Source organism: Aeromicrobium sp. NPDC092404, assembly GCF_040684095.1.
Taxonomy (GTDB): Bacteria; Actinomycetota; Actinomycetes; order Propionibacteriales; family Nocardioidaceae; genus Aeromicrobium.
Genome location: NZ_JBFBFI010000002.1, coordinates 890089 through 1001939, shown reverse-complemented (window position 1 = coordinate 1001939; position 111851 = coordinate 890089). Strand labels below are relative to the sequence as shown.

The window sequence follows — 111851 nt, the reverse complement described above, 5'->3', positions numbered from 1 at the left end:
AACCGGCTCTCGCGCTGGATCCGCTTCCTGGTCGACGTCATGACCGGCATCCCGTCGATCGTGGCGGGCCTGTTCGCGTACGCGCTGTTCGTGCTGTTCTTCGGCGAGGGCGTCCGGATGGGCCTCGGCGGCGCGGTCGCCCTGTCGGTGCTGATGATCCCGGTCGTCGTGCGCTCCTCCGAGGAGATGCTCAAGCTCGTGCCCAACGAGCTGCGCGAGGCGTCGTACGCCCTCGGCGTCCCGAAGTGGCGCACCGTCGCCAAGGTCGTCCTGCCGACGGCCCTGGCCGGCATCGTCACGGGCATCACGCTCTCCGTGGCCCGCGTCATCGGTGAGACCGCTCCGCTGTTGATCATCGCCGGCATGACCGACTCGGTGAACTTCAACCTGTTCGACGGCCGCATGGCCACCCTCCCGGTCTTCACCTACTCCTCGGTGCGCAGCCCCGGCATCCCGCCCGAGTTCAGCATCGATCGCGCATGGGGTGCCGCCCTCACGCTGCTGATCATCGTGATGCTGCTCAACCTCATCGCCCGCCTCGTCTCCTACTTCTTCTCGCCCAAGGGCGAGCGCTGAGTTCAGAAAGGACTCTGACATGGCCAAGAGCATCGACGTCTCTGACCTCAACATCTACTACGGCGACTTCCTCGCGGTGGAGGATGTCACCATCCCGATCGCGGCGAAGTCCGTCACGGCGTTCATCGGCCCCTCGGGCTGCGGCAAGTCGACCTTTCTCAGGTCGCTCAACCGCATGCACGAGGTCATCCGTGGCGCTCGCGTCGAGGGCAAGGTCCTGATCGACGGCCAGGACCTCTACGGCTCCGACATGGACCCGGTCAACGTGCGCCGGATGATCGGCATGGTCTTCCAGCGCCCCAACCCGTTCCCGACGATGTCGATCTACGACAACGTGCTGGCGGGGCAGAAGCTCAACAGCAAGCGCATGAAGAAGAGCGAGGCCGACGACATCGTCGAGCGCTCGCTGCGCAGCGCCGGCCTGTGGGCCGAGGTCAAGGAGCGGCTGGACCGTCCCGGATCCGGCCTCTCGGGTGGCCAGCAGCAGCGGCTCTGCATCGCCCGCGCGATCTCGGTCGAGCCGGAGATCCTGCTCATGGACGAGCCGTGCTCGGCCCTCGACCCGATCTCGACGAGCGTCATCGAGGACCTGATCCACGAGCTCAAGTCGCAGTACACGATCGTCATCGTGACCCACAACATGCAGCAGGCCGCCCGCGTCTCCGACGAGACCGCGTTCTTCAACCTGTCGGGGGTGGGCAAGCCCGGTCGCCTCATCGAGCACGGCCGCACGGAGACGATCTTCTCCAACCCGACCGACTCGGCGACCGAGGCCTACATCCAGGGCCGCTTCGGCTGATCAGTCGGCCGAACTCAGTTGCCCGGGATGAACAGGCGCAGGATGAAGTAGGTCACGGCGCCCACGGCTGCGGCAGCGGGAATCGTGATGATCCACGCCGTGATGATGCCGCGTGCCACGCCCCACCGCACCGCACTGAAGCGCTTGGTCGCTCCAGCGCCCATGACGGCAGAGGTCATCGTGTGCGTGGTCGAGACCGGGGCGTGAGCCCCGATCGCCATCCCGTAGAGGACGATCGCCGCAGTCGACTCTGCGGCGAAGCCACGCGGCGGGTCGAGCGCGATGATGCGGCGTCCCATCGTGCGCATGATCCGCATGCCGCCGGACAAGGTGCCCAGCGAGATGGCGCCGGCGGCCGCCAGGATGACCCACAACGGGATGTCGTCACCGCTGTGCTCGCCACCGGCGATCAGCGCCAGGACGATGACGCCCATGGTCTTCTGCGCGTCCTGCAGCCCGTGACCCAGCGAGAGGGCTGCGGCGGACACCGTCTGCGACAACCGGAAGCCCCGGTTGAGCGTGTGGGGATTGGCCTTCCGGAAGATCCACATGATCGACAGCATGATCAAGAACGCGCCGCCGAACCCGAGGGCCGGGCTCATGATCATGGGGATGACCACCTTGTCAACGACCTTGTCCCAGTCGACCGTCACGCCGGCCGCGATGCCGACGCCGATCAAGCCGCCGATGAGGGCGTGGGACGAAGACGACGGGATCCCGAAGTACCAGGTGATGAGGTTCCAGGTGATCGCGCCGACGAGCGCACTCATGACGACCGTGAGGGCGTGCTCGGCCGACATGTCGTCGAATCCGGTGAGGATGTCCTTGATGGTCTTTGCCACGCCGACGCCCAGCAAGGCCCCGACGAAGTTGAGCACTGCCGCCATCATGAGGGCGATGCGGGGGGTCAGGGCGCGGGTCGAGACCGAGGTCGCGATCGCGTTGGCTGCGTCATGGAAACCGTTGGTGTAGTCGAAGAACAGGGCGATGGCGACAGTGGCGATCACCAGCGCCAGGACGAGATCCACGACTCAGGACTCCTTGACGGCGATCTGCTCCACCGTGTTCGCGACGGATTCCAACGCGTCGATGGCGTGCTCGAGGGAGTCCACGACGTCCTTGAGCTTGAGCACCTCAAGGGACTTGTAGTTGCCGCTGAACAGGTTGGCGAGGATGCGCCGGTACGACCGGTCGCCCTGGTTTTCGAGACGGTTGATCTCGATCCAGTACTCGTCGAGGTCCTTCATCGTCCGCAGTCGCGGCATGGCCTCGGCGGTCAGCTGAGTCGCCCGCTGGAGCACCTCGACCTGCGGGGCGAAGTCTGCCGACAGGTCGCCGAGCTCGTAGAGGCCGACCAGGTCGACGGTTTCCTCCATGAAGTCCATGACGTCATCGAGGCTGCTGGCGAGGCGGTAGATGTCCTCGCGGTCGAACGGGGTGATGAAGGTCGAGTTGGCGCGCTTGACTATCTTGTGCGTCGTCTCGTCAGCCTGGTGCTCGGCCTCGCGCATCTGCTCGCCGATCGCCGCCTTGTCGGTGCTGGGGTCCAGCATCTGCGCCAGGAGATCGGCACCGAGGACGAGGTGGGTTGCCATCTCGGTGAACAGCTCGTAGAACGTCGTTTCAACCGGTCGGATGCGAAAACGCACGACTAGCTCCTGTCAATGCTGGGTAGGCCACGCCCATGCTAGAGGCACGGCGTTCCAGAGTGTCAATCGCGGTGCACGCCGAGCGTGATCAACCCGTCTTGGCGATCCCGAGGATCTCGTCGACCTCCAGCTGGGACAGGTGTCCGTCCTTGGACGAGGCCGCGATGATCAGCCGACTCGTCAGCTCGATCTCGTCGAGCGCCTGGTCGTCACGAAGGCGACTGTCCAAGGGCTCCGGCATCAGGGGCACTCCATCTTGCATCGATCTGCACACCGTGGTCAGCCTGATCGCGGCGGGCCGCGTCAGGGTCGTCCTCCCCTTTTCTGCAGGCTATCTCGTCGGGCCCGACGTCGCACGCGTTTCCTGCGAACCGGAGTGGCGGCACCAGGGGTGAGCGCCGTGGAAAGATTCGACGAGCCGACTTGGTCGGGCTGTGGAAAGGTCGAAGTCCCTTGATCCGGGAGATGGAGGAGCCATGACGCAGTCCGCCGGCGAGCTGGATCTCGAGCAGGAGCGAAGCGCCGAGCTGGAGCGCTATGCGGTCCTGAGCCAGCCGGCTGGTCGCGACCTGCACTCGCTGGTGGAGCTCGTCGCACAGGTGTGCGAGGTGCCGACTGCGGCGATCAACATCATCTCGCGCGACCACCAGCACCAGATCGCGACCGCGGGGTTCGACCCGTCGGTCTGCTCGCGCAAGGACTCGATGTGCGCCGCCGTCATCACCGATCGCGAGCCGGTCGTGGTCGCCGACGCCAGCCTCGACCCACGGTTCGCCGAGAACGCATTCGTCACCGGCGTCATCGGCCGGGTGCGGTTCTATGCGTCGGCACCGCTCATCACGCCCGACGGCCTGACGCTCGGGCGGCTCTGCGTCTTCGACGAGACCCCGCGCCAGCTGACGCCCGCCCAGCAGCGCGCCCTGCAGACGCTGGCCGATCAGGTGATGGACGTGCTGGAGCTGCGGTTCCGATCCCAAGCCCTCGAGGAGTCGCTGCGCGAGCTGACCGAGGTGCGCGACGAGCTGCGCCGGTCCAACCACCACCTGGCGTTGTTCGCGGGGCAAGTGAGCCACGACCTGCGCAGCCCGCTGACCGCCATCTTGGTCAACGCCGAGATGCTCGCCGCCGAGCCCTCGGTCGAGCGGGACCGTGAGCTGCACGCCATGGTCGACGCGGTCAGCGACGCCGGGCAGCGGATGAACCGGATGATCGGCGAGATGCTCGACTTCGCCGTCACCGGTGGGCGCCTGGACGTCAAGGACACCGACCTCGAGTCCGTGCTCGAGCTCGTGCTGGTCGACCTCGGGCCCTTGATCGGGCAGACGTCGGCACGCGTCGTCGTGGGAGACCTGCCAACCGTTCGCGCCGACGCCGACATGCTCTACTCCGTCGTGCTCAACCTGCTGACCAACGCGCTCAAGTTCGCGCGCGAGGGTGTGACACCGCGCGTCGAGGTGTCAGCGGAGCGTACAGACGCCGGGTGGCGCGTCGCCGTCGACGACAACGGGACGGGTATCGAGCCGGAGCGCCGGGACGGCATCTTCGAGCTGTTCAGCCGGGCCGACGAGAGCGTCGCCGGCCACGGCATCGGGCTGTCGACCACCCGCCGGCTGGTGCAGGCCCACGGGGGTCGCGTCGGAGCCGACGAGTCACCGCTCGGCGGCGCCAGGGTCTGGTTCGAGCTGCCTGCCTGACCTTTCCCCCGCACGACCTGGAGGCCCACCGGAAAACAGTTCCGAAGTGTGGCCGTCATGAAGCACTTGTGTGGATCTTTCGTGGATCGCGCCTCCGTAGCGTCGGAGACACCAACTCAGACATCACGAAGATCCCCCAAGGAGCACGAAATGAAGAACACCACCAAGAAGGTCCTCGTCCCGCTCGCCACCTTGGCTGCGGCCGGCGCGATCGCGATCGGCTCGGGCGCCACGTTCACCTCCACGACGGCCAACACCATCAGCTCGGTGACCTCCGGCTCGCTCAACCACACCAACTCCAAGGCCGACAAGGCGATCCTGAGCCTCGCGAACATCAAGCCCGGCGACACCATCAACGGCGGCCTGACGATCACGAACACCGGATCGCTCCCGGCTGACTTCACCCTGACCGAGACCAGCTCGACGAACGGCTTCTCGGACAACTACCTCACGCTGACGATCACCAACACCACGACCGGCGCGTCGGTCTACTCCGGCACGTTCGGTGGCCTCGTCGACGGCACCAAGACGGCGATCGGCTCGATCGCACCCGGCGTCGCCAACAACTTCACCTTCAGCGTGCGCCTCGCCGACGACGCCCCCAACAGCCAGCAGAGCAAGAACGCGACTGCTGCGTACCAGTGGGACTCGGTCCAGCAGGCCGCCACGACGACCAACCAGTAGTCGCACCGACCTGGGGCGTCCGCGACGAGGAGGCGGACGCCCTGGACACCTTCCCAGCCACGAACGACGAGGAGCAGACATGAGCATCAGCCAGCACCGCCGGCCGCGCCACACCGTGCGCCGCCTGGTCTCGGCCGCGATCAATGTCCTGCTCCTCGTCACGACGTTGCTGGGCGTCTGCTACTTCGCGCCGGTGCTCCTCGGGTACGAGCGATACGTCATCACCGGCGGGTCGATGTCGGGCACGTTCGAGAAGGGGTCACTCGCGTTCGAGAAGAACGTGCCGGTCGAGGACCTCGCCGTGGGCGACATCATCACGTACCAGCCGCCGGCGGACAGCGGCGTCACGACGTTGGTCACCCACCGCATCTCCGCGATCAAGGCCCAGGCCGACGGACAGGTCCTCTTCCGCACCAAGGGTGACGCCAACGCAGACCCCGACCCGTGGACCTTCACCTTGGTCCAAGCGGACCAGCCGGTCGTCCGGCACACCGTCCCGCATGTCGGCTGGGTCTTCATCCGGCTCGCCGACCCGGGCTTCCGGACCATGGCGATCGGCATTCCCGCCGGCCTGATCGCGCTGGCCAGCGCCGTCGAGATCATCGGCGTTCTGCGCGCCGCGCGCCGCCGCCCGGAGGAGCTCCCGGCGGACCACGCACCGCTCGTCGTCCGTGAGCCCGTACATGTCTGATCGCCGGACATCTTGTGGACGTCATGTCGACATCGTGTGGAGATTCCGTGGCGCGCGTCTCCGTAGCGTTGATGTCATGACCAGGCAGCCTCGACACCGCAAGCAGACCGAGCAGGGCTCGACCCGCATCGCCCTCCTCGTCGCCGCCCTCCTGGCCGTCGCCACGGCCCTCGGCCTGACGGGATTCTCGTCCGCCGCCTTCACCTCGACCAGCTCGAGCACCGGCAGCGTCAGCTCGGCGGCTGACTGGACGCCGCCGACCGTGACCGTCCAGAGCCCCGGCACCTCCGTCAAGGGCTCGGTAACCCTGACCGCCTCGGCCTCCGACGGGGAGTCGGGAATCAAGTCCGTCGCGATCCAGGTGCAGCCCGAAGGCGCATCGACGTGGACGACGCTCTGCACCGACTCGACCGCCCCGTACAGCTGCTCGTGGACCACGACGTCGGCCGCGGACGGCGCGTACGACATCCGAGCCGTCGCGACGGACAACGCGGACTACACGACCATCTCGGACTCGGTCCGGACGATCGTCGCCAACAACCTGCTGGTGACCCTGGCGGATCCGGGCGAGGTCATCAAGGGCAGCGTCTCGCTGACCACCACGACCTACAACCCGGGCCTCACGATCTCGTCGACGGCGGTGCAGTACTCGGTCGCCGGGTCGGGTGTGTGGCGGACCGCCTGCACCAACACCCTCTCGACGAGCTGCACGTGGAACACGACGACGGTCGCCAACGGCTACTACGACCTGCGCTCGGTCGTCACGGTGGTACTGGGCGGGACCTACTACTCGGCGATCCAGAGCGACGTCCTCGTGGACAACACCGCGCCGGCGGTCACGATCACCGATCCCGGCAGCCCGTTGAGCGGCACCCGGACGTTCTCCGCGACGGCCACGGACGCCGACTCAGGCGTCGCGCAGGTGGTCATCCAGTACGCACCCTCCGGATCGTCGACCTATCAGACGCTGTGCACCGACACGGACGCGCCGTTCACCTGCTCCTTCGACACCACGAAGCTGACCAACGGCACCTACACGTTCCGCGCGATCGCGACCGACGGGGCCGGCACGGCCACGACGTCCTCCACGGTGTCGAACCGCGTCGTCGACAACACCGTCTCCTCGGTCTCGGTCAACGACCCGGGCGCCTTCCTCAGCAGGACCGTGACGATCGCGGCGACTGCCAGCGCGACGTCCGGCGTGACCTCGGTACGCATCCAACGGGCCGTCGCCGGTGGCTCGACCTGGACCGATCTCTGCACCGACGTCACGGCGCCGTACTCCTGCAGCTGGGACACCACGACGGTTCCCGACGGCAGCTACGACCTGCGCGCGATCCTCGTCGACGGGGCGGGCAAGACCACCACGTCCGCGGTCGTGTCGGGACGCCGGGTCGACAACAGCCCGGTCAGGGGGGTCGACGTCCAGGCCACCAACGGCGGCGGCACGGTCGGCCGGCTCGACACCGACGACACCCTCACCTACACGTACAGCGAGCAGGTGGCACCCGGCACGATCCTGGCCGGCTGGTCCGGCTCGGCGACCGCCGTGACGCTGCGGCTCCGCGACGGCAATGCGTTCGGCCTCGGCAACAAGGGCGACACCGTGGACGTGCTCAAGGGCACCTCGAACGTCGCACTGGGTTCGGTCGTGCTCAACCAGGACTTCCTCAAGACCGGGAAGACCGTGAGCTTCAACGCCACCATGACGGCATCGACGGCCACGGTCGGTGGCGTCGCCCGGACGGTCGTCGCGGTCAGGATCGGATCGGTCGCGAGCGGCAACGGCCTCAAGACCGTCACGGTGGCCGGCGGCCTGGTCTGGACCCCCTCTGCCACGGCGGCGGACCTGCAGGGCAACAAGTGCTCCACCGCGCCGGCCAGCGAGTCGGGTGCGTCGGACCGAGACTTCTGATGACGACGGGCGACGGGCGGTCCGGCCGTATGCTTCATGAGGTGCCACGCCTGCTTCTCGTCGAGGACGACGACCAGATCGCCGCTCCGCTCATCCGCACGCTCGAGCGTGAGGACTACGAGGTGTTCCGCGCCTCGACCGGGCAGGACGCCCTCGACCGCGCCGAGGCCGGTGGGCTCGACGTCGTCCTGCTCGACCTCGGGCTGCCGGACATCGACGGCCTGGAGGTCTGCCGCCGGCTGCGAGCGTCGGGATTCCAGTCGCCCGTCATGATCCTGACGGCGCGTGGCGGCGAGCTCGACCGGGTCGTCGGCCTGGACGTCGGCGCCGACGACTACCTCGCCAAGCCGTTCGGCCTCGCCGAGCTGCTGGCTCGGCTGCGCGCCCTGCTGCGCCGCAGCGCTTCGGCGGGCCCCACCCCGGCGCCCACGCCTGACGTCGGGTCGGCCCCGGGTCAGCTGCGGGTCGACGCGCAGGCCAGGCGCGTGTGGGTCGGCACCGACGAGCTCGCGCTGACGGCCAAGGAGTTCGACGTCATCGCCCTGCTCGACTCCGAGCCGGGTGCCGTCATGACCCGCGAACGTGTCATGGACGAGGTGTGGGACGAGAACTGGTTCGGCTCGACCAAGACCCTCGACGCGACGATCGGCCGCCTGCGGCAAAAGCTCGAGGACAGCGGCGCACGCGCCAGGGTCGTGACCGTGCGAGGCGTCGGGTTCCGCCTCGAGAGCGACCCCCCCGATGCGTAGGCGCTTGGTCCTGGCTTTCGTCAGCATCACCGTGGCCGTGCTCGTCGTGGCCTGGGCGAGCGTCGCCCTCGACCAGGCCGCCGACTCGTTCGTGCCGGTGCTGCTGCTGGGCGCGGTCGCCCTGGCCGGCGCCACCATCGCCGGACTGCGGTTCGCGGACCGACTGTCCCAGCCGTTCCGCGAGCTGTCGGCCGTCGCCGTCGACATCGGCGAGGGTCGCTTCGACGTCCAGGTGCCGCACTACGCCGTGCCCGAGGCCGAGGACCTCGGCCGGGCGTTGCGCGAGGCCGCGGCCCGGCTCGATGGGCTGGTCAGCCGTGAGCAGGCTGTCGCCGTGGCGGCTTCGCACGAGCTGCGGACCCCCATCACCGCGCTCCGGCTCTCGCTGGAGGACCTCGCGCTGTGGCAGCAGACTCCGCCGGACGTCGCCGAGGAGATCGCGCGGTCGATCTCCGAGCTCGACCGGCTCAGCGACGCGGTGACCTCGCTGCTCGACCGCAACGACAGCGCCCGTGACACCGGCGTGGTGGACCTGGCCGAGCTCGCGGCGCAGGCCGTCGCCCGCTGGCGTACGCAGTCGAACCGCGAGATCACGCTGGACGCTCCCGGACCGATGCTCGTCCTGGCTGCCAAGCCCGCCGTCGACCAGGTGCTCGACGCGATGCTGGCGCACACGAACGCCAGGGCCTCCGGCGGGATCTCCGTCGACGCCGTCCGGCTCGGCACCACCGTCCGCGTACGGGTGTGTCTTGACGAGCCCAGCGTGCTGCCCAGCGGCGTCATCCACGGCACGACCCCGGCCAGCGGCACCGACGACGACCCGGCGCTCGCGGCCGCCGGCGCCGTCGCCGAGGCCATGGGCGGGCGCCTCGGGGTCGAGGACTCCACCGGTACGTGCCTCGTGCTGGTCGTCCCGGTCGCACCGGAGCTCAGCGCGACCTGACGCCGCGGACTCGCCGACCGCGGGAACTGGCAGACTGGGTCCCGCGCTCAGAGCGCGGGCCTCTAGCTCAATTGGCAGAGCAGCGGACTTTTAATCCGCGGGTTGTGGGTTCGAGTCCCACGGGGCCCACCTCTTGCCGGCATCACCTCGGCGGTCGTGTGCCGAGAGCGAGGAGCTGCGGCACCGCCGGCGAGCCGCAGCACCCGCCGCCGCCCGCGTCGTCGTCGAAGGTGCCGGATCCGCCGCACACCCCCGTCTCGGGCAGGGTCAGCTCGACGCGCGCGGATGCCTCGTGGTCACCCGCAAGCTCGGCGACGATCGACCGGGTCTGCTCGAAGCCGGTGAGGCTCAGGAACGAGGTCGCCCGGCCGTACGACTTCATGCCGGCGAGGTAGAACCCGGCCTCGGGCTGCGCCAGCTCCTTTGCGCCGTGCGGATAGACCGTCCCGCACGAGTGCACGTTGGGATCGATGAGCGGAGCCAGCTGCCGCGGCGCGTCGAGCACAGGGTCCAGGTCGAGCCGGATCTCCGACAGCATCGACAGGTCCGGTCGGAAGCCGGTCAGCGCGATGACCTCGTCGACGCCCTCCAGGACCTGCCCGTCCACCGAGGTCAGCGTGAGGGTCCCGTCTGCCGCTCGGTCGACCGTCGCCGTACGGAAGCTGTTGAGCGTATGGACTGCTCCGGACTCCACGGCCTGCTTGGCCGACTTGCCGAGCGCGCCACGCTCGGCGAGCTCGTCGTCGTCGCTGCCCTCGAACGCCGCACCGACGCTCGCCCGTCGGACCAGCCACGAGATCCGGGTCGAGCGATCCTCCTCCACCAGCTTCGCCAGCCCGATCAGTGCGCCCTTGGCGGAGGCGCCGGTGCCAGCGACGACGACGTGCCGGCCGGCGTACCTCGCCCGCGTCGCCGGGTCCCCCAGGTCGGGGATCCGGTACGTGATGCGGTCGGCCCCTGCTCGCTCGCCCGGCGCGGGCAGGCCGTCCCCACCAAGCGGGTTGGGGCCGCCCCACGTGCCGGACGCATCGATGACCGCTCGCGCCGAGATCAGCTGCTCCCCCGAGGCGGTCTCGACATGAACCGTGAAGCTCTCTTGGTCGCGGCCAGAGTCGACCAGCCGATCACGACCGCGCTTCGCCACGCCGACGGCCCTGGTGCCGAATCGCACACTCCCACCCAGCGCGTCAGCGAGGGGCTGGAGGTAGTCGTCGACCCAGGCGCCGCCGGTCGGGTACTGATCACCCTGAGGCCTGGTCCACCCGTTGCTCTCGAGCAGCGTCGCGGCCGTGGAGTCGATGAGCTCGGACCACGGCGAGAACAGACGCACATGTGACCATTCCCGCACCGCGGACCCGGCGACCGGTCCGGCCTCGAGCACGAGGAACGACATCTCGCGGCTCCGGAGCTGGGCAGCCGCGGCAAGTCCGGCGGGACCGGCGCCGATCACGATGACGGGAAGGTCGGGGTGCTGCATGCTGATCTCCGGGTTCATTGACAGATGTCGATGAATGCGACTCTAGCGCTTCATCGACGATTGTCAATGAAAGGGTACGCTGATGCCATGCCCACGTCGCTCACCGTGCTCGAGTCCACCACGACCGCGTGCTGCTCCCCCGTCACCGGCGGAGCTTTGAGCGCCGAGGAGGCGACCGCGTTGGCCGCTCGCTTCAAGGCGATCGGTGATCCGAACCGGCTCCGGCTGCTGTCCCTCATCGCCGCCCACGAGGGTGGCGAGGCGTGCGTGTGCGACCTCAACGAGCCGCTCGACCTGTCCCAGCCGACGGTGTCGCACCACCTCAAGATCCTGGTCGACGCCGGACTGCTGACGCGTTCGAAGCGCGGCACCTGGTCGTACTACGCGTTGGTTCCGGGTGCGTTGGCCACGCTGGCGGACACCCTCCGCACCTGAACCCGGACAGTCCCGTCCGACCACGTGGCCCGGCGGCCAACCCGGCAGGTGCGACACGCTAACCGCAGCAGCCGTCCGAGCAGGTCGGCCCGGACGATGGCGCGCAGCAACCTTCGCCGCGCCACGCCTCGAGCCCTTCCCTGACCGCCACGGCAGCGATCACCAGGCCCGCGACGGGATCGGCCCACGACCAGCCGAGGGTCGCGTTGAGCACGAGGCCGAGCAGGAGGACAGCCGACAGATAGGTGCACAGCAGCGTCTGGGTCCCGTCGGCGTACACAGCATCGGAGCCGAGCGCCCGCCCCGTGCGCCGCTGGGCGTACGAGACGAACGGCATGATGACGAGCGAGGCGAGGGCCAAGCCAGTGCCCACGCGGGAGTGGTCGGCCTCCGCGCCGGTCATGAGCGCACGTGCCGACTCGAAGCCGACATACGCCGCCAGCGCGAAGAACGAGACCGCCAGCAGCCGCAGCGCTTGTCGCTCCCGCGACTCCGGGACGCGGTGCGAGAACTGCCACACGATGATCAGGCCGCTCGACACCTCGACCACGGAGTCCAGGCCGAAGCCCACGAGGGCGACCGAGCCGGCAGCAAGGCCGGCCGAGATCGCGATGACGCCCTCGACCAGGTTGTACGCGACCGACAGCAACGCCAGCAGCTTCGCCCGCCTGCCCAGGGCGACCCGGTCGACGCCGGGCAGCAGCTCAGGCACGCCCGTCGATCCCGTGGTTGGGGCACAGCGTCACGGCGTAGCCGGTGACGTCGAGGAGCTGCTCGGCTGCCGCCAGCAGCCGCGTCGTGGCCTCGGGGTGCGTCACGCGGAACAGGGACGCCCGCCCCACCGGCCGGGACGTCACGAGCCCGCAGTCCTTGAGGCAGGCAAGATGCTTGGAGACGGTCGACTGGGCCAGGCCGAGGTGCTCCGTCAGCTCGACCACCCGGTGCTCCTCCGCCAGCAGGTGCTGCAGGATCCGTAGCCGAGAGGGATCGCCGAACCCGTGGAACAGGCACGCGGCCGCATCGAGCGGTTGCTCGATGGCATTCTCGTCTACGATTGTCATCGCCATATGGCGATGTTAGCAGGTCAGGCGAGCGAGGCGATCAGCTGCTCGACGCGTGACCTGATCTCGTCGCGGATCGGTCGCACGGCCTCGATCCCCTGCCCGGCCGGGTCGTCCAGGACCCAGTCCTCGTAGCGCTTGCCCGGGAAGAACGGGCACTCGTCGCCGCAGCCCATCGTGATGACGACGTCGGAGGCGCGCACGGCCTCATCGGACAGCTTCTTGGGCTGCTCCCCCGCGATGTCGATGCCGACCTCGGCCATGGCCTCGACGGCGACGGGGTTGATCGCGTCGCCGGGCATCGAGCCGGCAGAACGTACGTCGATGCGTCCCTCGCCGAGGGACTGCAGGAATCCGGCGGCCATCTGCGACCGACCGGCGTTGTGCACGCAGACGAACAGGACGCTGGGGCGATCAGGCACGGGTCTCTCCTTGGTGGGTGTGCGGCGTGATCGCCGGCGAGGGGTAGAGCGCCAGCGCCAGGCCCACGCCGATGACGCCGCCGACTGCCTGGGCGACGACGAACGCCGGGACGGAGCTCGGTGCGATGCCGGCGAACGTGTCGGACAGCATGCGGCCCACCGTCACGGCGGGGTTCGCGAACGAGGTGGAGCTGGTGAACCAGTACGCCGCGCCGATGTAGGCGCCCACGGCCGGAGCCACCAAAGCGACCCGGTCGGACCTCACCAGCGCGAAGATCAGCAGCACGAGCCCTGCCGTCGCCACGACCTCGCCGAGCAGGTGTCCCCCGCTGGCACGCTCATGGTCGGAGAACGAGGTCCCGACGTCGAACATGGCGTTCGCCAGCAGCGCACCCGCCGCGGCTCCCACGACCTGCGCAGCAACGTACGGCGCCACGTGCCCGGCCGAGAAGCCCTCCGGGTCGCGGCGCGACAAGAACCAGTCCGCCACCGTCACGACCGGGTTGAAGTGCGCACCGGAGACCGGGCCGAGCACCAGGATCAGGACCGCGAGACCCAGGACGGTCGCGGTGCTGTTCTCGAGGAGCTGGAGCCCCACGTCGTCCGGCGAGAGCTCGGCAGCCGCGATGCCCGAGCCCACCACGACCGTGACGAGCAGCCCGGTCCCGAGCAGCTCCGCGAACAGCCGGCGAGCCAGCGGCTGCGGCCTGCTCGGCGGTGCCTGGTTCACGCGTCCATCATGGACCGTCCGGATGAACGCCGGATGAACCGGCTCACGGCGCGACCTAGACCCGGCGGCGCGCCTGCCGGTCAGCCGCATCACGCAGACGTCGTGCCTTGACCAGCCGCACCGCCACTCGGCTGTGAGGATCACGCGGCTCGGGACAGGCCGCGACCCAGCGCTCGAGCACCTCGACCTCGGCGGCATGGTCCCGTCGACGACGGTGGATCACCGCCGCCCGGAGCGCGTACGTCATCGGCGGCGCGACCTGCGCCGCCCCAGCCTCCCGCTCCGCCACGGCCATGCACTCCTCCAGCAGCTCGAGCGCGGCCTCGTCGAGGCCTCGTGCGCGCAGCCGGTCCAGCGTCGCGACATCCGATCGGCACCACCCCACTGGAGGAGTTGAGGTGGTGCCGACCGAGCTGGGGGGAACCCGGTCGAGGACCGAGTCCGAGCCGGGGGCGACCAAGGTCAGAGACCGGCGGCGAGCCGGTGGTACGCCTGGTTCCAGCGGAGCTCCCTGAGGAAGCTCTTCGGCGTCGTGTCCGCGTTGATGTGCACCAGCTCGGTGCTGAGGATCTCCGCGAGGTCGTCGAACTCCTCGATCCCGACCGCAGTCGACAGCACCGTGTGGTGCGGGCCGCCGGCCATGATCCACGCCTCGGCGGCTGTCGAGAGTGACGGGTGCGCCTGCCACACGGCACACGCGACCGGGAGCTGTGGCAAGGGCTCGTCGGGCTCGACGAGCGTGATGTCGTTGGCGGTCAGGCGGAACCGGTCACCCAGGTCCGAGAGCCCGACGACGATGCCCTCGCCCTGGTCGGCGACGAACCGCATGCGTACGGGATCCTCGCGGCCACCGATGCCGAGGGGGTGCACCTCGATCGTCGGCGTGGTCGACGAGATCGTGGGGCACACCTCGAGCATGTGGGCGCCGAGCGACTTCTCGTTGCCCGGCTCGAGGTGGTACGTGTAGTCCTCCATGAACGAGGTGCCGCCGGGCCGGCCGGCCGCCATGGCCTTGGTCGTGCGGACGAGAACCGAGGTCTTCCAGTCACCCTCGCCGCCGAAGCCGTAGCCGTCGGCCATCAGACGCTGCACCGCGAGGCCGGGGAGCTGGCGCAGCCCGCCGAGGTCCTCGAAGTTCGTCGTGAAGGCGCCGAAGCCGCCCTCCTCGAGGAACTGCCTCATGCCGGCCTCGACCCGTGCGCCGTAGCGCAGGCTGTCGTGCCGCGACGCCCCGACGCGCAGCTCTGCGGCGACGTCGTAGAGGTCCTGGTACTCGGTGACGAGCTTGTCGACGACGCTGTCGTCGACCGCGTCGACCACCTCGACGAGGTCGTTGACACCGTAGGTGTTGACCGAGACGCCGAAGCGCAGCTGCGCCTCGACCTTGTCGCCCTCTGTCACCGCGACGTCTCGCATGTTGTCGCCGAACCGGGCGAGCTTCAGCGACCGCATCTCGGCGGCGCCGGCCGCGGCCCGGACCCACACCCCGATGCGCCGCCCGACCTCAGGATTGCTGACGTGGCCGACGACGGTCTTGCGGGCCACCCCGAGCCGGGTCTGGATGTAGCCGAACTCCCGGTCGCCGTGTGCGGCCTGGTTGAGGTTCATGAAGTCCATGTCGATCGTGGACCACGGGATGTCGCGGTGTGCCTGCGTGTGCAGGTGCAGGAACGGCTTGCGCAGGGCGTCGAGGCCGTTGATCCACATCTTGGCGGGCGAGAACGTGTGCATCCAGCCGATCAGGCCGATGCACGCGTCGTCCGCGTTCGCCTCGAGGATCGTTCGACGGATCGCGTCGGACGACGTCAGGACGGGCTTCCACACGATGCGAATCGTGAGGTCGGGGTGGTCGGCCAGCGCGTCGGCGACCTCGCGCGACTGGTCGGCGACCTGCTGGAGCGTCTCCTCGCCGTAGAGGCCCTGGCTCCCGGTCAGGAACCAGATCTCGCGTTCGGCGGTGGTCATGGACGTCTCCTTCTGATGGGTCGCGGGGCTCACTGGCCGTACGCGTTCTGGTAGCGGTCGAAGAGGCTGGCGATCTGGTCCGGCGCGATCGGCACCGGCTCACCCAGCTGGCGAGCGATGTGGGTCGTGCGTGCGACGTCCTCGCACATCACGGCGGCCTTGACCGCCGAGCGGGCGTCCTTGCCGATCGCGAAGACGCCGTGGTTCTGCATCAGCACGGCCGGCGAGTTGCTGCCGCGGAGCGTGTCGACGATGCCCCGGCCGATGGAGTCGTCGCCGATCAGCGCGAACGGACCGACCGGGATCTCGCCACCGAACTCGTCGGCCATCATCGTGAGCACGCACGGGATCGCCTCGGCGCGCGCGGCCCACGCCGTCGCGTACGTCGAGTGGGTGTGCACGACACCACCGACGTGGGGCAGGTGCCGGTAGACGTACGCCTGTGCGGCGGTGTCGGAGGAGGGCGCGAGGTCACCCTCGAGCACCGTGCCGTCGAGGGCCGTGACGACCATGTTCTCCGGCGTCAGGTCGTCGTAGCTGACGCCGCTCGGCTTGATGACCATCATGTCGGCGCCGGGCACCCGGGCGGACACGTTGCCGGCGGTCCAGACGACGAGCTCGTAGCGGGTCAGCTCCGCGTGCAGGGCGCAGACCTCGCGACGCAGTCGCAGGATCGTGTCGTGGACGTCCTGGGTCAGCGTCATGCCGCACCGCCTGCCAGGGCCTCGCGGCGCAGGGCGTGGAGCCGGTGCATGACGTCGTTGCCGCCGCGACCGAAGTGGTCGTGCAGCGCGGTGTACTCGGCGAACAACCGGTCGTAGACCTTGGAGCGTCCCTCATCGGGCAGCACCGCTGCCCGATTGAGGGAGCCCATAGCCTTCGCGGCGGCGCGTATGTCCGCGTACGCGCCGGCCGCGACGGCAGCATGGAGGGCAGAGCCCAGAGCGGGTCCCTGCTCGGACCCGATCACCGAGAGCGGCAAGCGGGTCACGTCTGAGTAGATCTGCATCAGGAGCGGGTTCTTGGACAGGCCGCCGGCGATGATGAGCTCCTCGACCGGGACCCCGCTGGCGTTGAACGTCTCGATGATCGTGCGGGTGCCGAACGCCGTGGCCTCGATCAGCGCGCGGTAGACGTCCTCCGGCCGGGTCGCGAGGGTCTGGCCGACCAGCAGGCCGGTCAGCTCGTGGTCGACCAGCACCGAGCGGTTGCCGCTGTGCCAGTCGAGGGCGACGAGCCCGTGCGCCCCAACGGGCTGCTGCGATGCCAGAGCCGTGAGGTGCTCGTGCATGCCGGTGCCTGCGGCGTCGGCCGCCTCACGGACGTACGCCGGCACGCCGTGGTCGACGAACCAGCCGAAGATGTCGCCGACCCCGCTCTGACCGGCCTCGTAGCCCCATGTGCCGGACACGATGCCGCCGTCGACGACGCCACACATGCCGGGCACCTCGCGCAGCACCGTGCCGCTCATGACGTGGCACGTCGAGGTCCCCATGATCGCGACCATCTGGCCGGGGTCCACGGCCTGTGCCGCCGGGGCCGTGACGTGCGCATCGACGTTGCCGACCGCGACCGCGATGCCCTCCGGCAGCCCGGTCCAGGCCGCCGCCTCGGCAGTCAGCGTCCCGGCGGGATGCCCGAGCTGGCCGATCGGCTGGTCCAGCTTGGCGCTGACGAAGTCGGCGAAGGCCGGGTTGAGTGCCGCCAGGAAGTCGGCGCTCGGATAGGCGCCGTCCTGCAGGATGCCCTTGTAGCCGGCGGCGCAGGCGTTGCGGACGTACGTGCCGCACAGCTGCCAGACGATCCAGTCGGCGGCCTCGACCCAGCGCTCCATCGCGGCGTAGACCTCGGGATCCTCCTCCAGGACCTGCAGCCCCTTGGCGAACTCCCACTCCGACGAGATCAGCCCGCCGTACCGCGGCAGCCAGGTTTCGCCGCGCTGCTCGGCGAGGGTGTTGATGCGGTCGGCCTGGCCCTGGGCCGCGTGGTGCTTCCAGAGCTTGACGTACGCGTGGGGGCGGTCGGCGAACTGCGGCAGCTCGCTGAGCGGCGTGCCGTCAGCGAGCGTCGGCACCATGGTGCACGCCGTGAAGTCGGTCGCGATCCCGATGACGTCGGCCGGGTCGATGCCGGAGGCGCGTACGGCCTCGGGCACCGCGATGCGCAGCACGTCGACATAGTCGGAGGGCACCTGGAGCGCCCAGTCGGGCGGCAACGGCGAGCCCGGTGCCGTCGGCAGCGCGTCGCTGATCACGGCGTGCGCGTACGGGTGCACGGCGCTCGCGAGCTCACGGCCGTCCTTGACAGCGACGACCAGCGCGCGCCCCGAGAGGGTGCCGTAGTCGACTCCGATGACGTACTGTTCGCTCACTTCTGGGCCTTTCGGGGATGCGGTGCGGAGGTGCTCGAGCGGATGATCAGCTCGGGCTCGATGAGTCGCGGGAGGTCCTCGTTCTCGCCGAGGATCGCTGCGTGCAGGACGTCGATCGCCCGGCGGCCGACCTCCTGGAAGTTCTGCCGGACCGTCGTGACGGACGGGATGAGGAACTCCGTCTCGGGGGCGTCGTCGAACCCGACGACGCTGATGCCGTCAGGCACCGAGATGCCGGCCTCGGCGAGCGCGTGCAACACGCCGATCGCCATCTGGTCGTTGGCGACGAAGACCGCGGTGGGCTCGGCCTCGTCCACCAGCTGTCGACCGGCGAGGTAGCCGCTGCGCGGTGTCCAGTCGCCCAGGTAGAGGGGACCGGGCTCGTGGCCGGCGTCGCGGATCGCAGCCTCCCAGCCCTCGCGGCGGGCCTCGGCCTCGGTCCACTCCAGCGGGCCGCGGACATGGGCGATCGAGGTGTGCCCGAGGTCGAGCAGGTGCTGCGTGGCCTCGTAGGCGCCGCGGTGCTGGTCGACCCCCACGGCGAACTTCGCCCTCGAGAGGTCGCCCTCGACGACGACGAGCGGGACGCCCGGGTCCTGGTGGTGGATCACGTCGAGCGCGGCGTGCTGGGCGGCGATCATGACGATGCCCTCGACCGACTGGCGCAGCAGGTGGTCGATCGCGTCGGTCAGCGACTGCGTCGTGACGGTCGACAGGCTCACCGATCCGGCGAAGTAACCGGCCTGGCGGGCCGCGTCCTCGACCGTACGGTGAATGCTGTTGGGTCCGTAGAGACCTGTCTCGGTGCTGATGATGCCGATCGTCGAGGACTTGCGGGTGACGAGCGCCCGGGCGGCGGTGTTGGGCCGGTAGCCGAGCTCCTTGATCGCGGCCTCGACACGCTGGCGCGTCGACTCCTTGATGTTGGGCATGCCGTTGATGACCCGGGAGACCGTCTGGTGGGACACCCCGGCGACCTTTGCCACGTCCGCCATGACGGGCGCGTGCTGGGGGCTCGCGGTCATCCGGCTCTCCGGGTGAACAGCCGCTGGATCAGGACGAACACCAGGAGCAGGACACCGATCGTGATCTTGGTCCACCACGAGCTGAGCGTGCCGTCGAACGAGATGAAGGACTGGATGAGGCCGAGCACCATGACGCCGAGGGCCGAGCCGAGGACGAGGCCCGATCCGCCGGTCAACAGGGTGCCGCCGATGACGACCGCTGCGATGGCGTCGAGCTCCATGCCGACGGCGGTCAGGCTGTAGCCCGACAGCGTGTAGATCGCGTAGAGCAGTCCGGCCAGGGCCGAGCAGAAGCCGCTGATGACGTAGACACCGATCTTGGTGCGCGCGACCGCCAAGCCCATCAGCATCGCGGACTGCTCGCTGCCGCCGACGGCGTACACCGTGCGGCCAAACCGGGTCATGTGCAGGACCACCGCGGCGATGACGAGCACGACCAGCGCGACGATCACCGCCGGGGTGATGAAGTAGTCCCCGATCGTGATCGTGCCTTGGGCGAACGACGTGAAGGTCTCGTTCTTGATCGGGATCGAGTCGACGCTGATGACGTAGCAGAGGCCGCGGGCCAGGAACATCCCGGCGAGCGTCACGATGAACGGTTGGATCTCGAAGTAGTGGATCACCATCCCCTGGAGCAGGCCCAGGACGGACCCGGTCAACAGAACCGCTGCGATCACGAGCGGAGCGGACCAGCCGGCCCGCAGCGTCTCGGCCGCGATCATGGTCGAGAGCGCGACCACCGAGCCGACCGACAGGTCGATGCCACCGGTCAGGATCACGAACGTCATGCCCACGGCGAGGACGATGAGGTAGGAGTTGTCGACCAGCACGCTCAGCACCGTCTGCGGCGACGAGAAGCCCTCGTAGCGGAGCGAGCCGAGACCGAACATCCCGACGAACAGCGCGAACGTCGCGATGACCGGGAGGAACCGGGTGGGGAAGGCGGGGCCGCGGGGGGACCGCGGTGACGGGGCGCTCGCGGGGTGCTCGGGCGGAGCGATGACGGTGGTCATGCGGCCGATCCCTTCATGAGGAGGGGCGTCGGTCGTCGCACGGACAGCACGGCCCGGGCCTTGGGCGACTGCAGCAGGCAGACCACGATGACCGCGACGGCCTTGAACAGGTAGTTGGTCTCGGCCGGGATCCCCATCGTGGGGATCGTGGTGGCGAGCGTCTGGATGAACATCGCGCCGACCAGCGTGCCGGTCAGCGAGAACCGGCCGCCCGCGAGCGAGGTGCCGCCGATCACGACCGCGAGGATCGCGTCGAGCTCGATGAACAGGCCGGCATTGTTGGCGTCGGCCGCGCTCGTGTTGGAGGCGATCATGAGGCCGGCGATGCCGGCACAGAACGCGACGAAGACGTAGACGGTCCAGGTGATCGTGCGCGCCCGGACGCCCGCGAGCCGGCTGGCCTCGGGGTTGATGCCGACGGCCTCGATGAGCATGCCGAGGGCCGTGCGACGCGTGAGGACCGCGGTGATGGCGAAGACGGCCAGCGCGATCAGGATCGCGACGGGCAGGCCCAGCACGAAGCCGGCGCCGACCTTCTTGAACAGCGCGTTGTTGACCGTGATGATCTGGCCGTCGGTGATCAGCATCGCCAGGCCGCGACCCGCGGTCATGAGCACCAGCGTCGCGATGATCGGCTGGATCCCGAGCACGGAGATCAGGAAGCCGTTCCAGAGACCGAGCAGGACGCACACCCCCACGGCCATGCTCATCGCGACGATCGCGCGGCCGGCCGACGAACCGTCGGGGGCGCCGGCCATGTAGGTGCAGGCCACCGCGGCGGCGATCGCGACGATCGCGCCGACCGACAGGTCGATGCCGCGGGTCGCGATGACCAGCGTCATGCCGAGCGCGATCAACAGCGTCGGGGCCCCGTTGCGCAGGATGTCGATGAGACTGCCGTAGAGGTGGCCGTCCTGGACCCGGATCGAGAAGAACGACGGCGTCGCGATCACGCTGACGACCAGCAGGAGGGCCAGGGCCACGAGCGGCCAGAACAGCGAGTGCTTGGTCAGGTCACGCATCGGCGCGCGCCTCCCCCGCGATGATCTCCAGCACGTCGGAGACGGTCACGTTCTCGTTGGCCCGCTCGTCGATCTTGCGGCGGTCGCGCATCACGACGAGACGGTCACTGAGCCGCAGGACCTCCTCGAGCTCGGCGGAGATGAAGACGACGGACATGCCATCCTTTGCGAGGTCGGCGACGAGCTGCTGGATCTGCGCCTTCGCGCCAATGTCGATGCCACGGGTGGGCTCGTCGAGGATGAGGAGCTCCGGCTCGGTGATGAGCCAGCGCGCCAGGAGGACTTTCTGCTGGTTGCCGCCGCTGAGGTTGCGCATCAGCGCCTGCGGGTTGGCCGGCCGGATGTCGAGGGCCTCGATGTACTTCTTGACGAGACGGTCCTTGGTCTTCGCGGGGATCGGCCGCAGCCAGCCGCGCGACGCCTGCATCGCGAGGAGCATGTTGTCGGCGATCGACAGGTCCTCGATGACGCCCTCGGAGCGCCGGTTCTCGCTGGAGAACGCGATCTTGTGGTCGATCGCCTGTCGCGGCGTGCGGAGCTTGGTGCCCTTGGCGCGCAGGTTCATCGCGCCGGTGTCTGCGGTGTCCGCACCGAACAGCAGGCGGGCGAGCTCGGTGCGACCGGATCCCAGGAGCCCGGCGATGCCGATGACCTCACCCTCGAAGACCTTGAGGTCGACGGCCTCGACGCTGCCCTTGCGGCCGAGCTGCAGGACCTCCATCAGGGGCGCGCCCTGGGTCTTGACAGTGTGCTCGTCGGCGGCCTGCTCGATCTTGTCGAGCGTCTCGAGCTCACGGCCGATCATGGCCTGGACGAGCTGCAGCTGCGTCGTCTCGGCGGTGAGGTACTCGCCGACGAGCTGGCCGTTGCGCAGGACGGTCATGCGGTCGGAGATCTCGAAGACCTGCTCGAGGAAGTGCGAGACGAAGACGATCGCGACACCGTCGGCGCGCAGCGTGCGCATGACCTCGAACAGCTTGGCGACCTCGTCGGCGTCGAGGCTGGAGGTCGGCTCGTCGAGGATCAGGAGCTCGGCGTCGATGTCGACGGCGCGGGCGATCGCGACGAGCTGCTGGATCGCGATGGGGTGCGTGCCGAGCTGCGACCTGGGATCGATGTCGAGCCCCAGGCGGGTCAGCGTCTCACCGGCGCGGCGGTTCATGGCACGCGTGTCGATGCGGCCGAACGAACGAGGCTCGCGGCCCAGGAGCATGTTCTCGGCGACCGTCAGGTTGGTGCAGAGGTTGACCTCTTGGTAGACCGTGCTGATGCCGGCGGCCTGCGACTCCGCCGGACTGTTGAACGTACGCGGCTCGCCGCCGACGACGATCGTGCCCTCGTCGATCGAGTAGACACCCGTGAGCGCCTTGATCAGCGTGGACTTGCCGGCGCCGTTCTCACCCATGAGGGCGTGGACCTCGCCGGCCCTCAGCGTGAGGCCGACCGACTGGAGGGCCTTGACGCCGGGAAAGCTCACCGACACGCCGCTCATCTCCACGACCGGCTGCGTGCGTGTTGCCGGCACGGCTTCGGCTGTCATCTCGACCATCTCTTCGTTCCTAGAAGTTGGACGGGGCCCTGCGTCCTGCGGACGCAGGGCCCCCGTTCGTGGTGCTGCTCAGTACTGACGGTCTGCCAGGACGGCCTTGGCCTGCTCCTGGTCGAACGCGCCTTCCTTGGTCTCGACGCGCGGCGGGACCTCTTCGCCGGCGACGACCTTCTTGGCCAGGTCCATCAGCTGCGGGCCGAGGAGCGGGTTGCACTCGACGATGTAGTTGATCTTGCCCTCGGAGAGCGCCGTCATGCCGTCCTTGACCGCGTCGACCGTGACGATCTTGATGTCCACGCCCGGCTTCATGCCGGCCGCCTCGATCGCCTCGATGGCGCCCAGGCCCTCGTCGTCGTTGTGGGCGTACACGACGTCGATGTCCTTCTGCGACTTCAGGAACGCCTCCATGACCTTCTTGCCGCCGTCACGGGTGAAGTCACCCGTCTGCGAGGCGACGACCTTGATCTTCGAGTCCGCTGCGATCTTGTCCTCGAAGCCCTTCTTGCGGTCGATCGCGGGCGCGGCGCCCGTGGTGCCCTGGATCTCGACGACGTTGATCTTGCCGTCCTTGTTGACGTCGTTCTCGTCGGCGTTGTCGACGACCCACTGACCGGCCTTCTCGCCCTCGAGCACGAAGTCGGACCCGAGGAACGTCTTGTAGAGCGACGTGTCGTCGGAGTCGACGGCGCGGTCGGTCAGGATCACGGGAATCTTGGCGCGCTTGGCCTCTTGCAGGACCGTGTCCCAGCCGGTCTCGACGACGGGGCTGAACGCGATGACGTCGACCTTCTGCTGGATGTACGAGCGGATGGCCTTGATCTGGTTCTCCTGCTTCTGCTGCGCATCGGAGAACTTGAGGTCGATGCCGGCTTCCTTGGCCGAGGCCTGGATCGACTTGGTGTTGGCCGTCCGCCAGCCACTCTCGGCACCGACCTGGGCGAAGCCCATGGTGATGTCGTCGGAGCCCCCCGAGCCGCCGCCGTTTCCGTCGTCGCTGCTGCCACAGGCAGCCAGACCGCTGGCGAGCACGACGCCCGCGCCCACGGTGATGAGTTTCTTGAACACTTTTCCTCCATCGGGATGAGACACCCCAAGTCGCTCGACTTCGGGAGAGCCTGGACACCTGCGGGCGGACCTCCGCTTGCATCCTCGGGGCCTGGTCTCGGGTTGAGATTCGGCCCCCGTCAGGGCCTGGCAACCCACTGTGTGACGTGGACCACGCGAACCCTGCGTTGAATTGTTAACGCTCACAACTCTGGCGTCAAGCGAATGTCCCAAGAAATTTTCGTGTCGTTCTCTGCCGGCCCATCCCGAATGTGAGCGTGAACAATTTGTGGTCTCACCTAGCACAATTGTCTGGAATCACCGTGGTTTCAGGGAATTCCGATGCGAATCAGGTGACATGCACCGAACGGCCGCGAGCGTACGTGCGGGTCACGCGGATGGTCGCGATGGCACGGGGATCGATCGCCAGGATGTCGGCATCGATGACGGCCAGATCGGCCGGGCCGCCGACCTCGATCGTCCCGGCCGCCTCCCGCCGGTTCACGAAGGCACTCCCCCGGGTGTAGGCGTCGATCGCCTCCGTGACGGTCAGGCACTGCTCCGGGAGGAGCGGGTCGGCGTCCTCGCCCGGTGCCACGCGATTGACCGCGACGTGGATGCCGTGCAGCGGGTCCGGCGCGGACACGGGCCAGTCACTGCCGAACGCCAGACGTGCCCCTGCGTCGACGAGCGACCGGAAGACGTACTGCCGCTCGCGCGCGCCGGTGCTGAGGAACGGCAGCGTGAGATCGGTCATCTGGTCGTCGAGGCAGGCCCACAACGGCTGCGCGTTGGCCGTCACGTCGAGCTCCGCGAAACGCGGCACGTCCTCGTCGCGGACGATCTGGATGTGGGCCAGGTGGTGGCGGTTGCCGCGGCGGCCGTTGACCGCGATGGCGTGCTCGATCGCGTCGAGGCTGTCGCGGACCGCGCGGTCGCCCAGGGCGTGGACGTGCACCTGGAAGTCCTCGGCGTCGAGCTGCTGGACGTAGCGAGCGAGATCGGCCGGCTCGATGAACGACAGCCCGTGATTGCCGGTGGACTGCCCGTCGGGCCCGAGGTAGGCCTCGACGACGGCGGCCGTAAACGTCTCGCACACGCCGTCCTGCATGATCTTGACGCTGCCGGCGTCGAGCCCCGCCGCTCTGGCACGGGCCCGGCGCTCGACGAGCTCGGCGATCTGCTCCTCGCCGCGGTCCCGGTCCCACCACAGCGCCCCGACGACCGTAGCCGTCAGCGTCCCGTCCTGCTGAGCCGCGAGGTAGGTGTCGAGCGAGTCCGGCATGCCGAGGCCGTCGCCGACCAGGGCGTCCTGCCAGGCCGTGATGCCGCGGGAGTGCAGGTAGGCCTGGGCCGTCTGCAGGGCTCCGGCGATGTCGGCACCCGTGGGCGGCGGCACCAGCCTGCCGACGAGCCCCATGGCTCCTTCGTGCAACGCGCCGGTGGGCTCGCCACGGTCGTCCCGCTCGATGCGGCCGTCGGCCGGGTCGGGCGTCGCAGCGGTGATGCCGGCCAGCTCGAGGGCCGTGGTGTTGACCCAGGCGCTGTGGTGGTCGCGGTTGGGCAGGAACACGGGCCGGTCGGGCACGATCCGGTCCAGGCTTGCCGCCGTCGGCACACCGCCGGGGAAGGCGTGCATCGACCAACCCCCTCCGACGACCCAGCCGTCACCGGGCACGGCCTGGGTGTACGCCGCGATGGCGGCGAGGCAGCCGTCGAGGTCCTCCGCAGCCGTCAGGTCGCAGGCGTTCATCTCGAGCCCCGCCTGGACCGGGTGGACGTGCGCGTCCTGGAAGCCGGGGAGCACCCAGGCACCGGCCAGGTCCACCACCTCGGCCGACGGCACCAACCCGACGACCTCGCCGTGCGTCCCCAGACCGACCACGACCCCGTCGCGGACCGCGATCGAGTCGACACCCTCGCGCCAGGACCCGTCGCCGTACACGTGGACGTTCGTGAGGAGCAGCTCCGGCATCAGGTGATGAGGTGCGAGTGGTAGTCCGGGATCTCCAGGTCGCTGCGCAGGATGCAGAACTCGTTGCCCTCGGGGTCGGCCAGGACCATCCAGCCGAGTCCCTGCGGGGTGCGCAGGTCGGCCACCTCGGTCGCGCCCATCGCCAGCACGCGATCGATCTCCTGCTGCTGCGTGCGGTCGGTGGCCCGGAGGTCGAAGTGGATCCGGTTCTTGACCTGCTTGGACTCCGGCACCTCGATGAACAGGAGCCGGGAGCGGCCGTCTCGGGAGAAGATCATGCACTCCTCGTGGCCCGGCTCGTTGGGGTCGCGGGGGTCCTCCTGCATGCCCAGCACCTCGGCCCACCACACCGACTGGGCATGCGCGTCACGACAGTCGATCGTGGTGTGCGAGATCCGGCTCGTCATGCCCTCCATCTGACCACAGGTCGGGGACTGCGGCGACGTGTCGTCAGGCCAGGCTCGTGGCGAGGGCACGGATGTCGGCCGGCCCGATGCGGCAGCACCCTCCGACGTGCTCGACACCGGCCTCGAGCCAGGCCGGCACGAGCGTCAGGTCGTAGGAGGCCTGTCCGTGCCAGGTGTGGCTCGCGCTGTCCCACGTCTGTCCGCTGTTGGGATAGGCGACTGCCGGCTTGCCGGTCACCTCATGTGCCGTGCGCACGGCACCGAGGACGTCCACGGGATCGCAGCAGTTGACGCCCGCGGCGACCACGGCCTCGGTCTCGGCCACGACGGCGAACGCGTCGGCGAGGGGCTGCCCCGCCCGGGTGGTGTCGCCCTCGATCGTGAACGAGAGCCAGGCCGGGATGCCGATCTCCTCGAGCAGGCCGGCGAGCACGGTGGCCTCGTCGAGGTCCGGGATGGTCTCGACGGCGAACAGGTCGGGCTGCTCGGTCGCGAGCAGCTCGAGCCGCGGGCGGTGGAAGTCGTACAGCTCCGTCGCCGTCAGCCCGTAGCGACCGGAGTACTCCGAGCCGTCGGCGAGCACGGCACCGTACGGACCGACCGATGCAGCGACCAGGCGGTCCGCGCCCTCGTCGCGGACGTCACGCGCGACGGCGACGCTGAGCCGGATCAGCGCCTCGGCCTCCGCCTCCGACATCCCGGCGCGGACGAACCCCGGGACGCTCGCCTGATAGCTCGCGGTCGTGGCGACCTGGGCGCCGGCGTCGAAGTACGCCCGGTGCACCGCGGCGATCTCGTGCGGGGCGTCCCGCAGGAGCTCGGCCGTCCAGAGCTCGGACGTCAGGTCGTGCCCCCGCTCCTCGAGCGCGTTGGACAGGCCGCCGTCGATGATCATGTCTCCAGTCTGGCTCAGGTCGGCGGATCGCTCACCGCTCGAGGTGCCGATGCGCCCGGTTCGACGTAGCCTCGGACACCGGCTCGACGACCTGAGGGAGGGGACATGACGGCCGATCTCGTCTACCTCCTCGGAGGGACGGCACTGCTCATCGCGGTCGTCCTGCCGTACGCCTTGCGCACGGCGGCACTCTCGCCGCCGGTCGTCCTGCTCGGTCTGGGAGCGCTGATCGGGCTGCTGCCCGGCATCGACGACGCGACGTTCTCACCCATCGAGCAGCGCGTGTTCGTCGAGCACCTCGCCGAGTTCACGGTGCTGGTCGCGCTGATGGGTGTCGGCCTGGCACTCGACCGCCCGCTCAGCTTCCGGTCGTTCACGACGTGGCGGCGCTGGGGCGCGACGTGGCGCCTGCTCGCCATCGCGATGCCGCTGACGATCGCGGGCGTCGCGCTGCTGGGCTGGTGGGTCATGGGGCTGGCTCCCGCGACGGCGCTCCTGCTGGGCGCCGCGCTCGCCCCGACCGACCCGGTCCTGGCGTCGGACGTCCAGGTCGAGGGACCGACCACGACCGAGGCCGACGAGGACGAGATCGATGAGGACGACGAGGTCCGGTTCGCCCTGACGTCCGAGGCGGGGCTCAACGACGGGCTCGCGTTCCCATTCGTCTATGCCGCGATCCTCCTGGCCGGGACGGGACCGGTCACCGAGTGGGGCGTGCACTGGTTCGCCTGGGACCTGGTGGGCAAGGTCGTCGTCGGGGCCGTGCTCGGCACGGCGGTCGGCTGGGTCCTGGCGAAGGTCGCGTTCCGCTCGAACCGTCCATCGTTGCGCGCGGCCGACTCCGGTGAGCCGCTGCTGGCTCTCGCCGCGGTGCTGCTGGCGTACGGGGTGACCGAGGTCGCGCACGGCTACGGGTTCCTGGCCGTGTTCGCCTGCGCCATGACGATGCGGTCGGCCGAGCGCGGGCACGACTACCACGCGCTGATGCACGACGTGGTGGAGCGGCTCGAACGGCTGCTGACGCTGATCGTGCTGCTGCTGCTGGGCGTCGCCCTGACGAACGGCTTGCTGGCCGGCCTGACCTGGCAGGCCGTCGTGGTCGCGGTGCTGCTGCTCCTGGTCGTGCGCCCAGTGTCCGGAATGATCGCGTTGTTCGCCGGACGGAGAGACCTGCGGGTCGGCGGCAACACCCTCGGCCGGCGCGAGCGCGCCGCCACGGCATTCTTCGGCGTCCGCGGGGTCGGCTCGATCTTCTACCTGGCGTACGCCGCCGGGCACGCCGACTTCGACGACCTGCCGCTGCTGTGGTCGACCGTCGGCCTGGCGATCACGCTGTCGGTGATCCTCCACGGCGTCACGGCCACGCCGGCGATGCGCTGGCTCGACGCGAAGCGGGACGACGCCTAGGGGCTCGCGGCGAGGAACAGGAACGAGCCGAGGATCGCGATGTGGATCCCGCCCTGCAGCACGGTGGCGCGACCCGGGACGACGGTCAGCACGCTCGTCACCATCGTCAGGCTGAGCAGCACCAGCTCGGTCGAACCGAGGCCCAGGACGAGCGGCCCGTCGAGCCAGACCTGGGCGATCGCGATGACCGGGATCGTGAGCCCGATGCTGGCCATCGCCGACCCGTACGCCAGGTTGAGGCTGATCTGGACCCGCTTGCGACGGGCGGCGCGGACGGCCGCGATGGCTTCCGGTGACAGCACCAGCAACGCGATCACGACGCCGACGACGGTGTGCGGCATCCCGGCACTGCGGACGCCGTCCTCGAGCGACGGCGAGACGTTCTTGGCGTTGCCGACGACCGCGATCAACGCGGCCAGCAGCAGGACGAGGCTCGTCAGCGCGGCGCGGGCCGACGGCGGTGAGGCGTGCTCGTCCTCCGGCACCAGCGAGCCGTCGCTCCGCGTCGGCAGGAAGTAGTCCCGGTGCCGCACGGTCTGCATCGCGACGAAGAGCGCGTACAGGCCGAGCGCTGCCACGGCGGCGAACGCGAGCTGGCCCGGCGTGAACTCCGGCCCGGACCTGCCGGTCGTGAAGGTCGGGAGCACAAGGCACAGGGTCGCGACGGTGCCCACCGTCGCAAGTGCCGCTCCGGTGCCCTCGGCGTTGAAGTGCGCCACCTGCCCACGACGCGTGGCCGTGAGCAGCGAGATCCCGACGATGCCGTTGCAGGTGATCATGATCGCGGCGAACACCGTGTCGCGAGCCAAGGTCTCGCCGCCCTTGGCGCCGGTCGTCACCAGCGTGACGATCAACGCGACCTCGATGATGGTCACGGCGACGGCGAGGACCAGCGAGCCGTACGGCTCACCGACCCGGTGCGCGATGACCTCCGCGTGGTGCACGGCAGCGAGCACGGCACCGACGAGGAACGCCGAGACCACGACGACAGCCAGCCAGGGCAGGTCCCGGTGCCATGCCAGGGCGAACACGATCAGGGCGAGGACCGGCACGACGGCCGTCCATCGACTGGTCAGGGCCGCGAGCCGGGTGGTCATGCGTCCACCTTTTCAGATCGCCGGTCGGTCGAGCCGGTACGGTGCTCGCATGGCTGTCCGGAGTCCGTGGCTGATCGCGTTCGGCGTCGTGGCGGTCGTGCACCTCGGGCTCAACGCTGCGGACGTCACGCCGTGGGACAGCATCACCAAGTGCTTCCTCGCGCCACTCCTCGTGGGGTGGGTCGTCGAGCAGCGTGGGCCCCGGCTGCTCGTCGCGGCTCTGGTCTTCTGCTTCTTCGGTGACCTGTTCCTCGAGCTCGGCGACGACCTGTTCGTCGTGGGCATGGCGGCGTTCGCGGCCGCCCACTACTGCTTCATCCGGTTCTTCATGGTCCGCGGCGCGCTCGAGCAGCTGCGCGCCAAGCCCTGGATCCTCGTCCTCTACGTCGCCGCCGCGATCGGCTTGGTCGTGTGGGCGTGGGACGGCCTCGAGCCCGGCCTGCGACCGATCGTCCCGGTGTACGCCGCACTGCTCCTCGGCACGGCGTCGACCTCGCTCGCGACCGACCTGCGAGCCGGCATCGGCGGCGCCTGCTTCCTGGTCTCGGACGGCATCATCGCGCTGGGCGAGGCCGACCGCATCGACAAGGAGGCCGCCGGCACCGGGCTGGCGATCATGGGGCTCTACATCGTCGCGATCCTGCTGCTCACGACCGGCATCCTCGGCCGCGAGAAGCGCACGATCGCCGCCGGTCCGAGGTTCGACCCCACGATCCGCACCGACTGCTGGCCGCGCCTGCCCGAGTAGGGTGAGCCGCGTGCCCGGATCTAACGTCACCTACCGGGCCGTGGTCAGGATCATCGGCGCGCTCTATCGACTGATGGGCTACCGCGTCGACGTCCGCGGCGTCGAGCACCTGCCCGCCACCGGCGCCGGGGTCGTGGCCGGCAACCACATCGGCTTCCTCGACTTCACGTTCATCGGGTACGCCGCCCGGCCCCGCAAGCGACACATCCGCTTCATGGCGAAGCGCTCGGTGTTCGAGCTGCCGGTCGTGGGGTCGCTCATGCGGGCGATGCACCACGTCCCGGTCGACCGCAGGTCGGGGGCCCGGGCCTACCGACAGGCCCTGCGTCTGCTCGACGACGGACAGCTGGTCGGGGTCTTTCCGGAGGCCACGATCAGCCGGTCCTGGTTGCTCAAGCCGTTCAAGCGCGGCGCCGCAGGGCTCGCCGTCAACCGGCAGGTGCCGCTCGTCCCGGTCGTCGTGTGGGGCGGCCACCGGATCTACACCGTCGACGGTCACCGGTCGCTGCGACGCAGGATCCCGGTCACGATCATGGTCGGCGAACCGCTGCAGTCGGCCGCCGGGGAGACCGTCGACGCCCTCTCGCTGCGCCTGCGCCGAGCAATGGACGCCCTGCTCGCCGAAGCGATCGACACCTACCCCGCGGCGCCGCGCAACGACCAGGACCGCTGGTGGCTCCCCTACGATCGCGGTGGGAGTGCACCAGACCCGGAGCGGGCGGCCGTGCTCGACCGTGAGGCCGTCGCCCGCATCGGCGACGCCTTCGAGTGACCGAGCCGAGGAGCGCCATGACGTACGACGAGCAGACCCCCGTGACCATCGGCGACCTCGTCCTCGACGTACGCCTGCTGGGTCCTGAGGACGGCGAGCCGGTCGTCCTGCTGCACGGCTTCCCGGAGAACTCGTCGTCCTGGTCGGGCGTCGCTCCGCTGCTGGCGGCGGCCGGCCTCCGCGTCATCGCCCCCGACCAGCGCGGCTACTCCCCCGGTGCCCGGCCCGTGGGCGTCGAGGCCTACACGACCGACCGGCTCGCCGACGACGTCGTCGACCTGTCCGACGCGCTCGGCATCGGCACGTTCCACCTCGTCGGCCACGACTGGGGTGCGGCGGTCTCGTGGGTCACCGCAGCGCGGCACCCCGACCGGCTGCGCACCCTGACCGCGGTCTCGGTGCCGCACCTCGCGGCGTACGGTGCCGCGCTCAAGGGCGACGCCGACCAGCAGCAGCGGGCGTCGTACATCGGGCTGCTCCGGCAGCCTGGCAAGGCCGAGGACCTGCTGCTCGAGGACGATGCCCGGCGGCTCCGAGCGATGTACGAGGGCCACGTGCGGCCGGCGCAGGTCGACAGCTATGTCGCGCAGCTCTCGGCGCCGGGGGCCATGACCGCCGCGCTGAGCTGGTACCGCGCCATGCGCTCGGACCTCGGCTCGCTGCCGCCGGTGACCGTGCCGACGACCTTCGTGTGGAGCGACCAGGACGCCGCCATCGGACGGGCCGCGGCCGCGCGGTGCGGGGAGTTCGTGGACGCCGACTTCCGGTTCGTGGAGCTCACCGGCATCAGCCACTGGATCCCGGAGCAGAATCCCGAGGTGCTCGCCGGGGCGATCCTGGCGCGCGTCGGGGCCTGACCGTGTCGCTCGCCGACGACTTCGCGCGGACGGCCGCTCCGTTCGCCCTGCGGACCCTGCAGGCCCGCGCGCTGGAGGCCATCGACGAGGCCTCGGCGCAGGGCCGCACGCGGCTCTGGGTGTCGCTGCCCCCGGGCACCGGCAAGACCCTGCTGGGGCTCGAGCTCGTACGCCGCCTGGGCACGCCGGCGGTCGTGCTGGCGCCCAACACCGCGATCCAGTCGCAGTGGGGCGACACGTGGCAACGGTTCACGCCGGCCACCGTCGCGACCGGGACCGATCGGGACCTCGAGGCGCCCGTGACGGTGCTGACGTACCAGTCGCTCGCGACCTTCGAGCGTACGGACGCGGGCGACGACGCCGACGGTGCGGAGGAGCCGCTGACGGACCGACTGCACGAGAACGGTCGCCGGCTGGTCGCCGCGCTGCGTGCCGCCGGGCCGATCACGATCGTGCTCGACGAGTGCCACCACCTGCTCGAGGTGTGGGGCCGGCTCCTCGCGGAGGTGCTCGCCGACCTGCCGGAGGCCACCGTCATCGGGTTGACCGCGACCCCGCCGACCGTGCTCGACGCCCGGCAGGCGGAGCTGGTCGACGAGCTGTTCGGCGACATCGTGTTCAGCGCCTCGATCCCGGCCGCCGTGCGCGAGGGACATCTCGCCCCGTTCGCCGAGCTGGCCTGGTTGACGCAGCCGACGGCCGAGGAGGCCGAGTGGCTGCGCGACCAGTCGATGCGCTTCGTGCAGCTGACGACCGACCTGGTCGACACGAGGCTGGGGTCGACGCCGATCCTCGTCTGGTTCGACCGCCGGTTCCTGGAGCTCACCACGCCGTGGGCCCGGTTCGAGCGGGACCACCGCGACCTCGCGCGCGCCGCGCTGCGCCTCGTGCACGCCGAGCTGCTGGCTCTGCCGGAGGGCGCGCGCCTGCGCGAGGAGCACCGGCAGAAGCCGACTGCGGACGACTGGGCCGCGCTGATCGACGACTGGGTCACGAAGTGCCTGCGCAGGTCGGAGGCGCCGGACGACGTCGCGGTCCTCGAGGCACTGCGGGAAGCCCTGCCAGGGATCGGATACCAGCTGACCCGCACGGGGGTGCGGCGTGGCCGGTCGCCGGTCGACCGGGTCATCGCTCGCAGCGAGAGCAAGATGCGCGGCTGTCAGGAGGTGCTCGAGGCCGAGCACGCCCATCTCGGCGACCGGCTCCGCTCGTTGGTGCTGTGCGACCACGAGATGGCCGCCGCGACGACCCCGACCGGCCTGCGACCCGCCCCGCAGCGGTCCGGTTCGGCGCGCCAGACGCTGCGCCACCTCGTCGACTCCGCCGTGACACGAGCGCTGCGTCCGGTGCTCGTGACAGGGCGCACGGTCGCTGCCACGCCGGAGGTGGCACAGCGGGTCGTCGACCTCGTGCGCACGACCGATCCGACTCTCGCCGACGCGCTCACCCTCGAACCGCTCGACGACGCGATCGGCCCCGATCGGATCGTGTCGATCGCCGGGCCATGGGTCAGCCGCGACTGGGTGCGGATCGTGACCCGGTTCTTCGAGAGCGGCGGCAGCCAGGTGCTGATCGGCACGCGGGCGCTGCTGGGCGAGGGCTGGGACGCCAAGGGCCTGAACAGCCTGGTCGACCTCACCACGGCCACCACGACGAGCGCCGTCGTGCAAACGCGCGGCCGGGCACTTCGCCTCGACCCCGAGTGGCCCGACAAGGTCGCCATCACCTGGTCCGTCACGTACGTCGCGCCGGACCATCCGCGCGGCGACGGCGACTGGCAGCGGCTGGTCCGCAAGCACCAGGGATTCTTCGGCGTGGACGACCTCGGTGAGGTCGTCTACGGAGTCGCGCACATCGATGCCCTGTTCTCGCCGTTCGCCCCGCCCCCGGCGGAGTCCTTCGACGCGATCGACGCCCACATGCTCGAGCGCGCCGGCGAGCGCGACGCCGTGCGCAGCCGCTGGGCCGTCGGCACGCCGTACGACGACATCCTCGTGCACACGCTTCGCGTGAAGCCGTCACGTGTCGAGCGCCCGCGGGTCGCGCCGGACGGCCACGTCCCGATGGAACCGCCGGCGTTCGTGCCGAGCCCCCACGGACCGGTCGCAACGCGGCCCGGTCGGTCTGCGCGGGGGGCACCGTGGACTGCGGCCCGGGCAGCGGCGCACGAGCCGGGGACCATGGCGTACGCCTGCGTCGTCGCGGACGCGCTGCACGTCGCCGGCTTGTCACCGGTCGGGGCGGACCACGTCGAGGCCACGATCGACCCGAGCGGTGAGTACCGCCTGCGGCTGCGCGAGGTCGACGAGCCCACCTCGCAGCTGTTCGTCGAGTCGCTCGACGAGCTGCTGGGGCCCGTGCGCTCCCCTCGCTACGTCGTCGCACGCCTCGTCCACGGCACGCCCACGTGGCTGGACGGCTGGCGAGTGCTCGTCGGGCGGCTGCGGCCCGATGCCACCGTCTGGCATGCCGTGCCGACGGTCTTCGGGGCGCACGGCAAGCTCGTCCGCCAGTTCGATCGCGCCTGGTCGCGCTGGGTCTCGCGATCTGCCGCGGTCTACGCCCACAGCCCGGAGGGCGTGGTCGCACTGTCGGCCAGCAACGGCACCGCCCCGCTCGACCTCGTCACGGTGCTGCGCTCGGCCTGGTCGTGAGGTCAGGCCAGCGCCTTGACCAGCTCGGCCCGGTGCTCGTCGAGGGGAAACTCGAAGTCCGACCGGTAGGCCTCGACGGCGAACCCGCCCTCCGGCTGGTCGACGATCGGCGGCGCCCAGAAGTAGTGGAGCTCGTGGCCGGCTGCGGAGGCGAAGAGGTACTCAGTGCCCGAGACGTAGCCGCGACTCGAGAGCACGACGATCCGCGCATCGGGATTGAGCATCATCGTGTACAGGGCGCTCCCGGCGAACCCCGCGACAACCTTGGCGGCACGGAAGATGTGGGCCTGCTCGGCATACGGCAGGTCCTCCGGGTCCAGCACGGTGAAGCCTTGGCCCGCCATGAACGCCTCGACCTCGGGGGTGTTGAGGCACCAGCGCTGGCTGCGGGTGCGGCGCGACACGAAGATCTTCTCCGGGCGCTCGTCCGGCGACGGATCCGCGCCGAGGCCGTCGCGCAAGGCTTCCCACGTGTCGACCAGGCCGCGATCGGCGTAGTGCGGGTTCTCCAGCTGCGGCATGGCGGCGACGAGGGACTCGACCCGCACGGACTCGTGCTGCGTCACCCACGCGACGTCGTCGAGCCGCACCCCGAGGGCGCCCAGGATCTCGGCCTTCCACGACGGCAGCCGGTCCTTGCCGGGCTGGTGCGTCATGACGACACGCAGGTCCGGGTTGCGCTCGCGCGCGATCCGCCAGCCCCAGTGCTTCGAGAGCGTCTCGCTCGTCAGGTGTCCGTAGTGCGTCGGGAACGCCGAGTCGAACGAGAAGAACTCCCCCGCCTCGCGGCGCACGCCGGCCTGCTGCATCGGGTCTTCCAGCCGGCCGTAGCAGGCGGTGGCGGGGACGATCCGCTTGTGGAACAGCCGGCCGGCCTGCCAGTGGCGGAACGAGTCGGGCAGCACGAGGTTGTCGCGGGTCACGACCTCTCGGACGTGGCACGTGACGTCGGTGTAGCGGCGCACCGAGAGCGCCGGCACCGAGATCGTGGTCGGCTTGTCGCGAGCCGCCGGCTCGCCATGCATCACGAGCGTCGCGCGCGACTCGTACTCGTACGCCTCGTGGTGGGCGACGACCTCGCCCCAGTCCGCGCCGAACCGCTCCTCCAGCACCTGGCCGACGACGGCGTGCCGGAGCGTGACGTGATGGGTTCCCCGCTTGTGGACGACGGCGAGGCGGCCGTCCCTCCTGTCCAGGACGATCGAGTCCGCCAGCTCCGCGCGTCGGCGCGCAGCACCGACCGACTCGGATCGTGGCGCAGTGGCACGACGCACGTCCTCGGCCCAGGTGCGCGGGGGCGCCACGACGACGTACGGTGCGCCGTCACGCAGCGCGAAGACGGTCTGGCGGAACAGCCGGACGCGGTTGCCGGCGCAGGTCGCGTCGACGATCGCGGCCGGGCGCGGCAGCGACCGCAGCCTCGTCAGGACCGGATCGACGGAGCCGTCGACCTTGATCGCGTGGACGATGGTCGACAGGCGTCGCTCCAAGGCCTCCACGAAGCCCGGGTTCGGCCGGTCGAGAAGGACGACGATCGGCCCGGTGCTCGGACCGATTGCCTCCACCAACTGGTCGGACCTCGCCAGGGCTCGGCTCAGTCGTCGCCGCCGCACCGCACGAGCGATCCGGCTCCTCAAGGTCACCCTCGGAGTCTAGGACGAGCGGGTCACCCGACCCGGGTTCAGAGGTCGGTCACGACTCCCGAGTCGCCGCCGTCGTAGGGCTTGCCGGTCACCTTGGACTTGGCGAGGCTCACGAGGCTGGCCACGCGGCCACCGGGGTTGTCCCAGTACTGCGCGGTCTCGGCATCGACGTGGATCAGGATCGCGTTGGGATCCTCGGGACCCTCGGGCAGCCAGGCCTCGGCGAACGTCGACCACAGCTCCTTGAGCTTCGCGGTGTCGTCGACGACCTCGCCCCGCCCGGCGATCGAGACCCACGAGCTGCCTGACGTCACGGTCACGTTGACGGCGGGGTCGGCGCGGATGTGCTCGACCTTGCGGGAGTCGCGGGTCGCGATGAACCAGAGGTCGGCACTGAGGTCGACCTCCTGTCGCGCCATCGGACGGCTGACGAGATGGCCCTCGGCATCCGTGGTCGTCAGCATCACGAACCGTGACTCCCTGGTGAGGTCCGCGAGCTTGCTCAGCTGCTCTTCGTGGGTGTCTGCGCTCACCAGCCGAGCACCTGGCCGGCGTCGACGTCGCCGTGCTCGTTCTGGATCGCGTCGGCGAGCTTCTCGACCTCGTCGGGCTCGACCTCCACGCCGACCTCGTCGAAGCCCTTGCGAAGCTCCTCGGCCACCGTGCCCTCGGTCGCGCCGTCCTGCCAGGAGGAGACCCGGTCCACGACCAGCTGCACGGCCTCGAGCTGTGGGTTGTCTGGGGTGTCTGTCTCAGTCATGTGCGGGGACGTACCCCAGACGCGACGACCTACGCGTCAGGCGATCTGGGTGTTGGGCAGGGTGACCGGCCGGGCCAGCGGCCAGCCCGCCGGGTCGTCCAGCGGGCGGTCGACCGTGCGGGCGTAGTGGTTCCAGTCCTCGGCCCGACCCGCGAACCACACGATCTGGCGCAGCATCAGGCTCTCGAGGTCACCGGCCGCGACCGACGGGTGCCGCCGGCCGATCTCGTAGGCGATCTCGCGCGCCGCGCGCGCATCGGCGGTCGCGTCGTGCGCGTTGTCGAGCGGGACGTCGTAGTAGGCGGCGACATCGGCGAGTCGCCGAGGCCCGAGGCCCCCGCGCTCGATGCCCCAGTCGATGACGTAGGGGTCGACCACGAGCAGGCGCTCCCAGTCAGGCTGGTCGAGGCCCCACCGCGTCGCCTCGGCGCGCAGCATCGTCAGGTCGTAGGCGGCGTTGAACACGACGAGCCCGACGCCGCGCTCGACCAGGTCCTGCACCCAGGCGATGACCTCGGCCAACGCGTCGACAGGCGCAGGCGCGCCGGCCAGCGCCTCGGCGGTGAGGCCGTGCACCGCGGCGGAGGCCTCGGGGATCGGCACGCCGGGGTTGACCAGGCCGGAGAAGTCGTGGCCACGGTCATCGAGCAGCGCGTAGCTGAGCACCCGGTCGGTCAGCGGGTCGATGCCGGTCGTCTCGAAGTCGAGGGACGCCAGCGGGACGTGGTGCCAGCCGGGGTGCTCGCCGCGAGGCGGCGGCGTGGGTGAGCAGCCGACACAGATCGTGCGCCAACGACCCGGGAAGCCGATGAGCCGCCCCGCCGCGATCTCGACGGTGACCTCGCACTCGGAGCACCGTCCGGCGTACTTGTTGGCTCTCATGGGGTTCACGGTAGGTGTCGGAGCGGACAGCGGGCCTCCACGACACGAAACCGGTACGATCGTCCCACTTCTAGGAGGCGACATGCCGAGGACGAGCTTCGACGGCAAGGCCGTCGTCATCACCGGGGCCGGCAGCGGCATCGGTCGCGCCGCCGCACTGCTGGCTGCGGCCAAGGGGGCGCGCGTGCTTCTCACCGACGTCAACGACGCCGGGCTGGACGAGACCGTCGCCCTCGTGAGCACGGCCGGCGGCACGGTCCTGCACCACGAGGCGTTCGACATCACCTCCGAGGACGCCGTGACGGCGTTCGCCGGACGCGCGACGAGCCGAGCGGGCCGGGTCGACATCATCATGAACGTCGCCGGCATCTCCACGTGGGGCCGCATCCAGGACCTCGAGCCCCGGCACTGGCGGGACTGCGTCGAGGTCGACCTGATGGGCCCGATCCACGTCATGTCGGCGTTCGTCCCCGCGATGATCGCGACCGGCAACGGCGGCCACGTCGTCAACGTCTCGTCCGCGGCCGGGCTGTTCGGCCTGCCGCTGCACGCGCCGTACAGCGCCGCGAAGTTCGGCCTGCGAGGTGTCAGCGAGGTGCTGCGGTTCGATCTCGCCCAGCACGGCATCGGCGTCACGCTGGTCTGCCCCGGCGCGGTCGACACCCCGCTCGTGGGCACGGTCACCATCGTGGGGATCGACCGCGACAACCCGGTCGTCGCCCGCAACATCGGCGCCTTCCAGAAGCACGCCGTCAGTCCCGAGAGCGCGGCCGCGTCGATGATCCGCGGGGTGGAGAAGGGGCGTCACCTCGTCTTCACCTCCGCCGACATCCGCGCCGGGTGGTACGCACAGAGGTACGCGCCGTGGATCTACCACCTCGTCATGCGCCAGCTCAACCGCCGCATCACGCGCATCCTCACCCAGGCCCGCGCGGCCGAGGACGCGTAGCCGCCCGCACCAGGGCCCGGAACAGGCCGGCGTCCTCGATGCGCTCGGGATGCCACTGCACCGCGAGCCAGAACGGTCGAGACGGGTCCTCCATGGCCTCCAGCACACCGTCGGCCGCGTGCGCGGAGGCGATGAACCCGGGGTGCTCGCGCACGGCCTGGTGGTGGTGGCAGTGCACCGAGCCCTTGTCGCCGACGGCGCGGCCCAGCAGCGTACCCGGCACGACATCGACGTCGATGACCCCGAACTCGGCGCCGCCCGGTGAGTGCTCCTCGTGCCCGGCGACATCCGGCACGTGCTGCTCGAGGACACCTCCGGCGTGCACCGCCATGACCTGCATGCCCCGGCAGATGCCCAGCACCGGCAGGTCAGCCGCTGCGGCCGCGTCGAGCATCGCGAGCTCCCACGCGTCGCGGTCCTCGCGCCACCCGGCCGTACGCTCGTGGGGCTGCGCCGCGTACCGGCTCGGGTCGACGTCGGCGCCGCCCGCCACGACCAGCCCGTCGATCCGTGCCGCGACCGACGCCGCGCCGCTGGGGTCACCTGGCGGCAGCAGCACCGCGACCCCGCCCGCCGCCTCGATCGACCGTGAGTAGACCGCGTGCAGCACGTCGGCCTGCTCGTGCCAGATCCCCCACCGCGACTGCTCGCGGTAGGTCGTGACCCCGATCAGCGGCTTCACGTCACACCGGCGTGACGTAGGCCCCGGAGATGCCGCCGTCGACGAGGAACGTGGACGCCGTCATGAAGCTCGACTCGTCCGATGCCAGGAACAGCACGGCGTTGGCCATCTCCTCCGGCTCGGCGAACCGCCCGAGCGGCACGTGCACCAGCCGGCGCTCGGCACGCTCGGGGTCGCTCGCGAACAGCTCCTGCAGGAGCGGGGTGTTGACGGGGCCGGGGCACAGGGCGTTGACCCGCACGCCCTCGCGGGCGAACTGCACGCCGAGCTCGCGCGACATCGAGAGCACGCCGCCCTTGGACGCCGAGTACGAGATCTGCGACGTCGCGGCGCCCATCACCGCCACGAAGGACGCGGTGTTGATGATCGAGCCCTTGCCCTGCTCGAGCATGTAGGGCAGCGCAGCCTTGCAGCACAGGTAGACGCTCGTCAGGTTGACGTCCTGCACGCGCTTCCAGGCCTCGAGGTCGGTGTCGAGGATCGAGTCGTCCTCGGGTGGCGAGATGCCGGCGTTGTTGAACGCGATGTCGACCGAGCCGTACGTGTCCTTGGCGGTCTTGAACAGGGTGTCGACCTGGGCCTTGTCGGTGACGTCGACGTGCACGTAGGTGCCGCCGACCTCGTCCGCGACGGTCGGGCCCTTGGTGTCGTCGAGGTCGCCGATGACGACGTTCGCGCCCTCCTCGGCGAACCGCCGCACGGTCGCCAGGCCGATGCCCGAGCACCCGCCCGTCACGACGGCGGTGCGGCCTGCGATGCGTCCTGCCATGATTCCTGCTTTCGTTCGTGTCGTTGCCAGACGTGGCTAGTCGTGGGAGATGAAGACGTTCTTGACGTCGGTGAACGAGTGCGGGGCGTCCGGGCCCAGCTCTCGGCCGATGCCGGACTGCTTGAACCCGCCGAACGGCGTCCAGTAGCGGACCGACGAGTGCGAGTTGACGCTCAGGGCGCCCGACTCGACGGCGCGGGAGACGCGCAGCGCCCGCCCGACGTCGCGGGTGTAGATCGAGCCCGACAGGCCGAACTCGGTGTCGTTGGCTAGCTGCACGGCCTGCGCCTCGTCGTCGAACGGCATCACCGCGACGACGGGCCCGAACACCTCGTCGCGCCAGATCCGCTGCTGCGGGTCGTCGGCGAGCACGACGGTGGGCGCGAACCAGAAGCCCGGACCGTCCGGGGCCGAGCCCGCGAACGCCACGTCGACCTCGTCGACGAAGCCCTTGACGGTGTCGCGCTGCCCGGCCGAGATCAGGGGTCCCATCTCGCTCGTGCGGTCCGACGGGTCGAGCACCTTGACGCCACGCACCGCCGGCTCCAGCAGCGACACGAACTCGTCGTACGCCGAACGCTCGACCAGGATTCGCGACCGCGCGCAGCAGTCCTGCCCGGCGTTGTCGAACACCGCGGAGGGCGCGGCCGCTGCGGCCTTGGCGAGATCGGCGTCGGCGAACACGATGTTGGCGCTCTTGCCGCCGAGCTCGAGCGTCACCCGCTTCACCTGGTCCGCGCAGCCGGCCATGATCTTCTTGCCCACCTCGGTCGACCCGGTGAAGCACACCTTGCGCACGGCGGGGTGCGTGACGAACCGTTCACCGACGACCGAGCCCTTGCCGGGGACGACCGTGAAGACCCCCTCCGGCAGCCCGGCCTCCCGACCGAGCTCACCGAGGCGGATCGCGGTCAGCGGGGTCAGCTCCGCGGGCTTGAGCACGACGGTGTTGCCGGCTGCGAGGGCGGGCGCGAAGCCCCAGCCGGCGATCGGCATCGGGAAGTTCCACGGGACGATGATCCCGACGACGCCGAGCGGCTCGTGGAACGTGACGTCGATGCCACCGGCAACCGGGATCTGGTGCCCGGTCAGCCGCTCCGGCGCGGCGGAGTAGTAGTTGAGGACGTCCCGGACGTTGCCGGCCTCCCAGGTCGCGTTGCCCCAGGTGTGGCCCGAGTTGCGCACCTCCAGCTCGGCGAGCTCGTCGACGTGCTCGTCGACCAGCTGGGCGAACCGGCGCAGCAACCGGGCCTTCTCGCCGGGCGCGACGTCGCGCCAGCGCGGGAACGCCTCAGCGGCTCGCGCGATCGCCGCGTCGGTCGCGGCGAGGTCCGCCATCTCGACCTCGACGACCGGCTGCTCTGTCGCCGGGTTCACGACGGTGTACGTGTTGCTCACTTCGGTTCCTTCGTCTCGGTACGTGGTTCCTAGAGCCGCTCGAAGCCGCGGCGCAGCTCCCAGTCGGTCACGGCGGCGTCGAACGCGGCGAGCTCGACGTCGGCCATGTTGGTGTAGTGGTTGACGACGTCGTCGCCGAAGACCTCGCGCGCGATCGCCGAGCCGGCCCACGCCTCACGCGCCTCGCGCAGAGTGGTGGGAACCTTGGGCTTGTCCGAGGCGTACGCGTTGCCCGTCTGCTCCGGCTCCAGCTCCAGCTCGTGCTCGATGCCGTACAGGCCTCCGGCGACCATGGCGGCCAGCGAGAGGTAGGGGTTGGTGTCGCCACCCGGCACCCGGTTCTCGAGCCGCGCCGACGGGCCGTGGCCCACCAGGCGCAACGCGCAGGTGCGGTTGTCGAGACCCCACGCGACGGTCGTCGGTGCGAACGAGCCGCCGGCGAACCGCTTGTAGGAGTTGATGTTGGGCGCGTACAGCAGCGTGAAGTCGCGCATCGTCGCGAGGATCCCGGCGATGAACCGGTCGTACGTCGGCGTGCGGCCACCCCGTCCGTCGTCCAGCTCGTCGTCCCAGAACGCGAGGCCGCCGTCGGTCGTGCGCAGCGAGAGGTGGATGTGGCACGAGTTGCCCTCGCGCTCGTTGTACTTCGCCATGAAGGTCAGCGCCTGGCCGTGCGCCGACGCGATCTCCTTGGCGGCGGTCTTGTAGACCGCGTGGTTGTCGGCGGTCACGAGCGCCTCGTCGTAGAGGAAGCCGATCTCGTGCTGGCCGAAGTTGCACTCCCCCTTGGCACCCTCGACGTTCATGCCCGCGGCGTACATCGAGTTGCGGATGTCGCGCAGCAGGGGCTCGACCCGCGTCGTGCCGATGATCGAGTAGTCGATGTTGTACTGGTTGGCCGGCGTCAGGTCGCTGTAGCCGCTCGACCACGCCTGCTCGTAGGTCGTGTCGAAGACGATGAACTCGAGCTCCGTGCCGGCCAGCGCCGTGAACCCCGCGTCGGCGGCCTTGGCCAGCTGCGCCTTGAGGATCGTGCGCGGCGACTGGACGACCGGCTGGTGGTCGAGCCACACCAGGTCGCACTGGATCATGACCGTCGCGGGCAGGTGCGTGAGGCGGCGGATCGTGTCGAAGTCGAGGGCGAACTCCATGTCGCCGTAGCCCTTGTCCCACGACGACATCTCGTAGCCGTCGACCGTGTTCATGTCGACGTCGACGCTCAGGAGGTAGTTGCAGCCCTCGGTCCCCTGCTCGACGACGAAGTCGAGGAAGTACTGGCCGTGCAGGCGCTTGCCCTGGAGGCGGCCCTGCATGTCGGTGAAGGCGACGACGACGGTGTCGACCTCGCCCTCCTCGATCTGCACGCGCAGCTGCTCGAGGCTCAGCAGGTTGGGGTGTCGCTGGGTCATCGACTCGTACCTCTCGTCGTGGGCAGGTTCACATGAGCCCCCGGAGCAGGGCTGCCGTGTCGTCGCAGTGGCTCTCCATGACCCGTCGCGCCTTGGCGGCGTCGCCGGCGAGGATCGCCTCGGCGATCGCGGCGTGCTGCTGGCGCGAGTGGTCGATGTTGCGGTCCAGCACGGGGATCGCGCCGAGCATCTCGTGCAGGCGGATCTGCACGTTCGTCACGGCGTCGATCAGCATCGGCGAGTCGGTCAGCGACGCGATCGCGAGGTGGAACTGCGAGTCGGCCTGACGGTGCACCGCGTTGCTCGAGGCGGTGCTGACCCGGTCGAGCGAGCCCCGGAGCATCTCGGCCTGGGCCAGGGTCAGGGTCCGCTGCGCGGCCTCGTGCGCGGCACCCGGCTCGACGATGCGGCGGAACGCCAACGCGTCGAGCAGCTCGTCGCGCGGTCGCTCGAGCTGGACCGAGGCGCCGGGCTCCTCGGGGCGGAAGTCGACGACGCTGCCGCCACCCCGTCCCCGGCGCGTGGTGAGGAGGCCTGCGTCGCGGAGCGCGCCGATGGCCTCGCGCAAGGTCGACCGCGACACGCTCATGCGCTCCGCGAGCTCACGCTCGGGCGGCAACGTGGTCCCGTCGGGATAGATGCCGAGCCGGATCGAGGTCGCCAGCATCTCGACGCACGACTCGAACGCGTGGTGCGCGCGCAAGGGCCTGAGCACGGCCGCGGCGAGGTCGTCCTGCGGGTCCGCGACGGCGTCGTCGGGTGCTGCCGTCATGCCGCCTCCGATCGCCCACCATAAGGTCTGATATCGAACCTTATCGGCCCGGCGAAGCGACTGTCTACGGCGTGGGCCTGATCCGCTCCCCCGCCGGATCCAGCAGCGGCTTGAGGCTGACGACGACCGGGACGCGGCGTCCGCCGACGTCGAGCTCGTAGTCGCCAGACCGTACGTACGCCGCGTCGGCGGTCGCCCCTGCGGGCGCGTGCACCCAGGCCAGACCCACACCGGCGCCCAACGTCGCGCCCCACGCACCGGAGGTGGCCTGGCCGGCGGCGACGCCGTCGCGGACGAGCAGCTCACCGCCCCACACCATGAGATCGGGATCGGCGAGGCGGAACGAGACGAGGCGCCGCGACGGACCGGCCGCCTTGGCCTCCTCGACGGCGGCGCGCCCCAGGAAGTCGACGTCGGTGCCCAGCTTGCACGTGAACGTCAACCCGGCCTCGACTGGATCGACCTCGGGGTTCAGCTCGCGGCCGAACGCCCGGTAGCCCTTCTCCAGGCGCATCGACTCGATCGCGTAGTAGCCCGCGTCGACCACGCCCAGGTCGCGACCTGCAGCCTTCAGGGCGTCGTACACCGCGAGCGCGTCGGCCGTGCGGACGTACAGCTCCCAACCGAGCTCGCCGACGTACGTGATCCGGGTGGCTCGCACGGTGCACCCGGCGAGCTCGACCTCACGGCTGGCACCGAAGGGGAACGCCCCTTCGGTGAGGTCGGCCTCGGTCAGCCGACCCAGCAGGTCCCGGGAGCGAGGACCCATGACACCGAGGACAGCGAGCAGGTCGGTGACGTCCTGCACCGTCGCCTCGAGGCCGGCCGGGATGTTGCGCCGCAGCCAGTCCTGGTCGCGCTCGGTCGTGGCCGAGCTCGCGACGAGGAGGAACTCGTCGCTCGCGACGCGGGTCACGGTCAGGTCGGACTCGTAGCCGCCCCGCTCGTTCAGCAGCGCCGTGTAGACCGTCTCGTCGGGCGCGACCGCGACGTCGTTGCTGCAGATCCACTGCAGGGCCGCCTCGGCGTCGGCGCCGTGCACGACGTACTTCGAGAACGACGACTGGTCGAAGACCGCCACCGCCTCACGGCACGCGCGCTGCTCGGCAGCGGACCACGGCAGCCAGTTCTGCCGGCCCCATGCGTAGCGGATCGCGGGATCGACGCCCGGCGGGGCGAAGAAGTTGGCCCGCTCCCAGCCCATCTTGCTGCCGAAGCCGGCGTTGGCCTCGGCCAGTCGCTCGTAGACCGGTGACGTCCGCAGCGGCCGGGCGGTGTCGTACTCGCGGTTGGGCCACGGCACGGCATAGTGCAGGCCGAGCACCTCCGTGACCCGAGCCCGCAGGTAGGCCTTGTCGTTCTGGAACGGCGCGAACCGCCGGATGTCGACCGCCAGCAGGTCGACCGTGGGCCGGCCCTCGAGCACCCACTCCGCGAGCGCTCGGCCGGCGCCCCCGGCCGAGGCGATGCCGACCGAGTTGAACCCGGCACCGACGAAGAACCCCCGCACGGACGGGGCCTCCCCGAGGATGAACTGGTTGTCGGGCGTGAAGCTCTCGGGACCGTTGTAGAACTTGCGGATGCCGGTGTCGTGCAGCGCGGGGATGCGCTCCAGCGCGCTGTCCATCAGCACCTGGAAGTGGTCCCAGTCCTCGTCCAGCAGCTGGAACTCGAACGGGTGCGGGATCTGGTCGGGGGCGACCCACGGCTTGGCCTCGGGCTCGAAGCCACCGACGACCAGCCCGCCGACCTCCTCCTTGAAGTACGTGTAGCCGTCCGGGTCGCGCAGGATCGGCAGGTCCGGGCGCACGCCGTCGATCTGGTCGGTCACGACGTAGAAGTGCTCCGCCGAGTGCAACGGGACCGCGACGCCGATCCGGGCGGCGAGGTGGTGCGCCCACTGGCCGGCGCAGTTGACGACGATCTCGGCCTCGACGTCGCCCTGGTCCGTACGCACGCCGGTCACCGCGCCGCCGGCGACGAGCACCTCGGTGACCCGCACGCGCTCGACGACGGTCGCGCCGCGCTGCCGCGCACCCCGGGCCAGCGCCTGGGTCAGGTCCGTCGGGTTGGCCGTGCCGTCACCCGGCAGCCAGATGCCGCCGAGCAGGTCGCTGGTCTGCAGCAGCGGATACCGCTCGCCCGCCTGCTCCGGCGTCAGCAGCTCGCACTCCAGGTCGTACGCCGCCGCGGTCGCGACGGTGCGACGCAGCTGCTCCATGCGGTCCTCGGTGCGGGCCACGGTGACCCCGCCGCACCGCTTGAAGCCCGAGCTCAGGCCGACCTCGGCCTCGAGCTGCTCGTAGAGCGACGCGCTGTACTGCACCAAGGTCGTGCCGGCCTGCGTCGCGCGGAGCTGGCCCACGAGGCCCGCGGCGTGCCAGGTCGTGCCGGACGACAGCCGGCCCTGCTCGAGGAGCACGACGTCCGCCTCGCCCGACTTGGTGAGGTGATAGGCGACGCTCGCACCGACGACGCCGCCGCCGATGATGACGATCCGCGCCCTGCTGGGGAGGGTCATCGCGCCGCCGTCTCGAGCCACGTCTCGAACCGCGGGTCGCGGAAGTCGCCGACGGCCTTGTCAAAGCGGTCCTGCCCCCAGCCGCGGAAGTCGAAGTCCTCCTCGTTCGTCGCGGCCTGGATGAATCCCCACAGGGCCCAGCCGTAGCGCGACACCGTCGCCTGGAGGCGGGTGCGCGCGATCAGCACGGGATCCTCGTGGCCGACGTACGCCGTGACCAGCTCGGTCAGGTGGTCGTCGTCGAGCTCGCACTCGGTCCACGTGTTGCCGAGCTCGAAGTAGGCGTCGTTGTTGCCGGCGTAGTCGTAGTCGATGAGCCAGATGCGCTCGCCGTCGTCGACGATGTTGCCGGCGAGGAGGTCGTTGTTGCACGGCACGGTCGGCAGGGGCCGCGACGCGAGCGCACCTTGGATCCGCAGGAACTCGCCGCCGTACGAGACGTAGTCGTCCGGGATCGCGAACCCGCGGTCGACGCACGTGCGCAGGTAGGTCGGCTGCCGCACGAACATGTCGAAGTCCGTCGAGAACCGCGGGCCTTGGTGGAGTCGGCGCATCGCCGTTGCCAGCCGCGGCAGCGTGCCGGGCACGCGCAGGTCCTCGTTGACGTAGCTGCGGCCGCCGAGGAAGCCGATCACGAGCAGCCCGAGGTCGGGGCGGTAGTCGACGAACGGCGCTCCGGCGCCCGACACCTCGGCGGCGCGGGTGTTGTAGGACTCCGCCTCTCGGTCGATGCCGAGCAGCGAGCTGTCGCTGCGGGCGAGGCGGACGACGTACTCGCCTCTCGGCGTCGTGACCTTGAGGTTCTGGTTGGTGAGGCCGCCCGAGAGCTCCTCGACGGTCCTCGGGGAGTCGGCGAGGACCGGCACCTGGTCGAACAGCGCCTCGAGGTCCACCATTCGGGCAGCCTATCGGCGAGGCATCTTAAGGTCTAGACACAACCTGTCAGCGATCAGTCGGTCGTGGTGTCGATGCTGATCCGCGTCCGGTCCGGGCGGTAGCGGTCGTACGCGAACTCGACGGGTTGTCCCGCCGCGGTCGAAGCCTGGCGCGTCACCAGCATCAACGCGGACCCGGCCTCGACCTCGAGCAGCTCGGCGTGCTCGGGCGTCGAGATCTCCGGCTCGAGCCACTCCTTGGCGTGGTGGGGCGAGAGGTCGTAGTGCTGCCGCATGAGCGCGTAGAGCGAGCCCGTGAGGCTCCGCTCCAGGAAGCCCGGGAACAGGTGGGCCGGCAGGTAGGTCTCCTCGAGCGCGAGGGGGACGCGGCGCGCCGAGCGTACGCGGACGACCTCGATGACGTCGCGCTGGCGCCCGAGCTCCAACGCCGCCGCCACCTCGGTCGTGGCCGGCACGATGCCGGCCCGCACGATCCGCGCACCGGCGCGCACGTTGGCCCGCCGCATCAGCTCGGTGAAGCCGGGCAGACCACTGAGGTCGACCTCGATCTTGGGCTCCCGGACGAAGTTGCCGCCCGAGCGGCCGCGTCGCCGCTCGATGTAGCCGCGCCCCTCCAGGGAGCCGAGCGCCTGGCGCAACGTCATCCGGCTGACGCCCAGCGAGGCCGCCAGCTCCTCCTCGGGGGGCAGCTTGTCATCGGCCCGGATGCGACCCGACGCGATGCGGTCGAGGAGCCACGACGCGATGCGGGCGTGTGAGGGACCGTCGCTCGTCGATGCCGAGAGGTCGGGCTTGTCGCCCAACGCCTCGTCATCGACCTGCAACGTCCTCACACGCCCGACCGTACCGCCGACGGCTAGTCCTTGAAGGCCTCGGTGACCGCCGTGTCGATCGTGTGCTTCGGACCCGTGAACCAGGAGCGGGCCGACGCGAACCACCAGATCGTCAGCGCCAGCAGCACGCCGCCGGTGAGCAGCGGTGCGTAGTTGACGAACTTCCAGGAGAAGTCCTCGTTCCACGGCGCCGCCCTGGGCGTGAACGGCAGGATGAAGTAGACGCAGATGATGGCGATCTCCGCGACCGCGATCAGGTTCATCCACTTGTACTTCGAGCCGTTGTTCCAGCTGCCGGGCTTGAACGCGTCGCCCATCCTCCAACGCAGGAAGATCGGGATCAGGAACGCCAGGTAGAGGCCGATGACCGCGACCGAGGTCACGGCGTAGAACGCGACCGGGACGATCAGAGGCTCCTCCTCCGTGCCCTGGTTCACCTCCACCAGCGCCGGCAGGGTGATGAGGGCACCGATGACCGCGACGAAGATGACGGCGTTGGCCGGGACCTTCGCGGCCGAGACCTTGGCCCACATCTTGGACCCGGGGATGGCGCCGTCACGGGCGAAGGCGAACGTCATCCGCGACGCGCTCGTCAGGCAGGCGATCGTGCAGAACAGCTGGCCAGCTGTCGAGACGGCCAGGATCATCACGTGCCAGCCCTGGGGCAGGGCTTGGCCGAAGATCACGTTCACGCCGCCGCCCCCCGCGGTGACAGCGTCGGAGTCCTGGACCGCGAACAGGAACGCGAGCAGCAGCAGCCAGCCGCCGATCGCGGAGTAGGCGATCGAGCGCCAGATGCCCTTGGCCGCGCCTTCGGCCGCACCCTGGGTCTCCTCGGAGAGGTGGGCCGAGGCGTCGAACCCGGTGATCGTGTACTGGGTCAGCAGGAAGCCCAGCGGCAGGACGAGGAACCAGTACGTCGATCCGCTCACCGACCCCTCGGCGTAGCCGGAGTTGTTGATCCGCTCGGTGAACATGTAGTCCAGCGACTGGTGCGTGTCCGGGATGATCAGCAGGACGGCGATGATGATCGCCACGCCGAGGACGTGCCACCAGACGGAGATGTTGTTGACGATCGCGAGCAGGTGCCCACTGAAGATGTTGAGCACCGCCGCGAGGGCCAGGATGACCACGAAGATCACGAACACCCGCTGCAGGCTGTAGCTGTCGGTGTAGCTCTCGCTCAGTGTCTGCAACGTCAGGTCGAAGAACGTCGCGCAGCCATAGGCCACCGACGCCGTCACCGCGAGCAGACCGATCAGGTTGAGCCAGCCCGTGAAGAAGCCGGCCGCCGGCCCGCCCATCTTGGACGCCCACCAGTAGATGCCGCCGGACGTCGGATAGGCCGACACCAGCTCGGACATCGTGAACCCGATGATGAGGATGAACAGGGAGATGATCGGCCAGCCCCACGAGATCGCGACCGGTCCGCCGTTGTTCCAGGCCTGGCCGAACGTCGTGAAGCAGCCGGCGAGGATCGAGATGATCGAGAAGGAGATCGCGAAGTTCGAGAAGCTCGACCAGCTGCGGTTGAGCTCCTGCTTGTAGCCGAGACTCGCGAGGTGCTTCTCGTCGTCGCTGAGGTGATCTGCCATGTGGTGCACCCAACTTTCAGTGAAGTTGGTGCATGCTAGCGCGGGCAAGAGGTATGAATCTAGACCTTTGATGGACCCAATTCACGCGTTCACACGACGGAAATCGCGGCGCAAAGAGCCAGTCTCAACTCGATCCGTCGCCCTCGTCAGGCGGGCGCTGCGCCCGCTTGAGCTCGTCCCGCTCGCCGCGCAGCCGTCTGACCTGGTTCTTGCGACGCTTCATCTGCATGCCCGTGCCGGTGATGACGAGGGCCAGCACGACCCCGCCGATCACCCCGCCGAGCGTGCCGGCCCGGAAGCCCGGCGCCTCGACGTCGAAGATGCGCTCGCCGGCGTGCGCCGCCTTGCTGTCGCCGGCCACGACCGCCAAGGTCAGCCAGTTGGGTGCGGCGAGGGCCAGCGCGACGACGGCGACGATGATGCGCCACGTCCAGCTGAAGAATCGCTTGCGGACCTGGAACAGCAGCAGGACCGGGACGAACGTGAACACGAAGCCGTAGAACAGGCCCCAGAGCGTGCCCTTCGTGAGGCTGTCGTTGACCTGGTCACCGACCCGGTGCGCCCACCACCGCGGGAAGAACGCCGCCGAGACCCGGAACCCGATGTAGGCCGCCGCGAGCAGCAGCACCGCCAGCACGATCCGCTTGACCCACGCACCGGGGGCGATGTCGGGCTGGTCCTGGATCCTCCGCTCGAGGTGGTCGTCCTCGTGCGGCTCGTTGGTCGCCGCCGACTCATCCTGGGTCATGGCCACATCATGGCACCGCGGACGACGCGCCGCGCGGCGTCAGAGGGCGTCGGCCATGGCCTGCCACTCGTCGGCGCCGACCACGCCGTCCTGCGTCAGGCCGGCCGAGGCCTGCAGCTTCTGCACCGCTGCACGGGTCACGCTGCTGAAGTAGCCGTTGCGATCGGCGGTCGGCAGGCCCAGCGCGGTCTGGACGTACAACGACGCCCGCCCGACGTAGCCGGACTTGATCGAGCTGTCGGCGTAGTGCGCGAGGCCGTAGGAGATCGCCTCGCTCCGCGTGACGCCGGCGAGCGCGTTGCTCGTCACGCTCGACGGACTCAGGGACGCCCAGGTCGGCTGGTCGAGCGCGCCGGACCAGGGGATGTCGTGGGCCGCCTGGTATCTCCGCACGGCGGTCCAGGTCGCGGCATCGAACCTCGACGTCCTGGGCACCCCGAGCAACGCCTGGGCCTTGGCCACGGTCGTCCCGGTACGCCCGTAGGCCCGGTCGCCGAGCGACGTCTTCTTGAGCAGTGCCGAGGTCGCCGGGCACGGGCCTGATCGCGGCGTGTTGGTGCGCGCGGCGTACGTCCCGGCGAACCGGACGCAGGGGCCGAGGTCGATCGTGCCGACCTCGCCGGTCCAGAACGAGGTGTTGCCTCGCGCACCGTTCCAGCTGAACGAGATGTGCACGTGATCGGTGTGTCCGGAGCTGGTCCGCCACCCGTCGGCGGCGCGATAGACGGCCCAGATCTTCTTGTTGTAGATGATGTACATGATCCCGAGGCGGCGGGCGTTGCGACCGTTGTTGGCGGTGGCCCAGCCGATGAAGTTGGCCGCGGCAGCCCGCTCGCTCGTGTCTCCGACGTCCACCATCCAGTCCCACGCCCGTCCCTCGCTGTGCTCCGACACCCCCTCGGTGCAGCCGCGGGCGATCCCCCCGGCGCCGCCCTCGCCGTACGTCTTGAGCACGAGGTCCCGGAGCTTCACGACACCGGGCATGGCGATCGGGCTGCACGACACCTGCGGGAGGTAGGGCGAGGCCGGGTCGACACCTGCCGGCAGAGCGACAGGAGCCGCCGGGCCCTTGGGGCTCGACGGCAACGTGATCGGCGGAGTGCCCGCCGAGGCCGGCGACGCCAGGAGCGCCGCCAGCGCGACGAACGAGGCGGATGCCGCCAGGAACCTGCGCATGGTCTCCCCCCTCGGTGTCCGAGACCCGTGTTCCATCATGCGCGGCATCCGCCCCATCTGTCACTCAAACCCCGGAATCCTGCCGTGCCGGTGCGAGCACGCCCACGACGACCGCGGTGACGGCCACGACGACGGCAGCGATGAGCAGCGCCCCGCCGATGCCGTCGACGAACGCCTGCTGCGCCGCCGACACGAGCTGCTGCCCGGCGGACCCGAGCTCGCTCACGTGCGGGGACTGGGTGAACGCGATCGAGCTCTGCGCACCTTCCGCGACCTCCGGCGGGAGTCCCTGCACGGCCTCGGTCATGCCCTCGCGGTACTTCTGGTTGAGGACGCTGCCGAGGATCGCGATGCCGAACGCGCTGCCCAGCTCGCGGGCCGTGTCGTTGACGGCCGACGCGACACCCTGCTTGCTCTCGGGAAGCGACTCGGTGATCGCAGTGGTCGACGGCGTGCCGGCCAGGCCCATGCCTGCTGCGAACAGCACCAGGCCGAGGGCGAACGACCAGTACGTCATCTCGGTGCCGACCTGCGAGATCACGACGAGCCCGGCGGCCGTGAGCGCCAGCCCGAGCGGGGCGATCCGCTTGAAGCCGACCTTGTGGGCGATGCGCGGCGCGTTGCGGGCCAACGGGATCATGACCAGCGGCAGCGGCAGCAACGCCACGGCGGCACCGAGTGGTGACCGGGCGACGACGAACTGCAGGTACTGGATCACCACGAAGAACAGGCCAAACGTCGCGAAGAACTGCACCATGACCGTCAGCGAACCGGCACTGAAGGCCCGGTTGCGGAACAGGCGCGGGTCGAGCATCGGCTGGACGACGCGCAGCTCCCAGAGCACGAACGCCACGAGGGCGACGATCCCGACCGACAGCGCGGCGACCGTGAGGCTGTCGCCCCAGCCGCGCTCCGGACCCTCGATGATCCCGAAGACCGAGCCGGCGACCGCGACGAGCGACAGCAGCGCACCCACGAGGTCCAGCCGGGGCGGGTCCGCGTCGACCGAGCTCGGCACGACGAGGATCGTCCCCAGCAGCGCGAGACCGGCGAGCACGACGTTGAGGCCGAAGAACGAGCTCCACGAGAAGAACTCGAGCAGGAGGCCGCTGCCGAACAGGCCGAGGACGGCACCGCCGCCGGCCATGCCGACCCACACGCCGACCGCCTTCGCGCGTTGCTCGACGGGGAACGAGGTCGTGATGATCGACAACGTCGTCGGCATGATCGCCGCTGCGCCGATGCCCATCATGGCTCGCAGGGCGATCAGCTGAGCGGGATCGCTCGTGAGCATGCCGAGCCCGGCCGCGATGCCGAACACCGCGAGCCCTCCGGCGAGCAGCTCGCGCCGCCCGAACCGGTCGCCCAGAGCGCCGGCGAACAGCAGGAGCCCCGCGAACACGACGGTGTAGGCGTCGACGATCCAGGTGATCTGGGTCTGGGTGGCGCCGGTCTCCCGGGCCAGGTCGGGCAGGGCGACGTTCAGGCCGCTCACCGCCGAGACGACGGTCATCAGCGCGAGCGAGACGACCGCGAGGACCGGACCCGTGCGGATGCGGGCTCCGTCCTGGGCTTTCGTGGTGGACATGATGATCTCCTCAATTAATTCTACGTTTGATGAATTATTATTCATCGCCTGTTGAATTGTCAAGACGCAGCACGATCCCGCCCTGCCCGGACGACCGAGTAGGTTCGTCGTGTGCGTATCGCGACCTGGAACGTCAACTCCATCCGCAGCCGCATCGACCGGGTCACCGGCTGGCTCGAGCGCAACGACGTCGACGTGCTCGCGATCCAGGAGACCAAGTGCCGCGAGGACCAGTTCCCGGGCCTCGAGCTGGCCGCGATGGGCTACGAGTACGCCCACGTCGGCCTCAACCAGTGGAACGGCGTCGCGCTGCTCTCCCGGGTCGGGCTCGACGACGTCGCGACGTCGTTCGCCGACGACCAGCCGATGTTCGGCGAGCCGCAGGTCGTGGAGGCGCGGTCGATCGGAGCGACGTGCGGCGGCGTACGCGTGTGGAGCCTCTACGTGCCCAACGGCCGTACGGTCGACGACCCGCACTACGTCTACAAGCTCGCCTGGCTCGAGCGGCTCAGGCAGGCGTCGATCGAGTGGCTCGCCGAGAACCCTGAGGGCGAGATCGCGCTGACCGGCGACTGGAACGTCGCGCCGCAGGACGAGGACGTGTGGGACATGACCGCGTTCGAGGGCCACACCCACGTGTCCGGGCCCGAGCGCGAGGCGTTCCAAGCGATCCTCGACGCCGGCTACGCCGACGTCGTCCGCCCGCACACGCCGGGCGAGTTCACCTATTGGGACTACCAGCAGCTGGCCTTCCCCAAGCGCCGCGGGCTGCGCATCGACTTCATCCTGGCGTCAGAGAAGCTCGCGGCGCGGGTGGACCGTGCGTGGATCGACCGCGAGGAGCGCAAGGGCAAGGGCGCCAGCGACCACGCCCCCGTCGTGATCGAGGTCGCCTGACCATGCGGACCGGCATACGTACGACGGCCCGCCGGGTGCGGGACCGGCTGCGGCGACGGACCCGTGAGCGCCATCCCGAGCGGCTCCGACCGCTGGTTCCGGAGCTGGCGGCAGCCGTCGCGGGCGACAGGATCGGCCGCAGCCGCTCCCTGCTCGACCGAGCACTCGCGACCACCGACCCCAGCGGGGTCGACCTCGACGTGCTGCTGGCCGCCGGGTTCACCGCAGACGTCGCGCACGAGATGCGTCGGGTCGCGGGCTACGTCCGGGAGCACGGTGACCGCGCGAGGCGGACGAGCACGTCGCAGTTCCACCGCCTGCCGTCGCTCGTCGAGGCCCTCGACGGTCCGGCCGACGAGCTGGAGCAGCGACTCGACGCGTGGGCGGAGTCGTCCGATGATCGCGTCCTGGCGTTCAAGGTGGCGCTCGCCATGAAGCTGTCACCCGCGCTCGTGCTGCTCTCGCCCCACGTCACCCCGGCGGACCTCACGGTGCCGCAGCTGTCACGGGCCGCCCTCGCGCTGTGGCGCGCCGGAGCCAACGACCGCGGCCTCGACCTGGCCCGCGCGGTCCCGCCCGGTGACACCGCCTCGGCGCGCCGGGCTCGCATGGTGACCGGCGAGCACGAGTCGTTCGCGCTGATGGAGTCGGGCTGGACCGTGCCTCCGCGGCTCGACGCCCCGGCCCACGAGCCGCGGACCGGTTCGGTGCTGCACGTCCTGCACAACTCGCTGCCCTACCGGCGTACCGGCGCGGCCAACCGCACGCAGGGCCTGTTGTCCGGGCTGGTGCGCGAGGGCTACGCGATCACCGGGGTCACCCCGCCCGGGTTCCCCTTCGACGACCTCACGGGCGAGGCCGCCAAGGCCGTCGTCGACCGGCACGAGATCGACGGTGTCGTCTACCAGCACCTGCTCAACGGCGGCGTCGTCCAGCCCCGGTTCCCCGTGCAGGAGTTCGTCGCGGCCTACTCCGCCGGCATCCTCGAGCACGCCCGGGCCGAGTCGGCGGCGCTGATCCACGCGGCCAGCAACTCCTACAACGCCCTCTCGGCCCTGACCGCCGCACGGGAGCTCGGCGTGCCCGCGATCTACGAGGTGCGAGGGCTCTACGAGGAGGTGCGCAGGTCCAAGAACCCCGCGCACGCCCTCACCAAGCAGTACGCGTTCGCGAGCCACCTCGAGACCTTGGCGGCGACCGAGGCCGACCACGTCATCGCGATCACCGACGGGCTCAAGGACACCCTCGTCGAGCGCGGGGTCCCGGCGGAGTCGATCACGGTCGTGCCCAACGGCGTCGACACCCAGCGCTTCCGGCCCATCCCCCGAGACGAGGAGCTGGCCCGCCGGCTCGGCCTCGACGGCAAGGTCGTGATCGGCTACCTCGGGTCGCTCAACTGGTACGAGGGGCACGAGCTGCTCTTCGAGGCGTTCGCGACCCTGCACGAGCGCCACCCCGACGTACGCCTGCTGGTCGTCGGGTCGGGTGCTCGGCTCGCCACCTTGCAACGGCTTCGCACCCGGCTGGGCCTCGAGGACGAGATCCTCATGCCCGGCAGCGTGCCGTTCGAGGAGATCGAGTCCTACTACTCCATCGTCGACGTCGCTCCCATCACCCGGCTGTCGTCGCCGGTGACCGAGTCGGTCTCACCGCTCAAGCCCTTCGAGGCCATGGCGATGGGCAAGGCCGTGGTGTCGTCGGACGTCGCGATCATGACCGAGATCGTGGACGACGACCGCACCGGACTGCTGTTCCGCAAGGGTGAGGTCGACTCCCTCGTGCAGGTCCTGGATCGCCTCGTCGCCGACCCCGAGCTGCGTGCGCGGCTGGGCGAGCAGGCACGTGACTGGGTCGTCGCCGAGCGCGACTGGAGGATCCTCGCCGCACGGGTCGCGGGGGTCTACCGGGACCTCGGGATCGAGCCCGGTCCGGTCGCCGAGCGCGTGTAGCATCGTGAGTCGGCCCGGGCGCGCGACGCCGGGCGCCTGACGCTGGCAGACCCACAGATCGGACTATCGTGACCCTTCGTTCCCGGCTCGGCCTCATCCGGCTCCGGCGACAGATCGCCGCCTACGTCCACGGTCATCCGGACGCCGACGGGACCGAGCTGCTGACCTGGGCGCGGCGCGGCGAGGGCTACCGCGAGGCCGTGCGCCGCGAGACCGAGCGGCACGTCTCCAACCACCTGTCGCTGCGCACCTTCCAGGCGGCTGAGGCCCTGCTGACGCCGCTCGACAACCGCAACACCATCGCGCGGCTCGCCGACCAGCTCACGGCGGAGCAGCCCCGTCTGCTCTATCCGCACCTCGCCCACATCCGGGTCGGCCTCCGAACGCGCGCCGCGGTCGTCGCCGCCGCCGCGTGCGACGACCTCACCGACGCCGATCTCAACACGCTCTACGACGGGGCGCACTCGCCGCTGCGGCCCGAGTACCTGCCGATGATCCACGACTACATCACCGAGCACGCCGCCCAGTCGGTCGTGCCGGTCTACCCGGCGCCGGCACGGGTCGGCCGCCTCCTCGACCTGTTCGCCTCCGACGTCTCGTCGCGCGACGCCGACATCGCCGCGTGGGCGCAGAGCCCCGAGGAGCACCTGTTCGCCTTCCGCACCGCCGTCACGATGCGCGAGCCGGCCATGATCGAGCGCCTGCTCCCCACGATCGACATCGAGCAGCTGACCGACCGCCAGAAGGCCCGCGCGGCCTCGCTCCTCTGGCGCGGCGGCACTGAGGAGCTCGCGGTCCCGCTCGCCCGGGCGGTCCGCACCGGCGTCAACAATCTGCGTCGCGCCCGCGCGATCATCGACGAGTTCGAGTCGTTCGAGTACATGGACTCCGGCTGGACGCCCCCCGCACTCAGCGAGACGCCGCTCTACACGCCGGCGCCGCGGTCGATCCTCCACGTCCTGCACAACTCCCTGCCCTACCGCACCACGGGATCGGCCAACCGTACGCAGGGCCTGCTGGCCGGACTGGCCGACAACGGCTACGCGATCTCGGCGATCAACCCGCCCGGCTTCCCCTACGGGGACGTGCCGCCCGAGAAGCTCGACACCATCAAGGCCGACTTCGAGGTCGGGCCCGTCAGCTATCACAACCTGCTCAACGACGGCGAGGTCATCCCGCGCTTCCGTCTCGGCGCGTTCCTCGACGCCTACACGACCGGCATCATCGCGCAGGCCGAGCGCGACAAGGCCGCCCTCATCCACTCGGCCAGCAACGGCTACAACGGTCTCGCCGGCACCGTCGCCGCCCGCCGGATCGGCATCCCCAACATCTACGAGGTGCGCGGTCTGAACGAGGAGGGCCGGCGCTCGCGGGACGAGCGCTACGCCCAGACGCGTCAGTACGCGTTCGCGCACCACCTCGAGACCCTCGCCGCCAACGAGGCCGACCGGGTCATCGCGATCACCGAAGGCCTCCGCGCCACGCTCGTGGAGCGTGGGGTCGACCCGGCCAAGATCCTCGTCGTCCCCAACGGTGTCGACACCCGGAGGTTCGGCCCCCTGGAGCGCGACGTCGAGCTCGCTCGGCAGTACGGCCTCGAGGGCAAGCTCGTGATCGGCTACATCGGCTCGCTCAACTGGTACGAAGGTCACGACCTGCTGTTCGAGGCGGTCCGGCGGCTCCGGCCGCGGCACCCCGACATGCGGGTGCTGATCGTCGGTGGCGGCCAGGAGTACGAGCACCTGCTCGCGCTGCGCAGCGAGCTGGGGCTGGACGACGTCATCGTCATGACGGGTCGCATCCCGTTCGAGCAGGTCGAGGCGCACTACTCCTTGATCGACATCGCACCGATCACCCGCAGCTCCTCCCCCGTCACGGAGTCGACCTCGCCGCTCAAGCCGTTCGAGGCCATGGCGATGGGCAAGACCGTGATCTCGTCCGACGTCGCCGTCATGAAGGAGGTCTTCAACGGCGACAACGGCCTGCTCTACACCAAGGACGACGCCGACTCGCTCGAGAGCGTCCTGGAGCAGGTGCTGCTGGACGAGTCCCTCCGCGCTCGGCTCGGCGAGGGCGGGCGGTCGTGGGTCATCGCCGAGCGCGACTGGAGCACGCTGGCCGCACGCGTGACGCGCCTCTACGCCGAGCTCGGCGTCGCCTGACCCTGCGCGTCAGCCGCGACGCAGGATCTCGGTGCCCTTCTCGGTGTCGTGGTGCTCGCGGGTGAGCTCGGGGTGAGCCGCGATCCAGCGGTCCACCATGACCTGCTCGTCCTCGCGGATGAAGTCGTCGACGACCACCGAGGCCGTCGGGGCCAGCCGGTCCCACAGCTGCGGGATCGCCGGGAGGCGTGACAGCGGTCCGGTCGTCGCCGGCGGACCGTCGACGAACAGGATGCCGATGTCGTGCAGGTCGGTGATGACCGCCGGGTCGTACCAGGGCTGCGTGCCGTCGTCCGAGGGGACGTCCACGAGCGGCGCGAGGCGGGCCGAGGCGATGTCGTCGACGCCGTGGAGGCGCAGCAGCCGGTTGGTCTTGTCGGCGTACTCCGCCTCGTGGTCCAACGCGACGATGCGCGTGTCCACGCCGCGCTGCTTGGCGGCGAGCGCCATCCAGAGCGTCGAGACGCCGCTGCCGCACTCGACGACCAGCCCGGGCTTGACCTCGAGCATCTCCTGCACGAGCAGCACGAGCGCGTCGGGCGACACCGCCCAGAGGCGCATCGGCGGGACCGCCGCCTCGACGTCGACCATCTCGAAGAGGTTGAGCGTGGCCTGGACCTGCTCGTACTGGCGACGGGACACGGCGTTGATCTCCCGCAGGAGGCCGAACTTCTTGGGGTCCTTGAAGCCCTCCTCCATCCGCTTCAGCCGCTTGAACGACCAGTCGGTGCGGGTGCGGACGAAGTGCAGGTCGCGCTTGGCGTCGCCGGCCCGGACAGCCTTCTCGAGCGTCGTGAGTCGCGCGTGCAGGCGTCGGCTCTGCTGCTCGGCACGCAGCGTGTGGGCGGCGAGCAGCACCACGATCGCCGCTCCGAGGGCGGCCAGGAGCTGCTCGCCCCACGCATCGGCGAGGACGACCGCGAGGACGACCGTCGCGAGGTCGGCAACGCCGAGCAGGGCGAGCTGGGTGGTGCGCGGCATGCCGCTCGTCGGCCCGGCCATCAGGCGGTCGGGCCGGTCAGCGCTGCGCTGATGACGGCGGCGATGCGCTCGCCGGCGTGGCCGTCCCAGAGCGGCGGCGTCACGCCGTCGGACGTACGCGTGCGGTCGATGATCGGCTCCAGGCGGGCGAGCAGGTCGTGCTGCGTCACGAGCTGGTTGGTGCCGTGGGTGATCGTCACCGGGCGCTCGGTGTTGGGCCGCAGCGTCAGGCAGGGGACCGCGAGCATCGTGGTCTCCTCCTGCACGCCGCCCGAGTCGGTGATGACGGCGAGGCTGCCGCGCACGAGACCGATGAACTCGACGTAGCCCAGCGGCGCGATGACCTTGATCGAGTCGTGGTCCATCAGCCCGGCCGCCTCGAACGACGCGCGACCACGTGGGTGGAGCGGGATGACGACCTCGGTGCGGTCGGCCACCTGATGCAGTGCCTTGACGATCGCGGCGGCCTGCTCGGGGTCGTCGACGTTGGCCGGGCGGTGCAGCGTCGCCACGATGTAGTCGCCCTCGAGACCGAGGTCCGCGCGCGCGGCCTCGGCGTCGAACTTCTCGAGGTTGGCGAGCAGGGTGTCGATCATCGGGTTGCCGACGAAGTGGATCTTGTCGGCGGCGACGCCTTCGGCGCCGAGGTGGACGTTCGCGTCGGGGCTCGTGGTGAACAGCAGGTCGGCGAGGCTGTCGGTCACGATGCGGTTGACCTCTTCGGGCATCGTGCGGTCGAAGCTGCGGAGGCCGGCCTCGACGTGGGCGACCGGGATGTGCAGCTTGGCCGCGACGAGCGAGGCAGCGACGGTCGAGTTGACGTCGCCGTAGACCACGACGAGGTCGGGCCGCTCGGCGACGAACATGTCCTCGAGCTCGGTCATGACCTTCGCCGTCTGGTGCGCGTGCGTCCCGGAGCCGACCCCGAGGTTGACGTCGGGCTCGGGCAGGCCGAGCTGCTGGAAGAAGACCTCCGACATCACCGGGTCGTAGTGCTGCCCGGTGTGGACGAGCACCTGGCGGATGCCGAGCGCATCGAGGGCCCGGATCACCGGAGCGGCTTTCGGGAAGTTGGGGCGAGCGCCGGTCACGTGGACGACGTGGGGCACAGACGACAGGCTCATGCACTTCTTCCGGTTGGTGTCAGACGTACGTCGACAAGGGTATCGCCGGGACTTTCCCGGCGCTGCCGCGCGTCCGGCGGGCTGCTCGGGTCCGGTATATTCCGCGGGGATCGGCCCGCGGTGTCGCTTGGTGGCCGACGACCTCGATGGACGGACTGGAGTGGATCCGACAGTGCCCGGCGCGATGTCCCCGATCCTGCCTCCATGGCTGACGGACCTCGCCGATGCCCGGATCGTGACGCCGGGAGCACTGGCCAAGCTCGCGCTGCGCTACGAGCACCGGGGGCTCGAGGAGCTGCTGGCCCATCTGGCCTCGAACGGCGAGCTCGGGCACCGGGCCATCCTGGACCTGGCCGCGGCCGGCTCCACGACGGGCGGCCGCGGCGACGCGCTGCGGGCTGCTGGGCTCTACGCGCTCGCGCTCCTGACGATCGGCACGCCCGCAGCCGATGCGGTCGAGCGCTCGGCCGACCTCTTCGCGCTGGCGCGGACGGTTGCCGAGCGGACCGGCGCTCGCACGGAGCACGCCGACCTCGAGCTGCAGACGGCACTGAGCGCCGGCCGTGAGGACACCGCCCGTGCCCTGATCGCCACCGGCACTGCCGACCCTTGGGTGCGATGGGCTGCCGCGGCGGACCTGGTCAACCCGTTCGGCGATGCGCGATCGGCAGCCGAGCCCTGGCTCGCCGAGTTCAACCGGCCGTTCATCGAGCGCGGGCTCGACCCGATCGCGGTGGGCGACCACGCCGCGCCGTTCGACAGCCTCTCGACCTCGACCGCGGATCGCGCCGGGACCGTCGGCGGCCCGCTCGTGACGATCGTGGTCTCGGTGTTCAAGCCCACCGAGAGCCTGCTGGCGGCGGTCGGCTCGCTCGTCGCGCAGACGTGGCGCGACCTGCAGATCATCATCGTCGACGACGCCAGCCCCGACGAGCACCTCGACGTCCTCGAGCGCGCCCGGGCACTCGACCCCCGAGTCGAGTACGTCCGGATGCCGGCCAACGGTGGCGCCTACCGCGCGCGCAACACCGGGATCCGGCACGCCCGCGGGGAGTTCGTCGGGTTCCAGGACGGCGACGACTGGTCGCACCCCCAGCGCATTGAACGCCAGATGCGGGCCTTCACCGCGAACGTCGTCGCGACCCTGTCGAACGCGGTGTGGCTCTACGGCGACCTGCGCATGACGGTCCCCGGCGCGGCTCCCTACGCGCGCATCGCGCCCTCGCTGATCCTGCGCCGGGACCCGGTCCTGGAACGCCTCGGCCCCTTCGACGACATGCGGCGCGCCGCCGACACCGAGTTCATCGAGCGGCTCGCCGCCGTGTTCGGGCGCCCCGCAGTCGTCACGGTCGACGAGCCCCTGTCGCTCTACCAGCTGACCCACGGCTCGCTGTCGCGCGGAGACTTCCGGCTCGGCTGGCGCCGCGATGCGCGCGTCTCCTACCACTCGGCGTTCCGTCACTGGCACCGCCAGGTCGCCGGCGGGAGGGCCGATCCCGTGATCCTGTCGGACCACGGACGGGCCTTTCCGGCACCACCGGAGATCGAGGGCACCGAGCACCCCGCGTCGCCCGACGTCGTGGTCCTCGCGGACTTCAGGCCGCGGATCGCGCAGCTCACGGGGCTGCCCGCGGAGCTCACGGCTCTGTCCAGGGCGGGCCTGCAGGTGGGGCTCGCGCGGGGCGAGGCCCCACGGCACGCCGCCGTCGCGCGGGCGTACCCGCACGAGGGCATCCAGCGGGTCGTCGCCGACGGCCTGGCCGACTGGCGACCACTGAGCGCGGACCTCACCCCGCGCCTGCTGCTCGTCCGTGACCCCGACCTCCTGGCGTTCTCCCGAGCTGCCGACCGCGTTCGCATGCGGCCCCAGCGGGTCCTCGTCCTTGCCGACCGCCTTCCCCGGCCCGAGGGCCACCCGCGCGTCTCGTACGACCCGGCGCACGTCGAGCAGGTCGCGCGGGAGATGTTCGGCATCGACGTGGAGTGGCTGCCGGCGACCGCTGCCCTGTCGGACGCACTGCTGGCTGCCGGCGCGCAGGGCGCCCGCCATGCTCCGGTCCGGATCGACGCCGTCGACCTCCGGCGCTTCCCGGCCCGGCTGCTGTCCGAGCGGCCCGTCATCGGGGTGGCGGACGGCGCCCGGTTCGGTGCCGAGCGGGTCGACCCCGCTGCGTTCGGCGCCCTGCCCGCCGGCGACACGTTCGACGTGCGGATCCTCGAGCCGGCCGACCGGCCGCGCAAGGGCGCCGCGGCAGGTTGGCTGGGGGTCGACCAGGCCCTCCTGACGCCGACCGAGTTCTTCGACCAGTGCGACTTCGTCGTCGGCCTGCCGGCGCGGGTTCACGGCACCGTGCTGTCGCGGCCGGTCCTGGACGCGATGGCCCGAGGTTGCGTCCCGATCGTCCACCCGAGCCTGCGAACGGCGCTCGGTCCTGACGTCGCGGTCTTCGGGGAGCGCAGCATCGCGGAGATCGTCACGACGCTCTGGAGCGAGCCGCAACGCTACGTCGCAGCTCAGCGCTCGGCGGTCGAGTTCTGCCACAATGAGACCTCCCCCGAGGCGTTCGCCGGGGCGGTCACGCGGATCATGGGCACGGAGGCGTCATGACGAAGTCGACGAACCCCCTCAGCGGCCTGCGCACGCGGCTGCCCGCTCTGCTCGAGCGGCTCCACGTGCCGCTGCTCGCACTGTCCGGCGTGGTGATCGCCGTCGGTGTGGTCGCCGTGCTCGCCGACCAGGACCGGACCGCAATCGTCATGGTGCTGCTGGCGCAGGGCTGCGTCGTGCTCATGGTGGCGGCGCACCACCTCGCCGCCGTCCGCACGGCTCAGTCGCTGGCCCACCGGATCGACCAGGCCAGCGCCCGGCAGCTGGCCGACCTCGCCCGCACGCGGCACGCCCTGCTCTCGGGCACCGACGACTCGTCGGACAGCCCGCGATGACGGGACAGGCCCCCGCCCGGCGATGAGCCAGGCCAACGCTGCCGCCCCCGTCCGACCGCCCGCGGCAAGCATCCACGGGATCGAGCTGTCCGCCGACGGCACGCACCTCGTGGTGACCGGGACGTGCCGGCGCGCGGCCGCCGAGACCGACAGGCCCGCCGGCGACCTCGTGCGTCTGCACCTCGCCGACGCATCGGGTCGGCGGCGCCTCGGGGTCGACACCGTGCCGGCCCCGCGCTTCGAGCACGGTGGCCGCCGCTGGACCGGGTTCACCGCCGCGCTGCCGGTCGCCGACCTGCCGATGGGCAGCTCATTTCCCGTCCTCGAGGTCGTCCCGGTCGAGGGGGCGGCCGTCGAGACCCCCGCACTGGCCTCGCCGGGCCTCCTCGCGTCGTCGCGACCGCTGTCGAGCGGGGGACGGCGGGTCCAGGCCGTGCCGGCACCGGGGTCCGACCGGGTCGAGCTCGTGTGCCGCCGCAGCGCCGCGGCGTGGAGCGCTCGCATGGCCCGCCGCGACCTGTCCGACCTCGTCCGCCGGCGCCCCTTCGCGTGGGCTCGCCTCGTCCGGTTCCTGACCCGCCCCCTCGTGCCCGGAGGCCCCGTCTGGCTGATCGGCGAGCGCGCCGACACGGCCCGCGACAACGGCCTCCACCTGTTCGCGCACGTGTGCCGCGAGCGCCCGGACGTACGGGCCCACTACGTCATCGACCGCGCCAGTGACCAGAGGGCCCGGGTCGCTGCGCTCGGCCGGGTCGTCGCGCACTCGTCGTGGCGGCACCGCCTCCTGATGCTGCACGCCGACGTGATCGCCAACGCGTACTCGATCAAGCACATGCTGCCGCGTCAGTGGGACTCCACGGCGTACGCCAGACAGCTCGCGTGGCGCATCGGCGCGCACCGCGTCTACCTCAAGCACGGCATCAACCTCAACATGGCCGAGCTGCGGCGCCGGGTCGGCGGCTACGACCTCTACCTCACCGCGACCCCCGCCGAGACGGCCGCGGCTCGTGAGACGTCCGGCTACGACCGGCAGGTCGTCGAGACCGGGCTCCCCCGCTACGACGCCCTCGTCCCGACACCCCGGAGCCGGACGATCCTGTTCATGCCGACGTGGCGCCTCTACCTCGCGCCGAAGCTGTTCAGCGGCAGGACCACCGGCAGCGTCCCCTTCGAGGGATCGGACTACCAGCGGTTCGTCGTCGGCCTCGTGACGAGTCCGCGGCTGCTGGCGCTGCTGGACGAGCACGACCACCGGTTCCAGCTCCTGCCGCACTACAACCTCCGCGAGCACCTCGCCGAGACCCCCGTGGTCGGGGACCGGGTCGACGTCCTCGACGGCGGGACCGCAGACGTCCAAGATCTGCTGAGGACGTGCGACCTGTTCGTCACCGATCACTCGTCGGTGCAGTTCGACGTCGCCTACCTCGGCACGCCGGTCGTCTATGCCCAGTTCGACGAGGACGACTATGCGCGCCACTCGGGACCGTCGTGGTTCGACACCGAGCGGGACGGCTTCGGGCCCGTCGCCCACGACGTCGAGACGACGATCGACGCGATCGAGCACTACCTGCGGCACGACTGCCGACGCGAGGCTGAGTACGACGCACGCGCGGAGGGTCTGTTCACCCATCGCGACCGGGACAACTCGCGGCGCACGGTCGAGGCGATCGAAGCGCTGACCAGTCGCACCGGGCCGGCAGGTCAGCGGCTGCCGAACTCCCCGGACGTCGCCTCGTAGAGTCGCTCGGCCAGCTGCGGCGCCATGCTGTCGATGTAGGACCGGGTGAGGTGCGAGCCCTGGCGGTAGACCAGGACGTTGCCGATCACCGCGGCGCACCGGTCGCCGTCCGGACAGACGACGTCGCTCATGTCGATGACCTTGACGGCCGGGACCTGCTTGGCGGCGGCCAGCGCGGAGGGTGCGCCGGAGCTGGCCACGCCCTCGGCCTTGTCGAACGCGCACCGGTCGAGGGCGTCCGGGTTCTGCGCCACACACTCGTAGACCGGGCCGCCGGTGGGGCTCGGGTTGTCGAGCATCGCGATCATCGGGATCCCGGCATCGGTGATCCGCTTCCAGTAGCGCGCCATGCCGTCCGCCATCGCCTCCCGGGTCGGCCGCGTCGTGACGGTGCCGCCGACCGGGAGGGCCGCGGCCCGGCCGTGCGATGCCATCACGAGATCGGGCTCGAGCTCGAGGATCTCCTGGAGCGCCGCCTTGCCCCACGCCCGGCAGTCGGTCCACAGCTTCTCGCTGGTGGTGACCGAGGTGTCCGTGAACGGGCAGGCCGACTTGGTGATCGTCACGACCTTGAAGCCCTCGGCCTTGCCCAAGGCGCTGAGCGCGGTCTCCCACTGCACCATCTTGGAGTCGCCGACGATCGCGATGACCCGGTCCGACGAGGTGTCGCCGAACTCGCACAGCTCGGGCTTGTCGACGCCGTCGCGCACCTGGCACTCGGGCTGCTCGGTGTAGAGCGGTGGCCGGTCGTCGCCGGCGTCGACCGGCAGGGGTCGGATCCGATCGACGTGCGTGAGGTCGCTCCACGTCACGTCCTTGGTGTCAGCCGCGTCGATCGCCGCAGCGCCGGGGGCCTGCGCGGCCGTCGCCTCTTGCTGCCCGCCGCCCGCGGTCGAGCTGAGCGCGGCGCCGACGATCACGCCGAACGCCGTGAGCGCGGCACCCATGGCGAGGGCGCGGCCGGTCGGCTTGAAGAACGAGCCGAAGCGCACGGGGTTCTCGATGTACCGGTGGCTCAGCCAGGCCGGCACGATCGACAGGATCATGAGCAGCACGGTCCAGCGCACCTGGGCGTCCGGGTACTCCGCCTCGAACGCCACCAGCAGCGGCCAGTGCCACAGGTAGATCGAGTAGGACAAGCCGCCGATCCACACCATCGGCGCCAGGCTCAGCAGCCGCTGCGGAGAGCCGGGGGTGCGTTTGATGCCGCTGGCGATCATCAACGCCGCGCCGACGGTGGGGACCAGCGCGTTGGCGCCGGGCCACGTCGTGCCGGTGTCGAAGAACAGCACGGCATACGCGATCAGGGCGATGCCGACCCAGCCGCCGATCGCGAGCAGGACCGAGGGCAGCCGCGCGACCCGGGCCGCGGCCAGCGCGAGCAGTGCGCCGATGCCGAGCTCCCAGACGCGCGTCGTGGACACGAAGTACGCCGTCGCGGGCGAGCTCTCGGTCTGGGTGACCGACCAGACGAACGACGCCACGGTGATCGCGCCGAGGGCCACGAACGCGCCGAGCTTCCAGCGCTTGGCCGCCACGACGCCGATCGCCAGCATGAGCAGCGGCCACACCAGGTAGAACTGCTCCTCGACCGCCAGGGACCAGTAGTGCTGCACGGGCGACTGCCCGATGTCCTCGGCCAGGTAGTCCACCCCGCGCGACGCGAGGCTCCAGTTGACGACGTAGAGCGCAGCGGCCTTGATGTCGCCACCGAAGTCCGGGCGCTGCGTGATCGGCAGGTAGACGTACGTGACGACGGCCGAGAACAACAGGACCGTCGCGGACGCCGGCAGCAGCCGCTTCATGCGCCGCGCCCAGAAGTTGGCGATGCGCACCCGGCCGGTGCGGGATACCTCGCGCGCCAGCAGGCCCGTGATGAGGAAGCCGGACAGCACGAAGAAGACGTCGACGCCGACGAACCCGCCCGCGAACCACGAGACCCCGGCGTGACCCACCAGGACCGAGCCGACCGCGATGGTCCGCATGCCTTCGATGTCGAGGCGCAGGGTCCGACCGTGGTCCGCCTTGGTCAGCGCCGCGTCGTCGGAACGATGCAGAGCGGTCGTCATGCGTCGATCCCCTCTGGAGCTCGAGAAACGGTCAGGACTGGGTGGTCCGGTCGGGTCGTGCCCCGTCGGCGGACGCTGCCACAGCGGCAAATGGCCTCGGTCAGGCTACCTGATGCGGCCCAGTCCCCCGGCCCGGGCCGCACGGCGGTCGTGACGACCGTCACGGCCGTCGTCCCGGGACGGAAGCGGGTGCAGCAGCGGTTGGTAGCCTCCTGACGTGCACATCTCCGTCATCGGCTGCGGCTACCTCGGCGCCGTCCACGCCGCGTGCATGGCCCAGCTCGGTCACCAGGTCACCGGCTTCGACGTCGACGCCGCCAAGATCTCGGCCCTCCAGCGCGCCGAGGCCCCGTTCTTCGAGCCCGGGCTGCCCGACCTGCTCGCCGAGACCATGGCGACGGGCCGGCTCACGTTCTCCACCGATCCCGCGTCGGTCCAAGGCGCGGCCGTCCACTTCGTGTGCGTCGGGACGCCGCAGGCCGAGAACAGCAACGCCGCCGACATGACGTACGTCGACGCCGCCGTGACCGCCCTCCTCCCGCACCTCGCCGACGGTGACCTCGTCGTCGGCAAGTCGACCGTGCCCGTCGGCACCGCCGAGCGGCTCGCCGAGCAGGTCACTGCCGCCCAGCCCGGCGCCACGCTCGTGTGGAACCCCGAGTTCCTCCGTGAGGGCTTCGCGGTCAAGGACACGCTGCACCCTGACCGGGTGGTCTACGGCGTGCCCGAGGGCGCTGCCGGGGAGTCTGCAGCAGCCGTGCTCGACGAGGTGTATGCCGCGCCGCTCTCGGAGGGCACCCCGCGCATCGTGACGGACTACGCCACGGCCCAGCTCGTCAAGGTGGCGGCCAACTCGTTCCTCGCGACCAAGATCTCGTTCATCAACGCCATGGCCGAGCTGTGCGAGGCGACCGGCGCCGACGTCACGCAGCTCGCCGACGCGATCGGCCACGACGCCCGCATCGGCCGTCGCTTCCTCAACGCGGGACTGGGGTTCGGGGGCGGCTGCCTGCCCAAGGACATCCGGGCCTTCATGGCGCGGGCCGACGAGCTCGGGGTCGACCAGGCGCTCAGCTTCCTCGGCGAGGTCGACGCCATCAACGGGCGCCGTCGCGAACGCATGGTCACGCTGGCCGAGGAGGAGCTCGGGGGTTCTGTGAAGGGGCGCCGCATCGCGGTGCTCGGCGCCTCGTTCAAGCCCAACAGCGACGACGTCCGCGACTCCCCGGCCCTCGACGTCGCGACCAAGCTCGAGGAGCTCGGGGCGCAGGTCATCATGACCGACCCGGAGGCCAACGCCAACGCCAAGGCCCGGCGGCCGCAGCTGGCGTTCGTCCCGTCCGCGCAGGACGCCGCCGAAGGTGCCGAGCTGATCCTGCTGCTGACCGAGTGGCAGGAGTTCGTCGACCTCGATCCCGAGGCCCTAGCCGACCTGGTCGACACCCCGCGGATCCTCGACGGCCGCAACGCCCTCGACCCCGCTGCGTGGCGGGCCGCCGGCTGGACCTATCGGGCGCTCGGCCGCGGCAAGCACTGACCGTTGGGCGGCACGACGCGGTCCGGCCGTGAATTTCAGTCCCTGTGACCCGCTGCGGTAATCTTCGGCAGGCACCACGGATCCCCACCTGAAGGAAACGACCTTGTCCATCGACATGGCAATCATCGGCCTCGGCTACGTCGGGCTCCCGCTCGCCCAGCAGGCATCCCGCTCCGGCCTCACCGTGGTCGGCTTCGACGTCAACGGCGCCATGGTCGACTCGCTCAACAGCGGCACGAGCCACATCGACGACCTGACGGACGACGACATCGCGGAGATGATCTCGCTCGGCTTCACCGCGACGACCGACGAGGCGGTCCTGGCCACGGCCGACGCCATCGTGATCTGCGTGCCCACGCCACTGTCCGTCGACGGCGAGCCCGACCTCGGCGCCGTCATCGCGGCGACGACGACCATCTCGCGCCAGCTGCGCGCCGACCACCTCGTGGTGCTCGAGTCGACGACCTACCCCGGCACGACCGACGAGGTCGTCCGCCCCATCCTCGAGAAGACCGGTCTCACGGCCGGCAGCGACTTCCACCTCGCGTTCAGCCCCGAGCGGGTCGACCCGGGCAACCCGACGTACGGCATCGCCAACACCCCCAAGGTCGTCGGTGGCCACACGCCGGCCTCGACCGAGGTCGCCACGGCGTTCTACGGCCGGTTCATCGACACCGTCGTGCCGTCCAAGGGCACGCGCGAGGCCGAGATGACCAAGCTGCTGGAGAACACCTACCGGCACATCAACATCGCCCTGGTCAACGAGATGGCTCAGTTCTGCCACGAGATGGACATCGATCTCTGGGAGGTCATCCGCAACGCGGCGACCAAGCCGTTCGGCTTCCAGGCGTTCTTCCCCGGTCCCGGCGTCGGCGGTCACTGCATCCCGATCGACCCGAACTACCTGTCCTACAAGGTGCGCGCGACCCTCGGGCGGCCGTTCCAGTTCGTCGAGCTCGCCCAGTCGATCAACCTGCAGATGCCGTCGTACGTCGTCGAGCGGGTCATCGACCTGCTCAACGACGAGGGCAAGGCGCTGCGCGGCTCGACGATCCTGCTGCTCGGCGTGACCTACAAGCCGAACATCGCCGACCAGCGCGAGTCCCCGGCGACCCCTCTGGCCCAGCTGCTGATCGACAAGGGCGCCAACCTGGTGTTCCACGACCCGCACGTCGAGGCGTGGACGCCCAACGGCGTCAGCGTCACCCGCGCCGACGATCTCGACGACGCCCTGCGCACGGCCGACGTGTCGATCCTGCTGCAGAACCACAAGCAGTACGACCTCGAGTCGATCGCGTCGACGGCCAGGTGCCTGTTCGACACCAAGGGCGCGACGGACGACGCCAAGATCGCCCGGCTCTGATCCCCGCCGGCCCGGCACTGACGCCCTCGCGTCAGCGCCGGGCGCTGCCGGTCAGCTGAGCCAGGTCGGGCGCAGCGGCCAGTCGGCGTTGCCGTGCGCGTCGGTCTTGACCGCCAGCACGTGGTGCAGCTCGATCTCGTTGCGCTCGAACGCCAGCCGCGACCCGGCCATGTAGATGCCCCACACCTTGGCCCGGCCGAGGCTCACCTCGCCCAGCGCCTCGTCCCAGTGCTCGACCAGGTTGTCGCACCAGCCCTTGAGCGTCAGGGCGTAGTGCTCGCGCAGGTTCTCGACGTGGCGCACCTCGAGGCCGTTGTCCTGCACCGCTGTCGTGATGCGCCCGACGCCGGTGAGCTCGCCGTCAGGGAAGACGTAGCGGTCGATGAACGCGCCGGTCGACATCGTCTTGTTGTGCGGCCGGGTGATGCAGTGGTTGAGCAGGCGGCCGCCGACCTTGAGGTGGTCGCGCATGAACCCGAAGTAGGCGTTGTAGTTGCGGACGCCGATGTGCTCGGTCAGCCCGATCGAGCTGATCGCGTCGAAGTCGGTCTCGGTCACGTCGCGGTAGTCCATGAAGCGGACCTCGGCGAGGTGGTCCAGCCCTTGGCGCTTGATCTCGTCCTGCGCCCAGGTGGCCTGCTCGCGCGACAGGGTCACCCCGATCACCTTGACGCCGTAGTGCTTGGCGGCGTGCCGCACCATGCCACCCCAGCCGCAGCCGATGTCGAGCAGGCGCTGGCCGGGCTTGAGGTCGAGCTTGCGGGCGATCAGGTCGTACTTCTCGAACTGCGCCTCCTCGAGGGTGGCGTCAGGCCCGGGGAAGACCGCGCAGGTGTAGGTCATCGACGGGCCGAGCACGAGCTCGTAGAACCGGTTGGAGACGTCGTAGTGGTGGTGGATCGCCTCGGCGTCGCGCTTCTTGTTGTGGCGCAGCCCCTCCATCGCGCGGCGCCACTTGGGCAGGTGCTCCTCGGGCGGCGGCGGCGGGGGCTTGAGGTTGCCGAAGCCCAGGCTGCGGACGATCTGCACCATCTCGGGCGCCGACGGGACCTTGAAGCGCAGCTGGCTCATGATCAGGACCATGGCGTCGTAGGGATTGCCCGGGTGGACCCCCTCGAGCTCGAGATCGCCCGAGACGTACGCCCGCGCGAAGCCGAGGTCGCCGGGGGCGGTCATCAGGTAGGACAGGCCGCGCTCGTTGACGAGCCGCATCCTGATGGGGGCGTCCTCGGGGCCTGCGACGCTGCCGTCGAACGCCTCGAACCTGAAGGGCAGTCCGTCCTTCATGAGCCGGCCCAGCGCGTCAGCGATCGTCAGCCGTACTCCCACGTCCGTGGTCATGAGTTCCTCACCGCTTTCTCGAACAGGGTGCTCAGTCTGCCCTCGGGGTCGTACCGCCCGCGGGCGGCGGCGAGCACCTCGCCGCCGTACATCTGGTCGAACGTGTCCTGGTCGTAGAACGCCTCGGAGTAGAGGGACTTGTGCCCGCCGAGGTCGTGCACGAACTCCTCGATCCGGCGGTTGACCATGCCGTCGGGGGAACCGGCCGGCACCTCGACGGTGCCCCAGAACCCGACGTTGACGTAGGTCTCGCCGGGCGTCAACGGGTAGACCGGCCACGGGCGGGTCGTGCGCAGCGGGCACAGCCACACCGGGCGCATGCCGACCTCGGCGTCGAACCAGGCCAGGAACTCGGGCAGGCGGTCCAGCGGCACCTCGATGTCCTGGATCACCCGCTCGCGACCCGGCACCTTCTTGACCCGGTCGAGGACCTTGCTGAGGCCGATCCTCTCGTCGAGGCCGACGAGCCGGTGGTAGACGTCGCTGCGCCGCCACCTGGCGGGCCACACCCTGCGGACCCAGGGGTTCTGCGCGCCGAAGGCTCCCGAGCACCAGAACCAGTCGGTGTCCCACCGCCAGATGTAGTCGTTCATGGTCAGGGTGTCGGTCTCGCGCTGCTGGATCGAGCGGTAGTAGATCTGCTGGCCCGTGTAGTCGCTGACGGCGTGGGACCCGCGGTTGCCCGGCTCGTCGACGAAGTGCGCCAGGGTCAGGTAGATCTCGTCCGGGCTGAAGGCCGTGCCATCGAGCCCGTCGACGCGCTCGCCGTGCCACTCGCCGGTCTCGGCGATGACCTCGACGGCCTTGACCGCGGCCGCGGCGTCGGCGACCTGCACGTGGCGCAGCGTGACGAACGGCGGGACCTTCTCGAGCTTGATCCGCAGCCGCGTGGCGTAGCCGAGGCTGCCGTAGGAGTTGGGGAACGCCTCGAACAGGTCGGCGTGCTCACCGTCGGGTGCCGCCGTGACGACGTCGCCGGAACCGGTCAGGATGTCGAGCTCGAGCACGGACTCGTGCGGCAGCCCGCTGCGGAACGACGTCGACTCGATGCCCAGCCCGGTCACCGCGCCACCGAGCGTGATGGTGCGCAGCTGGGGGACGACGTAGGGGATGAAGCCCAGCGGCAGCGTCTCGGCGACGAGCTGCTCGTAGGTGCAGATGCCCTGCACGTCGGCGGTCTGTGCCTCGGTGTCGATGGCGATGACCCCGTCGAGGCCGCTGACGTCGAGGCCCGGCGCGTCGTTGCCCTGGCGGGGGCGGAACAGGTTGGACGTCTTCTTGGCCAGGCGAATGCGGTCCCCCGGCGCTATCCGCCCGTAGGACGCCAGCAGCCGGTCAACGGCTTCCCCGTGGGCCTGCCAACCTTTCACGTCCATCAGGTTAGACCCGGGGGCGGACAGCCGGTCCCAGAGGTCGGCCTAAGGCGCGGCGAGATAGCGAATGGCTGCCGCATACCCCTCGAGGCCCATGCCCACGACGACCGCGGCGGCGATGTCGCTGAGGTAGGAGGTGTGGCGGAACGCCTCGCGGGCGTGGACGTTGCTGAGGTGCACCTCGACAAGAGGGGCGCTGAGCTGGCTCGCCGCGTCGCGGACCGCGACCGAGGTGTGGGTCCACGCGCCGGCGTTGAGGATCACGGGCGACCCGACGTCTGCGGCGGCGTGCAGCCAGCCGATCATCTCGGCCTCGGTGTCGGTCTGCCGCACGTCGACCTCGATCCCGGCCTCCTTGGCGACCTCCTCGCAGCGGGCCACCAGGTCGGCGTACGTCGCGGTGCCGTAGACGTCAGGCTCCCGCACGCCGAGCCGGCCGAGGTTGGGGCCGTTGAGGACGAGGACCGTCATGCGTTCACCTCTGCAGTTGCCAGACCAGGACGTCGCCGCCGTCGCCGGCAGCACTCAGATCGTACGCGCCCTCGTCCGTCAGACGGGCCTCATCGCCACTGGTCAGGACGGTGTCCCCGAGCACGACCGCACCCGTCGTGACGTGGACCAGGCTGCGCCCGGCTGCGGGCACCGTCACGCCCTGCCCCTCCCCCAGGCGTACGACGAACAGCTCCGCGGCGGCGTGGACGTCGACCGTCGGCGTCAGCACGCCGGGCTCCAGCGGGACCGCCGCCTGCGCGTAGTCGGGCTCGCCGTCGTGGTCCGAGCGCAGCATCATCTGCACGAACACCAACGGCTCGTCGGCCGAGGCGTTCTCCTCCGAGTGCTGCACGCCGGTGCCGGCGCTGAGGCGCTGAGCCGTGCCGGGCCGCACGACGCCGCGATGGCCCGTGCCGTCCTGGTGCTGCAGGGCCCCCTCGAGGACCCACGTCACGATCTCGACGTCGGCGTGATGATGCAGCTCGTAGCCGCGAGCGGCCTCGATGCGCTCGGTGTTGATCGCGACGATCGGGCCGAAGCCCACGTTGTCGGGGTCGTAGTGCGCGCCGTACGAGAAGCTGTGCCACGTCGACACCCCGTCGCCGACGGTGCGGAACCGGTCGTCGGCCCGGCGGATCTCACGCATAGCCGAGCTCGTGCAGCCGGTCGTCCTCGATGCCGAAGTGATGGGCGATCTCGTGCACGACCGTGATGCCGACCTCCTCGACGACGTCCTCCTCGGTGTCGCAGATCGCCAGCGTCGGGTTGCGGTAGACGTAGATCCGGTCGGGCATGACCCCGCCGTAGGACGTGTCGCGCTCCGTCAGCGGGATGCCGTCGTAGAAGCCGAGCAGCGTCGGGTCGTCCGCAGGCGCGTCGTCCTCGATGAACAGCACGACGTTGTCGAGGAGCGCCGCGAGCTCGGCGGGCACGGCGGCGAACGCGGCCTCGACGAGCTCGGCGAAACGGTCCTCGCTGACCTCGATCATGCGTCCATCCTGCCTGATGCGGTTTGGGCGGCACCTGTCTCACCCACTATGCTGAACGGGTTTTCCGGCCCCCATCGTCTAGCGGCCTAGGACGCCGCCCTTTCACGGCGGTAGCACGGGTTCGAATCCCGTTGGGGGTGCCACAGCTCCACGCTGAGCGTGCTCCACGCTGAGCGTGACGATCTGCAGGCTCGCACCGGCGTGTCGCCTGCACGTCGTCACTCCCACGGCAGGGTGGGAGGATTCAGGGATGCCGGACTGGGTCGCCATCGCGGGGGTCGTCGCCGCGAGCCTCGTGCTCGTCTGGCTCGTCATGCTGGCGGTGCTGTGGCGGGCGAAGCCGGACGACCTGACCCTGCGCGACGCCGTGCGCCTGGTGCCGGACCTGCTGCGCCTCCTCAAAGGCCTCGCGGGCGACCGCACGCTGCCGCGCGGCATCCGCATCCGGCTCGTGCTGCTGATCGGCTACCTCGCGATGCCGGTCGATCTCGTGCCCGACTTCATCCCGGTGCTCGGCTACGCCGACGACGTCGTGGTCGTCGCGATCGTCCTCAGGTCGGTCGTCAGGCGGGCCGGTCCGGATGCACTCGAACGGCACTGGCCGGGTACGCCCGAGGGACTGCGCGTCGTCCGTACGCTCTGCTGACGGCGGTTCCGTGGGACGCTGTTCCCGTGAAGGTCATCCGCGCGCAGCTCTCCGACGTCTCCCAGGCCGCACCGCTCTTCGCGGCGTACCGGGAGTTCTACGGTGAGCCGTACGACCTCGACGCCTCGGCGAGCTTCCTCGCCAGCCGGCTGGCTCGCGACGAGTCGATCGTGCTGATCGCCCGCGACGACGCCGACCAGCCGGTCGGGTTCAGCCAGATCTACCCCGCGTTCTCCTCGACGAGGCTGGCGCCGATCTGGATCCTCAACGACCTGTTCGTGTCGGAGGACGCCCGCGGCACCGGCGCGGTCGACGCCCTGCTCGACACCGCCGCGACCCTCGCGGTCGAGGCCGGTGCGATCGCGATCGAGCTGGCGACGGCGCACACCAACCTGCGCGCCCAGGCCGTCTACGACCGCAGCGGCTACGAGGCCGACACGGTCTACAAGCACTACGAGAAGCCCCTGCCCTGATCGAGCGGGGTCAGCGCTGGGCGATGTGCACCACGAGGTTGACGACCACCGCCAGCAGGACCGTGCCCACGACGTCGAGGTTGACCCGGCGGTGGCTGACCACCTCGGCCCCACGCGTGGTGGTGCGCTCGATGAGGCTGAACATCACCCCGAGCACGCCCGCCGACACCAGCACCCAGAACGCCGGCGCGGTGTCGCCGCCGTTGGCGATGCTCAGGACCAGCGCGACGACCGCGGTCGCCAGCGTCTTGGTGCCGTAGATGAACGAGCGGGTGCCGATCGGGCGATCCGCCACGGAGTCGGGCTCGTCCGGTGTGTGGATGTCGGCCATGGCTCGAGCGTAGTTGGGCCGCACACCTCCCGCGCGTCGTGTCTGTGGCACCGTGGCGCCATGACACGTGAGACCGACTGGTCGTCGATCGGCGACCTCGTCCAGCAATCCGTCGAGGCCGGCACCGAGGTCGGCGCCGGCGTCTCGGTGTGGCACGACGGCGCCGAGGTCGTGAACCTCGCGGTCGGCACCCGCAACGCGGCCGGCGACCCGTGGCAGCCCGACACCCTCGCCCACACCTACTCGGTGGCCAAGCCGTTCGCCGCCCTCACGGCCCTGAGCGTGGTCGCCGAGGGCGCGATCGGCCTCGACCAGCCGATCGCGGACGTGTGGCCGGAGTTCAGCGGGCACGGCAAGGCCCCCACGACCCTGCGGCACGTCCTGTCGCACCAGTCCGGGCTCTTCGCGTTCCCGGACTCAGCCGCATCGATCGACCCCCTCGACGGCGAGGCGCTCGTCGAGCTGCTCGCCGAGGCCGCGCCCTTCCACCCGCCCGGGCAGGGCATCGCCGAGCACGCCCTGACGTACGGGCACCTGCTGCACGGCGTCGTGCAGCGCGCCACCGGCCAGGGCCTCGCCGACCGCTTCGCGGAGCTCGCCGCCGCGCACGGCTGGGACCTGCACCTCTCGGTGCCGGAGGCCGACCTGCCGCGGGTCGCCGACCTGACGTACGCCCGGCCGGGCTGGGCCGCGGGATATCTCGACAGCACCAACACCGCGCTGACCGCCTCGCTCGGGCGGCCCGCAGGCCCGCTCGAGGTCGACGTGGTCAACGGCAAGGACTGGCGGTCGGGCTGGTTCCCCGCGATCGCCCTGCACGCCACGGCACCGGCACTGGCCCGGTTCTACGCCGAGCTGCTCGACCCTGACGGCCCCGTCGCCCGGTTGCTCGGTCCTGAGCTGCTCCGCGAGTACACCTCCGTCCAGGCCACGGGGCACGACCTCGTGCTCGACCGCGAGGCGACGTGGACGCTGGGCTTCCAGCGCGACGCCGTCGAGATCGGCATGGGCGGCATCGGCGGCTCCTCGGCATGGTTCTCGACCGCCAAGGGGTACGCGTGCGCGTACGTCACCCGCGGCCTGGCGACGCACGACCGGGTCGACGCGGTCTGGGAGGAGATCGAGCGCCTGCTGCCCGGCGACATACTGGACGCGTGAGCGCCGGACGCTATGCCCCTTCTCCCTCGGGCGACCTGCACGTCGGCAACCTGCGCACGGCGCTCCTCGCCTGGCTGTGGGCTCGGCACACGGACCGCGACTTCCTCATCAGGGTCGAGGACCTCGACCGCGTGCGTCCCGGCGCCGAGCAACGGCAGCTCGCCGACCTGCGCGCACTCGGTCTCGACTGGGACGGCGAGCCGGTGCGCCAGTCCGAACGGCTCGACCTGTACGACGCCACGATCGCCCGCCTCCGCGACCAGGGCCTCGTCTACGAGTGCTTCTGCACCCGCAGGGAGATCCTCGAGGCGCCGACCGCCCCGCACCATCCGCCGGGCGCCTATCCGGGCACCTGCCGCGACCTCACCGACGTGGAGCGGGCCGAGCGACGAGCGCTGCGGCCCGCGGCGCTGCGCGTGCGCTCCGACGTCGCGACCTTCACGGTGCACGACGAGATCCACGGGACGTACGAGGGCGCGGTCGACGACTTCGTGATCCGCCGCGGCGACGGCGTCCCGGCCTACAACCTCGCGGTCGTCGTCGACGACAGCGCACAGGGCGTCGACCAGGTGGTGCGCGGCGACGACCTGCTGGCCTCCGCTCCGCGGCAGGCCTGGCTCGCGACGCTCCTCGGGGCCACACCCCCGGCGTACGTGCACGTGCCCCTGGCGCTCAACGCAGAGGGTCAGCGGCTCGCCAAGCGCGACGGTGCCGTGACCCGGGTCGAGCTGCAGGACACCGGCGTCGACGTCCTCGGGCTGATCGCCGGCTCGCTCGGGCTCGACGGACGTACGCCCGAGGAGCTGCTCGCCTCGTTCGAGCCGGCGGAGCTGCCGCGGGAGCCGTGGGTCTACGTGCCGACGGCCTAGGTCAGGCCTGCGCGAGCCTGCCCACGGTCCCCAGCACCACGAGGACGACCAGGATCCAGCCGATGATCCGCTTGGTCCCGCCCTTGTCGCCCTGGGTGGCCCTGACCTGCTGGTTGCCACTCACGATCAGCCAGATGCTGAGGGCGGCGACCACGACGAAGAAGGTCAGCGTTCCGGCGGTCTGAGCGGCTGTGTTCTCCTCTGCGGCGAGCAGGCTGTGCATGTCGTCCCCTAGTTCTGGTCGATGAAGGTCTCGAGCAGGTCGCTGATGGCGTCCGGCTGCTCGATCGTGCTGGAGTGGCCCGCGTCCGGAACGATCTCCAGTCGGGATCCGGGGATCAGCTTGTTGATCTCCTCGGCCTTGGCGACCGGCGTCGCGACGTCGTCGGCGCCCACGACGACGAGGGTGGGCGAGCTGATGCTGCTCAGCTCGGCGGCGATGGGCTCGCGATCGGTGACCCCGTAGATGGCCTGCTTCATGCCCGAGCGCTTGGCCGCCTTGACCTCGTTGAGCCACGCCTCGATCTGCGGCTCCGAGCGCGGGCTCGACAGGTAGGTCCGCCCGAACATCAAGGGCTTGACCCTCGAGGCCACCGGACCGAGACCGAACAGCCCGTAGATCTTGGCCAGCAGCCGGTACTGGGAGACCTTCTCGGGGTCCTCCGGGCCGGCGCTGGTGTCGAGCAGGCTCAGGGACCGGATGAGCTCGGGTCGCCGGGCGGCGAGCCGCATGCCGACGAAGCCACCCATCGACAGGCCGACCCAGTGCACCTTGCCGAGGCCCAGCTCGTGGATCACCGCGACAGCGTCCTCGGCGAGGGTGTCCATGTCGTAGCCACCGTCCGCGGCCGGCGACCGGCCCTGCCCACGCCAGTCGATCGTCACGCACCGGTAGCGCGGTGCCAGCCGATCGACCTGGTCGTCGAACATCCGTCCGCTGAAGAGCAGGCCGTGCCCGAACACGACGGTCGCCGCATCCGGTCGGCCCACCGGGGCCTCGGTGTCCTCGATGTTCAGCTTGGCGCCGTTGACCTCGACGAGTGGCATCCAGACCTCCTGTTTTCGTCACCGAGCATGGCAGTGGAGGCTGCGGATCGCCAGATGCCGGGCTACTTGATCGTGACGGTGATCTTGTTCGACCACTTCTGGCGCGTGTCGGTCGACCCGAGGTACTTGAACCGGAACGTGCGCTTGCCCTTGCCGAGGCCCGTCAGGTTGACGGTGCGCTTGCCGGCGGTGAAGCCGACGGCGGACCGGATCTTCTTGGTTCCGAGGTAGAGGTCGAACCGGCCGCCGGGGTTCGTGATGCCGTAGTAGAGCGCGCTGACCTTGAGGTTCAGCGTGGCCTTGCCCTTGGCGGGTGACGTCCCGGCAATGTGCACCGTGGAGGGGTAGACCTTGATCTTCGTCAGGTTCACGCCGGTGACGGTCTGACCGGCGGTCTCGACGATGAACGACGCACGGCGGCCGGACGGGGCGACGTCGTACTCGAAGATCGGGAACGCCGTGTACGGTCCGACGCCCAGGCCGGCCATGCGGAAGCCACCGGTCTCGTCCGTCTCGGCGAAGCCGATGTTCTCGAAGAACGTCGGATCCTCCTCGTCCGGGAAGGTCCCGTCACCCGGGAGGGCGAGGACCGAGACGTTCTTGAGCTTGCGGCCCGACGGCGCCGTCACCGAGCCCTCGGCGTACGACGTGGGCTGGACCACGATGTCGCCGAGCGCGTTGGCACCTGCCACGAGGGTGATCTGCTTGCTCGTCGTGGCGTACTCGGGGTTGTCGTCGTCGTCCGACACTGTCAGCGTCCACGTGCCGGGGCGGAGGTCGCCGTACGCAGTGGTGCTGAACGTGCCACCGGTCCTGGTCGAGCCGAGGTAGGCGTAGTCGTCCTCGTCCTCCCCGTCACCGATGTGCGCCTCGAGGGTCAGTCCGCGGACGCCGACGCCGTCGGAGTCGACGACACGGCCGGACACCGATACGGCGACGGCGGCCTGCGCCGAGGTGGTGACGAGTCCTGCTGCGGCGAGTGCGAACGCCGCGACGAGAGCGGCGAGCAGGCGAAGATGACGGGTCATGCGGGCCTCCGGTGGATGGTGACAGGGCGTCAGAGTATCGGGCGTCACCCGCTCCGCAGGCGACTTTCACATAACTCGTTGACAAGTTTGTGAGTCATCACTAACTTAACGTGCATGAGCCCGGCCACCCGCATGAAGTCCGAGGACCGCAAGGTCCTGATCCTCGAGGCAGCGATCGAGGAGTACGGCCGCTCCGGCATGCACGCGACGTCCACCGAGGTCATCGCGGAACGCGCCGGAGTCTCCCAGCCGTACCTGTTCCGGCTCTTCGGCACCAAGGCCGGACTCATCGGCGCTGCGATCGAGCACCACACCACGACGCTGCGCCGGACCTTCCGCGAAGCCGTCGAGCAGCGCGACCCCGACACGTCGCCGCTGGAGGCCATGGCGATGGCCTACATCGGCTTCATGGAGGACGACGTCAACTCGATGCGCTGCCAGCTGCACACCTGGGCAGCAGGCTCCGACCCCGCCATCAAGGACGTCGCCCAGCGGACGTACCGCGAGATCTGGCAGGACATCGCCGCCTTGAGTGGCGCCGGCGCGGACGAGGTCCGCGACTTCATGGCCCAGGGAATGCTGCTCACCGTGGTGGCCGCCCTCGACCTCACCGAGCTGTACGGCGACCCGCTCGCCGTGGCAAAGGAGTTCTGATGTTCAGTGCACTCGGCCGCCTGGCCAACACCCATCCCCGGCGCGTCCTGGGCGTGACGGTCCTGTTCTTCGTGATCGCCGGCGTGCTCGGCGGGCCCGTGGCAGGACTGCTCAACAGCGACAACGACTCGTTCTCCGACACCGGCGCCCCGAGCGCGCAGGCGATCGAGCAGATCGAGAGGGCAGCCGGCCAGGATGCCGCCCCGAGCCTCATCGCCCTCGTCGACGTCGACGACCAGGAGGCGATCGCCGAGACGCAGGAGATCTTGTCCGAGCCCGACCTGGTCGTCGCCGGTGGCCCCGAGGCGGGCCAGCAGTTCGTCTCGAAGGACGGCTCACAGACGTTCTTCGCCGTGACCTACAAGTCCGGCGTCGACGCCGACGAGACGACCGAGCACCTCCGCGAGGAGCTCGCCGAGGTCGACGGCGTTCAGGTGGGCGGCTTCGGCCCGGCCTACCAGGAGGTCAACGAGAACGTCGAGGCCGATCTCGTCACGGCGGAGATCATCGCGTTCCCCCTGCTGTTCCTCGTGTCGCTGTGGGTCTTCCGCTCGGCCGTCGCCGCGCTGCTGCCCCTGCTCGTCGGCGGCCTGACGATCGTCACGTCGCTGCTGATCGTGCGCGGCATCAACGAGCTCGTCGACATCTCGATCTTCGCGCTGAACCTCATCACCGGCCTCGGCCTCGGCCTGGCGATCGACTACTCCCTCTTCCTGGTCTCTCGCTATCGCGAGGAGCTGGAGCGGGTGGGACCGGGCGCGGAGGCCGTACGTCGGACCGTCGCCACCGCCGGACGTACCGTCGCCTTCTCCGCGGTCACGGTCGCCGGCGCCGGTCTCGCGCTGCTGGTGTTCCCCTTGCGCTTCCTCTACTCGATGGGCATCGGGGTGACCGTCGTGGCCCTTGCCGCGGCCGCGGTGTCGCTCATCGTCCTGCCGGCCCTGTTCGCCGTGCTCGAGCACCGGATCAACGCCTGGGCGCCGAAGCGGTGGCGCGCGGCGCAGGTCGCCGAGTCGCGGGCCGAGGTGCAGGGGTTCTGGTACCGGGTGTCGAAGTTCGTCATGCGGTTCCCCGTCGGGACGGCCATCGCGGGCGCCGCGATCCTGCTGGCGCTGGGCGCACCGTTCCTCGGCGTGAAGTTCACGGGCGTCGACGCCACGGTCCTGCCCGAAGGCAGCCAGGCCAAGACCGTCGACACGACCCTGCGTCAGGACTTCGTGGGAGCCGAGTCGTCGCCGCTCGTCGTCGCCGTCACGGCGCCGGAGTCCGCCGGCGAGGACGTGCAGGCGTACGCCTCGGCGTTGGGCTCGCTCGACGGGGCGGCACAGGTCGCCGAGCCGCGGTTCCTGGGCGACGACACGTGGCAGCTGGACGTCGTCCCGGCGAAGCCGACGCTTGACGAGCAGACCCTCGACCTCGTCGGCGAGATCCGCGACGTCGACGCGCCGGGCTCGGTCCTGGTCGGTGGCGCCAGCGCCGAGCAGGTCGACCAGGTCGACTCGATCGCCGCGAACATCCCGTTGGCCCTGCTGATCCTCGCAGCGCTGACGTTCATCACGCTGTTCCTCATGACCGGCTCGGTCGTCCTGCCGCTCAAGGCGCTCCTGATGAACGTCCTCACGATCAGCGCCACGTTCGGCGTGCTGGTGCTGATCTTCCAGGACGGCCGGTTCGAGGGACTCCTCGACTACACCAGCCAGGGCGCGCTCGAGTCGACGCAGCCGGTGTTCCTGTTCGCCGTCGTCTTCGGGTTGTCCACCGACTACGCGGTGTTCCTGCTGACGCGGATCAAGGAGGCTCGGGACGCCGGCGCGGGCGAGCGCGAGTCGGTCGCGCTGGGCCTGCAGCGCACGGGACGCATCGTCACGGCCGCGGCGCTGCTGTTCGCGATCGCGCTGGGCGCCTTCGCGACGTCCGAGATCATCTTCATCAAGGAGCTCGGCATCGGGACCGCCCTCGCCGTGCTGATCGACGCGACGATCGTCCGGGCGATGCTCGTCCCGTCGCTGATGGCCATGCTCGGCCGCCGCAACTGGTGGGCGCCGGGACCGCTGCGCCGGTTGCACGACCGGATCGGGCTCAGCGAGGGCGATCCGGCCGAGCTCGAACGGGACCGCGTCGACGCCTGACCGCTGAGCGGCTCAGCCCTGCAGGTACGCGATGACGGCCAGCACGCGACGGTTGTTGCTGTCGTCGTCGGCGTCGAGGTCCAGCTTCATGAAGATGTTGCTGGTGTGCTTGCTGATCGCCTTCTCGGTCACGAAGAGCGCAGCGGCGATCGCGGCGTTCGACCGGCCCTCCGCCATGAGGCCCAGCACCTCGCGCTCCCGGTCCGTGAGGCGCGTGATCGGGCTGTCGGGCTGCGCCCGGGCGATCAGGGTCGAGACGACCTCGGGGTCCAGCACCGTGCCGCCCCCGGCGACCGTACGCACGGCGTCGACGAAGGTCACGACGTCGGCCACCCGGTCCTTGAGCAGGTAGCCGACCGCGCCGTCGCCGCTGCCGAGCAGCTCGCGGGCATACAGCTGCTCCACGTACTGGGACAGCACCAGCACCGGGAACCCCGGCCGCTCGGCCCGCGCCGCGATCGCCGCCCGGAGCCCTTCGTCGGTGAAGGTCGGCGGCATGCGGACATCCACCACCGCGATGTCGACCTCGGCGGTGCGCAGCACCTCGGCGAGCTTCTCCGCGTCGTCGACGGCTGCCACCACCTCGAAGTCGTACGCCTCGAGGAGCCGGGTCAACCCGTCCCGGAGGAGGGCGAGATCTTCGGCGATGACAACGCGCACGGAACCTCCAGGGTGACCACTGTCGGCCCACCGGCGGGGCTGACCACGTCCATCGTGCCGTCAAAGGCCGCAAGGCGTCTCGCGACCCCCGCAAGACCCGTCCCCGCGGACACGGCCGCGCCGCCCCGCCCGTCGTCCTGCACGACGACCTTGAGGGCTCGGCCGTCGTGCGTGACCTCGATGACCGCCCGGGTGGCGCCGGAGTGCTTGCCGATGTTGGCGAGCAGCTCGCTCGTCGCGAAGTAGGCCGCGGACTCCACCGGCGCCGCGGGCCGCCCGGAGAGGTCGATCATCACCGACACCGGCAGCGACATGTCGAGGGCGAGGGCCTGGATGGCGCCGGCGAGTCCGCGATCGGCGAGCACCGGTGGGTGGATCCCGCGGACGACCGACCGGAGGTCGCCCAGCGCGGAGGTCGTGACGGCTCGCGCCTCGGCCAGCATCGCCGCAGCGCCGGCAGGGTCCTTGGCCAGCATCTCCTCGGCCATCCCCAGGTTCATGCCGAGCGCGACGAGCCGGGCCTGGGCGCCGTCGTGCAGGTCCCGCTCGATGCGACGGAGCTCGGCGGCGGAGTGGTCGATCGTCTCGGCCCGCGACTGCGAGACCTCGGCGACGCGACGCTCGAGGAGCTCGCGCGTGGGCGACAGCATCGCGCGGTCGAGCTCGGCCCGCCAGCGCATCAGCACCGGCATGAGCCACCACCAGAGGCTGAAGGCGACGAGGAGCCACACCCACTCGTAGAACGCCTCGGCCTGGGTGTCCAGGGTGAAGAATCCGTAGTTCATGTCGAAGACGCCGTCAGGGGTGACCCAGTAGACGAACGGGAAGAAGAGGTACCAGATCACGCCCAGCCCGAGCCCGAAGGCGATCCAGGCCAGGACCCAGCCGATCGTCACCGACATGTACGTCCAGGCGAAGTCGCGCCAGCGGGCCGGGTCGGCGGCCCACCGCTTGAGCAGGCCGAAGCCCGACACGGACTTCGTCGAGTGATAGGGCCGCTCGATGCGGATCCCGAGGATGCGGCCGGCCATCCGGCGATGCACGTTGGCGAGCAGCTGGTTGACCGGCACGAAGATCAGCAGGAGCGCCATGCCGACGCCGACGATCGCGACGCCGAGAGCCGTGGTGAGGATGCACACGAGCGCGACCGCCGGCACCGCCAGCAGGACGTACGCGATCGCCAGGGCACTCAGCTTCAGCCGGCGCGACAGCCCGGCGAGGAACGTCTCTCCCTCGAACGGCGAGGCGACGGGGACGGTGGTGCTCATGGCGGGTGCTCCGATTCAGGTGGGTGATCCGTCCCAATCCTCGCGCATCGGCCGGCCGCTGACAGTGGGCTCAGACCTACTCCCGATCGGGGTTTCAGCACCATGTCGCGCGATCGCCCGGATCACGAGGCTGGTGACCGGACATTCGAACCAGCCATATCGAGAGAAGGACTCCTCATGTCTTCGACATCTCCCACCGTCAGGGTCGCTCGTTGGAGCGCGACCCACCCCTGGCGCGCGATCGGTCTCTGGGTCGCGTTCGTGATCTCGGCGATCGCCCTCATGATCACGGTTCCCACCAAGCAGGTCGCCGACGAGGACTTCCGCGTCGGCGAGTCCGGGCGGGCCGCCGCCATGATCGACGCCGCCGGGCTCGAGGCGAGCCCGACCGAGTCGGTCCTCGTCACCGCCGCCGAGGGGACGCTCGACGAGACCCAGGCCGAGGCCGCCGCCACCCAGCTGTCGCAGGCGGCTGTCGACGTCAAGGGCGTGGCCGACGTCGGGCCGCCCATCTGGTCCGAGGAACGCGACGCCCTCCTCGTGCCGATCACCCTGAGCGGGGACGCGGACGCCGCCGCCGACAACGTGGGCGGCCTGATCGACACGACCGCTGACGTCCAGAAGGAGCACCCTGCGCTCGACATCCAGCAGGCCGGCGACGCGTCGCTCGACACCGGCATCAACGACAAGGTCGGCGAGGACCTGGCATCGGCTGAGTCGATGAGCCTGCCGATCACGTTCCTGATCCTGCTGATCGCCTTCGGCGCCTTCATCGCCGCCGGCATCCCGGTCCTGCTCGCGATCACGTCGGTCTTCACGGGCCTGGGCCTCTACGCCCCGATCTCCTACCTCGTGCCCGACTCGGGCACGGTGGCCAACGTCGTGCTGCTGATCGGCATGGCGGTCGGCGTCGACTACTCGCTGTTCTACCTCAAGCGCGAGCGCGAGGAGCGGATGCGCGGACGATCCACCATCGATGCGATCGAGATCGCCGCGGCGACGTCCGGTCGTGCCGTCGTCGTGTCCGGATTCGCCGTCGTCGTCTCGATGGCCGGGCTGTTCATCACTCGTGAGCCGGTCTTCAGCGCCCTCGCGGTCGGCTCGATCCTCGTGGTCGTCGTCGCCGTGATCGGGTCGCTGACGGTGCTGCCGGCGCTGCTGGCCAAGCTCGGCCGCTGGGTCGACCGCCCCCGCATCCCCCTGCTGTGGCGCCTCAACCGCCGCATTGGTGCCGGTGGCATCAGCGGTCGTCTGATCCGCCCCGTCATCCGCAAGCCGCTCGCTGCGGCCGTCATCTCCGGCGGCGCACTCGTGGCCCTCGCGGTCCCGGCGCTGGGGATGAACATGCACCAGGCCACGATCGACACCCTGCCGCAGGACATCCCGGCGGTGCAGGCGTACCAGCGGATGCAGCAGAGCTTCCCGTCCGAGCGCCCCGGCATCGACGTGCTGGTGCACACCGACAAGGACAGCACGGACGCTGCTCGCACGGCGCTCGAGACGGTCCGGTCGGAGGCCGTCGACTCGGGCATTGCCACCGCTGGGGACGATGCCGTCACGGTGTCGAAGGACGGCCGCACGGTCCAGCTCTCGATGTACGCGGCGCACCCTGAGGGCGACGTCCGCAACGACAAGGCCATCGAACAGCTCCGCGACACCATCGTCCCCCGGGCCACGGACTCGCTGGGCAGCGCCGACACGGCGGTCGGCGGAACGGTCGCCGAGAACTACGACTACGAGGAGCAGCCGTCCATGCTGCCCTGGGTCATCGCGTTCGTGCTGGTCCTGACGCTCATCATGATGGGCTGGACGTTCCGCAGTGTCACGATCGCACTTCTGACGACCGTGCTCAACCTGCTGTCGGTCGGCGCGGCATTCGGTGTGCTGACCCTGGTGTTCCAGAACGACTGGTTCAACGGCCTGCTCGACTACGAGTCCTCCGGGTTCGTCGTCGACTGGATCCCGCTGTTCTGCTTCGTCGTCCTGATCGGCCTGTCGATGGACTACCACGTGTTCGTCCTGAGCCGGGTCCGTGAGGGCCTCCGTCAGGGTCTGCCGTACGACCGGGCCGTCGAGTTCGGCATCCGCGAGACGGCGAGCGTCGTCACCAGCGCGGCGGCCGTCATGGTCTCGGTGTTCGCGGTGTTCGCCACGTTGAGCATGCTCGAGATGAAGCAGATGGGCATCGGCCTCTCGGTCGCCATCTTGATCGATGCGACGCTCGTCCGCCTGGTGCTGCTGCCCGCGCTGCTCCTGAGGCTGCGCGGCCGGCTCGAGCACCTCGGCGACGTGACGAGCGCCGAGGACGCGTACGCCCCGAAGCCCGCGCTCGTCTAGGCGGGCACACAGGACGGCCCGGTCACCGAGAGGGTGACCGGGCCGTCGTGCGCTGCAGGACTAGATCAGGCCCTTGCTGGTCAGCCACTCCTTGGCCAGGACGTCCGGCGCGGTCTTGTCGTCGCCCTGGTTCTTGGCGTTGAGGTCGAGCAGGTCCTCGGTCGTCAGCTGCGCCGAGACCTTGTCGAGGATGTCCTCGACCTTGTCGCTCGCCTTCTTCTCCGTGATCAGCGGGAGGACGTTCTGCGAGGCGATGAGGTTCTCCGGGTCCTCGAGCGTCACGAGCTTGTTGGCGACGATCGACGGCGTCGTGGAGTAGATGTCCGCGACGTCGACCTTGCCGTCCAGCAGCGCCTTGAGCGTGGCGGGGCCGCCGCCGTCGCTGATCGGCGTGAACTTGATGCCGGTGATGCCGTAGACCTTCTCCAGTCCCGGAATCCCGTACGCGCGGGTCTTGAACTCCGGGTTGGCGCCGAGCTTGAGGCCGTCGATCTTCTTCAGGTCGGCGATGGTCTTGAGGCCTTCGGACGCGGCAAGCTCGGGCGTGACGTTGAGCGAGTCCTTGTCCTCGGCCGGCGCGGCGTCGAGGACCTCGAGCTTCTCGGGCAGTGCGTCGTCGAGCGCCTCGTCGATCTCCTCCGGCGAGGTCGCCGTGGTCTTGGGGTCGTAGTAGGACAGCAGGTTGCCGGAGTACTCGGGCACCAGGTCGATCTCGCCGCTCTCGAGCGCCTTGATGTAGGCCTCGCGGGCACCGATGTTGAGCTTCTTGGAGACCTTGACGCCCTCGGCCTCGAGCGCCTGGGCATAGATCTCGGCGATGATCGCGTTCTCCGGGAACTCGGCAGATCCGACGACGATCGTGTCGGACGCAGCCTTGTCGCCCTCGGTGGGATCTCCGCCGCACGCGGCGAGGGAGAGCCCGAGGGCGGTCACGGCCAGGGCCGTCGTGAGCTTGCTGATGGTCATGTCGTTCCTTCTCGTGGGTGGGGGTGGGTCATGCGCGGGCGGGTTGAGCGATGGGCCGGGCCCCGAGGGCGAGCTTCTGGAGACCGGCGAACAGGGCATCGACGACGAGGGCCAGGACGACGACGATGACCGAGCCGGCCGCCATCTGGGGGTAGTCGCTGACCTTCTGGCCGTCGATGATGTAGCGGCCGAGGCCGCCGAGGCTGACGAAGGCGGCGACGGTCGCCGTCGCGACGACCTGCAGGGCCGCCGAGCGGATGCCGCCGACGATCAGCGGCAGGGCGAGGGGCACCTCGACCTTGGTCAGGATCTGCCACTCGGTCATGCCCATGGCACGCGCGGCGTCGACGGACTGGCGGTCGACCGACTCGAGCCCGGAGTAGGCCCCGGCCAGCAACGGCGGGATCGACAGCACCACCAGGGCGATGATCGGCGCGGTGAGGCCGATGCCGGTGTAGAGCACGATGAACGTCAGCAGGCCGAGGGTGGGCAGGGCGCGCATCGCCCCGGTCACGGCCACGGCGAGTCCGCGCAGACGGCCCGTGTGGCCGATCCACAGGCCCAGCGGGATCGCGATCGCGCCGGCGATGCCGATCGTCAGCGCGGTGTAGCCCACGTGCTCGAGCAGGCGGTGCGGCACCCCGTCGTCGCCGCTCCAGTGCGTCGAGTCCGTCAGCCAGTCGACGGTGTCGTTGACCACGCTCATGCCGCCCCCACCATCAACAACCCACGATACGGCGGAGTCGGCATGATCCCTGCCTCATGGTTCGCTCGCTGGCGCTCGCTCATGCCGCACCACCCGTCGGCCGGCTGATGGAGGACCACGGCATCAGCAGCTTGCCGGCCAGCACGAGCAGCCCGTCGAAGACCAGCGCCACTACGACCGTCGCGACGATCCCGATGACGATCTCGGTGCGGAAGTCACGCTGATAACCGTCGGTGAACAGCGAGCCGAGGCTGCTCACCCCGATCAGCGCGCCCACGCTCACGAGACTCACGGTGCTGACGGCGACGACCCGCAGGCCCGCGAGCAGCACCGGACCGGCCAGCGGCAGCTCGACCGCCCAGGCCCGGCCGCGCGACGAGTAGCCCGACGCCCGGGCAGCGTCGAGCACCTGCGGCGAGACCGAGCCGAACGCGTCCGAGGCCGAGCGCACCATGATGGCCACGGCATAGATCGACAGCCCCACCAGCACGTTGGTCGCGCTGAGGATCCCCGTGCCGAGGATGCCGGGCAGGATCACGAACAGCGGCAGCGACGGGATCGTGTAGAGGATGCTGATGCCGCCCAGCAGGCCGCCGCGCAGACGATGGTGCCGGTTGGCGTACCACCCGATCGGGAGCGACACGAGGAAGCCGACGACGATCGGGATCGCGCTGAGCCACATGTGGCGGACCGTCAGGTCCCACACGTAGTCACGGTTGTCGAGCAGCCAGCTCATGACTGGAGGACTCCGGTGGCCTTGCCGGTCGAGTCGACGACGAGCCTGACGCCGTCACGCTCCTCGATGCGCAACGTACGACGACCGCGGTCCAGCCCGATGAAGCTGCGGACGAAGTCGTCGGCCGGCTCGGCGAGGATGTCGGCCGGCGAGCCGACCTGTGCGATCTTGCCGCCCTTCTTGAGGATCACGACCTGGTCGCCCAGCAGGAACGCCTCGTCGATGTCGTGGGTGACGAACACGATGGTCTTGTCGAGCTCGCGCTGCAGGCGCAGGAGCTCGGCCTGCAGCTCCTCGCGAACGATCGGATCGACGGCACCGAACGGCTCGTCCATCAGCAGGATGTTGGGGTCGGTCACGAGCCCGCGGGCCACGCCGACGCGCTGCTGCTGACCGCCGGACAGCTGGCTGGGGTACTTCTTGGCGAGGCTCGTGTCGAGGCCGACGGTCTCCAGCACGGCGTACGAGCGCTCGCGGGTCTCCTTCTTGCCCACGCCGTTGAGTCGCAGGACCGTGCCGACGTTGTCGATGACCGTGCGGTGCGGCAGGAGGCCTGCGGCCTGCATGACGTAGCCGATGCTGCGCCGCAGCTCGACGGGGTTGCGGGTCGCGACGTCGACGTCGTCGATCAGGACCTGGCCGCGGGAGGGTTCGACCATGCGGTTGACCATGCGCAGGAGCGTCGTCTTGCCGCAGCCGGACGAGCCGACCAGCACGGTCGTCGTGCGTGACGGGAGCTGGAGGCTGAAGTCCCCGACCGCCTCGGTGCCATCTGCGAACGTCTTGCCGATGGAGCGGTACTCGATCATGCGGTCCTCCGCGTCTCGCGATAGGTAGGCATTGAACTGGGCAGTCGGGCTCCGCACAGTCTGGCGTGAAGCCGGACCCGCGGCAATCGGGTGGGGTTCATCTCACGCCGAGGACGTCACCGGGACCACGGTCTCGACGGGCGTCGGTCCGGTCGTGACGGGCAGGCCAGCAGCGCGCCACGCATGGATGCCGCCGACGATGTCGGTGGCCGCCAGGCCGAGCGAGACCAGCGAGGATGCTGCGAGCGACGACGTGTAGCCCTCGGTGCACACCACGATCCACTCCTGTCCGTCGCGCGCCTGGTCGAGGCTCGCACCCGAGGCCGGGTGCAGGCGCCACTCCAGATGATTGCGCTCGACTATGACAGAACCCGGAATCTCGCCGTCTGATTCCCGCTGCCACGCGGGCCGGATGTCGACGACCAGTGCGCCGTCGGCCACCCGATCGTACGCCTGCTGTGGTTCGAGCCGCGTGATCGAGCTCCTGGCCGCGGCCAGGAGCTCGTCCACCGACGCGTACGTCGCCGTCACGAGGCCGCCTGCAACGCCGGTGCCGGGGCCTCGGGATCGTCGGTCCACACGGAGGCGAGCCGCGTGAGCTGGTGCCCGTCGACGTCGTAGTAGTTCATCAGCGACAGCGGCGGCGAGTAGGCGTGCACGCTGACGGCCGTCCCGGTCCGGACGTTCCGGACGTCGTGGACGTAATGCTCGCCGAAGATCACCGAGTCGCCTGCGCGACGTGGGGTCTCCGTCAGCTCCTCGGCTCCGGGCGTCCAGACCGCCTCGCTCAGCTCGCCGCTCACCACGGTGAACGCGCCCGACGAGCCGCCGTGGTCGTGCAGCTGCGTGCCCTGCTCGCTCGTCCAGCTGATGAGCCAGACGTCGACCTGCTCGTCGCACCGGATCCTCACGTGCCACCGGCTCTCCTCGTCGGCGTGGACCTCGTACAGGCCGGCGCGTACGTCGTCGGCGACCGTGCTCGTCAGGGTGGCGAGCTCGGCCAGCGACAGGGCTGGGGCAGTCGTGGGGCGAGCAGTCATGACCCCATACAAGCTGCGATTCGTGCCGCCAAAGGCTCGGTTCAGCACGTGGACCGGCACCCCATGACGCTCCGACATGCGCTATGCGCCGCCCCGGCTAGGCTGAAAGCGACGGTGCCTCGGGGGCACCTCGAGTGTCGCCAAGCGCACGACAGGGAGGACACACCATGAAGTGGCTCGTCATCATCGCGATCGTGGCCGTCATCATCATCGGCATGCTCTGGTTGCGAACGGTCCGGCAAGGACCCGACACCGTCGACTCCCGCGAGCCGCACCGGCTCGACGACTCGATCGTCGCGAGTGGCGACGCCGACAGGCCCGTCCCTCCGGGCGGCACGGCCGTCGCCGGCGGAGCGACCGGAGGCCCTGCTGTCGACCCGCCCACGAGCGCGACGTGGGCGACCGAAGAGGCCGGCACGAACGAGCCCGGGCCGCACGAGGATCTGCCCCCTTCGGAGACGCGTCCGCAGGCCTGACCCGTTTTGTTCGCCGGGGTGCCCGTACGTTACAGTTGCGTGCGCGGTTCACCGCACAACAGCAAGGCCCCGTGGCGCAGTTGGTTAGCGCGCCGCCCTGTCACGGCGGAGGTCGCCGGTTCGAGTCCGGTCGGGGTCGCCAGCTGAACGAGACCCACGCACCTGAGTCCAGGTGCGTGGGTTTTTCGTTTGCCGATTTCGATCGCGCAGGTGGGGTGCGATAAGGTGATCGTCGCTCGTTCGCGGGCACGGCCAGGTAGCTCAGTTGGTACGAGCATCCGCCTGAAAAGCGGAGGGTCGCCGGTTCGACCCCGGCCCTGGCCACCACGCATGTCTCCTGTCGCCGCCACACTTGCGGGTGTGACCGACAAGATCGACTTCAAGAAGAGCCTGGACTCCTATCGGGCCAAGCAGGGCGAGTTCCGGCTCGTCGACGTGCCCGATCTGCAGTACCTCATGATCGACGGCCACGGCGATCCCAACAGCTCGCCGGAGTTCACCGGCGCTGTCGAGGCGCTCTACCCGGTGGCCTACAAGCTGAAGTTCGCGAGCAAGCGCGAGCTCGGCCGGGACTACGTCGTGCCACCCCTCGAGGGACTGTGGTGGGCCGAGGACATGGAGTCGTTCACGACGGCCCGCGACAAGTCCCGGTGGGACTGGACGCTCCTCCTCATGGTGCCGGACTGGATCGAGCACGACCTGTTCGCCTCGGCCGCCCAGCAGGCTGCGGCATCGGGACGGCCAGGGATCGACGACGTACGCCTGGAGAGCCTGTCGGAGGGGCGGTGCCTCCAGACCCTGCACGTCGGGTCCTTCGACAGCGAGGCGCCCGTGCTCGACCGGCTGCACCACGAGGTCGTGCCGGCCGAAGGGGTGCGGCTCGCCGGCAAGCACCACGAGATCTACCTCAGCGACTTCCGCAAGGTGGTCCCGGAGAAGCAGCGCACGATCCTGCGGCAACCGGTGGCGCCGGCCTGAGGCGTCACTTCGTGGGGTCGTGGCCCCAGTTCATCAGCGAGTAGCGCCACCTGCTGTCCTCGACGTCGCCGTCGGGACCCTGCGCCCGGTGCCGGGCGACATAGCCCGTCACCTTTTTCATGTGCGCCAGGTCGTCCTCGGTGAGGTCGTCCTTCTTGGTTCGCAGCAGGTCGACGATCCGGCGACCGGATGCGTGCCCCGTGCTCTCGCCGCCTCCGGACTTCTGCCCGACCTCGCGGGACTCGTCGGTCTCCAGCCAGTCCTCGAGCTCCTGGGGGCTCATGTTGACGGCATCGTGGAACTCCTGGCGTATCGTCTGGTCGTCCTCGCTCATTGCTCCATCGTGCGTGGCACCGCCGCGGCTCGCATCTTCGCGGTTCACCCGGCGACGTGGGGGTACGTCCGGGACGATGCAGACCTTCCTCCCCTACGCCGACTTCGCGCGCTCGGCCGAGGTGCTGGACCGGGCCCGGCTCGGCAAGCAGCGCGTCGAGTCGATCCAGGTCGTCCGCGCCCTCACGATCCCGACCTACGGCTGGCGGCACCACCCCGCGGCGCTGATGTGGCGCGGACACCTCGAGGCCCTGGGGGCTTACAGCTTCGCGATCATCGACGAGTGGACCCGGCAGGGCCACGCCGACACGTGTGCGGCCACGATCGCCGCCGACCTCGCCACCGCGGGTGTCACGGCCGTACGCACCCAGGACGAGCTGGCGGCCGCCGGGGCGATGCCCTCCTGGCTCGGCGACGCGGACTTCCACCGCAGCCACCAGTCCGCGCTCGTGCGCAAGGACCCGGACCGCTACGGCCCGCTCTTCCCGGGAGTCCCGGACGACCTGCCGTACGTCTGGCCGGGCCCGGACAGCACCGAGGCAGGCCTAGGCTGACCGGCATGGACCTCGGACTCCGCGATCGCGTCTACCTGCTCACCGGCGCCACCGGCGGCCTTGGCCTCGCCACCGCCCAGGCGCTCGTCGACGAGGGCGCGCGCGTCGTGGTCTCGTCCCGCTCGCAGGAGTCGGTCGACCGGGCCGTGGCAGGGCTGGGCGACGGCGCCACCGGCGTCGCCGTCGACAACGCCGACCCGACCACACCCGAACGGCTGATCCGCGCCGCGAAGGACACCTTCGGCCGCCTCGACGGGGCGCTGGTCAGCGTCGGAGGGCCACCCGCCGGCCCCATCCTGGAGCGCACGGAGGACGAGTGGCGCTCGGCGTTCGAGACGGTGTTCCTCGGCGCCATCCGCCTCGCCGTCACGGTGGCCGAGGAGCTCGGCGACGGCGGCTCGATCGCGTTCGTCCTGTCGACGTCGGCCAAGGCCCCGGTCCCCGGCCTCGGCATCTCCAACGGCCTGCGACCCGGCCTGGCGATGGCGGCCAAGAATCTCGCCGACGAGCTGGGACCACGCGGCATCCGGGTCAACGGCCTGCTGCCCGGCCGCGTCGACACCGACCGCGTGCGCCAGCTCGACTCGCTGGCCGACGACCCTGACGCTGCTCGGGCGGCCAACGAGGCGACGATCCCGTTGCGTCGCTACGGCCGGCCGGAGGAGTTCGGCCAGGTTGCCGCGTTCCTCCTGTCGCCGGCCGCCGGATTCCTCAGCGGGGTGATGCTGCCGGTCGACGGCGGCCTCACCCGCAGCCTGTGACCTCCTCCAAGGGGGTCGCGGACCTCGGCGCCGACACGCTGCGCGACCTCGACTATCCGGCGCTCGTCCTGCACGAGGACGCCCTCGAGTCCAACCTGGCCGCGATGGCCGATTTCTGCGCCGGCGCCGGAGTCCTGCACGCACCCCACGCCAAGACGTCGCTGTCTCCCCAGGTCGTGGAGCGACATCTGCGGCACGGAGCCTGGGCCATGACGGCGGCCACGCCCGCCCAGGTCCGCGGGCTGCACCGGCTCGGCGTGGGCCGCATCCTGCTGGCCAACGTGCTGGTCGACGACGCGTCGATCCGATGGGTCGCCGACGACCTGCTCTCCCGGCCCGGCGAGGACGCCGGGTTCTGGTGCTACGTCGACAGCATCGCGGGTGCAGAAGCGCTCGAACGCGGCCTCGCGGGCACCGACCGCGTCCTCGACGTGCTCCTGGAGGTCGGCTACGTCGGTGGCCGCACCGGCACCCGTACGGCCGAGGAGTCCCTCCGCGTCGCACAGCACGTCGCAAGCTCTACCCACCTCCGGCTCGCGGGCGTCTCCGGTTTCGAGGGGCTGATGCCGACAAAGGGGCACGACGTGCCGCCAGGGATCGACGCCTACCTGGCCAACCTCGGCAGCACCGTCCGCCTGCTGCGCGACCACGGCCTGATCGACGAGTCGGTGCCCCCGATCGTGACCGCCGGCGGCAGCTCGTACTTCGACCTCGTCGCCGACGCGTTGGGCCCCCGTGCGTTCGACTTCCCCGTCCGCACCGTGATCCGCAGCGGCTGCTACGCCACGCACGACCACGGCACCTACCGGCGCACGTCACCGTGGGACGGGCGGGCGAGCGGTGCACCTCGCCTCCGGCCGGCGCTCGAGCTGCTGGCGAGCATCTGGTCGCGGCCCGAGCCGACGCTCGTGATTGCGGGGTTCGGCCGGCGCGACGTGCCGACCGACGACACGCTGCCCGTGGTCCTGGGCCGCTACGACGCATCGCGACGTCTCGCGCCGATCGACGGTGTCACGGTCGACCGGGTCAACGACCAGCACGCCTTCCTGACGGTGCCGGCAGACCTGGAGCTCTCGGTCGGCGACCTGCTCGGCCTCGGCCTCAGCCACCCCTGCGGGGCGTTCGACCGATGGCCGTCGATCCCGCTGGTCGATGCCGATCACATCGTGATGGGGAACGTCACGACCGATCTCTAGGTGGTGGCGTGCACCGGCTCCTTCGCTTGCACGAGCGCCACGACGTCGGCCGCGGCCAGGGCACCGTGGAGGTAGAGCGGGAACAACCACCACGGCACCCCGAGCAGGTCGGGCGCCACGTAGTCGAACTCACCGATCGCCGACAACGCCGCCTCGGCCAGCACCCCGCCCACCGCGATCACGACGCAGGCGACAAGGGCGGGCGGCCGCTGACGACGCACTGCCACGCGTACGGTCCACGCAGCCAGCAGCGCCAGCGCGAAGGCAGCCGACAGGTCGGGCTCGACCAGGCCTGACGCGCCGTACACCACCGTCACGACGCCGAGGCTGACCGCGACCCGCCGTGTGCCGGCCGGGGCGGGCGCGACCGGCCGGACCCGCCGGCTGATGTCAAGCATCGCGATCGCGGCCAGGAAGAACGTGACCGGCACGATGATCGTCTGGTCCCAGACCTGGGGCTCCCAGTGGTAGACCAGCGTGTCCGTGCGGACGTGGAACAGCGCATCACACGCCGTCAGGAAGACCGCGAAGATCCCCGCGACAACGGCCAGCTGCCGGTCCGTCACACCAGCGACTCCGACGGGTCGCGCGGCTGCTCGGCCTCGGTCCGTCTTTCCCCGGGCTGCCAGCCCGGCGGCATGAAGACGTAGCCCAGCTTGTGCCGCCAGCTCGTCGCGTTCCGTACGTCGCGGTAGAGCTCGACGAACGCGCCGTACTGCAGTCGCAGGACGTTGTACGTGTCCACCGGGACCGTCAGGCCGTACGTCGGACGGAACAGCTCCTTCTGGAACGTGCCGAACATGCGGTCCCAGATGATGAAGATGCCCGCATAGTTCTTGTCGAGGTACTCCGGGTTGCTGCCGTGATGGACCCGGTGGTGGGACGGCGTGTTGAAGATGAGCTCGATGGGCCACCACATCGTGCCGATGCGCTCGGTGTGAGTGAAGAACTGGTAGATCAGGTTGATCGAGAAGGCGACGTACAGCATCCACGGCTCGAACCCGAGGAACGGGAACGGCAGCCAGAACAGCGCCTCGGCCCACGGGTTCCACTTCTGCCGCAGGGCGGTCGAGAAGTTGAAGTACTCGCTCGAGTGATGCGCCTGGTGGGCCGCCCATCCGATGCGCACCCGGTGCACGAAACGGTGCTGCAGGTAGAACGCGAGGTCGAGGCCCAGGATCAGGGCTGCCCAGGACCACCAGGTGTCGGTCGGCAGGTGCCACGGCGCGAGGTGCACGCTGATCGCGACGAACACCACGAGGGTGGTGACCTTCAGGACCGTGCTGGACACGAGGGAACCGAAGCCCATGATCAGGCTGGTGCGGGCGTCCTTGCGCTCGTAACCACGCATCTCCTCGTCGGTCTCGAGGTACTTGAACGCCGCGAGCTCGATGAGCAGCGACAGGATGAAGAAGGGCGCCGCCACGAGAACGGGGTTCTTCAGCGGATCCAGGAAGTCCTGCATGGTGCCTCCAAACTGATATGACCTTTGAGTAAGTTACCACGAACTCATATCGCGTCGCTAGACTGCTTCCGTGGTCAGACCGAATGCAGGCACCAAGGGCGTCCCCCGCCTCGACCGGGAGACGCAGATCCTCGACATCGCGTCCGAGCAGTTCGGCACGCAGGGGTTCGCGGCGACCTCGGTGGCGGCGATCGCCGACAAGGCCGGCATCTCCAAGCCGCTCATCTACAACTACTTCGGGTCCAAGGAAGGCCTCTACGAGGCGTGCCTGGACCGCGGCGGCGCCCTGCTGGCCGACGAGATCGAGCAGATTGCACGCGGCGACGCCGTCGGCATCGAGCGAGGCATGGCCACGCTCGCCGGGATGTTCGCGCTGCTCGAGCCCCAGCCCTATCTCTGGCGCCTCTTCTTCGACGCGACGGCGCCGTCGACCGGATCCATCGCCGACGCGGTCGCGCTCTACGCCGAGCGGATCGACAAGCTCGCCGACGAGGGCGTCACCGAGCTCATGAGCCTCGCGGGCAACGACGACCCGCTCGACATCTCCGCGATGACCGCGGTGTGGCTCGGCATCGTCGACTCGCTGATGAACTGGTGGATGGAGCACCCCGACGAGAGCGCCGAGCAGATGATGGAGCGGTGCCTGCGCCTCCTCACGGCGCTCTTCGGTGGCAACGAGTGACCAAGCTCCGAGGCCGGACGATCGTCATCACCGGCGCGTCCAGCGGCATCGGCGCCGAGGCGGCCCGCAAGACGGCGCGGCTCGGCGCGACCGTGTGCCTCCTGGCTCGGCGCGAGGACCAGCTCGACGAGGTCTGCGCCGACATCCGGGCTGCCGGCGGCACCGCCCATGCGTACGCAGTCGACCTGGCCGACCCCGAGGCCACAGATGCCGTCGCGGCCAGGCTGCTCGAGGAGCACCCGCGCATCGACGCCCTGGTCAACAACGCAGGCCGGTCGATCCGCCGGCCGATCGAGGAGTCGCTCGACCGGGTCCACGACTACGAGCGCACGATGGCGATCAACTACTTCGGCGCCGTACGACTCACGCTGGCCCTGGTCCCCCGGTTCCTCGAGCAGGGCCACGGTCACGTCGTGATCTCGTCGACGATGTCGACGCAGGTGCCGATCCCGCTGTTCTCGGCCTACCTCGCGAGCAAGGCCGCCCTCGAGTCGTTCACCCGGTCGCTGACCGCCGAGCTCGGGCACCAGGGCATCACGTCGACCACCGTGTACTTCCCGATGGTCCGCACCGAGATGTCGAGCGCGACCCAGATCTACCAGGCCATGCCGATGCTGTCGGCCGACAAGGCGGCCAACTGGCTCGTCAAGGCAGTTGTCGACAAACCGACTCGGGTGACCAGCCTGCCGGGCGCCGTGGGCGAGCTCGGGATGGCTGCCCTCCCCGGCGTCGTCACCAAGGCGTCGCGACCCCTGTTCCGCCGCATGGACGCCTCGCTCGCCAAGCGGGTCAAGGACCGCTAGGCCGTTGGTCCGCCCGGCTCGATTGCTCGCCGCCTGCAAGGATGAGGCATGGGCAATTCGCTGGCGAGCATCCGATGAGTGACGACAAGCCGCAGCGCCGGCGATCGACCCGGGCCGTACGCCGGCTGGTCCTCGAGATCGTCGGCTGGGTCCTCGTCGCCGGCGGCATCGCGGCGCTCGTCCTGCCCGGTCCCGGCCTCCTGCTGCTGGTCGCCGGGCTCGCGGTGCTCTCCGAGCAGTACGAGTGGGCCGAGCGTCGCCTCGAGCCGGTCAAGGTCATGGCCTACAAGGCCGCCGCCGACGGCGTGCAGACCTGGCCCCGCATCATCGCCAGCTGCACCGGCGCCCTCGCGCTGGCCGCCGTGGGTGTGGTCTGGGGCATTCGCCCGGACCCGCCGGCGTGGTGGTCACTGGACGACGACTGGTGGTTGCTCGGCGGTTGGGGCACGGGCGCGACGCTGATCCTGTCCGCGTGCATCGCCCTGGGCTTCATCGTCTACAGCTTCCGCACGTTCCGCGGCGTCGAGGACCCCGAGGGTGCCGCCGAGCGGAAGGCGCTCGACGAGGACTGACCAGCCAGGCCCTCCGACCGGTAGAGTTCGTCGGAAGTCGCACCACCCCGCGGCTTCACCGATGGAAGTGCCCACCACCGCACCTCCGCCATCCACGACAGAGAGCACTACCGTGACCAACTCCAGCACCCATGCGCCGTCGGCCTTCGGCAGCCGGCACGAGCAAGTCGTCTTCTGCCACGACGAAGCCTCCGGCCTCAAGGCCATCATCGCGATCTACTCCACCGCCCTCGGCCCAGCCCTGGGCGGCACCCGTTTCTACCCCTATGCCTCCGAGCAGGACGCGCTGACCGACGTCCTCAACCTCTCGCAGGGCATGGCCTACAAGAACGCGCTCGCGGGCCTCGACCTCGGCGGTGGCAAGGCCGTCATCATCGGCGACCCGACGAAGATCAAGACCGAGGCGCTGCTCCGGGCGTACGGTCGTTTCGTCCAGACCCTCGGCGGCCGCTACTACACCGCGTGCGACGTCGGCACGTTCAGCCCCGACATGGACCTCATCGCCCGCGAGTCCGACTTCGTGACCGGGCGGACCGTCGAGCACGGCGGAGCCGGTGACTCCTCGGTGCTCACGGCGTTCGGTGTCTACCAGGGCATGCGCGCATCGGCGCAGCACCTCTGGGGCGACACCTCCCTGGCCGGGAAGCGCGTCGGCGTCGCCGGCGTCGGCAAGGTCGGCAAGCACCTCGTCGGCCACCTCGTCGAGGAGGACGCCCAGGTCGTCGTCACCGACGTCAACGCCGAGGCCGTCGCCGCCCTCCGGCAGACATATCCGTCGATCACCTCCGTCGCCGACACCGACGCGCTGATCCGCGAGCCGCTGGACATCTACGCCCCTTGCGCCCTCGGCGGCGCGCTCAACGACGAGTCGATCGAGGTCCTGACCGCGACGATCGTCTGCGGCGCCGCCAACAACCAGCTCGCGCACGAGGGCATCGAGAAGCGGCTCGAGGAGCGCGGCATCACCTACGCCCCCGACTACTGCGTCAACTCCGGCGGCGTCATCCAGGTCGCCGACGAGCTCGAGGGCTTCGTGTTCGACCGTGCCAAGATGCGCGCCACGACGATCTTCGACACGACGCTCGGCGTGCTCGAGCGCGCCAGGTCCGAGGGCGTGCCGCCGTCGATCGCCGCCGACCGCATGGCCGAGCAGCGCATGCGCGAGGTCGGCCGACTGCGTTCGGTCTGGCTGCCGTAGCGCACCGCAGCCCCGCTGGGTCGGCAAAAACACCGACCTGCTGGTCGGGGTTCAGCGAGAAGTGAGGGGCCCGGTCGCCTAGGAGGCGGCCGGGTCTTCTCGATCCAGGTCGCGATACTGAGCGGGAATCGGTTCGCCCGACTCACCATGGAGCTCGCGCTGCAGAGTGTTGAAGTCCGTATCAGGTGTGCGGTACTTCAAGTCGCGCGCAACTTTGGTCTGTTTGGCTTTCGCACGGCCGCGCCCCATGGGTCGACCCCCTCGCAGAAAAGTAGTCAGTATGTCGTGCGACAAGCGTACCCAAAGGTGACAACAAATCCGTCACCGACCCCCCGAACAGCCCGCGGTTTGCTACGCGGGTCAGGCGTGTGAGCCGGTCAGCGTGACCGTGCCGCCGTCGCCGTGCACGCCGGCCCCGGCGACGTCACCCGCGATCCACGCGTCGATCCCCCGATCGGCCAGGAGCCGGACCGCGGCGTCCGCGGCGTCGGGTGCCACGAGTGCGACCATGCCGACCCCCATGTTGAGTGCCTGGTCGAGATCGGCCTGGGCGACGCCACCCAGCGAGCCGACGAGCCCGAAGACGGGCTGCGGTGACCAGGTCGAGCGGTCGACGCGTACGGAGACCGTGCTCGGGACGACGCGCGCGAGATTGGCTGCGAGCCCGCCGCCGGTGATGTGCGACATCGCGTGAACCTCGACGGCGTCGGCGAGGGCCAGGCACGGGAGGGTGTAGAGCCGCGTGGGGGTCAGCAGCTCCTCGCCGAGCGTGCCGCCGAGCTCGGGGACGTCGCGGTCGAGCTGCCAGCCGGCCTGCTCGAAGAAGACGTGCCGGACCAGCGAGTAGCCGTTGGAGTGCAGCCCGCTCGACGCCATGGCGACGACGACGTCACCGGGGCGCACGAGGTCGGCGCCGAGGAGCTTGTCGGCCTCGACGACACCTGTGGTGGAGCCGGCGATGTCGTACTCGTCGGGCGCGAGCAGGCCGGGGTGCTCGGCGGTCTCGCCGCCGAGGAGGGCGGTGCCGCTCTCGGCGCAGGCCTGCGCGACACCCTTGACGATGTCGGCGATGCGCTCGGGGACGACCTTGCCGCAGGCGATGTAGTCGGTCATGAACAGCGGCTCGGCCCCGCACACGACGAGGTCGTCGACCAGCATGCCCACGAGGTCGAAGCCGATCGTGTCGTGCTTGTCCATGCGCTGGGCGATCTGGACCTTGGTGCCCACGCCGTCGGCCGACGTCGCGAGCAACGGCCGCGCGTACGCCTTGAGGGCCGTGGCGTCGAACAGTCCGGCGAAACCGCCGATGCCACCGACGACCTCAGGGCGGCGAGCCTTCTCGACCCACTCCTTCATGAGCTCGACGGCGCGGTCGCCCTCCTCGATCGAGACCCCGGCGCTGGCGTACGACGTGGGCTGGTCGGCCATCAGAGAACCTCGAGGGGCAGCGTGTCCTGGACCTCGAGGAGGTGCTTGCCGATCAGGTCGTCCTCGGGCAGTGCCACGGGGTAGATGCCGTCGAAGCACGCCCGGCAGAGGTTGTCCTTGGGCACGTTGGTCGCCTCGACGAGCTGGTCGAGCGTGACGTACGCCAAGGAGTCCGCGCCGATCGAGCGGCAGATCTCGTCGACCGAGATGCCGTTGGCGATCAGCTCGGCCCGCGAGGCGAAGTCGATGCCGTAGAAGCAGGGCCACTTGACCGGCGGCGACGAGATGCGCACGTGGACCTCGGCGGCACCGAACTCGCGCAGCATGCGGACGAGGGCGCGCTGGGTGTTGCCGCGGACGATCGAGTCGTCGACCACCACGAGCCGCTTGCCGGCGATGACGTCGCGCAGCGGGTTGAGCTTGAGCCGGATGCCGAGCTGACGCAGGGTCTGGGAGGGCTGGATGAACGTGCGGCCGACGTAGGAGTTCTTGACGAGGCCGTGCCCGAACGGGATGCCGCTCTCCTCGGCGTAGCCGATCGCCGCCGGCGTACCGGACTCCGGCACCGGGATGACCAGGTCGGCCTCGACGGGGAACTCGCGGGCCAGGCGCCGGCCGATCTCGGCGCGGACCGAGAAGACGCGCTGGTCGGAGATCGTGGTGTCGGGGCGGGCGAGGTAGACGTACTCGAAGACGCAGCCCTTGGGCTCGGGCTTGGCGAAGTGCTCGGTGCGCAGCCCCTTCTCGTCGATCGCGATGAACTCGCCGGGCTGGATCTCGCGGATGAACGAGGCGCCGACGATGTCGAGGGCGGCGGTCTCGCTGGCGACGACCCACCCGCGCTCGAGGCGGCCGAGGACCAGCGGGCGGATGCCTTGGGCGTCGCGAGCGGCGTAGAGCGTGCCCTCGTCCATGAAGACCAGCGAGAACGCGCCGCGCAGCTTCGGCAGCACCTCGAGGGCAGCCTCCTCGACCGAGCGGTCGGGATAGGACGACAGCAGGGTGGCCATGACCGAGGTGTCGGACGTCGCGGTCTCACCCTTGCCGGCCGCCTTGCCCGCCTCGAGGTCACGCTCGTGCAGCAGCTCAAGGAGCTCAGCGGTGTTGGTCAGGTTGCCGTTGTGGCCGAGGGCCACCGAGCCGGCGGCCGTGGGCCGGAACGTGGGCTGGGCGTTGTGCCACACGCTGGAGCCGGTCGTGGAGTAGCGGGCGTGGCCGATCGCGATCTCGCCCTTCAGCGACTCGAGCGTGGCCTCGTCGAACACCTGGGAGACCAGTCCCATGTCCTTGTAGACCAGGATCTGCCGCCCGTTGCTGACCGCGATGCCGGCCGACTCCTGGCCGCGGTGCTGCAAGGCGTACAGCCCGAAGTAGGTGAGCTTGGCGACCTCCTCACCGGGGGCCCAGACTCCGAAGACGCCACAGGCGTCCTGGGGTCCGGCGTCCTGGGGATCGAGGTCGTGGGTCAGGCGTCCATCTCCGCGGGGCACCCTCCAAGTGTAGGGGCCGCAGCCCCTCGCAACCCAATGGCTTGACGGAGTCCCCTACGCTGTCGTGATCCACGTCACACGGCCGAGGAGCATCATGCCTGTTGCCATCCCACCTGCCACCTACCTGCCCGACTTCCTGGCGCACCGCGCCACCGAGCGACCCGACAAGCCGTGCTGGATCTTCGGCGAGCGCACCTGGACCTGGGCCGAGGCGTGGGAGTCGGTGCGCCGGACGGCGGGCGCGCTGCTGGCCGAGGGGGTCGGCCGCGGTGACCGGGTCGCGATCCTGGACAAGAACAACCCCGCCGTGCTGCAGGTCATCCTCGGCGGATGCCAGGTCGGCGCCGCGACCACGGTGGTCAACTGGCGGCTGGCCGGCGACGAGCTCGACTACGTCCTCAACGACTGCGGCGCCAAGGTCGTGCTCGTCGGCCACCAGCTGCTCGATCAGCTCAACCTCGTCCGTGACCGCCTCGAGCACGTCGAGCGCATCATCGTCGTCGGCGGCGAGGACGACGAGCTCGAGGCATGGCAGGCGGCCGCGACTCCCGCCGACCTGCAGCCCAACGTCACCCCCGACGACGTGTGCGTCGTGATGTACAGCTCGGGCACGACCGGCCGGCCCAAGGGCGTGCAGCTCAGCCAGCACGCCATGGTCCAGCACAGTGTCAACGGGCTCGGCGACGCGACGTACGACGAGGGCGACATGCTCCTGGTCGCGATGCCGATGTTCCACGTCGGCGGCACGTCGTACGCCCTGCAGGCGCCCGTGATCGGCGCGACCGGCTACATCGTCCCCGAGGTCGACGGCGCCCTGTTGGCCGGCGGAGTCATGGCCGGGTGCACACACGCGTTCCTCGTGCCCGCCGTCGTCTCGGCCCTGATCGCGGCGGGACCGCAGGTCATGGGACTGTTCGGCAAGCTGAAGTCGGTCGGCTACGGCGCGGCGCCCATGCCCCTCCCGGTGCTGCGGGCGGCGATGGAGGCCTGGCCCGACACCGAGTTCCAGCAGGTCTACGGCATGACGGAGTTCGCGGGTGTCGTGACGGTGCTCAACGACGCCGCCCACCGGGACGCCGATCATCCCGAGCGCCTGGTTTCCGCGGGCCGTCCGGTGGCCCACGCCGAGATGCGGGTCGTCGACCCGGCGACCCTCGAGGACGTGCCGCAGGGCGAGTCCGGCGAGGTCTGGTTCCGTACGCCGCAGGCGACGACCGGATACCTCGGCAAGCCCGAGGCGACCGCCGAGCTCATCACGCCCGACGGGTGGGTACGCACCGGCGACCTGGGTCGCGTCGACGAGGACGGCTTCCTGTTCATCGAGGACCGGATCAAGGACATGATCATCACCGGCGGCGAGAACGTCTACTCCCCCGAGGTCGAGCGCGTCCTGGCCGAGCACCCGGCCGTGCAGGAGCTGGCCGTCATCGGGGTGCCCGACGACACGTGGGGTGAGACCGTCAAGGCCGTCGTGGCCTTCAAGCCCGACCAGGAGGTGCCGGCCGACGAGCTCATCGCCTTTGCCCGCGAGCGGCTCGCCGGCTACAAGACGCCGACGTCGATCGACGTCGTCGACGCGCTGCCCCGCAACCCGTCGGGCAAGATCCTCAAGCGCGACCTCCGCAAGCCCTACTGGGGGGATCGCGCGCGTCAGGTCTGAGCGCGGACGGGCCGAGACGTGGCCCCGATCATCCAGGGGAGGGACCGGGACCACGCGGCCCCAGCGTATCGCTCGGCTCGCTCGGCGCCGCAACCCCCGAGGCCCGAATCCATGACATGGCCCTCCGCCGGACGTACCCTCGTAGGATGCGCCAGGTGCCTTCCCCCACCTCGCGGCTCACGATCGCCGGCATCCTGACCGGCCTGGCCGCGACCTTGATGATGTCCACTCCCGCCCAAGCGGCGGGTCCACGCGCCCCTGGCGACTTCACGGGGCACGGCCTCGACGCCTGCGTCGCGCCGAGCCAGTCCGTCATGGACACGTGGAACCTGCGGTCCCCCTACACGGCGATCGGCATCTACGTGTCCGGCAGCTCGCGCTACTGCGGGGATGCCTACCAGCCCAACCTGAGCAAGGCGTGGGTCGCCAAGAACGCGGCCAACGGCTGGCGCTTCATGCCCATCCACGTGGGCCGGCAGGCGCCGTGCTTCGTCAACAACCCCGACAGCCGGGTCCAGAAGAAGCGGATGTCGTGGACGGTCTCGACCGCACGCTCGCAGGCCCGGTCGGACGCAGCGGAGACGATCGTCGCGCTGCGCAAGTACGGCTTCACGAGCGGTGCCTACTCCTACCTCGACATCGAGTGGTACGCCCGCACGACCAAGTGCGACAACGTGGTCCTGGAGTTCGTCGACGCCTGGACCGAGTACCTCCACAAGTTCAGCTACAAGTCCGGCGTCTACTCCAGCGCGTCGGCGGCGATCGCGGCGATCGACGCCGCGCGCAAGGCCGGGCGCGCCGGCTTCACGAAGCCCGAGCAGCTGTGGTTCGCCTGGACCAACCAGGTCGCCAACACCGACGGCGGCGCCTACCTGTCGGACGACGGCTGGGTCAACCAGCGCATCCACCAGTACCACAACAACGTCACCAGCTCGTACGGTGGAAAGAGCCTCACGATCGACAAGAACTTCCTCGACGTCGGCCGTGGCTCGGTCGCGGTCAAGCAGGTGCTGGCGTGCGGCGTCAAGATGTCGTTCAGCTCCTACCCGCAGCTCAAGCTCGGCAGCACGGGTCCCGAGGTCGCCGCGCTCGAGTGCCTGCTTCGTCAGCAGGGGTTCGTGCGCACGGTCGACACGACCTTCGGCACCGGGACGGTCAAGGCGATCGACGCCTTCCGCAAGACCAAGGGCTGGTCCCCCGTCGGTCGCACGACCGGGCCGACCTGGACGGCGCTGGTGTCGTACGGCGCCAACCCCCGCGTGCTCAAGCAGGGATCGGTCGGGCTGGCGGTGTGGCGCCTGCAGCGTTCGCTGATCGCGGCTGGGCTGCAGCCCCGACTCACCGGTGTCTACGACACCAGCACCGTCGCGGCGGTCAAGGCCTATCGCAAGGCCAACGGCCTGGCGCAGTACGCGACCGCGGAGTCCTCGGTCTGGGCGCTCCTGCGGCGCGGCAAGCTCGGCTAGTCGCGGGCATGCCCCTCGTGTCGGCGCACCGTGGCGGTGCCGCGGACGACCGCTCCGCGCAGAACACGTTGGCGGCGTTCGAGTCGGCGATCGCCCTCGGCTGCGACTACGTCGAGTTCGACGTCCGCCTCACCGCGGACGGTCGCCCGGTGATCTTCCACGACGACGAGATCGACGACGACACCATCACGCGGTCGATCTCCCGGCACCGTCATGACGAGTTCTCGCCCGACCGGCTGGTCGACCTCGACACGGTGCTCGCCTTGATCCGCGGGCGCGTGAGGGCCCACGTCGACCTCAAGGTCCGGGGCGACGACCTGGTCCTGGTGCAGCAGATCGTCACGATGCTCGGCACGGACCAGGCCATCATCACGACGGCCGAGGACTCCTCGGTCCGACGCATCCGCCGGTGGTCGAAGACGCACGCCCCCGACCTGCTCGTCGGGTTGTCGTCGAGCCCGCGATCGGGAACGGCCAACTGGTTCGTCCGCAAGCTCGTACGGATCGAGTCCGCCTTCCCGCGCCTCCGTGTCCGGCTCAGCGGGGCCAACCTCGTCGTCTCGCACAAGATCGTCGCCAGGCTGAGCCTCAAGACGTACGCCCGGAAGCGCGGACTCCCCCTGCTGGTGTGGACCGTGGACAAGACCGACGAGCTCGAGCGCTGGATGAACGACCCGGACGTGTGGATGGTCGCCACCAACTATCCGGCCCGGGCGATCGCAGCGCGACAGGCCGCTGGGGCCTAGGCGGAGACGCCGCGGGTGATGCGCAGGAACTCCTCGACCGAGATGCGGCCCGAGACGTAGGCCGCCACCGCTTCCTCGCGGGTCATCCTGGGCTGGGGCTCCGGGACGAGGGACATGATCGGCGCCGGTGCCTCGGGGGCCGTCCGCTCCGGCTCGACCGGCTGAGGGCTCCATTCCGGTCGGGTCTGGGCCGACTGGGTTTCCCACTGCTCGGCTGCTCGCTGCGGCGGGGCGGCCGGCTGCGGCACACCCTCGTGACCGCCCAACGAGACCACGATGCCGACGGCGTAGTCCTGCGCGTCGATCTCACCGTTGGCATAGGCCACCAGGAGGCGTACGGCCTCACGGTCGGCCGGCCAGCCCTGCTCCTGGGAGGAACGCAGGGCGGCGACGACGGCTTCTCGTCGCTTGCCGCTGAGGCTGGAGAGCAGGTCGGACCACTGCTGAGCCGGATCGGAGATGCCATTCGTCATGACTGTGCCTGAACGTGATGTGTCGGGTTCCCTCCCTGACAGGTCGATCATAAGGGAACGGCGTGTCTGCTTGGACAGGTTCCCGGAACTCTGGGAGATCTCAGGCTTCGTCGAGCGGCAGCAGCGGCGACAGGTCGGACCGCTCGCCGGACGCGCGCACGGTGGCGTCCGCCCAGCGCAGTCGGCCACGACCGAGGGCGATCCACGTCGGGGCATCCATCTCGACGACCGCAGGAGGCGTGCCGCGGGTGTGCCGCGCCCCGGCGATGCACTGGACGGCCGCGAACGGCGGGATCCGGACCTCCACGCTCGCGCCGGGTGCCTTGCTCACCAGCACCGCGACGAGGTGCATCGTGGCCGCCTTGAGGTCGGCCCGCGACGGCTCGCCCTCGTCGAGCCGGCGACAGATCGCGGCGAACTCCTCGTGCGCCAGCGGGACCGGACGACGCGCCATGGCGGCTAGGCGAGCGCAGCCGGAATCGTTGCCTGCCAGGCGGCCTTGAGCTCGGCCACCGGCACGCTGAACTGGCCGGCGACCTCGATCGCCGTGCCCCCCGTACGCCCGACGGACGCGAGCTCGACGCCGTGCTTCTCGGCGAGCGAGACCAGCTCGTCGTGCCGGTCCTCCGTGACGACGACCATCGCGCGGGCGGACGACTCGCTGAACAGCTCGAGGAACGGGTCGTCGAGCTCGACCGTGACGCCGACACCGTGGCGGAACGCGGCCTCGGCCAGCGCGACCGCGAGTCCGCCGTCGGACAGGTCGTGCGCGGCCTCGACCACGCCGGTCTTGGCGGCCTCGACCATCAGGTTGGCCAGAGCGCGCTCGGCCTCGAGGTCGACTGCAGGCGGCTGTCCACCGAGGTGGCCGTGGACCACGTCGGCCCAGGACGAGCCGGAGAGCTCGTCCCGGGTCTCGCCCAGCACCAGCACGTGGCTGCCTTCGGCGACGAAGCCCTGCGTGATGCGGGTGCGTACGTCGTCGATGACGCCCAGGATGCCCACGACCGGCGTCGGCAGGATCGGCGTCTCCCCCGTCTGGTTGTAGAACGACACGTTGCCGCCGGTGACCGGGATGCCCAGCACCTCGCAGGCGTCCTTGAGCCCGTGCGTCGCCTGCTCGAACTGCCACATCACGTCGGGGTTCTCCGGCGAGCCGAAGTTGAGGCAGTCGGTGACCGCGAGCGGCAGGGCGCCGGAGACGCCGACGTTGCGGTAGGACTCGGCCAGGGCCAGCTGGGCACCCGCATAGGGATCGAGCTTGGCGAACCGGCCGTTGCAGTCCGTGGACACCGCGACACCGAGATGGGTCTCGTCGTCGATGCGGATGACGCCGGCGTCCTCGGGCTGCGCGAGGACCGTGTTGCCCCGGACGTAGCGGTCGTACTGGTCGGTGACCCACGACTTGTCCGCCATGTTGGGCGACGTGACGACCGAGATCACCTGGTCGCGGAGCTCGTCGCCCGAGGTGGGGCGGGCGAGCCGCTCTGCGGCGTCGGCCTGCAGGGCGTCCTGCCAGTCGGGTCGGGCGAAGGGGCGCTGGTAGGTCGGGCCGTCGTGGGCCACCGAGCGCGGCGGCACGTCGACGACGGTCTCGCCGTGCCAGTCGATCACGAGGTGCTCGCCGTCGGTCACCTCGCCGACGACGACGGCCTCGACGTCCCACTTGGCGCAGATCTCCATGAAGGCGTCGAGGTGCTGGGGCTCGACGACCGCCATCATGCGCTCCTGCGACTCGCTCATGAGGATCTCCTCGGGCGAGAGCGTGGAGTCGCGCAGCGGCACCGTGTCGAGCTCGACGTGCATGCCGCCGTCGCCGGCGGACGCGAGCTCGCTGGTCGCGCACGAGAGGCCGGCGCCGCCGAGGTCCTGGATGCCGTTGACGACCTGGGCGCGGAACAGCTCGAGCGTGCACTCGATCAGGAGCTTCTCCATGAACGGGTCGCCGACCTGGACGCTCGGGCGCTTGGCCGGGCCGTCGGCGTCGAACGTCTCGGACGCGAGGACCGACACACCGCCGATGCCGTCGCCGCCGGTGCGCGCACCGTAGAGCACGACCTTGTTGCCCACGCCGCTCGCGAACGCGAGGTGCAGGTCCTCGTGACGCAGGACGCCGACGCAGAGGGCGTTGACCAAGGGGTTGCCGAGGTAGGTCTCGTCGAACACGACCTCACCGCCGATGTTGGGCAGGCCCAGGCAGTTGCCGTAGCCGCCGACACCGGCGACGATGCCCGGCATGACGCGGCGGGTGTCCTCGGCGTCCAGGGGGCCGAAGCGCAGGGGGTCCATGACGGCGACCGGGCGGGCACCCATCGCGAGGATGTCGCGGACGATGCCGCCGACCCCGGTCGCGGCACCTTGGTAGGGCTCGACGTACGACGGGTGGTTGTGCGACTCGACCTTGAACGTGACGGCATAGCCCTGGCCGATGTCGATCACGCCGGCGTTCTCGCCGATGCCGGCCAGGGTCTTGCCCAGCGGCGTCTCCTGGGGCAGGTCGCCGAACTTCTTGAGGTGCACCTTGGAGGACTTGTAGGAGCAGTGCTCGCTCCACATCACGGAGTACATCGCCAGCTCGGCACCCGTGGGACGGCGGCCGAGGATCTCGCGGATGCTGTCGTACTCCTCCTCGCGGAGACCCAGCTCTGACCACGGCTGCGGCTTGTCAGGGGTGGCTTCGGCGACGGCGACGGTGTCCAGGCGGGGGGCTTCGCTCACCCCCCGATCCTATCGGGCGTACGAGGTCCTTCCGACCGCGCGTTCAGCGGTGGCACTCCCGCCTGAGGCGGTGAGTCTGCGTCCACTTTCGTACGCGAGGTGGACGCCAGGTCACCGCTCACTCAGGACGGTGGACGCCGGCTCACCGCCAGGCGCCGCGCTCGTGCTGCGGAGGATAGGGCGCAGCCTTGGGCGGCACGCCCAGCTCGTGCGCTGCGCGCAGCGGCCAGGCCGGTTCGCGGATCGCGACGCGGCCCAGCATCACGACGTCGGCCGACTCGTCCTCGAGCACCTGCTCGGCCTGAGCAGGCTCGGTGATCAGCCCCACCGCGGACACCGGCAGGCCGCTGACATCACGCACCTCGCGCGCGAAGGGCACCTGGTAGCCGGGCCCGACGTCGATCTTCTGGTGCGCGACGGCCCCGCCCGAGGAGATGTCGAGCAGGTCGACGTCGTGCTGCTTGAGGACGGCGCCGAGCCGCGCGGTCTCCTCGACGTTCCAGCCACCGTCGGCCCAGTCCGACGCCGACAGGCGGACGAACAACGTCTTGTCCCAGACCCGGCGCACCGCGTCGACGATCTCGACGACGACGCGCGTGCGGTTCTCGAACGACCCGCCGTACTGGTCGGTGCGCTCGTTGGCCAGCGGTGAAAGGAACTCATGGAGGAGGTAGCCGTGCGCTCCGTGGATCTCGACCACGTCGAAGCCGGCCCGGTCGGCGCGCACGGCGGCATCCGCGAACGCCTGCGGCAGGGCCGCGACCTCGTCGGTCGTCATCTCGCGCGGCACGTCGTAGTCCTCGAACGCCAGCTCCGAGGGGCCGACGGCCGTCCATCCGCCCTGCTCGGCCGGCACGGTGCCGTCACCGCCATCGCCGAACGGCGCCCACGTGGACCCCTTGCGGCCGGCGTGCGCCAGCTGGATCGCCGCGACCGCACCTTGTCCGCGGATGAACTCCGCGATGCGCCGCCACGGCTCGACGTGGGCGTCCGACCAGATCCCGGTGTCCTCAGGGCTGATCCGGCCCTCCGGCACCACGGCCGTGGCCTCGGTCATCACGAGTCCGAAGCCGCCCATGGCGTGCTGGCCGAGGTTGACGAGGTGCCAGTCGTTCGGCATGCCGTCCTGCTCGAAGCAGGAGTACTGGCACATCGGGGCGAGCCAGATGCGGTTGCGGGCGGTCACGCCGCGCAGGGTCAGAGGTTCGAAGAGAGCAGGCACGCCACAACCCTAGACAGGCGGGCGCAGTGGCCCTGACCTCAGAGTCCCCCGAGGCCGTAGCGGACCAGGAAGTCGCGCTCGGTGTCGCGGCCGCCATCGGGGTCCGGCACCGGATCGGTGTCGGCCGTCGTGACGGTGTCCTCGAGACGTACCGGCTTGGGCAGGCGCTTGAATCGGTCCTGGTCGGGCGTCATGACACCACCTCTCGGGGCGACCCGTCGGGGACGACGAGCCGTGCACGAACCACGCTACTCCCGACCAGCACCCGGAGCCGTGTGATGAGCCCAGAACCATGGTATATTCAACGTATGTTGAATAGTTCTGAGCGGTCGCCGTAGTGACCACCAAGCGTACGCGGGGACGCCCACCGGCCGGGGACGCCGCGGACCGGCGCGCGGCGATCCTCGACGCGGCCCGGACCCAGTTCGCCGCGCAGGGATTCGGCGGCACCTCGATGCGTTCGATCGCCCGCGAGGCGGGCGTGGACGTCAGCCTGATCAGCCACTACTTCGGCGACAAGTCCGGACTCCTCGTCGCGACGATGCAGCTGCCGGTCAATCCGCTCGAG

Annotated in this window: 111 protein-coding genes and 4 tRNA genes (2 of these 115 only partly in view); 47 read left to right on the top strand and 68 right to left on the bottom strand. The window is 70.2% G+C overall.

Features of this window, described 5'->3' with window-relative positions; all coding sequences use genetic code 11:
* Together pstA and pstB are read left to right on the top strand one after the other, a co-directional pair.
* Positions 1-576, top strand: partial view of a phosphate ABC transporter permease PstA gene (gene pstA, locus AB0N22_RS15510; RefSeq protein ID WP_364642072.1) — the 3' portion only. 489 nt of this gene lie to the left of the window's left edge; the window shows 576 of its 1065 coding nt (coding positions 490-1065); its start codon lies beyond the left edge, outside the window; the stop codon is at positions 574-576.
* A 19-nt stretch (positions 577-595) separates the two neighbouring features.
* Positions 596-1375 (top strand): phosphate ABC transporter ATP-binding protein PstB, encoded by a 780-nt coding sequence (gene pstB / locus AB0N22_RS15505; RefSeq protein WP_364642069.1) that lies wholly within the window; start codon positions 596-598, stop codon positions 1373-1375.
* Positions 1376-1389: 14 nt separating this feature from the next.
* On the opposite strand, the gene AB0N22_RS15500 is transcribed toward pstB, so the two are convergent.
* From AB0N22_RS15500 to AB0N22_RS15490, 3 genes are all read right to left on the bottom strand, one after another.
* Positions 1390-2403, bottom strand: coding sequence for an inorganic phosphate transporter (locus AB0N22_RS15500; protein ID WP_364642066.1), 1014 nt, complete (start codon positions 2401-2403; stop codon positions 1390-1392).
* A 3-nt stretch (positions 2404-2406) separates the two neighbouring features.
* On the bottom strand, positions 2407-3024 hold the full coding sequence (locus AB0N22_RS15495) for a DUF47 family protein (protein ID WP_364642063.1): 618 nt from the start codon (positions 3022-3024) through the stop codon (positions 2407-2409).
* An 88-nt stretch (positions 3025-3112) separates the two neighbouring features.
* Positions 3113-3265, bottom strand: a complete 153-nt coding sequence (locus AB0N22_RS15490; RefSeq protein ID WP_364642060.1) for a hypothetical protein — start codon at positions 3263-3265, stop codon at positions 3113-3115.
* A gap of 235 nt (positions 3266-3500) precedes the next feature.
* Here AB0N22_RS15490 and AB0N22_RS15485 point away from each other — a divergent pair, with 235 nt between their 5' ends.
* The 7 genes from AB0N22_RS15485 to AB0N22_RS15455 all read left to right on the top strand — a co-directional run bounded on the left by AB0N22_RS15485 (position 3501) and on the right by AB0N22_RS15455 (position 9829).
* A complete protein-coding gene (locus AB0N22_RS15485; RefSeq protein WP_364642057.1) occupies positions 3501-4718 on the top strand; it encodes a GAF domain-containing sensor histidine kinase in 1218 nt (405 codons plus the stop codon).
* 150 nt (positions 4719-4868) lie between these two features.
* On the top strand, positions 4869-5402 hold the full coding sequence (locus tag AB0N22_RS15480; RefSeq protein WP_364642054.1) for a TasA family protein: 534 nt from the start codon (positions 4869-4871) through the stop codon (positions 5400-5402).
* A gap of 79 nt (positions 5403-5481) precedes the next feature.
* Positions 5482-6093, top strand: a complete 612-nt coding sequence (locus tag AB0N22_RS15475) for a signal peptidase I (protein WP_364642052.1) — start codon at positions 5482-5484, stop codon at positions 6091-6093.
* Between the two features lie 76 nt (positions 6094-6169).
* On the top strand, positions 6170-8008 hold the full coding sequence (locus tag AB0N22_RS15470) for an Ig-like domain-containing protein (protein WP_364642049.1): 1839 nt from the start codon (positions 6170-6172) through the stop codon (positions 8006-8008).
* Positions 8009-8049: 41 nt separating this feature from the next.
* A complete protein-coding gene (locus tag AB0N22_RS15465; RefSeq protein ID WP_364642046.1) occupies positions 8050-8757 on the top strand; it encodes a response regulator transcription factor in 708 nt (235 codons plus the stop codon).
* Between the two features lie 4 nt (positions 8758-8761).
* Positions 8762-9700: a HAMP domain-containing sensor histidine kinase gene (locus tag AB0N22_RS15460; protein WP_364642043.1), complete on the top strand. Its 939-nt coding sequence runs from the start codon at positions 8762-8764 to the stop codon at positions 9698-9700.
* A 56-nt stretch (positions 9701-9756) separates the two neighbouring features.
* A tRNA-Lys gene (locus AB0N22_RS15455) sits at positions 9757-9829 on the top strand.
* Positions 9830-9842: 13 nt separating this feature from the next.
* Here AB0N22_RS15455 and AB0N22_RS15450 read toward each other — a convergent pair.
* The gene (locus AB0N22_RS15450) at positions 9843-11177 is read right to left on the bottom strand and encodes an NAD(P)-binding domain-containing protein (RefSeq protein ID WP_364642040.1); all 1335 of its coding nucleotides are present in this window, start codon (positions 11175-11177) and stop codon (positions 9843-9845) included.
* 87 nt (positions 11178-11264) lie between these two features.
* On the opposite strand from AB0N22_RS15450, the gene AB0N22_RS15445 reads away from it, so the two are divergent.
* Positions 11265-11612 (top strand): metalloregulator ArsR/SmtB family transcription factor, encoded by a 348-nt coding sequence (locus AB0N22_RS15445; protein WP_364642037.1) that lies wholly within the window; start codon positions 11265-11267, stop codon positions 11610-11612.
* Between the two features lie 58 nt (positions 11613-11670).
* Here the strand turns inward: AB0N22_RS15445 and AB0N22_RS15440 are convergent, their stop codons facing one another.
* The 16 genes from AB0N22_RS15440 to mmuM all read right to left on the bottom strand — a co-directional run bounded on the left by AB0N22_RS15440 (position 11671) and on the right by mmuM (position 27109).
* Positions 11671-12324, bottom strand: a complete 654-nt coding sequence (locus tag AB0N22_RS15440) for a cation transporter (RefSeq protein WP_364642034.1) — start codon at positions 12322-12324, stop codon at positions 11671-11673.
* The gene (locus AB0N22_RS15435) at positions 12317-12679 is read right to left on the bottom strand and encodes a metalloregulator ArsR/SmtB family transcription factor (protein ID WP_364642031.1); all 363 of its coding nucleotides are present in this window, start codon (positions 12677-12679) and stop codon (positions 12317-12319) included. The genes AB0N22_RS15440 and AB0N22_RS15435 overlap by 8 nt, the downstream gene beginning before the upstream one ends.
* A 17-nt stretch (positions 12680-12696) precedes the next feature.
* The gene (locus tag AB0N22_RS15430) at positions 12697-13095 is read right to left on the bottom strand and encodes an arsenate reductase ArsC (protein ID WP_364642027.1); all 399 of its coding nucleotides are present in this window, start codon (positions 13093-13095) and stop codon (positions 12697-12699) included.
* Complete coding sequence (locus tag AB0N22_RS15425; RefSeq protein ID WP_364642024.1) at positions 13088-13825, bottom strand: MIP/aquaporin family protein; 738 nt, start codon at positions 13823-13825, stop codon at positions 13088-13090. The genes AB0N22_RS15430 and AB0N22_RS15425 overlap by 8 nt, the downstream gene beginning before the upstream one ends.
* 55 nt (positions 13826-13880) lie before the next feature.
* Positions 13881-14210: a hypothetical protein gene (locus AB0N22_RS15420; protein ID WP_364642021.1), complete on the bottom strand. Its 330-nt coding sequence runs from the start codon at positions 14208-14210 to the stop codon at positions 13881-13883.
* Positions 14211-14287: 77 nt separating this feature from the next.
* Positions 14288-15790, bottom strand: coding sequence for an L-arabinose isomerase (araA, locus tag AB0N22_RS15415; RefSeq protein ID WP_364642018.1), 1503 nt, complete (start codon positions 15788-15790; stop codon positions 14288-14290).
* A gap of 29 nt (positions 15791-15819) precedes the next feature.
* Positions 15820-16494, bottom strand: coding sequence for an L-ribulose-5-phosphate 4-epimerase (locus tag AB0N22_RS15410; protein ID WP_364642015.1), 675 nt, complete (start codon positions 16492-16494; stop codon positions 15820-15822).
* Positions 16491-18161, bottom strand: coding sequence for a ribulokinase (gene araB, locus AB0N22_RS15405; RefSeq protein ID WP_364642012.1), 1671 nt, complete (start codon positions 18159-18161; stop codon positions 16491-16493). Before araB ends, AB0N22_RS15410 begins: the two co-directional genes overlap by 4 nt.
* Positions 18158-19186, bottom strand: a complete 1029-nt coding sequence (locus AB0N22_RS15400) for a LacI family DNA-binding transcriptional regulator (RefSeq protein WP_364642009.1) — start codon at positions 19184-19186, stop codon at positions 18158-18160. Before AB0N22_RS15400 ends, araB begins: the two co-directional genes overlap by 4 nt.
* Complete coding sequence (yjfF, locus tag AB0N22_RS15395; RefSeq protein WP_364642006.1) at positions 19183-20199, bottom strand: galactofuranose ABC transporter, permease protein YjfF; 1017 nt, start codon at positions 20197-20199, stop codon at positions 19183-19185. Before yjfF ends, AB0N22_RS15400 begins: the two co-directional genes overlap by 4 nt.
* Entirely contained in the window at positions 20196-21221 is a 1026-nt protein-coding gene (locus AB0N22_RS15390) for an ABC transporter permease (RefSeq protein ID WP_364642003.1), read from the bottom strand. The genes yjfF and AB0N22_RS15390 overlap by 4 nt, the downstream gene beginning before the upstream one ends.
* Positions 21214-22770 (bottom strand): sugar ABC transporter ATP-binding protein, encoded by a 1557-nt coding sequence (locus AB0N22_RS15385; RefSeq protein ID WP_364642000.1) that lies wholly within the window; start codon positions 22768-22770, stop codon positions 21214-21216. The genes AB0N22_RS15390 and AB0N22_RS15385 overlap by 8 nt, the downstream gene beginning before the upstream one ends.
* Positions 22771-22839: 69 nt before the next feature.
* The gene (locus AB0N22_RS15380; protein WP_364641997.1) at positions 22840-23835 is read right to left on the bottom strand and encodes an ABC transporter substrate-binding protein; all 996 of its coding nucleotides are present in this window, start codon (positions 23833-23835) and stop codon (positions 22840-22842) included.
* A gap of 328 nt (positions 23836-24163) precedes the next feature.
* A complete protein-coding gene (locus AB0N22_RS15375; RefSeq protein ID WP_364641994.1) occupies positions 24164-25789 on the bottom strand; it encodes an amidohydrolase in 1626 nt (541 codons plus the stop codon).
* Positions 25789-26196 (bottom strand): VOC family protein, encoded by a 408-nt coding sequence (locus tag AB0N22_RS15370; RefSeq protein ID WP_364641991.1) that lies wholly within the window; start codon positions 26194-26196, stop codon positions 25789-25791. The genes AB0N22_RS15375 and AB0N22_RS15370 overlap by 1 nt, the downstream gene beginning before the upstream one ends.
* A gap of 43 nt (positions 26197-26239) precedes the next feature.
* Positions 26240-27109 carry a homocysteine S-methyltransferase gene (mmuM, locus tag AB0N22_RS15365; RefSeq protein WP_364642777.1) on the bottom strand — a complete coding sequence of 290 codons (870 nt, stop codon included), beginning with the start codon at positions 27107-27109 and terminating at the stop codon, positions 26240-26242.
* An 87-nt stretch (positions 27110-27196) separates the two neighbouring features.
* Here mmuM and AB0N22_RS15360 point away from each other — a divergent pair, with 87 nt between their 5' ends.
* Positions 27197-28498, top strand: coding sequence for a cation:proton antiporter (locus AB0N22_RS15360; RefSeq protein WP_364641988.1), 1302 nt, complete (start codon positions 27197-27199; stop codon positions 28496-28498).
* On the opposite strand, the gene AB0N22_RS15355 is transcribed toward AB0N22_RS15360, so the two are convergent.
* The gene (locus AB0N22_RS15355) at positions 28495-29595 is read right to left on the bottom strand and encodes an ionic transporter y4hA (protein ID WP_364641985.1); all 1101 of its coding nucleotides are present in this window, start codon (positions 29593-29595) and stop codon (positions 28495-28497) included. The two genes, AB0N22_RS15360 and AB0N22_RS15355, sit on opposite strands and share 4 nt — an antisense overlap.
* A gap of 49 nt (positions 29596-29644) precedes the next feature.
* Between AB0N22_RS15355 and AB0N22_RS15350 the strand changes: the two genes are divergently transcribed.
* The 4 genes from AB0N22_RS15350 to AB0N22_RS15335 are packed head-to-tail and all read left to right on the top strand — an operon-like array spanning position 29645 to position 34626.
* Positions 29645-30343: a lysoplasmalogenase gene (locus AB0N22_RS15350; RefSeq protein ID WP_364641982.1), complete on the top strand. Its 699-nt coding sequence runs from the start codon at positions 29645-29647 to the stop codon at positions 30341-30343.
* Positions 30344-30353: 10 nt separating this feature from the next.
* The gene (locus AB0N22_RS15345) at positions 30354-31115 is read left to right on the top strand and encodes a lysophospholipid acyltransferase family protein (protein ID WP_364641979.1); all 762 of its coding nucleotides are present in this window, start codon (positions 30354-30356) and stop codon (positions 31113-31115) included.
* Between the two features lie 17 nt (positions 31116-31132).
* Positions 31133-31972 carry an alpha/beta hydrolase gene (locus AB0N22_RS15340; RefSeq protein WP_364641976.1) on the top strand — a complete coding sequence of 280 codons (840 nt, stop codon included), beginning with the start codon at positions 31133-31135 and terminating at the stop codon, positions 31970-31972.
* A 2-nt stretch (positions 31973-31974) separates the two neighbouring features.
* Complete coding sequence (locus AB0N22_RS15335; RefSeq protein WP_364641973.1) at positions 31975-34626, top strand: DEAD/DEAH box helicase family protein; 2652 nt, start codon at positions 31975-31977, stop codon at positions 34624-34626.
* Between the two features lie 2 nt (positions 34627-34628).
* Here the strand turns inward: AB0N22_RS15335 and AB0N22_RS15330 are convergent, their stop codons facing one another.
* The 4 genes from AB0N22_RS15330 to AB0N22_RS15315 all read right to left on the bottom strand — a co-directional run bounded on the left by AB0N22_RS15330 (position 34629) and on the right by AB0N22_RS15315 (position 37911).
* The gene (locus AB0N22_RS15330; RefSeq protein WP_364642774.1) at positions 34629-36191 is read right to left on the bottom strand and encodes a glycosyltransferase family 61 protein; all 1563 of its coding nucleotides are present in this window, start codon (positions 36189-36191) and stop codon (positions 34629-34631) included.
* Between the two features lie 116 nt (positions 36192-36307).
* Positions 36308-36802 carry a pyridoxamine 5'-phosphate oxidase family protein gene (locus tag AB0N22_RS15325; RefSeq protein ID WP_364641970.1) on the bottom strand — a complete coding sequence of 165 codons (495 nt, stop codon included), beginning with the start codon at positions 36800-36802 and terminating at the stop codon, positions 36308-36310.
* Entirely contained in the window at positions 36799-37029 is a 231-nt protein-coding gene (locus tag AB0N22_RS15320; RefSeq protein ID WP_364641967.1) for a hypothetical protein, read from the bottom strand. Before AB0N22_RS15320 ends, AB0N22_RS15325 begins: the two co-directional genes overlap by 4 nt.
* A gap of 36 nt (positions 37030-37065) precedes the next feature.
* On the bottom strand, positions 37066-37911 hold the full coding sequence (locus AB0N22_RS15315) for an exonuclease domain-containing protein (RefSeq protein WP_364641964.1): 846 nt from the start codon (positions 37909-37911) through the stop codon (positions 37066-37068).
* 82 nt (positions 37912-37993) lie between these two features.
* Between AB0N22_RS15315 and AB0N22_RS15310 the strand changes: the two genes are divergently transcribed.
* On the top strand, positions 37994-38860 hold the full coding sequence (locus AB0N22_RS15310; RefSeq protein ID WP_364641961.1) for an SDR family oxidoreductase: 867 nt from the start codon (positions 37994-37996) through the stop codon (positions 38858-38860).
* Here the strand turns inward: AB0N22_RS15310 and AB0N22_RS15305 are convergent.
* The 12 genes from AB0N22_RS15305 to AB0N22_RS15250 form a co-directional block, all read right to left on the bottom strand.
* Positions 38829-39542: a gamma-glutamyl-gamma-aminobutyrate hydrolase family protein gene (locus AB0N22_RS15305; protein ID WP_364641958.1), complete on the bottom strand. Its 714-nt coding sequence runs from the start codon at positions 39540-39542 to the stop codon at positions 38829-38831. The genes AB0N22_RS15310 and AB0N22_RS15305 overlap by 32 nt on opposite strands.
* Before the next feature lies 1 nt (position 39543).
* Positions 39544-40311: a 3-oxoacyl-ACP reductase gene (locus tag AB0N22_RS15300; protein WP_364641955.1), complete on the bottom strand. Its 768-nt coding sequence runs from the start codon at positions 40309-40311 to the stop codon at positions 39544-39546.
* Positions 40312-40347: 36 nt separating this feature from the next.
* Complete coding sequence (locus tag AB0N22_RS15295) at positions 40348-41709, bottom strand: aldehyde dehydrogenase family protein (protein ID WP_364641952.1); 1362 nt, start codon at positions 41707-41709, stop codon at positions 40348-40350.
* A gap of 29 nt (positions 41710-41738) precedes the next feature.
* Positions 41739-43118, bottom strand: a complete 1380-nt coding sequence (locus AB0N22_RS15290) for a glutamine synthetase family protein (protein ID WP_364641949.1) — start codon at positions 43116-43118, stop codon at positions 41739-41741.
* A 28-nt stretch (positions 43119-43146) separates the two neighbouring features.
* Positions 43147-43890: an FCD domain-containing protein gene (locus AB0N22_RS15285; RefSeq protein ID WP_364641946.1), complete on the bottom strand. Its 744-nt coding sequence runs from the start codon at positions 43888-43890 to the stop codon at positions 43147-43149.
* Between the two features lie 64 nt (positions 43891-43954).
* Positions 43955-46411, bottom strand: coding sequence for an FAD-dependent oxidoreductase (locus tag AB0N22_RS15280; protein ID WP_364641943.1), 2457 nt, complete (start codon positions 46409-46411; stop codon positions 43955-43957).
* Positions 46408-47307: a phosphotransferase gene (locus tag AB0N22_RS15275; RefSeq protein ID WP_364641941.1), complete on the bottom strand. Its 900-nt coding sequence runs from the start codon at positions 47305-47307 to the stop codon at positions 46408-46410. The genes AB0N22_RS15280 and AB0N22_RS15275 overlap by 4 nt, the downstream gene beginning before the upstream one ends.
* A gap of 53 nt (positions 47308-47360) precedes the next feature.
* A complete protein-coding gene (locus tag AB0N22_RS15270) occupies positions 47361-48140 on the bottom strand; it encodes a GntR family transcriptional regulator (RefSeq protein WP_364641938.1) in 780 nt (259 codons plus the stop codon).
* Between the two features lie 23 nt (positions 48141-48163).
* Positions 48164-49735, bottom strand: coding sequence for an amino acid permease (locus AB0N22_RS15265; RefSeq protein ID WP_364641935.1), 1572 nt, complete (start codon positions 49733-49735; stop codon positions 48164-48166).
* Positions 49736-49859: 124 nt separating this feature from the next.
* Positions 49860-50483, bottom strand: a complete 624-nt coding sequence (locus AB0N22_RS15260) for a hypothetical protein (protein ID WP_364641932.1) — start codon at positions 50481-50483, stop codon at positions 49860-49862.
* 39 nt (positions 50484-50522) lie between these two features.
* On the bottom strand, positions 50523-51659 hold the full coding sequence (locus AB0N22_RS15255; RefSeq protein WP_364641929.1) for a peptidoglycan-binding domain-containing protein: 1137 nt from the start codon (positions 51657-51659) through the stop codon (positions 50523-50525).
* Positions 51660-51723: 64 nt separating this feature from the next.
* Positions 51724-53247, bottom strand: a complete 1524-nt coding sequence (locus AB0N22_RS15250; RefSeq protein WP_364641926.1) for an MFS transporter — start codon at positions 53245-53247, stop codon at positions 51724-51726.
* Between the two features lie 111 nt (positions 53248-53358).
* On the opposite strand from AB0N22_RS15250, the gene AB0N22_RS15245 reads away from it, so the two are divergent.
* The 3 genes from AB0N22_RS15245 to AB0N22_RS15235 all read left to right on the top strand — a co-directional run bounded on the left by AB0N22_RS15245 (position 53359) and on the right by AB0N22_RS15235 (position 58255).
* The gene (locus AB0N22_RS15245; RefSeq protein WP_364641923.1) at positions 53359-54144 is read left to right on the top strand and encodes an exodeoxyribonuclease III; all 786 of its coding nucleotides are present in this window, start codon (positions 53359-53361) and stop codon (positions 54142-54144) included.
* Between the two features lie 2 nt (positions 54145-54146).
* Complete coding sequence (locus tag AB0N22_RS15240; RefSeq protein WP_364641920.1) at positions 54147-56093, top strand: glycosyltransferase family 4 protein; 1947 nt, start codon at positions 54147-54149, stop codon at positions 56091-56093.
* Between the two features lie 68 nt (positions 56094-56161).
* On the top strand, positions 56162-58255 hold the full coding sequence (locus tag AB0N22_RS15235) for a glycosyltransferase family 4 protein (RefSeq protein WP_364641917.1): 2094 nt from the start codon (positions 56162-56164) through the stop codon (positions 58253-58255).
* 9 nt (positions 58256-58264) lie between these two features.
* On the opposite strand, the gene AB0N22_RS15230 is transcribed toward AB0N22_RS15235, so the two are convergent.
* Together AB0N22_RS15230 and wecB are read right to left on the bottom strand one after the other, a co-directional pair.
* On the bottom strand, positions 58265-59236 hold the full coding sequence (locus tag AB0N22_RS15230) for a class I SAM-dependent methyltransferase (RefSeq protein WP_364641914.1): 972 nt from the start codon (positions 59234-59236) through the stop codon (positions 58265-58267).
* Between the two features lie 20 nt (positions 59237-59256).
* A complete protein-coding gene (wecB, locus tag AB0N22_RS15225; RefSeq protein WP_364641911.1) occupies positions 59257-60360 on the bottom strand; it encodes a UDP-N-acetylglucosamine 2-epimerase (non-hydrolyzing) in 1104 nt (367 codons plus the stop codon).
* A 172-nt stretch (positions 60361-60532) separates the two neighbouring features.
* Between wecB and AB0N22_RS15220 the strand changes: the two genes are divergently transcribed.
* Genes AB0N22_RS15220 through AB0N22_RS15210 form a run of 3 tightly spaced genes read left to right on the top strand, consistent with a single transcriptional unit; the run spans position 60533 to position 65041 of the window.
* Positions 60533-62968 carry a glycosyltransferase gene (locus AB0N22_RS15220; RefSeq protein WP_364641908.1) on the top strand — a complete coding sequence of 812 codons (2436 nt, stop codon included), beginning with the start codon at positions 60533-60535 and terminating at the stop codon, positions 62966-62968.
* Positions 62965-63303: a hypothetical protein gene (locus AB0N22_RS15215; protein WP_364641905.1), complete on the top strand. Its 339-nt coding sequence runs from the start codon at positions 62965-62967 to the stop codon at positions 63301-63303. Before AB0N22_RS15220 ends, AB0N22_RS15215 begins: the two co-directional genes overlap by 4 nt.
* 22 nt (positions 63304-63325) lie before the next feature.
* Positions 63326-65041: a CDP-glycerol glycerophosphotransferase family protein gene (locus AB0N22_RS15210; protein WP_364641902.1), complete on the top strand. Its 1716-nt coding sequence runs from the start codon at positions 63326-63328 to the stop codon at positions 65039-65041.
* On the opposite strand, the gene AB0N22_RS15205 is transcribed toward AB0N22_RS15210, so the two are convergent.
* Complete coding sequence (locus AB0N22_RS15205; RefSeq protein ID WP_364641899.1) at positions 65005-67110, bottom strand: acyltransferase family protein; 2106 nt, start codon at positions 67108-67110, stop codon at positions 65005-65007. The genes AB0N22_RS15210 and AB0N22_RS15205 overlap by 37 nt on opposite strands.
* Before the next feature lie 217 nt (positions 67111-67327).
* Between AB0N22_RS15205 and AB0N22_RS15200 the strand changes: the two genes are divergently transcribed.
* Positions 67328-68647 carry a UDP-glucose/GDP-mannose dehydrogenase family protein gene (locus tag AB0N22_RS15200; protein WP_364641896.1) on the top strand — a complete coding sequence of 440 codons (1320 nt, stop codon included), beginning with the start codon at positions 67328-67330 and terminating at the stop codon, positions 68645-68647.
* A gap of 103 nt (positions 68648-68750) precedes the next feature.
* Positions 68751-70010 (top strand): nucleotide sugar dehydrogenase, encoded by a 1260-nt coding sequence (locus AB0N22_RS15195; RefSeq protein WP_364641893.1) that lies wholly within the window; start codon positions 68751-68753, stop codon positions 70008-70010.
* Between the two features lie 51 nt (positions 70011-70061).
* Here AB0N22_RS15195 and AB0N22_RS15190 read toward each other — a convergent pair whose 3' ends face one another.
* The 5 genes from AB0N22_RS15190 to AB0N22_RS15170 are packed head-to-tail and all read right to left on the bottom strand — an operon-like array spanning position 70062 to position 74205.
* Positions 70062-71351, bottom strand: a complete 1290-nt coding sequence (locus AB0N22_RS15190; RefSeq protein WP_364641890.1) for a cyclopropane-fatty-acyl-phospholipid synthase family protein — start codon at positions 71349-71351, stop codon at positions 70062-70064.
* Positions 71348-72727: an FAD-binding oxidoreductase gene (locus tag AB0N22_RS15185; RefSeq protein WP_364641887.1), complete on the bottom strand. Its 1380-nt coding sequence runs from the start codon at positions 72725-72727 to the stop codon at positions 71348-71350. Before AB0N22_RS15185 ends, AB0N22_RS15190 begins: the two co-directional genes overlap by 4 nt.
* Before the next feature lie 42 nt (positions 72728-72769).
* A complete protein-coding gene (aroQ, locus tag AB0N22_RS15180; RefSeq protein ID WP_364641884.1) occupies positions 72770-73195 on the bottom strand; it encodes a type II 3-dehydroquinate dehydratase in 426 nt (141 codons plus the stop codon).
* A gap of 4 nt (positions 73196-73199) precedes the next feature.
* A complete protein-coding gene (locus AB0N22_RS15175; protein ID WP_364641881.1) occupies positions 73200-73862 on the bottom strand; it encodes a pirin family protein in 663 nt (220 codons plus the stop codon).
* Positions 73855-74205, bottom strand: coding sequence for a metallopeptidase family protein (locus tag AB0N22_RS15170; protein WP_364641878.1), 351 nt, complete (start codon positions 74203-74205; stop codon positions 73855-73857). Before AB0N22_RS15170 ends, AB0N22_RS15175 begins: the two co-directional genes overlap by 8 nt.
* A gap of 67 nt (positions 74206-74272) precedes the next feature.
* On the opposite strand from AB0N22_RS15170, the gene AB0N22_RS15165 reads away from it, so the two are divergent.
* From AB0N22_RS15165 to AB0N22_RS15155, 3 genes are all read left to right on the top strand, one after another.
* A tRNA-Glu gene (locus AB0N22_RS15165) sits at positions 74273-74348 on the top strand.
* A 107-nt stretch (positions 74349-74455) separates the two neighbouring features.
* Positions 74456-74851 (top strand): DUF1232 domain-containing protein, encoded by a 396-nt coding sequence (locus AB0N22_RS15160; RefSeq protein WP_364641875.1) that lies wholly within the window; start codon positions 74456-74458, stop codon positions 74849-74851.
* Positions 74852-74877: 26 nt separating this feature from the next.
* On the top strand, positions 74878-75324 hold the full coding sequence (locus AB0N22_RS15155) for a GNAT family N-acetyltransferase (protein ID WP_364641872.1): 447 nt from the start codon (positions 74878-74880) through the stop codon (positions 75322-75324).
* Positions 75325-75334: 10 nt separating this feature from the next.
* Here the strand turns inward: AB0N22_RS15155 and AB0N22_RS15150 are convergent, their stop codons facing one another.
* Positions 75335-75655, bottom strand: a complete 321-nt coding sequence (locus tag AB0N22_RS15150; protein ID WP_364641869.1) for a hypothetical protein — start codon at positions 75653-75655, stop codon at positions 75335-75337.
* 60 nt (positions 75656-75715) lie between these two features.
* On the opposite strand from AB0N22_RS15150, the gene AB0N22_RS15145 reads away from it, so the two are divergent.
* Together AB0N22_RS15145 and gluQRS are read left to right on the top strand one after the other, a co-directional pair.
* A complete protein-coding gene (locus tag AB0N22_RS15145; protein WP_364641866.1) occupies positions 75716-76813 on the top strand; it encodes a serine hydrolase domain-containing protein in 1098 nt (365 codons plus the stop codon).
* Positions 76810-77682, top strand: coding sequence for a tRNA glutamyl-Q(34) synthetase GluQRS (gene gluQRS / locus AB0N22_RS15140; protein WP_364641863.1), 873 nt, complete (start codon positions 76810-76812; stop codon positions 77680-77682). The genes AB0N22_RS15145 and gluQRS overlap by 4 nt, the downstream gene beginning before the upstream one ends.
* A 1-nt stretch (position 77683) precedes the next feature.
* Here the strand turns inward: gluQRS and AB0N22_RS15135 are convergent, their stop codons facing one another.
* From AB0N22_RS15135 to AB0N22_RS15125, 3 genes are all read right to left on the bottom strand, one after another.
* Positions 77684-77905 (bottom strand): hypothetical protein, encoded by a 222-nt coding sequence (locus AB0N22_RS15135; protein WP_364641860.1) that lies wholly within the window; start codon positions 77903-77905, stop codon positions 77684-77686.
* Positions 77906-77913: 8 nt separating this feature from the next.
* Entirely contained in the window at positions 77914-78729 is an 816-nt protein-coding gene (locus tag AB0N22_RS15130) for an alpha/beta fold hydrolase (RefSeq protein ID WP_364641857.1), read from the bottom strand.
* Positions 78730-78791: 62 nt separating this feature from the next.
* The gene (locus AB0N22_RS15125) at positions 78792-79757 is read right to left on the bottom strand and encodes a hypothetical protein (RefSeq protein ID WP_364641854.1); all 966 of its coding nucleotides are present in this window, start codon (positions 79755-79757) and stop codon (positions 78792-78794) included.
* A 114-nt stretch (positions 79758-79871) separates the two neighbouring features.
* Between AB0N22_RS15125 and AB0N22_RS15120 the strand changes: the two genes are divergently transcribed.
* Positions 79872-80411 carry a TetR/AcrR family transcriptional regulator gene (locus AB0N22_RS15120; RefSeq protein ID WP_364641851.1) on the top strand — a complete coding sequence of 180 codons (540 nt, stop codon included), beginning with the start codon at positions 79872-79874 and terminating at the stop codon, positions 80409-80411.
* Positions 80411-82540 carry an MMPL family transporter gene (locus AB0N22_RS15115; RefSeq protein WP_364641848.1) on the top strand — a complete coding sequence of 710 codons (2130 nt, stop codon included), beginning with the start codon at positions 80411-80413 and terminating at the stop codon, positions 82538-82540. The genes AB0N22_RS15120 and AB0N22_RS15115 overlap by 1 nt, the downstream gene beginning before the upstream one ends.
* Positions 82541-82552: 12 nt before the next feature.
* Here AB0N22_RS15115 and AB0N22_RS15110 read toward each other — a convergent pair whose 3' ends face one another.
* Both AB0N22_RS15110 and AB0N22_RS15105 read right to left on the bottom strand, forming a co-directional pair.
* Positions 82553-83200: a response regulator transcription factor gene (locus AB0N22_RS15110; protein WP_364641845.1), complete on the bottom strand. Its 648-nt coding sequence runs from the start codon at positions 83198-83200 to the stop codon at positions 82553-82555.
* A complete protein-coding gene (locus AB0N22_RS15105; protein WP_364641842.1) occupies positions 83152-84468 on the bottom strand; it encodes a histidine kinase in 1317 nt (438 codons plus the stop codon). Before AB0N22_RS15105 ends, AB0N22_RS15110 begins: the two co-directional genes overlap by 49 nt.
* A 177-nt stretch (positions 84469-84645) precedes the next feature.
* Between AB0N22_RS15105 and AB0N22_RS15100 the strand changes: the two genes are divergently transcribed.
* A complete protein-coding gene (locus AB0N22_RS15100; RefSeq protein WP_364641839.1) occupies positions 84646-86805 on the top strand; it encodes an MMPL family transporter in 2160 nt (719 codons plus the stop codon).
* Positions 86806-86865: 60 nt separating this feature from the next.
* Here AB0N22_RS15100 and AB0N22_RS15095 read toward each other — a convergent pair whose 3' ends face one another.
* From AB0N22_RS15095 to AB0N22_RS15070, 6 genes are all read right to left on the bottom strand, one after another.
* Positions 86866-87771: an ABC transporter substrate-binding protein gene (locus tag AB0N22_RS15095; protein ID WP_364641836.1), complete on the bottom strand. Its 906-nt coding sequence runs from the start codon at positions 87769-87771 to the stop codon at positions 86866-86868.
* Positions 87772-87799: 28 nt separating this feature from the next.
* Complete coding sequence (locus tag AB0N22_RS15090; protein ID WP_364641834.1) at positions 87800-88477, bottom strand: ABC transporter permease; 678 nt, start codon at positions 88475-88477, stop codon at positions 87800-87802.
* Positions 88478-88556: 79 nt separating this feature from the next.
* A complete protein-coding gene (locus tag AB0N22_RS15085) occupies positions 88557-89213 on the bottom strand; it encodes an ABC transporter permease (RefSeq protein ID WP_364641832.1) in 657 nt (218 codons plus the stop codon).
* Positions 89210-90022 (bottom strand): ATP-binding cassette domain-containing protein, encoded by an 813-nt coding sequence (locus AB0N22_RS15080; RefSeq protein WP_364641830.1) that lies wholly within the window; start codon positions 90020-90022, stop codon positions 89210-89212. The genes AB0N22_RS15085 and AB0N22_RS15080 overlap by 4 nt, the downstream gene beginning before the upstream one ends.
* A 102-nt stretch (positions 90023-90124) precedes the next feature.
* Positions 90125-90553, bottom strand: coding sequence for a rhodanese-like domain-containing protein (locus AB0N22_RS15075; protein WP_364641828.1), 429 nt, complete (start codon positions 90551-90553; stop codon positions 90125-90127).
* Positions 90550-91062 (bottom strand): cysteine dioxygenase family protein, encoded by a 513-nt coding sequence (locus tag AB0N22_RS15070; protein ID WP_364641826.1) that lies wholly within the window; start codon positions 91060-91062, stop codon positions 90550-90552. Before AB0N22_RS15070 ends, AB0N22_RS15075 begins: the two co-directional genes overlap by 4 nt.
* Positions 91063-91229: 167 nt before the next feature.
* Between AB0N22_RS15070 and AB0N22_RS15065 the strand changes: the two genes are divergently transcribed.
* The 4 genes from AB0N22_RS15065 (at position 91230) to AB0N22_RS15050 (ending at position 92516) form a co-directional block, all read left to right on the top strand.
* Complete coding sequence (locus AB0N22_RS15065; protein WP_364641824.1) at positions 91230-91538, top strand: hypothetical protein; 309 nt, start codon at positions 91230-91232, stop codon at positions 91536-91538.
* Between the two features lie 65 nt (positions 91539-91603).
* Positions 91604-91680 (top strand) — tRNA-Asp (locus AB0N22_RS15060).
* Positions 91681-91788: 108 nt separating this feature from the next.
* Positions 91789-91865 (top strand) — tRNA-Phe (locus AB0N22_RS15055).
* Positions 91866-91898: 33 nt separating this feature from the next.
* Positions 91899-92516 (top strand): GyrI-like domain-containing protein, encoded by a 618-nt coding sequence (locus tag AB0N22_RS15050; protein ID WP_364641822.1) that lies wholly within the window; start codon positions 91899-91901, stop codon positions 92514-92516.
* Positions 92517-92520: 4 nt separating this feature from the next.
* On the opposite strand, the gene AB0N22_RS15045 is transcribed toward AB0N22_RS15050, so the two are convergent.
* Entirely contained in the window at positions 92521-92850 is a 330-nt protein-coding gene (locus AB0N22_RS15045; protein WP_364641820.1) for a DUF3140 domain-containing protein, read from the bottom strand.
* Between the two features lie 76 nt (positions 92851-92926).
* Here AB0N22_RS15045 and AB0N22_RS15040 point away from each other — a divergent pair, with 76 nt between their 5' ends.
* From AB0N22_RS15040 to AB0N22_RS15030, 3 genes are read left to right on the top strand one after another with little or no spacing between them, the layout of a single operon-like run.
* Positions 92927-93403, top strand: a complete 477-nt coding sequence (locus tag AB0N22_RS15040; RefSeq protein WP_364641817.1) for an MSMEG_6728 family protein — start codon at positions 92927-92929, stop codon at positions 93401-93403.
* 5 nt (positions 93404-93408) lie between these two features.
* Entirely contained in the window at positions 93409-94164 is a 756-nt protein-coding gene (locus AB0N22_RS15035) for an SDR family oxidoreductase (protein WP_364641814.1), read from the top strand.
* On the top strand, positions 94161-95360 hold the full coding sequence (locus AB0N22_RS15030; RefSeq protein WP_364641811.1) for an alanine racemase: 1200 nt from the start codon (positions 94161-94163) through the stop codon (positions 95358-95360). Before AB0N22_RS15035 ends, AB0N22_RS15030 begins: the two co-directional genes overlap by 4 nt.
* Here the strand turns inward: AB0N22_RS15030 and AB0N22_RS15025 are convergent.
* Both AB0N22_RS15025 and AB0N22_RS15020 read right to left on the bottom strand, forming a co-directional pair.
* On the bottom strand, positions 95357-95926 hold the full coding sequence (locus tag AB0N22_RS15025) for a hypothetical protein (protein WP_364641808.1): 570 nt from the start codon (positions 95924-95926) through the stop codon (positions 95357-95359). The genes AB0N22_RS15030 and AB0N22_RS15025 overlap by 4 nt on opposite strands.
* On the bottom strand, positions 95923-96825 hold the full coding sequence (locus tag AB0N22_RS15020; protein WP_364641805.1) for a sterol desaturase family protein: 903 nt from the start codon (positions 96823-96825) through the stop codon (positions 95923-95925). Before AB0N22_RS15020 ends, AB0N22_RS15025 begins: the two co-directional genes overlap by 4 nt.
* Positions 96826-96895: 70 nt before the next feature.
* On the opposite strand from AB0N22_RS15020, the gene AB0N22_RS15015 reads away from it, so the two are divergent.
* The 4 genes from AB0N22_RS15015 (at position 96896) to AB0N22_RS15000 (ending at position 100080) form a co-directional block, all read left to right on the top strand.
* On the top strand, positions 96896-97507 hold the full coding sequence (locus tag AB0N22_RS15015) for a TetR/AcrR family transcriptional regulator (protein ID WP_364641802.1): 612 nt from the start codon (positions 96896-96898) through the stop codon (positions 97505-97507).
* Positions 97504-98310: an SDR family NAD(P)-dependent oxidoreductase gene (locus tag AB0N22_RS15010; RefSeq protein WP_364641799.1), complete on the top strand. Its 807-nt coding sequence runs from the start codon at positions 97504-97506 to the stop codon at positions 98308-98310. The genes AB0N22_RS15015 and AB0N22_RS15010 overlap by 4 nt, the downstream gene beginning before the upstream one ends.
* 74 nt (positions 98311-98384) lie before the next feature.
* Positions 98385-98882, top strand: coding sequence for a PGPGW domain-containing protein (locus tag AB0N22_RS15005; protein WP_364641796.1), 498 nt, complete (start codon positions 98385-98387; stop codon positions 98880-98882).
* Between the two features lie 112 nt (positions 98883-98994).
* A complete protein-coding gene (locus tag AB0N22_RS15000) occupies positions 98995-100080 on the top strand; it encodes a Glu/Leu/Phe/Val dehydrogenase dimerization domain-containing protein (RefSeq protein ID WP_364641793.1) in 1086 nt (361 codons plus the stop codon).
* 78 nt (positions 100081-100158) lie between these two features.
* On the opposite strand, the gene AB0N22_RS14995 is transcribed toward AB0N22_RS15000, so the two are convergent.
* From AB0N22_RS14995 to purF, 3 genes are all read right to left on the bottom strand, one after another.
* A complete protein-coding gene (locus AB0N22_RS14995) occupies positions 100159-100329 on the bottom strand; it encodes a DUF3073 domain-containing protein (RefSeq protein ID WP_149689981.1) in 171 nt (56 codons plus the stop codon).
* 111 nt (positions 100330-100440) lie between these two features.
* A complete protein-coding gene (purM, locus tag AB0N22_RS14990) occupies positions 100441-101508 on the bottom strand; it encodes a phosphoribosylformylglycinamidine cyclo-ligase (RefSeq protein ID WP_364641790.1) in 1068 nt (355 codons plus the stop codon).
* Positions 101508-102998, bottom strand: a complete 1491-nt coding sequence (gene purF, locus AB0N22_RS14985) for an amidophosphoribosyltransferase (RefSeq protein WP_364641787.1) — start codon at positions 102996-102998, stop codon at positions 101508-101510. The genes purM and purF overlap by 1 nt, the downstream gene beginning before the upstream one ends.
* A gap of 94 nt (positions 102999-103092) precedes the next feature.
* On the opposite strand from purF, the gene AB0N22_RS14980 reads away from it, so the two are divergent.
* The 3 genes from AB0N22_RS14980 to AB0N22_RS14970 all read left to right on the top strand — a co-directional run bounded on the left by AB0N22_RS14980 (position 103093) and on the right by AB0N22_RS14970 (position 106870).
* Complete coding sequence (locus AB0N22_RS14980; RefSeq protein WP_364641784.1) at positions 103093-104658, top strand: long-chain-fatty-acid--CoA ligase; 1566 nt, start codon at positions 103093-103095, stop codon at positions 104656-104658.
* A 155-nt stretch (positions 104659-104813) separates the two neighbouring features.
* Positions 104814-106124: a glycoside hydrolase domain-containing protein gene (locus AB0N22_RS14975; RefSeq protein WP_364641782.1), complete on the top strand. Its 1311-nt coding sequence runs from the start codon at positions 104814-104816 to the stop codon at positions 106122-106124.
* An 8-nt stretch (positions 106125-106132) separates the two neighbouring features.
* On the top strand, positions 106133-106870 hold the full coding sequence (locus AB0N22_RS14970; protein WP_364641779.1) for a glycerophosphodiester phosphodiesterase: 738 nt from the start codon (positions 106133-106135) through the stop codon (positions 106868-106870).
* Here the strand turns inward: AB0N22_RS14970 and AB0N22_RS14965 are convergent.
* The 5 genes from AB0N22_RS14965 to AB0N22_RS14945 all read right to left on the bottom strand — a co-directional run bounded on the left by AB0N22_RS14965 (position 106867) and on the right by AB0N22_RS14945 (position 111477).
* On the bottom strand, positions 106867-107343 hold the full coding sequence (locus AB0N22_RS14965) for a hypothetical protein (RefSeq protein ID WP_364641776.1): 477 nt from the start codon (positions 107341-107343) through the stop codon (positions 106867-106869). The genes AB0N22_RS14970 and AB0N22_RS14965 overlap by 4 nt on opposite strands.
* Before the next feature lie 100 nt (positions 107344-107443).
* Positions 107444-107797, bottom strand: coding sequence for a sterol carrier family protein (locus AB0N22_RS14960; RefSeq protein WP_364641773.1), 354 nt, complete (start codon positions 107795-107797; stop codon positions 107444-107446).
* Between the two features lie 5 nt (positions 107798-107802).
* The gene (purL, locus tag AB0N22_RS14955) at positions 107803-110061 is read right to left on the bottom strand and encodes a phosphoribosylformylglycinamidine synthase subunit PurL (RefSeq protein ID WP_364641770.1); all 2259 of its coding nucleotides are present in this window, start codon (positions 110059-110061) and stop codon (positions 107803-107805) included.
* Between the two features lie 142 nt (positions 110062-110203).
* Entirely contained in the window at positions 110204-111283 is a 1080-nt protein-coding gene (locus AB0N22_RS14950; protein WP_364641767.1) for an NADH:flavin oxidoreductase/NADH oxidase, read from the bottom strand.
* Between the two features lie 38 nt (positions 111284-111321).
* Positions 111322-111477, bottom strand: a complete 156-nt coding sequence (locus AB0N22_RS14945; protein WP_364641764.1) for a hypothetical protein — start codon at positions 111475-111477, stop codon at positions 111322-111324.
* A gap of 143 nt (positions 111478-111620) precedes the next feature.
* On the opposite strand from AB0N22_RS14945, the gene AB0N22_RS14940 reads away from it, so the two are divergent.
* Positions 111621-111851, top strand: the start of a protein-coding gene (locus AB0N22_RS14940; RefSeq protein WP_364641761.1) for a TetR family transcriptional regulator. Its footprint extends 363 nt past the window's final position; the window shows 231 of its 594 coding nt (coding positions 1-231); its start codon is at positions 111621-111623; its stop codon lies off the right edge, out of view.

Coding starts and splice junctions, on each gene's coding strand:
- pstB (WP_364642069.1), top strand. CDS start 596: ATGGCCAAGAGCATCGACGTCTCTGACCTCAACATCTACTACGGCGAC.
- AB0N22_RS15490 (WP_364642060.1), bottom strand. CDS start 3,265: ATGCCGGAGCCCTTGGACAGTCGCCTTCGTGACGACCAGGCGCTCGAC.
- AB0N22_RS15485 (WP_364642057.1), top strand. CDS start 3,501: ATGACGCAGTCCGCCGGCGAGCTGGATCTCGAGCAGGAGCGAAGCGCC.
- AB0N22_RS15480 (WP_364642054.1), top strand. CDS start 4,869: ATGAAGAACACCACCAAGAAGGTCCTCGTCCCGCTCGCCACCTTGGCT.
- AB0N22_RS15475 (WP_364642052.1), top strand. CDS start 5,482: ATGAGCATCAGCCAGCACCGCCGGCCGCGCCACACCGTGCGCCGCCTG.
- AB0N22_RS15470 (WP_364642049.1), top strand. CDS start 6,170: ATGACCAGGCAGCCTCGACACCGCAAGCAGACCGAGCAGGGCTCGACC.
- AB0N22_RS15450 (WP_364642040.1), bottom strand. CDS start 11,177: ATGCAGCACCCCGACCTTCCCGTCATCGTGATCGGCGCCGGTCCCGCC.
- AB0N22_RS15445 (WP_364642037.1), top strand. CDS start 11,265: ATGCCCACGTCGCTCACCGTGCTCGAGTCCACCACGACCGCGTGCTGC.
- AB0N22_RS15435 (WP_364642031.1), bottom strand. CDS start 12,679: ATGGCGATGACAATCGTAGACGAGAATGCCATCGAGCAACCGCTCGAT.
- araA (WP_364642018.1), bottom strand. CDS start 15,790: ATGACCACCGCCGAACGCGAGATCTGGTTCCTGACCGGGAGCCAGGGC.
- AB0N22_RS15410 (WP_364642015.1), bottom strand. CDS start 16,494: ATGACGCTGACCCAGGACGTCCACGACACGATCCTGCGACTGCGTCGC.
- AB0N22_RS15400 (WP_364642009.1), bottom strand. CDS start 19,186: ATGACCGCGAGCCCCCAGCACGCGCCCGTCATGGCGGACGTGGCAAAG.
- yjfF (WP_364642006.1), bottom strand. CDS start 20,199: ATGACCACCGTCATCGCTCCGCCCGAGCACCCCGCGAGCGCCCCGTCA.
- AB0N22_RS15390 (WP_364642003.1), bottom strand. CDS start 21,221: ATGCGTGACCTGACCAAGCACTCGCTGTTCTGGCCGCTCGTGGCCCTG.
- AB0N22_RS15385 (WP_364642000.1), bottom strand. CDS start 22,770: ATGGTCGAGATGACAGCCGAAGCCGTGCCGGCAACACGCACGCAGCCG.
- AB0N22_RS15375 (WP_364641994.1), bottom strand. CDS start 25,789: ATGCCGGAGCTGCTCCTCACGAACGTCCACGTGTACGGCGACGGGTCC.
- AB0N22_RS15370 (WP_364641991.1), bottom strand. CDS start 26,196: ATGACGAGCCGGATCTCGCACACCACGATCGACTGTCGTGACGCGCAT.
- AB0N22_RS15360 (WP_364641988.1), top strand. CDS start 27,197: ATGACGGCCGATCTCGTCTACCTCCTCGGAGGGACGGCACTGCTCATC.
- AB0N22_RS15355 (WP_364641985.1), bottom strand. CDS start 29,595: ATGACCACCCGGCTCGCGGCCCTGACCAGTCGATGGACGGCCGTCGTG.
- AB0N22_RS15350 (WP_364641982.1), top strand. CDS start 29,645: ATGGCTGTCCGGAGTCCGTGGCTGATCGCGTTCGGCGTCGTGGCGGTC.
- AB0N22_RS15340 (WP_364641976.1), top strand. CDS start 31,133: ATGACGTACGACGAGCAGACCCCCGTGACCATCGGCGACCTCGTCCTC.
- AB0N22_RS15320 (WP_364641967.1), bottom strand. CDS start 37,029: ATGACTGAGACAGACACCCCAGACAACCCACAGCTCGAGGCCGTGCAG.
- AB0N22_RS15315 (WP_364641964.1), bottom strand. CDS start 37,911: ATGAGAGCCAACAAGTACGCCGGACGGTGCTCCGAGTGCGAGGTCACC.
- AB0N22_RS15310 (WP_364641961.1), top strand. CDS start 37,994: ATGCCGAGGACGAGCTTCGACGGCAAGGCCGTCGTCATCACCGGGGCC.
- AB0N22_RS15300 (WP_364641955.1), bottom strand. CDS start 40,311: ATGGCAGGACGCATCGCAGGCCGCACCGCCGTCGTGACGGGCGGGTGC.
- AB0N22_RS15290 (WP_364641949.1), bottom strand. CDS start 43,118: ATGACCCAGCGACACCCCAACCTGCTGAGCCTCGAGCAGCTGCGCGTG.
- AB0N22_RS15285 (WP_364641946.1), bottom strand. CDS start 43,890: ATGACGGCAGCACCCGACGACGCCGTCGCGGACCCGCAGGACGACCTC.
- AB0N22_RS15280 (WP_364641943.1), bottom strand. CDS start 46,411: ATGACCCTCCCCAGCAGGGCGCGGATCGTCATCATCGGCGGCGGCGTC.
- AB0N22_RS15275 (WP_364641941.1), bottom strand. CDS start 47,307: ATGGTGGACCTCGAGGCGCTGTTCGACCAGGTGCCGGTCCTCGCCGAC.
- AB0N22_RS15265 (WP_364641935.1), bottom strand. CDS start 49,735: ATGGCAGATCACCTCAGCGACGACGAGAAGCACCTCGCGAGTCTCGGC.
- AB0N22_RS15260 (WP_364641932.1), bottom strand. CDS start 50,483: ATGACCCAGGATGAGTCGGCGGCGACCAACGAGCCGCACGAGGACGAC.
- AB0N22_RS15255 (WP_364641929.1), bottom strand. CDS start 51,659: ATGCGCAGGTTCCTGGCGGCATCCGCCTCGTTCGTCGCGCTGGCGGCG.
- AB0N22_RS15250 (WP_364641926.1), bottom strand. CDS start 53,247: ATGTCCACCACGAAAGCCCAGGACGGAGCCCGCATCCGCACGGGTCCG.
- AB0N22_RS15240 (WP_364641920.1), top strand. CDS start 54,147: ATGCGGACCGGCATACGTACGACGGCCCGCCGGGTGCGGGACCGGCTG.
- AB0N22_RS15230 (WP_364641914.1), bottom strand. CDS start 59,236: ATGCCGCGCACCACCCAGCTCGCCCTGCTCGGCGTTGCCGACCTCGCG.
- wecB (WP_364641911.1), bottom strand. CDS start 60,360: ATGAGCCTGTCGTCTGTGCCCCACGTCGTCCACGTGACCGGCGCTCGC.
- AB0N22_RS15215 (WP_364641905.1), top strand. CDS start 62,965: ATGACGAAGTCGACGAACCCCCTCAGCGGCCTGCGCACGCGGCTGCCC.
- AB0N22_RS15210 (WP_364641902.1), top strand. CDS start 63,326: ATGAGCCAGGCCAACGCTGCCGCCCCCGTCCGACCGCCCGCGGCAAGC.
- AB0N22_RS15205 (WP_364641899.1), bottom strand. CDS start 67,110: ATGACGACCGCTCTGCATCGTTCCGACGACGCGGCGCTGACCAAGGCG.
- AB0N22_RS15190 (WP_364641890.1), bottom strand. CDS start 71,351: ATGACCACGGACGTGGGAGTACGGCTGACGATCGCTGACGCGCTGGGC.
- AB0N22_RS15185 (WP_364641887.1), bottom strand. CDS start 72,727: ATGGACGTGAAAGGTTGGCAGGCCCACGGGGAAGCCGTTGACCGGCTG.
- aroQ (WP_364641884.1), bottom strand. CDS start 73,195: ATGACGGTCCTCGTCCTCAACGGCCCCAACCTCGGCCGGCTCGGCGTG.
- AB0N22_RS15175 (WP_364641881.1), bottom strand. CDS start 73,862: ATGCGTGAGATCCGCCGGGCCGACGACCGGTTCCGCACCGTCGGCGAC.
- AB0N22_RS15170 (WP_364641878.1), bottom strand. CDS start 74,205: ATGATCGAGGTCAGCGAGGACCGTTTCGCCGAGCTCGTCGAGGCCGCG.
- AB0N22_RS15160 (WP_364641875.1), top strand. CDS start 74,456: ATGCCGGACTGGGTCGCCATCGCGGGGGTCGTCGCCGCGAGCCTCGTG.
- AB0N22_RS15150 (WP_364641869.1), bottom strand. CDS start 75,655: ATGGCCGACATCCACACACCGGACGAGCCCGACTCCGTGGCGGATCGC.
- AB0N22_RS15145 (WP_364641866.1), top strand. CDS start 75,716: ATGACACGTGAGACCGACTGGTCGTCGATCGGCGACCTCGTCCAGCAA.
- AB0N22_RS15135 (WP_364641860.1), bottom strand. CDS start 77,905: ATGCACAGCCTGCTCGCCGCAGAGGAGAACACAGCCGCTCAGACCGCC.
- AB0N22_RS15130 (WP_364641857.1), bottom strand. CDS start 78,729: ATGCCACTCGTCGAGGTCAACGGCGCCAAGCTGAACATCGAGGACACC.
- AB0N22_RS15125 (WP_364641854.1), bottom strand. CDS start 79,757: ATGACCCGTCATCTTCGCCTGCTCGCCGCTCTCGTCGCGGCGTTCGCA.
- AB0N22_RS15120 (WP_364641851.1), top strand. CDS start 79,872: ATGAGCCCGGCCACCCGCATGAAGTCCGAGGACCGCAAGGTCCTGATC.
- AB0N22_RS15115 (WP_364641848.1), top strand. CDS start 80,411: ATGTTCAGTGCACTCGGCCGCCTGGCCAACACCCATCCCCGGCGCGTC.
- AB0N22_RS15105 (WP_364641842.1), bottom strand. CDS start 84,468: ATGAGCACCACCGTCCCCGTCGCCTCGCCGTTCGAGGGAGAGACGTTC.
- AB0N22_RS15100 (WP_364641839.1), top strand. CDS start 84,646: ATGTCTTCGACATCTCCCACCGTCAGGGTCGCTCGTTGGAGCGCGACC.
- AB0N22_RS15095 (WP_364641836.1), bottom strand. CDS start 87,771: ATGACCATCAGCAAGCTCACGACGGCCCTGGCCGTGACCGCCCTCGGG.
- AB0N22_RS15090 (WP_364641834.1), bottom strand. CDS start 88,477: ATGAGCGTGGTCAACGACACCGTCGACTGGCTGACGGACTCGACGCAC.
- AB0N22_RS15085 (WP_364641832.1), bottom strand. CDS start 89,213: ATGAGCTGGCTGCTCGACAACCGTGACTACGTGTGGGACCTGACGGTC.
- AB0N22_RS15080 (WP_364641830.1), bottom strand. CDS start 90,022: ATGATCGAGTACCGCTCCATCGGCAAGACGTTCGCAGATGGCACCGAG.
- AB0N22_RS15070 (WP_364641826.1), bottom strand. CDS start 91,062: ATGACTGCTCGCCCCACGACTGCCCCAGCCCTGTCGCTGGCCGAGCTC.
- AB0N22_RS15065 (WP_364641824.1), top strand. CDS start 91,230: ATGAAGTGGCTCGTCATCATCGCGATCGTGGCCGTCATCATCATCGGC.
- AB0N22_RS15045 (WP_364641820.1), bottom strand. CDS start 92,850: ATGAGCGAGGACGACCAGACGATACGCCAGGAGTTCCACGATGCCGTC.
- AB0N22_RS15040 (WP_364641817.1), top strand. CDS start 92,927: ATGCAGACCTTCCTCCCCTACGCCGACTTCGCGCGCTCGGCCGAGGTG.
- AB0N22_RS15035 (WP_364641814.1), top strand. CDS start 93,409: ATGGACCTCGGACTCCGCGATCGCGTCTACCTGCTCACCGGCGCCACC.
- AB0N22_RS15020 (WP_364641805.1), bottom strand. CDS start 96,825: ATGCAGGACTTCCTGGATCCGCTGAAGAACCCCGTTCTCGTGGCGGCG.
- AB0N22_RS15005 (WP_364641796.1), top strand. CDS start 98,385: ATGAGTGACGACAAGCCGCAGCGCCGGCGATCGACCCGGGCCGTACGC.
- AB0N22_RS14995 (WP_149689981.1), bottom strand. CDS start 100,329: ATGGGGCGCGGCCGTGCGAAAGCCAAACAGACCAAAGTTGCGCGCGAC.
- purM (WP_364641790.1), bottom strand. CDS start 101,508: ATGGCCGACCAGCCCACGTCGTACGCCAGCGCCGGGGTCTCGATCGAG.
- AB0N22_RS14980 (WP_364641784.1), top strand. CDS start 103,093: ATGCCTGTTGCCATCCCACCTGCCACCTACCTGCCCGACTTCCTGGCG.
- AB0N22_RS14970 (WP_364641779.1), top strand. CDS start 106,133: ATGCCCCTCGTGTCGGCGCACCGTGGCGGTGCCGCGGACGACCGCTCC.
- AB0N22_RS14965 (WP_364641776.1), bottom strand. CDS start 107,343: ATGACGAATGGCATCTCCGATCCGGCTCAGCAGTGGTCCGACCTGCTC.
- AB0N22_RS14960 (WP_364641773.1), bottom strand. CDS start 107,797: ATGGCGCGTCGTCCGGTCCCGCTGGCGCACGAGGAGTTCGCCGCGATC.
- AB0N22_RS14945 (WP_364641764.1), bottom strand. CDS start 111,477: ATGACGCCCGACCAGGACCGATTCAAGCGCCTGCCCAAGCCGGTACGT.